General features: G+C 56.4%; 98 protein-coding genes (2 of these 98 only partly in view). 59 read left to right on the forward strand and 39 right to left on the reverse strand.

All coding sequences use genetic code 11. The annotated features are described in order from the left end of the window. From AAIR21_RS14995 to AAIR21_RS15010, 4 genes are all read right to left on the reverse strand, one after another. On the reverse strand, window positions 1–238 hold the 5' end (the start) of the coding sequence (locus AAIR21_RS14995; protein WP_014171175.1) for a MurR/RpiR family transcriptional regulator. The gene continues 533 nt to the left of window position 1, outside the view; the window shows 238 of its 771 coding nt (coding positions 1–238); the start codon lies at window positions 236–238; the stop codon falls past the left edge of the window. Then, window positions 238–1,086, reverse strand: coding sequence for a 3-mercaptopyruvate sulfurtransferase (gene sseA, locus AAIR21_RS15000; RefSeq protein ID WP_025203463.1), 849 nt, complete (start codon window positions 1,084–1,086; stop codon window positions 238–240). Before sseA ends, AAIR21_RS14995 begins: the two co-directional genes overlap by 1 nt. Before the next feature lie 90 nt (window positions 1,087–1,176). Beyond that, window positions 1,177–2,544, reverse strand: a complete 1,368-nt coding sequence (locus tag AAIR21_RS15005) for a 6-phospho-alpha-glucosidase (RefSeq protein ID WP_014171173.1) — start codon at window positions 2,542–2,544, stop codon at window positions 1,177–1,179. 12 nt (window positions 2,545–2,556) lie between these two features. Further along, on the reverse strand, window positions 2,557–4,101 hold the full coding sequence (locus tag AAIR21_RS15010) for a PTS transporter subunit EIIC (protein WP_063924705.1): 1,545 nt from the start codon (window positions 4,099–4,101) through the stop codon (window positions 2,557–2,559). A gap of 285 nt (window positions 4,102–4,386) precedes the next feature. Between AAIR21_RS15010 and AAIR21_RS15015 the strand changes: the two genes are divergently transcribed. From AAIR21_RS15015 to AAIR21_RS15075, 13 genes are all read left to right on the forward strand, one after another. Next, window positions 4,387–9,339, forward strand: a complete 4,953-nt coding sequence (locus AAIR21_RS15015) for an alpha-2-macroglobulin family protein (protein ID WP_183516106.1) — start codon at window positions 4,387–4,389, stop codon at window positions 9,337–9,339. A gap of 1 nt (window position 9,340) precedes the next feature. Next, window positions 9,341–11,665: a peptidoglycan glycosyltransferase PbpC gene (pbpC, locus tag AAIR21_RS15020; RefSeq protein WP_183516107.1), complete on the forward strand. Its 2,325-nt coding sequence runs from the start codon at window positions 9,341–9,343 to the stop codon at window positions 11,663–11,665. A 156-nt stretch (window positions 11,666–11,821) separates the two neighbouring features. Next, on the forward strand, window positions 11,822–12,253 hold the full coding sequence (gene ndk, locus AAIR21_RS15025; RefSeq protein ID WP_003860625.1) for a nucleoside-diphosphate kinase: 432 nt from the start codon (window positions 11,822–11,824) through the stop codon (window positions 12,251–12,253). Between the two features lie 169 nt (window positions 12,254–12,422). Continuing rightward, window positions 12,423–13,589 carry a bifunctional tRNA (adenosine(37)-C2)-methyltransferase TrmG/ribosomal RNA large subunit methyltransferase RlmN gene (locus AAIR21_RS15030; RefSeq protein ID WP_014171168.1) on the forward strand — a complete coding sequence of 389 codons (1,167 nt, stop codon included), beginning with the start codon at window positions 12,423–12,425 and terminating at the stop codon, window positions 13,587–13,589. A gap of 293 nt (window positions 13,590–13,882) precedes the next feature. Then, window positions 13,883–14,899: a cytoskeleton protein RodZ gene (gene rodZ, locus AAIR21_RS15035; protein ID WP_014171167.1), complete on the forward strand. Its 1,017-nt coding sequence runs from the start codon at window positions 13,883–13,885 to the stop codon at window positions 14,897–14,899. Between the two features lie 26 nt (window positions 14,900–14,925). After that, window positions 14,926–16,044 carry a flavodoxin-dependent (E)-4-hydroxy-3-methylbut-2-enyl-diphosphate synthase gene (gene ispG, locus AAIR21_RS15040; RefSeq protein ID WP_014171166.1) on the forward strand — a complete coding sequence of 373 codons (1,119 nt, stop codon included), beginning with the start codon at window positions 14,926–14,928 and terminating at the stop codon, window positions 16,042–16,044. 81 nt (window positions 16,045–16,125) lie between these two features. Further along, window positions 16,126–17,400, forward strand: coding sequence for a histidine--tRNA ligase (gene hisS, locus AAIR21_RS15045; protein WP_020883031.1), 1,275 nt, complete (start codon window positions 16,126–16,128; stop codon window positions 17,398–17,400). A 13-nt stretch (window positions 17,401–17,413) separates the two neighbouring features. Next, window positions 17,414–18,034: a YfgM family protein gene (locus AAIR21_RS15050; protein ID WP_020883032.1), complete on the forward strand. Its 621-nt coding sequence runs from the start codon at window positions 17,414–17,416 to the stop codon at window positions 18,032–18,034. Window positions 18,035–18,044: 10 nt separating this feature from the next. After that, a complete protein-coding gene (gene bamB, locus AAIR21_RS15055; protein WP_014171163.1) occupies window positions 18,045–19,223 on the forward strand; it encodes an outer membrane protein assembly factor BamB in 1,179 nt (392 codons plus the stop codon). Between the two features lie 112 nt (window positions 19,224–19,335). Next, on the forward strand, window positions 19,336–20,808 hold the full coding sequence (der, locus tag AAIR21_RS15060) for a ribosome biogenesis GTPase Der (RefSeq protein ID WP_020883033.1): 1,473 nt from the start codon (window positions 19,336–19,338) through the stop codon (window positions 20,806–20,808). 300 nt (window positions 20,809–21,108) lie between these two features. Beyond that, a complete protein-coding gene (locus AAIR21_RS15065) occupies window positions 21,109–22,650 on the forward strand; it encodes a peptide MFS transporter (protein ID WP_025203468.1) in 1,542 nt (513 codons plus the stop codon). A gap of 65 nt (window positions 22,651–22,715) precedes the next feature. Next, complete coding sequence (locus AAIR21_RS15070; RefSeq protein WP_183516108.1) at window positions 22,716–23,750, forward strand: oxidoreductase; 1,035 nt, start codon at window positions 22,716–22,718, stop codon at window positions 23,748–23,750. Window positions 23,751–23,802: 52 nt separating this feature from the next. Continuing rightward, on the forward strand, window positions 23,803–24,024 hold the full coding sequence (locus AAIR21_RS15075; protein WP_183516109.1) for a zinc ribbon domain-containing protein: 222 nt from the start codon (window positions 23,803–23,805) through the stop codon (window positions 24,022–24,024). Here AAIR21_RS15075 and AAIR21_RS15080 read toward each other — a convergent pair. The 3 genes from AAIR21_RS15080 to xseA all read right to left on the reverse strand — a co-directional run bounded on the left by AAIR21_RS15080 (window position 24,021) and on the right by xseA (window position 26,837). Continuing rightward, window positions 24,021–24,371 carry a protealysin inhibitor emfourin gene (locus AAIR21_RS15080; protein WP_020883037.1) on the reverse strand — a complete coding sequence of 117 codons (351 nt, stop codon included), beginning with the start codon at window positions 24,369–24,371 and terminating at the stop codon, window positions 24,021–24,023. The two genes, AAIR21_RS15075 and AAIR21_RS15080, sit on opposite strands and share 4 nt — an antisense overlap. Continuing rightward, the gene (locus AAIR21_RS15085) at window positions 24,372–25,391 is read right to left on the reverse strand and encodes a M4 family metallopeptidase (RefSeq protein WP_183516110.1); all 1,020 of its coding nucleotides are present in this window, start codon (window positions 25,389–25,391) and stop codon (window positions 24,372–24,374) included. Window positions 25,392–25,463: 72 nt separating this feature from the next. Beyond that, a complete protein-coding gene (xseA, locus tag AAIR21_RS15090) occupies window positions 25,464–26,837 on the reverse strand; it encodes an exodeoxyribonuclease VII large subunit (RefSeq protein WP_014171156.1) in 1,374 nt (457 codons plus the stop codon). Window positions 26,838–26,999: 162 nt separating this feature from the next. Between xseA and guaB the strand changes: the two genes are divergently transcribed. Then, on the forward strand, window positions 27,000–28,466 hold the full coding sequence (guaB, locus tag AAIR21_RS15095; RefSeq protein WP_020883040.1) for an IMP dehydrogenase: 1,467 nt from the start codon (window positions 27,000–27,002) through the stop codon (window positions 28,464–28,466). Between the two features lie 67 nt (window positions 28,467–28,533). Then, window positions 28,534–30,111 (forward strand): glutamine-hydrolyzing GMP synthase, encoded by a 1,578-nt coding sequence (gene guaA / locus AAIR21_RS15100; RefSeq protein WP_014171154.1) that lies wholly within the window; start codon window positions 28,534–28,536, stop codon window positions 30,109–30,111. 58 nt (window positions 30,112–30,169) lie between these two features. Here the strand turns inward: guaA and AAIR21_RS15105 are convergent, their stop codons facing one another. Further along, complete coding sequence (locus tag AAIR21_RS15105; protein WP_020883041.1) at window positions 30,170–31,000, reverse strand: MurR/RpiR family transcriptional regulator; 831 nt, start codon at window positions 30,998–31,000, stop codon at window positions 30,170–30,172. Between the two features lie 278 nt (window positions 31,001–31,278). Here AAIR21_RS15105 and AAIR21_RS15110 point away from each other — a divergent pair, with 278 nt between their 5' ends. From AAIR21_RS15110 to iolB, 10 genes are all read left to right on the forward strand, one after another. Then, window positions 31,279–32,784, forward strand: a complete 1,506-nt coding sequence (locus tag AAIR21_RS15110) for a CoA-acylating methylmalonate-semialdehyde dehydrogenase (protein ID WP_183516111.1) — start codon at window positions 31,279–31,281, stop codon at window positions 32,782–32,784. An 11-nt stretch (window positions 32,785–32,795) separates the two neighbouring features. Then, on the forward strand, window positions 32,796–34,721 hold the full coding sequence (gene iolD / locus AAIR21_RS15115; RefSeq protein ID WP_183516112.1) for a 3D-(3,5/4)-trihydroxycyclohexane-1,2-dione acylhydrolase (decyclizing): 1,926 nt from the start codon (window positions 32,796–32,798) through the stop codon (window positions 34,719–34,721). 301 nt (window positions 34,722–35,022) lie between these two features. Continuing rightward, window positions 35,023–36,009 carry an inositol 2-dehydrogenase gene (gene iolG, locus AAIR21_RS15120; protein WP_025203474.1) on the forward strand — a complete coding sequence of 329 codons (987 nt, stop codon included), beginning with the start codon at window positions 35,023–35,025 and terminating at the stop codon, window positions 36,007–36,009. Between the two features lie 31 nt (window positions 36,010–36,040). Beyond that, the gene (locus tag AAIR21_RS15125) at window positions 36,041–36,970 is read left to right on the forward strand and encodes a sugar ABC transporter substrate-binding protein (protein ID WP_020883045.1); all 930 of its coding nucleotides are present in this window, start codon (window positions 36,041–36,043) and stop codon (window positions 36,968–36,970) included. Between the two features lie 54 nt (window positions 36,971–37,024). After that, the gene (locus tag AAIR21_RS15130) at window positions 37,025–38,572 is read left to right on the forward strand and encodes a sugar ABC transporter ATP-binding protein (protein WP_138014072.1); all 1,548 of its coding nucleotides are present in this window, start codon (window positions 37,025–37,027) and stop codon (window positions 38,570–38,572) included. Between the two features lie 11 nt (window positions 38,573–38,583). After that, complete coding sequence (locus tag AAIR21_RS15135) at window positions 38,584–39,612, forward strand: ABC transporter permease (RefSeq protein WP_014171147.1); 1,029 nt, start codon at window positions 38,584–38,586, stop codon at window positions 39,610–39,612. 8 nt (window positions 39,613–39,620) lie between these two features. Continuing rightward, on the forward strand, window positions 39,621–40,754 hold the full coding sequence (locus tag AAIR21_RS15140; protein ID WP_434681425.1) for a Gfo/Idh/MocA family protein: 1,134 nt from the start codon (window positions 39,621–39,623) through the stop codon (window positions 40,752–40,754). 12 nt (window positions 40,755–40,766) lie between these two features. Then, window positions 40,767–42,671, forward strand: coding sequence for a bifunctional 5-dehydro-2-deoxygluconokinase/5-dehydro-2-deoxyphosphogluconate aldolase (locus AAIR21_RS15145; protein WP_113656124.1), 1,905 nt, complete (start codon window positions 40,767–40,769; stop codon window positions 42,669–42,671). Window positions 42,672–42,685: 14 nt separating this feature from the next. Then, complete coding sequence (gene iolE, locus AAIR21_RS15150; protein ID WP_113656123.1) at window positions 42,686–43,576, forward strand: myo-inosose-2 dehydratase; 891 nt, start codon at window positions 42,686–42,688, stop codon at window positions 43,574–43,576. A gap of 9 nt (window positions 43,577–43,585) precedes the next feature. Continuing rightward, window positions 43,586–44,398 (forward strand): 5-deoxy-glucuronate isomerase, encoded by an 813-nt coding sequence (gene iolB, locus AAIR21_RS15155; RefSeq protein ID WP_073396231.1) that lies wholly within the window; start codon window positions 43,586–43,588, stop codon window positions 44,396–44,398. Window positions 44,399–44,439: 41 nt separating this feature from the next. Here iolB and AAIR21_RS15160 read toward each other — a convergent pair whose 3' ends face one another. After that, window positions 44,440–45,657 carry an MFS transporter gene (locus AAIR21_RS15160; protein WP_113656121.1) on the reverse strand — a complete coding sequence of 406 codons (1,218 nt, stop codon included), beginning with the start codon at window positions 45,655–45,657 and terminating at the stop codon, window positions 44,440–44,442. Between the two features lie 113 nt (window positions 45,658–45,770). Between AAIR21_RS15160 and AAIR21_RS15165 the strand changes: the two genes are divergently transcribed. Continuing rightward, on the forward strand, window positions 45,771–46,217 hold the full coding sequence (locus AAIR21_RS15165; protein WP_047743060.1) for a winged helix-turn-helix transcriptional regulator: 447 nt from the start codon (window positions 45,771–45,773) through the stop codon (window positions 46,215–46,217). Between the two features lie 44 nt (window positions 46,218–46,261). On the opposite strand, the gene AAIR21_RS15170 is transcribed toward AAIR21_RS15165, so the two are convergent. From AAIR21_RS15170 to AAIR21_RS15180, 3 genes are all read right to left on the reverse strand, one after another. Beyond that, a complete protein-coding gene (locus AAIR21_RS15170; protein WP_025203478.1) occupies window positions 46,262–47,005 on the reverse strand; it encodes an alpha/beta fold hydrolase in 744 nt (247 codons plus the stop codon). A gap of 11 nt (window positions 47,006–47,016) precedes the next feature. Continuing rightward, window positions 47,017–47,484 (reverse strand): DUF6130 family protein, encoded by a 468-nt coding sequence (locus AAIR21_RS15175; RefSeq protein ID WP_020883054.1) that lies wholly within the window; start codon window positions 47,482–47,484, stop codon window positions 47,017–47,019. A 111-nt stretch (window positions 47,485–47,595) separates the two neighbouring features. Continuing rightward, entirely contained in the window at window positions 47,596–48,789 is a 1,194-nt protein-coding gene (locus tag AAIR21_RS15180; RefSeq protein ID WP_183516113.1) for an MFS transporter, read from the reverse strand. 97 nt (window positions 48,790–48,886) lie between these two features. Between AAIR21_RS15180 and AAIR21_RS15185 the strand changes: the two genes are divergently transcribed. Next, entirely contained in the window at window positions 48,887–49,777 is an 891-nt protein-coding gene (locus tag AAIR21_RS15185; protein WP_113656119.1) for a LysR family transcriptional regulator, read from the forward strand. On the opposite strand, the gene AAIR21_RS15190 is transcribed toward AAIR21_RS15185, so the two are convergent. Next, window positions 49,774–49,944, reverse strand: coding sequence for a YfgG family protein (locus AAIR21_RS15190; RefSeq protein WP_020883056.1), 171 nt, complete (start codon window positions 49,942–49,944; stop codon window positions 49,774–49,776). The genes AAIR21_RS15185 and AAIR21_RS15190 overlap by 4 nt on opposite strands. 370 nt (window positions 49,945–50,314) lie before the next feature. Here AAIR21_RS15190 and AAIR21_RS15195 point away from each other — a divergent pair, with 370 nt between their 5' ends. Further along, entirely contained in the window at window positions 50,315–52,555 is a 2,241-nt protein-coding gene (locus tag AAIR21_RS15195) for an EAL domain-containing protein (protein WP_044866185.1), read from the forward strand. Between the two features lie 4 nt (window positions 52,556–52,559). Here the strand turns inward: AAIR21_RS15195 and ppx are convergent, their stop codons facing one another. From ppx to purM, 4 genes are all read right to left on the reverse strand, one after another. Next, window positions 52,560–54,098 carry an exopolyphosphatase gene (ppx, locus tag AAIR21_RS15200; protein ID WP_020883058.1) on the reverse strand — a complete coding sequence of 513 codons (1,539 nt, stop codon included), beginning with the start codon at window positions 54,096–54,098 and terminating at the stop codon, window positions 52,560–52,562. 3 nt (window positions 54,099–54,101) lie between these two features. After that, on the reverse strand, window positions 54,102–56,162 hold the full coding sequence (gene ppk1 / locus AAIR21_RS15205; protein WP_014171133.1) for a polyphosphate kinase 1: 2,061 nt from the start codon (window positions 56,160–56,162) through the stop codon (window positions 54,102–54,104). Window positions 56,163–56,391: 229 nt separating this feature from the next. Continuing rightward, the gene (gene purN, locus AAIR21_RS15210; protein WP_014171132.1) at window positions 56,392–57,033 is read right to left on the reverse strand and encodes a phosphoribosylglycinamide formyltransferase; all 642 of its coding nucleotides are present in this window, start codon (window positions 57,031–57,033) and stop codon (window positions 56,392–56,394) included. After that, the gene (gene purM, locus AAIR21_RS15215) at window positions 57,030–58,067 is read right to left on the reverse strand and encodes a phosphoribosylformylglycinamidine cyclo-ligase (protein WP_183516114.1); all 1,038 of its coding nucleotides are present in this window, start codon (window positions 58,065–58,067) and stop codon (window positions 57,030–57,032) included. Before purM ends, purN begins: the two co-directional genes overlap by 4 nt. Before the next feature lie 266 nt (window positions 58,068–58,333). Here purM and AAIR21_RS15220 point away from each other — a divergent pair, with 266 nt between their 5' ends. The 4 genes from AAIR21_RS15220 (at window position 58,334) to AAIR21_RS15235 (ending at window position 62,729) form a co-directional block, all read left to right on the forward strand. After that, a complete protein-coding gene (locus AAIR21_RS15220; RefSeq protein WP_020883060.1) occupies window positions 58,334–59,764 on the forward strand; it encodes a 6-phospho-beta-glucosidase in 1,431 nt (476 codons plus the stop codon). A 165-nt stretch (window positions 59,765–59,929) separates the two neighbouring features. Next, entirely contained in the window at window positions 59,930–60,556 is a 627-nt protein-coding gene (upp, locus tag AAIR21_RS15225) for a uracil phosphoribosyltransferase (RefSeq protein ID WP_020883061.1), read from the forward strand. 86 nt (window positions 60,557–60,642) lie between these two features. Beyond that, complete coding sequence (gene uraA / locus AAIR21_RS15230) at window positions 60,643–61,932, forward strand: uracil permease (protein WP_014171128.1); 1,290 nt, start codon at window positions 60,643–60,645, stop codon at window positions 61,930–61,932. Between the two features lie 95 nt (window positions 61,933–62,027). Further along, window positions 62,028–62,729 (forward strand): DnaA inactivator Hda, encoded by a 702-nt coding sequence (locus AAIR21_RS15235; protein WP_212479862.1) that lies wholly within the window; start codon window positions 62,028–62,030, stop codon window positions 62,727–62,729. A gap of 56 nt (window positions 62,730–62,785) precedes the next feature. Here AAIR21_RS15235 and AAIR21_RS15240 read toward each other — a convergent pair whose 3' ends face one another. From AAIR21_RS15240 to celB, 3 genes are read right to left on the reverse strand one after another with little or no spacing between them, the layout of a single operon-like run. After that, the gene (locus AAIR21_RS15240; protein WP_063924712.1) at window positions 62,786–64,207 is read right to left on the reverse strand and encodes a leucyl aminopeptidase family protein; all 1,422 of its coding nucleotides are present in this window, start codon (window positions 64,205–64,207) and stop codon (window positions 62,786–62,788) included. Beyond that, a complete protein-coding gene (locus tag AAIR21_RS15245; protein ID WP_113656118.1) occupies window positions 64,204–65,163 on the reverse strand; it encodes a N(4)-(beta-N-acetylglucosaminyl)-L-asparaginase in 960 nt (319 codons plus the stop codon). The genes AAIR21_RS15240 and AAIR21_RS15245 overlap by 4 nt, the downstream gene beginning before the upstream one ends. 3 nt (window positions 65,164–65,166) lie before the next feature. Beyond that, the gene (gene celB / locus AAIR21_RS15250) at window positions 65,167–66,486 is read right to left on the reverse strand and encodes a PTS cellobiose transporter subunit IIC (RefSeq protein ID WP_113656117.1); all 1,320 of its coding nucleotides are present in this window, start codon (window positions 66,484–66,486) and stop codon (window positions 65,167–65,169) included. Between the two features lie 145 nt (window positions 66,487–66,631). On the opposite strand from celB, the gene AAIR21_RS15255 reads away from it, so the two are divergent. Then, on the forward strand, window positions 66,632–67,456 hold the full coding sequence (locus tag AAIR21_RS15255; RefSeq protein WP_138014070.1) for a helix-turn-helix domain-containing protein: 825 nt from the start codon (window positions 66,632–66,634) through the stop codon (window positions 67,454–67,456). Here AAIR21_RS15255 and arsC read toward each other — a convergent pair. Next, window positions 67,453–67,809 (reverse strand): arsenate reductase (glutaredoxin), encoded by a 357-nt coding sequence (gene arsC, locus AAIR21_RS15260; RefSeq protein ID WP_014171122.1) that lies wholly within the window; start codon window positions 67,807–67,809, stop codon window positions 67,453–67,455. The genes AAIR21_RS15255 and arsC overlap by 4 nt on opposite strands. 18 nt (window positions 67,810–67,827) lie before the next feature. Continuing rightward, window positions 67,828–69,291, reverse strand: a complete 1,464-nt coding sequence (gene bepA / locus AAIR21_RS15265) for a beta-barrel assembly-enhancing protease (RefSeq protein WP_020883065.1) — start codon at window positions 69,289–69,291, stop codon at window positions 67,828–67,830. A gap of 221 nt (window positions 69,292–69,512) precedes the next feature. On the opposite strand from bepA, the gene AAIR21_RS15270 reads away from it, so the two are divergent. Beyond that, entirely contained in the window at window positions 69,513–70,577 is a 1,065-nt protein-coding gene (locus tag AAIR21_RS15270; protein WP_014171120.1) for an AI-2E family transporter, read from the forward strand. A 121-nt stretch (window positions 70,578–70,698) separates the two neighbouring features. Here the strand turns inward: AAIR21_RS15270 and bcp are convergent, their stop codons facing one another. Continuing rightward, window positions 70,699–71,169 (reverse strand): thioredoxin-dependent thiol peroxidase, encoded by a 471-nt coding sequence (bcp, locus tag AAIR21_RS15275; protein ID WP_014171119.1) that lies wholly within the window; start codon window positions 71,167–71,169, stop codon window positions 70,699–70,701. After that, complete coding sequence (locus tag AAIR21_RS15280; protein ID WP_014171118.1) at window positions 71,169–71,738, reverse strand: glycine cleavage system transcriptional repressor; 570 nt, start codon at window positions 71,736–71,738, stop codon at window positions 71,169–71,171. Before AAIR21_RS15280 ends, bcp begins: the two co-directional genes overlap by 1 nt. A gap of 145 nt (window positions 71,739–71,883) precedes the next feature. Between AAIR21_RS15280 and dapA the strand changes: the two genes are divergently transcribed. From dapA to ypfH, 6 genes are all read left to right on the forward strand, one after another. Beyond that, the gene (gene dapA / locus AAIR21_RS15285; RefSeq protein WP_014171117.1) at window positions 71,884–72,762 is read left to right on the forward strand and encodes a 4-hydroxy-tetrahydrodipicolinate synthase; all 879 of its coding nucleotides are present in this window, start codon (window positions 71,884–71,886) and stop codon (window positions 72,760–72,762) included. Between the two features lie 16 nt (window positions 72,763–72,778). After that, on the forward strand, window positions 72,779–73,813 hold the full coding sequence (bamC, locus tag AAIR21_RS15290; RefSeq protein WP_020883067.1) for an outer membrane protein assembly factor BamC: 1,035 nt from the start codon (window positions 72,779–72,781) through the stop codon (window positions 73,811–73,813). 109 nt (window positions 73,814–73,922) lie between these two features. Continuing rightward, window positions 73,923–74,636: a phosphoribosylaminoimidazolesuccinocarboxamide synthase gene (purC, locus tag AAIR21_RS15295; RefSeq protein WP_008501631.1), complete on the forward strand. Its 714-nt coding sequence runs from the start codon at window positions 73,923–73,925 to the stop codon at window positions 74,634–74,636. Window positions 74,637–74,755: 119 nt separating this feature from the next. Next, entirely contained in the window at window positions 74,756–75,625 is an 870-nt protein-coding gene (gene ypfJ, locus AAIR21_RS15300; protein ID WP_020883068.1) for a KPN_02809 family neutral zinc metallopeptidase, read from the forward strand. Beyond that, window positions 75,625–77,598 carry a tRNA(Met) cytidine acetyltransferase TmcA gene (locus AAIR21_RS15305; protein ID WP_183516116.1) on the forward strand — a complete coding sequence of 658 codons (1,974 nt, stop codon included), beginning with the start codon at window positions 75,625–75,627 and terminating at the stop codon, window positions 77,596–77,598. The genes ypfJ and AAIR21_RS15305 overlap by 1 nt, the downstream gene beginning before the upstream one ends. Window positions 77,599–77,671: 73 nt before the next feature. Further along, complete coding sequence (gene ypfH, locus AAIR21_RS15310) at window positions 77,672–78,367, forward strand: esterase (protein ID WP_032680517.1); 696 nt, start codon at window positions 77,672–77,674, stop codon at window positions 78,365–78,367. Between the two features lie 36 nt (window positions 78,368–78,403). Here the strand turns inward: ypfH and AAIR21_RS15315 are convergent, their stop codons facing one another. From AAIR21_RS15315 to AAIR21_RS15325, 3 genes are read right to left on the reverse strand one after another with little or no spacing between them, the layout of a single operon-like run. Then, complete coding sequence (locus tag AAIR21_RS15315; RefSeq protein WP_014171111.1) at window positions 78,404–78,601, reverse strand: YpfN family protein; 198 nt, start codon at window positions 78,599–78,601, stop codon at window positions 78,404–78,406. A gap of 24 nt (window positions 78,602–78,625) precedes the next feature. After that, window positions 78,626–79,753, reverse strand: coding sequence for a succinyl-diaminopimelate desuccinylase (gene dapE / locus AAIR21_RS15320; RefSeq protein ID WP_014171110.1), 1,128 nt, complete (start codon window positions 79,751–79,753; stop codon window positions 78,626–78,628). 10 nt (window positions 79,754–79,763) lie between these two features. Beyond that, window positions 79,764–80,114: an ArsC family reductase gene (locus AAIR21_RS15325; RefSeq protein WP_014171109.1), complete on the reverse strand. Its 351-nt coding sequence runs from the start codon at window positions 80,112–80,114 to the stop codon at window positions 79,764–79,766. A gap of 387 nt (window positions 80,115–80,501) precedes the next feature. Here AAIR21_RS15325 and ypfM point away from each other — a divergent pair, with 387 nt between their 5' ends. Continuing rightward, window positions 80,502–80,561 carry a protein YpfM gene (gene ypfM / locus AAIR21_RS15330; protein ID WP_015572204.1) on the forward strand — a complete coding sequence of 20 codons (60 nt, stop codon included), beginning with the start codon at window positions 80,502–80,504 and terminating at the stop codon, window positions 80,559–80,561. 109 nt (window positions 80,562–80,670) lie between these two features. Here ypfM and acrD read toward each other — a convergent pair whose 3' ends face one another. Next, window positions 80,671–83,784: a multidrug efflux RND transporter permease AcrD gene (gene acrD / locus AAIR21_RS15335; RefSeq protein ID WP_020883072.1), complete on the reverse strand. Its 3,114-nt coding sequence runs from the start codon at window positions 83,782–83,784 to the stop codon at window positions 80,671–80,673. 142 nt (window positions 83,785–83,926) lie between these two features. Then, entirely contained in the window at window positions 83,927–85,621 is a 1,695-nt protein-coding gene (gene narQ, locus AAIR21_RS15340; RefSeq protein ID WP_020883073.1) for a nitrate/nitrite two-component system sensor histidine kinase NarQ, read from the reverse strand. Between the two features lie 152 nt (window positions 85,622–85,773). On the opposite strand from narQ, the gene aegA reads away from it, so the two are divergent. From aegA to AAIR21_RS15355, 3 genes are all read left to right on the forward strand, one after another. Further along, window positions 85,774–87,750 carry a formate-dependent uric acid utilization protein AegA gene (gene aegA / locus AAIR21_RS15345; RefSeq protein WP_020883074.1) on the forward strand — a complete coding sequence of 659 codons (1,977 nt, stop codon included), beginning with the start codon at window positions 85,774–85,776 and terminating at the stop codon, window positions 87,748–87,750. A 67-nt stretch (window positions 87,751–87,817) separates the two neighbouring features. Then, a complete protein-coding gene (nudK, locus tag AAIR21_RS15350) occupies window positions 87,818–88,408 on the forward strand; it encodes a GDP-mannose pyrophosphatase NudK (protein ID WP_020883075.1) in 591 nt (196 codons plus the stop codon). Between the two features lie 108 nt (window positions 88,409–88,516). Then, on the forward strand, window positions 88,517–89,560 hold the full coding sequence (locus AAIR21_RS15355; protein WP_020883076.1) for a DUF1176 domain-containing protein: 1,044 nt from the start codon (window positions 88,517–88,519) through the stop codon (window positions 89,558–89,560). On the opposite strand, the gene tkt is transcribed toward AAIR21_RS15355, so the two are convergent. Both tkt and tal read right to left on the reverse strand, forming a co-directional pair. Beyond that, the gene (tkt, locus tag AAIR21_RS15360) at window positions 89,557–91,542 is read right to left on the reverse strand and encodes a transketolase (protein WP_434681444.1); all 1,986 of its coding nucleotides are present in this window, start codon (window positions 91,540–91,542) and stop codon (window positions 89,557–89,559) included. The genes AAIR21_RS15355 and tkt overlap by 4 nt on opposite strands. Before the next feature lie 19 nt (window positions 91,543–91,561). Next, window positions 91,562–92,512 carry a transaldolase gene (gene tal, locus AAIR21_RS15365; protein ID WP_014171101.1) on the reverse strand — a complete coding sequence of 317 codons (951 nt, stop codon included), beginning with the start codon at window positions 92,510–92,512 and terminating at the stop codon, window positions 91,562–91,564. A 290-nt stretch (window positions 92,513–92,802) separates the two neighbouring features. Here tal and maeB point away from each other — a divergent pair, with 290 nt between their 5' ends. Then, entirely contained in the window at window positions 92,803–95,082 is a 2,280-nt protein-coding gene (gene maeB / locus AAIR21_RS15370; RefSeq protein ID WP_014171100.1) for an NADP-dependent oxaloacetate-decarboxylating malate dehydrogenase, read from the forward strand. A gap of 18 nt (window positions 95,083–95,100) precedes the next feature. Here maeB and hemF read toward each other — a convergent pair whose 3' ends face one another. Together hemF and amiA are read right to left on the reverse strand one after the other, a co-directional pair. Next, complete coding sequence (gene hemF, locus AAIR21_RS15375) at window positions 95,101–96,000, reverse strand: oxygen-dependent coproporphyrinogen oxidase (RefSeq protein WP_025203494.1); 900 nt, start codon at window positions 95,998–96,000, stop codon at window positions 95,101–95,103. Further along, entirely contained in the window at window positions 96,000–96,875 is an 876-nt protein-coding gene (gene amiA / locus AAIR21_RS15380) for an N-acetylmuramoyl-L-alanine amidase AmiA (protein WP_014171098.1), read from the reverse strand. Before amiA ends, hemF begins: the two co-directional genes overlap by 1 nt. Before the next feature lie 212 nt (window positions 96,876–97,087). Between amiA and AAIR21_RS15385 the strand changes: the two genes are divergently transcribed. The 10 genes from AAIR21_RS15385 to pdxK all read left to right on the forward strand — a co-directional run bounded on the left by AAIR21_RS15385 (window position 97,088) and on the right by pdxK (window position 105,427). Beyond that, window positions 97,088–97,513, forward strand: a complete 426-nt coding sequence (locus AAIR21_RS15385; protein WP_020883079.1) for a GNAT family acetyltransferase — start codon at window positions 97,088–97,090, stop codon at window positions 97,511–97,513. Continuing rightward, window positions 97,500–97,949 carry a DUF2919 domain-containing protein gene (locus AAIR21_RS15390; RefSeq protein WP_183516117.1) on the forward strand — a complete coding sequence of 150 codons (450 nt, stop codon included), beginning with the start codon at window positions 97,500–97,502 and terminating at the stop codon, window positions 97,947–97,949. The genes AAIR21_RS15385 and AAIR21_RS15390 overlap by 14 nt, the downstream gene beginning before the upstream one ends. A 63-nt stretch (window positions 97,950–98,012) precedes the next feature. Next, window positions 98,013–98,588, forward strand: coding sequence for an RpoE-regulated lipoprotein (locus AAIR21_RS15395; RefSeq protein WP_183516118.1), 576 nt, complete (start codon window positions 98,013–98,015; stop codon window positions 98,586–98,588). A 92-nt stretch (window positions 98,589–98,680) separates the two neighbouring features. Continuing rightward, window positions 98,681–99,580 carry a Dyp-type peroxidase gene (locus AAIR21_RS15400; protein WP_014171094.1) on the forward strand — a complete coding sequence of 300 codons (900 nt, stop codon included), beginning with the start codon at window positions 98,681–98,683 and terminating at the stop codon, window positions 99,578–99,580. A 175-nt stretch (window positions 99,581–99,755) separates the two neighbouring features. Beyond that, window positions 99,756–100,769 (forward strand): sulfate ABC transporter substrate-binding protein, encoded by a 1,014-nt coding sequence (locus tag AAIR21_RS15405; protein ID WP_183516119.1) that lies wholly within the window; start codon window positions 99,756–99,758, stop codon window positions 100,767–100,769. Then, window positions 100,769–101,602: a sulfate/thiosulfate ABC transporter permease CysT gene (gene cysT, locus AAIR21_RS15410; RefSeq protein ID WP_020883084.1), complete on the forward strand. Its 834-nt coding sequence runs from the start codon at window positions 100,769–100,771 to the stop codon at window positions 101,600–101,602. Before AAIR21_RS15405 ends, cysT begins: the two co-directional genes overlap by 1 nt. After that, window positions 101,602–102,477 (forward strand): sulfate/thiosulfate ABC transporter permease CysW, encoded by an 876-nt coding sequence (gene cysW / locus AAIR21_RS15415; RefSeq protein ID WP_020883085.1) that lies wholly within the window; start codon window positions 101,602–101,604, stop codon window positions 102,475–102,477. Before cysT ends, cysW begins: the two co-directional genes overlap by 1 nt. Continuing rightward, window positions 102,467–103,561: a sulfate/thiosulfate ABC transporter ATP-binding protein CysA gene (gene cysA / locus AAIR21_RS15420; protein WP_014171090.1), complete on the forward strand. Its 1,095-nt coding sequence runs from the start codon at window positions 102,467–102,469 to the stop codon at window positions 103,559–103,561. Before cysW ends, cysA begins: the two co-directional genes overlap by 11 nt. A 112-nt stretch (window positions 103,562–103,673) precedes the next feature. Beyond that, complete coding sequence (gene cysM / locus AAIR21_RS15425; RefSeq protein ID WP_049023278.1) at window positions 103,674–104,585, forward strand: cysteine synthase CysM; 912 nt, start codon at window positions 103,674–103,676, stop codon at window positions 104,583–104,585. A gap of 5 nt (window positions 104,586–104,590) precedes the next feature. Beyond that, window positions 104,591–105,427, forward strand: coding sequence for a pyridoxine/pyridoxal/pyridoxamine kinase (gene pdxK / locus AAIR21_RS15430; RefSeq protein ID WP_014171088.1), 837 nt, complete (start codon window positions 104,591–104,593; stop codon window positions 105,425–105,427). A 44-nt stretch (window positions 105,428–105,471) separates the two neighbouring features. Here pdxK and crr read toward each other — a convergent pair whose 3' ends face one another. The 5 genes from crr to cysZ form a co-directional block, all read right to left on the reverse strand. Further along, complete coding sequence (crr, locus tag AAIR21_RS15435; protein WP_003861316.1) at window positions 105,472–105,981, reverse strand: PTS glucose transporter subunit IIA; 510 nt, start codon at window positions 105,979–105,981, stop codon at window positions 105,472–105,474. Between the two features lie 40 nt (window positions 105,982–106,021). Then, window positions 106,022–107,749 (reverse strand): phosphoenolpyruvate-protein phosphotransferase PtsI, encoded by a 1,728-nt coding sequence (gene ptsI, locus AAIR21_RS15440; RefSeq protein WP_014171087.1) that lies wholly within the window; start codon window positions 107,747–107,749, stop codon window positions 106,022–106,024. A 44-nt stretch (window positions 107,750–107,793) separates the two neighbouring features. Continuing rightward, window positions 107,794–108,051: a phosphocarrier protein Hpr gene (gene ptsH, locus AAIR21_RS15445; protein ID WP_000487600.1), complete on the reverse strand. Its 258-nt coding sequence runs from the start codon at window positions 108,049–108,051 to the stop codon at window positions 107,794–107,796. A gap of 317 nt (window positions 108,052–108,368) precedes the next feature. Then, window positions 108,369–109,340, reverse strand: a complete 972-nt coding sequence (gene cysK, locus AAIR21_RS15450; protein ID WP_049023280.1) for a cysteine synthase A — start codon at window positions 109,338–109,340, stop codon at window positions 108,369–108,371. Between the two features lie 163 nt (window positions 109,341–109,503). Further along, window positions 109,504–110,265, reverse strand: a complete 762-nt coding sequence (gene cysZ / locus AAIR21_RS15455; RefSeq protein WP_182268914.1) for a sulfate transporter CysZ — start codon at window positions 110,263–110,265, stop codon at window positions 109,504–109,506. A 230-nt stretch (window positions 110,266–110,495) separates the two neighbouring features. On the opposite strand from cysZ, the gene zipA reads away from it, so the two are divergent. The 3 genes from zipA to AAIR21_RS15470 all read left to right on the forward strand — a co-directional run bounded on the left by zipA (window position 110,496) and on the right by AAIR21_RS15470 (window position 113,784). After that, complete coding sequence (gene zipA, locus AAIR21_RS15460) at window positions 110,496–111,482, forward strand: cell division protein ZipA (protein WP_020883089.1); 987 nt, start codon at window positions 110,496–110,498, stop codon at window positions 111,480–111,482. A 69-nt stretch (window positions 111,483–111,551) separates the two neighbouring features. After that, a complete protein-coding gene (gene ligA, locus AAIR21_RS15465; RefSeq protein WP_182268915.1) occupies window positions 111,552–113,567 on the forward strand; it encodes an NAD-dependent DNA ligase LigA in 2,016 nt (671 codons plus the stop codon). A gap of 1 nt (window position 113,568) precedes the next feature. Then, entirely contained in the window at window positions 113,569–113,784 is a 216-nt protein-coding gene (locus AAIR21_RS15470; protein ID WP_014171082.1) for a DUF3820 family protein, read from the forward strand. Here AAIR21_RS15470 and AAIR21_RS15475 read toward each other — a convergent pair. Beyond that, window positions 113,781–114,776, reverse strand: coding sequence for a bile acid:sodium symporter family protein (locus tag AAIR21_RS15475; protein WP_014171081.1), 996 nt, complete (start codon window positions 114,774–114,776; stop codon window positions 113,781–113,783). The genes AAIR21_RS15470 and AAIR21_RS15475 overlap by 4 nt on opposite strands. Window positions 114,777–114,865: 89 nt before the next feature. Here AAIR21_RS15475 and AAIR21_RS15480 point away from each other — a divergent pair, with 89 nt between their 5' ends. Next, window positions 114,866–115,343: the 5' portion of a LysR family transcriptional regulator gene (locus tag AAIR21_RS15480; RefSeq protein ID WP_044868007.1), read on the forward strand. 458 nt of this gene lie beyond the right edge of the window; 478 of the gene's 936 nt are visible here — the first part of the coding sequence; it begins with the start codon at window positions 114,866–114,868; its stop codon lies beyond the right edge, outside the window.

Below are 115,343 nucleotides of genomic sequence, written 5' to 3' on the forward strand. Positions count from 1 at the left end.
ACGGCGTCTCGGTTAACAGCTGTTTGCAGTGCCAGATAAATTCGCTAAAACCGCTGAAGCCTAATTTCTGACACAGACGCATAATGGTAGCGGTTGAGACGAACGTCGCCTGCGCCAGTTCGCGCACCGTAATATTGCCCACCAGCAGAGGATGCTCTGTGAGGTGGGCCAGCACGCGATATTCCGCGCGGGTCAGTGACGCCCCGCGCGTTAACAGCGTGGCCAGACGGTTATCCATTATTTGGCCGGTTCAACGGGCAAATCGTCTCGTGCACCCCATTCACTCCAGGCGCCATCATAGAGCGTCACATCGTTTACACCGAGTGTGGCGAGCGCCAGAATCACCACGCAGGCCGTGACGCCGGACCCGCAACTGGCAATAATGGGACGATGCAAATCCACGCCCTGACGATCAAAAATGGCGCGCAGCTCATCGGTCGTTTTTAATTCACCTTCAAACACCAGATCGCCCCACGGCACATTCAACGCGCCGGGAATATGGCCGCGCTTCAGCCCCGGACGCGGTTCATCCGCCTGGGCGTTAAAGCGCGCTGCAGGGCGGGCATCGACAATTTGCGCCGTTTTTTCATGGCTGACCACCAGCACGTCGGTCAGACGTTTTACCTGATGCGCATCAAACGTCGCGTCGAACTCGCCTTCCGGCAGCGTCACGTCGCCTTGCTGCAATGGCAGTTCATCACGCTTCCAGCCCGCGAGGCCGCCTGCCAGAATTGAGACTTTCTCCACGCCAAAGTTTTTCAGCATCCACCAGGCGCGCGGTGCGGAGAAGAGGTTACCTTCATCGTAAACCACGAGGTGTTTGTCACGATTAACGCCAAGTTCGCGCATCGCCACGGAGAACGCTTCCGGGCGCGGCAGCATGTGCGGGAGAGGGGAGTTATGGTCGGACAGGGCTTCAATATCAAAAAATACCGCGCCCGGCAAATGCCCTGCGCGGTATTCTGCGACCATATCGCGAAGGTGTTCCTGCCCGGCAGGTGCCATACGCGCGTCAATAATCTGTACTTCCGGATCGTCACCGTGCTCAATCAGCCAGTCGGCGGCGACAAAATATGAGGTGGACATGGGTTGCCTCCATTCTTTTCCGTAAAAAAGGATTGTCGGTGTTTTTTCTGACACCGACAAGCAAACCACGTTCAACTCGCGAGCACGACCCTATTTTTTCACCGCTTCACCGTTCTGCCAGGCTTTTTGCAGCGCAGGCCAGTAGTCACGGTTGGCGTCAATCATGTCATCGAGAATCGCTTTTGCGTGCTCCATGGTAGGCACGGTACGGTTCAGGGTGAACGCCTGCAGCGCTTTTTCGTAGCTGCCTTCAATGGTCGCTTCCACCAGCAGCTGTTCAGAGGCGAGCTGCTGCTGTAGCAGCGTCTGATGGAACAGCGGGACCCGACCCACGCGGATAGGCTCTGGCCCTTCAGAGGTGATGTAGGCCGGGACTTCCACCACCGCGTCGTACGGCAGATTGGTTATCGCCCCGCGGTTTTCCACCATTACCAGATGACGCTGACGCAGGTTAAATGCCAGCGAGCAGGCGACATCGACAATAAACTCGCCGTGGACGCCCACGTGGAAGGCATCCGGTAAAATCCCGGTACGCTTATACTCTTCTGCGGCGGCAAACAGCTTTTTCTCACGCCCGTTCATCACTTCGTTCGCGCGGGTATAGTCCGGGTTCTGATGCTCCACAATCTGGTTTGGCATCAGGTAGTACTGCAGATAGGGGTTTGGCAGATATTCCGGGAAGTTATCCATGATGGGCTTGATGTTGCGCCAGGTTTTCACCCACGACGGATCCGAGTGCTGCGGATCGGTTTTGGCCGCATCTTCCGTCAGCAGGCCGAACCTCGCGATATGCCGACGCAGTTCCGGCAGCTTGTCCTCGCCGTCCACCCGCACGCGGGTAAACCAGCCGAAGTGGTTCAGACCAAAGTAGTCCACCTCCAGCTTGTGGCGGTCCACACCCAAAATGGCCCCCATGTTACGCATCGCCGCCACTGGCATATCGCAGATATTAAGCACGCGGGCGTCCGGTCTCAGGCGGCGCACCCCTTCCGCAACAATCGCTGCCGGGTTGGAATAGTTCACGATCCAGGCTTTTTCATGCGCGTAGCGATCCACCAGATCGATCAGCTCGACCATCGGCAGGATCGTGCGCAGGCCGTAAGCCAGCCCGCCAGGACCGCAGGTTTCCTGGCCCACCACGCCGTGGCGTAGCGGGATCTTCTCATCCTGCTCACGCATCCTGTACTGGCCGACACGCATCTGGGCGAAGACAAAGTGCGCCCCGCTGAACGCGACTTCCGGGTCTGTGGTCACGGTGAAGGTAATGCTCTGGCTATGGTCGCGAATGACCTTCTCCACCACCGGTGCAATGGTGTTCTGGCGTGCTTCGTCGATATCGTAGAGGCGAATCTCGGCCAGCGGGAAGTCCTGCAGGCGTACCATCAGGCTTTTCACGATACCTGGCGTATAGGTGCTGCCGCCACCGGCAATCGACAGAATAAAAGGGGGTGTAAACATCTTTAGCTCCTCTCAGAGAAACGTCTCAACGGCTTCTCGCATTTTTTTGACATGCAGCCCGTAGACCACCTGAACGTTGTTACCTTGTTTGATAATCCCTTTCGCGCCGGTCGCTTTCAGGCGCGGCTCGTCGATGATGGAGACATCCTTCACCGTGACGCGTAAGCGGGTGTAGCAGTTATCCACTACCTCAATGTTTTCCCGGCCTCCCAGTCCCACCACGATGGATTCACCCAGCCCGTCATTGTTCCCCTTCGCCTGATACTCCTGTTTGCTGTACAGGCGCGTCTCCTGATCGTCATCCTCGCGTCCCGGCGTCTTCATGTTGAAGCGCAGGATCAGGAAGCGGAACACCACAAAATAGAGCGCGAACATGATGAGCCCGACCACGATGTACATCGGCCAGTTGGACTTCTCCGTGCCGAGCGGCAGGTTATAAAGAATAAAATCGATAATTCCGTTAGCGCCGATGGCATGAACACCGAACAGGGAGAAAAGCATCATGCCGATGCCGGTCAGCACCGCATGTACCACAAACAGCAGCGGAGCGACGAACAGGAATGAAAACTCAATCGGCTCGGTAACGCCCACCAGCAAAGAGGTTAACGCTGCCGGGATCAGGATGGCTTTGGCTGCCGCTTTGCGCTCCGGCCTGGCGGTCATGTACATCGCCAGCGCCGCCGCGGGCAGGCCAAACATTTTGCTGATGCCGCGCGCGTCCCACACTACCGTGCTGCTCAACTGCTTCACTTCCGGACAAGCCATTTCGGCGAAATAGATATTGCGTGCGCCCTGATAAACCGTGCCGCATACCTCTTGCGTCCCCCCAAGTTCGGTATACAGGAAGGGGGTATAGACCAGATGATGCAGGCCGGTCGGCACCAGAATGCGTTCCAGGAAGCCGTAAATGGCCACCCCAAAAGGCCCGGAACCTTTGATCGCCAGCGCCAGTGCGCTGATGCCATGCTGGGCAAATGGCCACAGTTCGCTCATCACGACGCCGAGCAGCATTGAGACAGGAAGCATGACGATGGCGACGAAACAGTGGCCGGAATAGATGGCCATCGCGCCGTTAAACTGTACGCCGGAGTACTTGTTGTACAAGTATCCGGACAGCGCCCCGGTCAGGATCCCGGCGAAAACGCCCATCTCCAGCACCTGCACGCCCAGCACCATACTTTGCCCGGCGGCTTTCATCTGGTCAGCGGGAGCCAGTTCGCCCTGGAGCTGCAGCGTAACGTTCATCGCGTTAATGAAAACAACGAAGGTCACCAGGCCGATCAGGGCCGCATAGCCTTTATCACGCGTGGCCAGGCCAATCGGTATCCCGACGGCAAACACCAGCGCCAGGTTAACCAGAACTGACACGGCCGATTTCGCGATAAGCTGACCAATATGCTGAATCAGCGGATGGCCGAGAAACGGCACATACTCTGCGAGGTTACCGTTCCCCAGGACGTTACCGAATGCGATAAACAGACCGACGATCGGTAAGATAAGTACCGGTCCGTACAACGATTTTCCGAAATTTTGTAGGGCGTTCACGGCTCGTTTCATGACTGTCTCTCTTAGTGAACCGCGCACTCGGGGTGCGTCTTGAGCTTAAAGCTAGCAGGCTAAAGGCGAGGTAATCCAGCTATCTTCTTGTTTTAAAAACAAATGACGTAAAAGGTAACATGTGACGTTTGCGACTGTGATCGGCATAGCAGTGCCTGAGTAAAGGCGTCGTCGCTCTGCGAGGTGCTTTCCAGATTCTAAAATTAGACTTTTTGTATTAATGAAACTTGCGGATAATACTTATCCGGAAGACGACCAACAGGCTCCATGGGCCAGGGACAAAGGATGACACCGTTTCGCTTAGCCGCGATTTCTCTCGCGCTGCTTACCACATTTTCGCTTGTCGGCTGTGATAACAGCGACGATAACTCTCAGGCTGCGGCTCCCGCAGCATCCACAGCAACGACACCGAAAGCACCGGAAAAGCCGGACGCTGAAAAGCTGGCAACGCTGGCCGCACAGAGTCAGGGCAAAGCGCTCACCCTGCTGGATACTTCAGAGGTGCAGCTTGATGGCGCGGCCACGCTGGTCCTGACCTTCTCTGTTCCGCTTAATCCCGATCAGGATTTCGCCAAAACAGTGCATGTGGTGGATAAAAAAAGCGGCAAGGTTGACGGGGCGTGGGAACTCGCACCTAACCTGAAAGAGCTACGCCTGCGCCATCTGGAACCCAACCGCAATCTGGTTGTCACCGTTGAACGTGATCTGCAGGCGCTGAACAAAGCGACATTTGGTATCGATTACGAAAAAGCCCTGACTACCCGGGATGTTGAACCGACGGTCGGTTTTGCCAGCCGTGGTTCACTGCTGCCGGGCAAGGTGGTGGAAGGTCTGCCGGTAATGGCGCTCAACGTCAACAATGTTGACGTGAATTTCTACCGCGTGAAGCCTGAATCCCTGGCCTCCTTTGTCAGCCAGTGGGAGTACCGTAACTCCCTGACCAACTGGGAGTCCGATAATCTGCTCAAAATGGCGGACCTGGTGTATACCGGCCGGTTTGACCTCAATCCGGCACGCAACACCCGTGAAAAACTGCTGTTGCCGCTGCGGGATATTAAGCCGCTCCAGCAGTCAGGCGTGTACATCGCGGTCATGAATCAGGCCGGGCACTATAACTACAGCAATGCCGCGACGCTCTTTACCTTAAGTGATATTGGGTTGTCCGCTCACCGTTATCATAACCGTCTGGATATTTTCACCCAGAGCCTGGAAGATGGCGCGGCGCAATCCGGCGTTACCGTCACCCTGTTGAATGATAAAGGGCAGACGCTTGCCGAAGCGAACAGCGATGCTGACGGCCACGCAAAACTTGAGACTGACAAAGAAGCCGCGCTGATTCTGGCCAGTAAAGACGGGCAGACCACGCTGCTTGACCTCAAGCTTCCGGCCCTCGATCTGGCGGAGTTTGATATCGCAGGTAGCCCTGGCTACAGCAAGCAATTCTTTATGTTTGGCCCGCGCGATCTCTATCGCCCTGGCGAAACGGTGATCCTCAATGGTTTGCTGCGCGACAGCGACGGTAAACCGCTTCCTGCCCAGCCGGTTAAACTCGACGTAATGCGCCCGGACGGACAGGTGGCGCGTACGGTTGTCATCCAGCCTGAGAACGGCCTCTATCGCTTCAATTATTCCCTGGACGGCGGGGCGCAGACAGGTATGTGGCATATCCGCGCCAATACCGGCGATAACCAACAGCGCCTGTGGGATTTCCACGTTGAAGATTTTATGCCGGAGCGTATGGCGCTTAATCTGACGGGACAAAAAGCGCCGGTTTCCACCGAGGATAACGTCGACTTTAACATTGCGGGTTATTACCTGTATGGCGCACCTGCCAACGGAAATTCCCTGCAAGGCCAGCTTTTCCTGCGACCGCTGCGCGAAGCCGTCGCTGCACTGCCGGGCTTCCAGTTCGGTGATATCGCCGAAGAGAACCTGAGCCGCAGCCTGGATGAAGTTCAGCTAACCCTTGATGAACAGGGGCGCGGACAGGTCTCGACCGAAAGCCAGTGGAAAGAGGCGCATTCACCGCTGCAACTGATCCTGCAGGCCAGCCTTCTGGAATCGGGCGGTCGCCCGGTGACGCGCCGTGCTGAGCAGGCCATCTGGCCGGCGGCCGAGCTGCCGGGTATCCGTCCTCAGTTTGCCAGTAAGGCCGTTTATGACTATCGCACTGACACTACCGTCAACCAGCCGATCGTGGATGAAAACGGCAATGCCAGCTTTGATATCGTCTATGCCGATGCCAGCGGGGCAAAAAAGGCGGTTTCCGGGTTACAGGTTCGCCTGATCCGTGAGCGCCGTGACTACTACTGGAACTGGTCAGAGAGCGATGGCTGGCAGTCACAGTTTGATCAGAAAGACCTGGTGGAGGGCGAGCAGGCGCTGACCCTTAAGGCCGATGAAACCGGTAAAGTGACCTTCCCGGTGGAGTGGGGCTCGTACCGTCTGGAGGTCAAAGCGCCGGACGACATGGTCAGCAGCGTGCGCTTCTGGGCCGGCTACAGCTGGCAGGATAATAGCGACGGCACCGGAGCCGCTCGCCCTGACCGTGTGACCATGAAACTGGACAAGCCTTCCTATCAGCCGGGAGATACCATCCAGCTGCATATCGCTGCTCCGGCGGCGGGTAAAGGCTATGCGATGATCGAGTCCAGCGAAGGGCCGCTGTGGTGGAAAGAGATCGACGTACCGGCCAACGGGCTCGATCTCTCAATCCCGGTGGATAAGGCCTGGAAACGTCACGATCTCTATCTCAGCACGCTGGTGGTACGCCCTGGCGATAAATCCAAATCAGCGACGCCGAAACGTGCCGTCGGGTTACTGCATCTGCCGATGGGCGATGAGAATCGCCGCCTGAATGTCGCGCTGGAAAATCCGCAGAAAATGCGGCCAAACCAGACGCTGTCCGTGAAGGTGAAGGCCAGCGTCAAAGAAGGCGTCGTTCCGCAGAAAGTGAATGTGCTGATCTCGGCAGTGGACAGCGGCGTGTTGAACATCACCGATTACGTTACCCCGGATCCGTGGGAAGCGTTCTTCGGTCAGAAGCGCTACGGCGCGGATATCTACGATATTTACGGTCAGGTCATTGAAGGGCAGGGCCGCATGGCTGCGCTGCGCTTTGGTGGTGACGGCGATGAGCTTAAGCGCGGCGGTAAACCACCGGTGAACCACGTGACTATCATTGCCCAGCAGGCGCAGCCGGTCGAGCTCGATGCTAACGGTGAAGGGACCGTGACGCTGCCCATTGGAGACTTCAACGGCGAGCTGCGTCTGATGGCGCAGGCCTGGACGGAAGATGATTTCGGCAGCAGCGAAGGTAAAGTGATTGTCGCCGCCCCAATCATTACCGAACTGAACACGCCGCGCTTCCTGGCAAGTGGCGATACCTCACGCCTGACGCTGGATGTGACCAACCTGACGGACCAGCCGCAAACGCTGAACGTTGCTTTTACCGCTACCGGCAAGCTGTCGCTTGAGGGCGCACAGCCGCAGCCCGTGAAGTTACCGCCGGGCGCGCGCAGCACCCTGTTTATCCCGGTACGTGCGCTGGATGGCTACGGTGATGGTGAAGTGACCGCTCAGGTGACCGGCCTGCAGCTGCCGGGCGAGACTTTCGCTGCACAACAGAAGAGCTGGAAAATCGGCGTTCGTCCGGCATTCCCGGCGCAGACCGTTAACACCGGTGCCATGCTGAATCCTGGTGAGTCGTGGAGTGCACCGGCGCAGCACCTTAATGGCTTCTCTCCTGCCACGCTACAGGGACAATTGCTGCTGAGCGGGAAACCGCCTCTGAATCTGGCGCGCTATATTCGTGAGCTGCAGGCATACCCGTATGGCTGTCTGGAGCAAACCACCAGTGGTCTGTTCCCGTCGCTCTACACCAACGCGGCGCAGTTGACCGCGCTTGGCATCAAAGGGGATACGGATGACAAGCGCCGTGCGGCCATTGATATCGGGATCTCCCGTCTGCTGCAGATGCAGCGTGATGACGGAGGTTTCGCGCTTTGGGATAAAAACGGTCCGGAGGAGTACTGGCTCACCGCCTATGTCACTGACTTCCTGGTTCGTGCAGGCGAGCAGGGCTACAGCGTGCCTGCTGAGGCGGTTAACAACGCCAACAGCCGCTTGCTGCGTTACCTGCAGGACCCGGGTATGATGTCCATCCGCTACAGCGATGATACCCAGGCCAGTAAATTTGCGGTGCAGGCCTATGCCGCGCTGGTGCTGGCTCGCCAGCAAAAGGCCCCGCTTGGTGCGTTGCGTGAAATCTGGGAACGTCACGGACAGGCCGCTTCCGGGCTGCCGCTGATGCAGCTGGGGATGGCGCTAAAATTGATGGGCGACGCACCGCGCAGCCAGCAGGCACTGGGTCTGGCCATCAAAACGCCGCGTAACGACAGCAAAAACTGGATGGCCGATTATGGCAGTGCGCTTCGTGATAATGCGCTGATGCTCTCTCTGCTTGAGGAGTACAAGCTTCTGCCGGATGCGCAAAATACGCTGTTGAACGCCTTGTCGGAACAAGCTTTCAGCCAGCGCTGGCTCTCGACCCAGGAGAGTAACGCCCTGTTCCTGGCCGGACGCTCGCTGCAAACTTTATCCGGCGCATGGCAGGCGCAAACGTCTCTGGCGGATACTGCATCAGGCGGTGATAAAGCCCTGGTACAGAACGTGAACGGCGACCAGCTTGGCGCGCTGCAGGTGACAAATACCGGTAGCACACCGCTGTGGGTACGCCTTGATAGCACCGGTTATCCGGCATCTGCACCTCAGCCATCGTCTAACGTGCTGCAGATTGAGCGCCATATTCTGGCAACCGACGGCAGCACAAAGTCGCTCACGTCACTGAAGAGCGGCGAGCTGGTGCTGGTATGGCTTGAAGTGAAGGCCAGCCAGAACGTGCCGGATGCGCTGGTTGTCGATCTCCTCCCGGCGGGACTGGAACTGGAAAACCAGAACCTGGCGAGCAGCAGCGCCAGCCTGCAGGACAGCGGCAGCGAAGTGCAGAACCTGCTCAGTCAGATGCAGCAGGCGGATATTCAGCATATGGAATTCCGCGACGATCGCTTTGTGGCGGCGGTGCCGGTTAACGAAGGGCAGCCGGTCACGCTGGTTTATCTGGCGCGCGCCGTGACGCCGGGAACCTATGAGGTGCCGGTCCCGATGGTGGAGTCCATGTATGTTCCGCAGTGGCGGGCAACAGGTGCGGCCAGTGGCCCGCTGATTGTTGTACCGTAATATGCGGCTTGTACGTCTGATACGCTCCCGCTGGCTGTGGCTGGCGGGAGCGCTTCTCGTTTTATGGGGGCTGATCCTGGCCGCTGATCGACTGTGGCCGTTGCCTCTGAAAGAGGTCAACCCCGCACGGGTGGTGGTGGACGAAAAAGGCACACCGCTCTGGCGTTTTGCCGACAGCGAAGGGATCTGGCGCTATCCGGTCACTCTCGAAGAGGTTTCTCCCCGCTATCTTGAAGCCTTGATCCAGTATGAAGATCGCTGGTTCTGGGACCATCCAGGCGTGAATCCGTTCTCTGTGCTGCGCGCCGCCTGGCAGGATCTTACCTCCGGGAGGGTTGTCTCAGGCGGCAGCACGCTCACTATGCAGGTGGCGCGCCTGCTGGATCCGCATCCGCGCACTTTTGGTGGCAAAATTCGTCAGCTCTGGCGAGCCATGCAGCTTGAGTGGCACCTCTCTAAGCGCGACATCCTCACGCTTTATCTTAACCGCGCCCCATTTGGCGGTACGCTGCAGGGGATTGGTGCGGCAAGCTGGACCTATCTCGGCAAACCACCTTCGCAGCTCAGCTATTCCGAAGCGGCGCTGCTCGCCGTATTGCCGCAGGCGCCAAGCCGGTTGCGTCCTGACCGCTGGCCGGAACGTGCAGAAGCGGCACGCAACAAAGTGCTCGACCGGATGGTGACGCAGGGCGTCTGGCCGGCAAGCCAGGTTAAGGAGTCTCGTGAAGAAGCGGTATGGCTGGCGCCCCGGCAAATGCCGCAGCTGGCACCGCTCTTTTCGCGCATGATGCTCAGTAAAAGTCGCGATACTAAAATTGTGACTACCTTAGATGCGTCCCTGCAGCGGCAGCTTGAAGAACTGGCGATGAACTGGAAATCCCGCCTGCCGGCACGCAGTTCGCTGGCAATGATCGTCGTCGATCACACGGATATGAAAGTGCGTGGCTGGGTGGGATCGGTCGACATTAACGATGACACCCGGTTTAGCCATGTGGATATGGTGAATGCGATCCGATCGCCGGGATCGGTGCTCAAGCCCTTTATCTACGGTATGGCGCTGGACGACGGTTTGATCCACCCGGCATCGCTGCTCCAGGATGTTCCAAGAAAAACGGGGGATTATCGCCCGGGTAATTTCGACAGTGGATTCCATGGGCCGGTGAGTATGAGTGAAGCGCTGGTACGTTCCCTTAATCTGCCCGCCGTGCAGGTGCTCGAGGCATACGGACCAAAACGTTTTGCTGCGATGTTGAGTAATGCAGGTTTGCCGCTGATTTTACCTGCTGGCGCACAGCCGAATTTATCGCTGATCCTGGGCGGGGCAGGGGCGCGGCTGGCCGATATCACCGCGGCCTATAGCGCGTTCGCCCGACACGGTAAAGCGGGCCGGCTGCGCTTACAGCCAGGCGATCCCCTGTCAGAGCGGCCGTTGTTATCCCAGGGGGCGGCGTGGATCATTCGCCGTATTCTGGCCAATGAGGCGCAGCCGCTGCCGGATAATGCGCTGCCGCAGGTGGTACCTCTGGCATGGAAAACGGGAACCAGCTATGGCTACCGTGACGCATGGGCGGTAGGGCTGAATGCCCGTTACGTTATTGGGATCTGGACCGGACGACCGGACGGCACGCCTGTGGCGGGTCAGTTTGGGTTTGCGAGCGCGGTACCTCTGCTTAACCAGGTGAATAATGTTCTGCAGTCTGGTTCAACGCTCGATCAGGCGCGTCTGCCACGCGACCCGCGTCCTGACGCTGTGGGACGCGGCGTCATCTGTTGGCCGGGCGGCCAGTCGCTGCCGGAAGGGAGCGAAAATTGCCGTCGTCGCCTGGCGACCTGGCTGCTGGACGGTAGCGAGCCGCCGACGTTGCTCTTACCGGAACAGGAAGGTATTCGCGGGATCCGTTTCCCGGTCTGGCTGGATAAAGAGGGCAAACGCGTGGCGGCAGACTGCCCGGATGCGACCGAGAAGGACCTGGATGTCTGGCCGCTGCCGCTGGAACCCTGGCTGCCTGCAGCCGAGCGGCGCTCAGCACGGATCCCTTCGCCATCGGCTACCTGTCCGCCCTTGTCGCAGGACTCACCTGCACCGCTGATGTTGACTGGCGTGCGTGAAGGCGCGGTTATCAAGCGTCTGCCGGGGGAATCCCGCGTCTCGTTACCGCTACAGGCCACCGGCAATAGCGGTGAACGCTGGTGGTTTTTGAATGGCGAACCGCTGGCAGTGAAGAGCCGGTTTTACACCTTGCAGCTTGATAAATCAGGCGATTATCAGGTGCTGGTGATGGATGAAGCGGGGCAGGTGGCGACGGTGAATTTCACGCTGCAGTAGCGTTAAACGTCTGTTCTGCTGTGAGCTGTTGCTAATCTTCGTCTCATTTTAAAAAAATGTTACCTGAATCCATAGGCAATGGCGCTATTGCTCATTATAATCCGCGCCACACCATACTCAGGTATGAAAAACAACAGAACATTTACAGAGGTTATCATGGCTATTGAACGTACTTTTTCCATCATCAAACCAAACGCGGTGGCAAAAAACGTTATTGGCAGCATCTTTGCTCGCTTTGAATCAGCAGGGTTCAAAATCGTTGGCACCAAAATGCTGCACCTGACCGTTGAGCAGGCTCGCGGTTTCTACGCTGAGCACGAAGGTCGTCCATTCTTCGACGGTCTGGTTGAGTTCATGACTTCTGGCCCGATCGTTGTATCCGTACTGGAAGGCGAAAACGCAGTACAGCGTCACCGTGACCTGCTGGGTGCGACCAACCCGGATAACGCACTGGCTGGTACCCTGCGCGCTGACTATGCAGACAGCTTCACCGAGAACGGCACCCACGGTTCCGATTCTGTTGAATCTGCCGCTCGTGAAATCGCGTTCTTCTTCGCTGAAGGCGAAGTGTGTCCACGTACCCGTTAATTTAACGGTTTCGTTTACACATTATTTTCGTAAATGCCGCGTGCAGACGTGGCATCCCTGCGCCAGACTTTGTACAATGCAACGCCCCGGACGAGCAGACTGCTTTCCGGGGCGTTTCTTTTCAACCCTCCATGGGCCATAACGTGTAACAACGAGGCCGGAAAAAATTATGTCTGAATTAGTGAATACCTCCGAAGTCGCCATTCCTGCGGTTCCAAATAAAAATGGAAAAATTAACCTGCTGGATCTGAACCGTCAGCAGATGCGCGAGTTCTTTAAAGAGATGGGCGAGAAGCCGTTTCGTGCCGATCAGGTCATGAAATGGATGTACCACTATTGCAGCGACAACTTTGATGACATGACTGACATCAACAAAGTGCTGCGCAATAAGCTCAAAGAAGTGGCTGAAATCCGTGCACCAGAAGTGGTGGAGGAGCAGCGCTCTGCCGATGGCACCATCAAATGGGCGATTGCCGTTGGCGATCAGCGCGTTGAAACCGTCTACATCCCGGAAGAAGACCGCGCCACGCTGTGCGTCTCCTCTCAGGTGGGCTGTGCGCTGGAGTGCAAGTTCTGCTCAACCGCTCAGCAGGGATTCAACCGTAACCTGCGCGTGTCTGAAATTATCGGCCAGGTGTGGCGTGCGGCGAAAATCGTCGGTGCGGCGAAAGTGACCGGGACCCGTCCAATCACCAACGTAGTGATGATGGGCATGGGCGAGCCACTGCTGAACCTGACCAACGTCGTTCCGGCGATGGAAATCATGCTGGATGACTTCGGCTTCGGTCTGTCCAAGCGTCGCGTAACGCTGTCGACGTCAGGCGTAGTGCCTGCACTGGACAAGCTGGGCGACATGATTGACGTTGCGCTGGCGATCTCCCTGCATGCACCGAACGACGAAATCCGTGACGAAATTGTACCCATCAACAAAAAGTACAATATCGAAACTTTCCTCGCCGCCGTGCGTCGCTACCTGGAGAAATCCAACGCGAACCAGGGCCGCGTGACGATCGAGTATGTCATGCTCGATCACGTAAACGACGGTACCGAGCATGCGCATCAGCTGGCTGAACTGTTGAAAGATACGCCGTGCAAAATCAACCTGATTCCATGGAACCCGTTCCCGGGCGCGCCTTATGGCCGTAGCTCGAACAGCCGTATCGACCGTTTCTCCAAGGTGCTGATGGAGTATGGTTTCACCACTATCGTGCGTAAAACCCGTGGTGATGATATCGATGCTGCATGCGGACAGCTGGCAGGTGATGTGATTGACCGTACCAAACGTACCCTGCGTAAACGCATGCAGGGCGAGACGATTGCGGTCAAAGCTGTTTGATTCTTATGCACTCACGGCGCATTATTTGCGCCGTGAAGCATAATCTTACTGAATAATCAGTCAGATTCGTGATGACTGATCAATAATTACGGTGCGTTTCATCCGACTTTCGGGCAGTATGTAACGACGTAACAACAGTTTATCCTGACGGGCAGGGCTGTGCTGTCATCTCCGGGCTGACAGTCTTATACTGTCTGTTCAAGGTTAACTGATCAGAACTTTCGCGGTGCGGGTGGCATTGTGACTTACCGGCACCTGAACCCTTTTTTTTCACGTACCAGTAGTTGTAGCGAATGAATACTGAAGCCACTCACGACCAACATGAAGCACTCTCCACTGGCGTTCGTCTTCGCAACGCCCGTGAACAACTCGGACTCAGCCAGCAAGCCGTTGCAGAACGCTTATGTCTGAAGGTTTCCACGGTTCGCGATATTGAAGAAGATAAGGCTCCGGCCGATCTGGCTTCAACATTTCTGCGTGGTTACATCCGCTCTTATGCAAAACTGGTGCATATCCCTGAAGAAGAATTACTGCCAATGATGGAGAAGCAGGCACCGGTCCGCGCAGCAAAAGTTGCGCCGATGCAGACCTTCTCCCTGGGAAAACGTCGTAAAAAACGTGATGGCTGGCTGATGAGCTTTACCTGGCTGGTGCTGTTTGTGGTGATCGGCCTGACGGGCGCATGGTGGTGGCAAAACCACAAGGCGCAGCAGGAAGAGATCACCACCATGGCCGATCAATCCTCCGCCGAGCTCAATCAGTCCGGAAATGACAACGCTCAGAGCGTGCCGCTGAATACCGAAGGTGCTGCCACCTCCAGCGAGCCGCAGACTGCCGCGACCGATGCGCCTGCAACCGATGCCGGGCAGGCACCCGCCGCAACGGCTAATACCCCTGCGCCTCAGGCTCAGGATCCAAACGCGGTGGTTGCCCCTTCTCAGGCAAACGTGGATACCGCGACCAACGCGCCAGCGGCCACTCAGCCTGCGGACAACGGTGCTGCGTCACTGCCAACCAACCCGGCCGGAACGGCTGCGCCGGCGGCGGACCCAAATGCGCTGGTGATGAACTTCTCTGCTGACTGCTGGCTGGAAGTGACCGATGCAACAGGTAAAAAACTGTTCAGCGGTCTGCAGCGTAAAGATGGCACGTTAAACCTAACCGGCCAGGCACCGTATAAACTTAAAATCGGCGCTCCGGCAGCAGTACAGATCCAGTATCAAGGAAAACCTGTCGACCTGAGCCGCTTTATCAGAACTAACCAGGTTGCGCGTCTTACCGTTAATGCCGAACAATCAGCAGCACAGTAACAGACGGGCAACGCGGGAGATTTTTCATGCATAACCAGGCTCCGATTCAACGTAGAAAATCGAAACGGATTTACGTTGGTAATGTGCCAATCGGCGATGGGGCTCCTATCGCCGTCCAGTCGATGACCAACACGCGCACCACAGACGTGGAAGCGACGGTCAATCAGATCAAAGCGTTAGAGCGTGTAGGCGCGGACATTGTTCGCGTCTCCGTGCCGACAATGGATGCCGCTGAGGCGTTCAAACTGATCAAACAGCAGGTCAGCGTTCCGCTGGTTGCTGATATCCACTTCGATTACCGCATTGCGCTGAAAGTTGCTGAATATGGCGTCGACTGCCTGCGTATTAACCCGGGCAACATCGGTAACGAAGAGCGTATCCGCATGGTGGTGGATTGCGCCCGCGATAAAAATATTCCTATCCGTATCGGCGTCAACGCCGGTTCCCTGGAAAAAGATCTGCAGGAAAAATACGGTGAGCCAACGCCGCAGGCGCTGCTTGAATCCGCGATGCGTCACGTTGATCATCTTGATCGTCTGAACTTCGATCAGTTCAAAGTCAGCGTAAAAGCCTCAGATGTGTTCCTGGCAGTAGAGTCTTATCGCCTGCTGGCAAAACAGATCGATCAGCCTTTGCACCTCGGGATTACGGAAGCCGGTGGCCTTCGTAGCGGTTCCGTTAAATCGGCGATCGGTCTGGGACTGCTGCTCTCAGAAGGGATCGGTGACACCCTGCGCGTTTCGCTGGCGGCCGATCCGGTAGAAGAGATCAAAGTCGGTTTCGATATCCTCAAATCACTGCGTATCCGCGCACGTGGGATCAACTTCATTGCCTGCCCAACCTGTTCACGTCAGGAGTTTGACGTGATTGGCACGGTGAATGCGCTTGAGCAACGTCTGGAAGATATCATCACCCCGATGGACGTCTCCATCATCGGGTGCGTGGTGAACGGTCCGGGTGAAGCCCTGGTGTCAACGCTCGGCGTCACCGGCGGTAACAAGAAAAGTGGTCTCTATGAAGATGGCGTGCGTAAAGATCGTCTGGATAATAGTGATATGATCGACCAGCTTGAAGCCCGCATCCGTGCCAAAGCAACAATGATGGATGAAGCGCAGCGCATCAGCATTCAGCAGGTTGAAAAATAACGTGATGGGAAGCGTGGCGCTTCCCATGTATGATTGAACCCATTCTTTGGGTTCTTTTTTGTATATAGAAAGAGAATAAACGTGGCAAAAAACATTCAAGCCATCCGCGGCATGAACGATTATCTGCCTGGCGAAACCGCCATCTGGCAGCGCATTGAAGGCACACTCAAACAGGTGCTCGGCAGCTACGGTTACAGCGAAATCCGTTTGCCGATTGTAGAGCAGACCCCGTTATTCAAACGCGCGATCGGCGAAGTGACCGACGTGGTTGAAAAAGAGATGTACACCTTTGAGGACCGCAACGGCGACAGCCTGACACTGCGTCCGGAAGGTACGGCGGGCTGCGTACGCGCCGGCATCGAACATGGTCTCCTGTACAATCAGGAGCAGCGCCTGTGGTATATCGGCCCGATGTTCCGCCACGAACGTCCACAGAAAGGTCGTTATCGCCAGTTCAACCAGCTGGGTGTGGAAGTCTTTGGCCTGCAGGGCCCGGACATTGACGCCGAACTGATTATGTTGACTGCCCGCTGGTGGCGTGCGCTCGGCATTGCTGAGCATGTCTCACTGGAACTGAACTCCATCGGTTCTCTGGAAGCACGCGCGAACTACCGTGACGCACTGGTTGCGTTCCTGGAGCAGCACAAAGAGAAGCTGGACGAAGACTGCAAACGTCGTATGTACAGCAACCCACTGCGCGTGCTTGATTCCAAAAACCCTGACGTACAGGCGCTGTTGAACGATGCACCTGCATTGGGCGACTACCTGGACGAAGCGTCACGTGAGCACTTTGCGGGTCTGTGCAAACTGCTGGAAGCCGCGGGCATTGCTTATACCGTGAACCAGCGTCTGGTGCGCGGTCTGGACTACTACAACCGCACCGTGTTCGAGTGGGTGACATCCAGCCTCGGTTCCCAGGGCACCGTGTGTGCCGGCGGTCGTTATGACGGTCTGGTTGAGCAGCTTGGTGGTCGTCCAGCCCCTGGCGTTGGCTTCGCCATGGGTCTTGAGCGACTTGTTTTGCTGGTTCAGGCAGTTAATCCGGAATTTAAAGCAGATTCCGTTGTCGATATATACCTGGTAGCCTCAGGCGCGGAAACGCAGCCTGCGGCAATGCAGCTTGCGGAACGTGTGCGTGATGCACTGCCGGACGTGAAGCTGATGACCAACCATGGCGGCGGCAACTTCAAAAAACAGTTTGCTCGTGCCGATAAATGGGGCGCAAGTATTGCACTGGTGCTGGGCGAGTCCGAAGTGGCTAACGGCGAAGTGGTTGTGAAAGACCTGCGCTCTGGTGAGCAGACAACGGTAACGCAGGACGGCGTTGCGGCGCACTTGCGCACTCTATTGGGCTAAGGAGAAGGACTGCGTGGAAATTTACGAGAACGAACACGATCAGGTCGACGCGATTAAACGCTTCTTTGTCGAAAACGGCAAGGCGCTGGTTGTTGGGGTTATTTTAGGTGTCGGTGCGCTGGTAGGCTGGCGTTACTGGAACAGTCATCAGGCGGACTCCGCGCGTGACGCGTCGCTGTCGTATGAAAATACCGTTAGCGCAATCCGTGCCGATCAGCCGCAAACGCTGACGGCGGCAGAGAAATTTGCCGCTGACAACAAAAACACCTACGGTGCGCTGGCCGCACTGGAAGTGGCGCAGCAGTACGTTGATAAGAACGAACTGGATAAAGCCGCTAGCCTGCTGTCACAAGGGCTAACCGCCGCCAGTGATGAAAATCTGAAAGCGGTAATCAATCTGCGCCTGGCTCGTATTCAGGTTCAGCAGAAAAAAGCTGACGATGCGCTGAAAACGCTCGATACCATCAAAGGCGAAGGTTTTGCTGCCATTGTTGCCGATCTGCGCGGTGAAGCACTGCTGAGCAAAGGTGACAAAGCGGGCGCGCGTAAAGCGTGGCAAGCTGGCGTAGAGAGCAAAGCTTCACCTGCGCTGAGCGAAATGATGCAGATGAAAATAAATAATTTGTCCGTCTGAGAGGGACCCGATGCAATTGCGTAAATTACTTCTGCCAGGACTGCTTTCTGTTACGTTATTGAGTGGCTGTTCACTGTTCAGTGGCGAAGAAGACGTTGTGAAAATGTCCCCACTGCCGACTGTTGAAAACCAGTTTACCCCGTCCACCGCGTGGAGCACCTCCGTGGGCGATGGTATTGGTGATTTTTATTCCAACCTGCACCCGGCTTTTGCCGACAGCGTTATCTATGCGGCTGACCGCAAAGGTACCGTGAAGGCGGTTAATGCCGATGACGGGAAAGAAGTGTGGTCGGTTAACCTGGCGGAAAAAGACGGCTGGTTCTCTCGTAAACCGGCACTGCTTTCTGGCGGTCTGACCGTTGCCGGTGGGCATGTGTACGTGGGTAGCGAAAAAGCCCAGGTCTATGCTCTCAACACCAGCGATGGTTCTGTTGCATGGCAAACCTCCGTGGCCGGTGAGTCTCTGTCTCGTCCGGTCGTGAGCGACGGCATGGTACTGATCCACACCAGCAACGGCCAGCTGCAGGCGCTGAACGAAGCCGATGGTCTGGTGAAATGGACCGTGAACCTGGATATGCCTTCCTTGTCCCTGCGCGGTGAATCTGCGCCGGCTACCGCCTTTGGTGCTGCCATTGTTGGCGGTGACAACGGTCGTGTAAGCGCGGTACTGATGCAGCAAGGCCAGATGATCTGGCAGCAGCGTATTTCCCAGGCGACAGGCTCAACGGAAATCGATCGTCTGAGCGATGTCGACACGACCCCGGTTATCGTAGACGGTGTGGTTTACGCACTGGCCTATAACGGTAACCTGACCGCGCTGGATCTGCGCAGCGGCCAGGTCATGTGGAAACGTGAACTGGGCTCGGTAAATGATTTCGTGGTTGATGGCAACCGTATCTATATGGTCGATCAGAACGACCGTCTGCTGGCGCTCAGCACCGAAGGTGGTGTTACGCTGTGGACGCAAAGCGATCTGCTGCACCGTCTGCTGACCGCACCAGCACTGTATAACGGTAGCCTGGTGGTGGGTGATAGCGAAGGGTATATGCACTGGATTGACCCGGACAACGGTCGTTTTGTTGCTCAGCAAAAAGTCGACAGCTCAGGTTTCCTGACGGAACCGGTCGTGGCTGACGGCAAACTGCTGATTCAGGCAAAAGACGGCACGCTGTACGCGATCACGCGTTAATTACCCAGCGGTTGTAGTATACTAAACGGCTCCTGTTCACTCAGGAGCCGTTTTGACATTTTTAAAAACGCCGCAAATGCGACGTTTATTTGAATTTTATGAGGCTTCAAACATGGTACCTGTGGTCGCGCTTGTCGGGCGCCCTAACGTTGGAAAATCCACTCTTTTTAACCGTTTAACACGCACCCGTGATGCGCTGGTTGCGGATTTCCCGGGGCTGACGCGTGACCGTAAGTACGGTCGTGCAGAAGTAGAAGGACGCGAGTTCATCTGTATTGATACCGGTGGTATTGACGGGACAGAAGATGGTGTTGAAACCCGTATGGCGGAACAGTCGCTGCTGGCGATTGAAGAAGCTGACGTGGTTCTGTTTATGGTGGACGCTCGCGCAGGCCTGATGCCGGCGGACTCCGCTATTGCGAAACATCTGCGCTCGCGTGAAAAACCCACTTTCCTGGTGGCGAACAAAACTGACGGTATTGATGCAGACCAGGCGGTTGCGGATTTCTGGTCCTTAGGTCTGGGCGAAATCTACCCGATCGCGGCATCTCATGGCCGTGGCGTGACCAGCCTGCTGGAAACCGTTCTGCTGCCTTGGGTTGATGAAGTTAACCCGCCGGAAGAGATCGATGAAGATGCCGAATATTGGGCGCAGTTCGAAGACGGCGAAGCGGGCGAGGAAGAGCCTGAAGACGACTTCAACCCGCAGGATCTGCCGATCAAACTGGCTATCGTGGGCCGTCCAAACGTAGGTAAGTCTACACTTACTAACCGTATCCTCGGCGAAGAGCGTGTGGTCGTTTACGACATGCCGGGCACCACCCGCGACAGTATTTATATCCCGATGCAGCGCGATGAGCGTGAGTATGTACTCATTGATACCGCAGGTGTACGTAAGCGCGGGAAAATCACCGATGTGGTGGAAAAATTCTCCGTTATCAAAACCCTGCAGGCGATTGAAGATGCCAACGTGGTCATGCTGGTCATCGATGCGCGCGAAGGTATCTCCGATCAGGACCTTTCTCTGCTCGGCTTCATTCTGAATAGTGGGCGCTCACTCGTTATCGTGGTCAACAAATGGGATGGCCTGAGTAATGAGGTGAGAGAGCAGGTGAAAGAGACGCTCGACTTCCGTCTGGGCTTTATCGACTTTGCTCGCGTGCACTTTATCTCTGCGTTACACGGCAGCGGTGTAGGTAATCTGTTTGAGTCCGTGCGTGAAGCGTACGACAGCTCCACCCGTCGTCAGAGCACCGCCATGCTGACCCGTATCATGAACATGGCAGCAGAAGACCATCAGCCGCCGCTGGTGCGTGGTCGTCGCGTGAAGCTGAAATATGCTCACGCCGGTGGTTATAACCCACCAATCGTGGTGATTCACGGCAACCAGGTTAAAGACCTGCCGGATTCCTACAAGCGCTATCTGATGAACTACTTCCGTAAATCACTGGACGTAATGGGCACGCCAATCCGCATCCAGTTCAAGGAAGGGGAGAACCCATTCGCCAACAAGCGCAATACCCTGACGCCAAACCAGATGCGTAAGCGTAAGCGTTTGATTAAGCACATTAAGAAAAGCAAATAAGCGTTGCCGTTCTTTCTGAAGCCCGCGTTGATCGCGGGCTTTTTTTCGCCCACTCATACCGTCAGTCCACTCTGTGTGATGTCAATCACTATTCACTTTTAACCAAGTTTAAATCTAAGAAAGTAGACAATCATCGAATTTTCATCTTAAAGTCCAGGGTCCGGTACTAGACAAAACTAGCGACTGGTTATCAAATGGTTAACTAACTTTTCGCCGCATGTAAAAAATCGGTCAGATACGTAACTGGCCGGCGTACATGCTGGTGTTTACAAGCACGACACATACCTTCCTGGGAGAATTATGCAATCCTCTGTTAATCAAAAAGAAAGCCGAACGTTCTTCGGCCACCCTTATCCGCTCGGTTCGCTGTTCTTTACCGAGATGTGGGAACGTTTCTCGTTTTACGGCATTCGCCCATTATTGATCCTGTTTATGGCCGCCACCGTGTATGACGGCGGGATGGGGCTGGCACGTGAAAACGCGTCGGCAATTGTGGGCATCTTTGCCGGCACCATGTACCTGGCCGCACTGCCGGGTGGCTGGCTGGCGGATAACTGGCTCGGCCAGCAGAAAGCCGTCTGGTACGGATCCATCCTGATTGCGCTCGGCCACCTGTCGATTGCGCTTTCGGCCATCATGGGCGATAACCTGTTCTTTATCGGCCTGATGTTCATCGTGCTCGGTTCTGGTCTGTTTAAGACCTGTATCTCGGTCATGGTGGGGACGCTGTACAAAAAAGGCGATGCGCGTCGTGACGGTGGTTTCTCGCTGTTCTACATGGGCATCAACATGGGCTCGTTTATCGCGCCGTTGATTTCCGGCTGGCTGATTAAATCTCACGGCTGGCACTGGGGCTTCGGCATTGGTGGCATCGGGATGCTGGTTGCCCTGATCATCTTCCGCGTGTTTGCCGTTCCGGCAATGAAACGCTATGACAGCGAAGTGGGGCTGGACTCGACCTGGAACAGCCCGGTGGTGAAAAGAAACGGCGTGGGCGCATGGTTGCTGGCGCTGGCTGTGGGTGTGGCGGTTATCGTTACGCTGATCGCGCAGGGTGTGATTGTGATTAACCCGGTTGCGGTAGCCAGCGTGCTGGTTTACGTGATTGCGGCGTCCGTTGCCCTCTACTTTATCTACCTGTTCCTTTTTGCGGGCCTGAATCGTAAAGAGCGTGCCAGACTTCTGGTCTGTTTTATTCTGCTGGTCTCCGCTGCGTTCTTCTGGTCCGCCTTCGAGCAGAAGCCAACGTCATTCAACCTCTTTGCCAACGACTACACTAACCGCATGATCGGTGACTTCGAAATCCCGGCGGTATGGTTCCAGTCGATTAACGCCCTGTTCATCATCCTGCTGGCACCGGTATTCAGCTGGGCCTGGCCGAAACTTGCCAGCATGAACATTCGTCCGAGCAGTATCACCAAGTTTGTTATTGGTATTTTGTGTGCCGCCGCAGGCTTTGGTCTGATGATGCTGGCTGCGCAGAACGTACTGAATAACGGTGGCGCGGGCGTGTCGCCATTCTGGCTGGTGGGCAGCATTTTGATGCTGACGCTGGGGGAACTGTGCCTGAGCCCGATTGGTCTGGCGACCATGACGCTGCTGGCACCGGAAAGAATGCGTGGGCAGATGATGGGCCTGTGGTTCTGCGCAAGTGCGCTGGGCAACCTGGCGGCAGGTCTGATTGGCGGTCACGTGAAGGCCGACCAGCTGGATATGCTGCCGGATCTCTTCGCACGTTGCTCCATCGCGCTGCTGATTTGTGCCGCGGTGCTGATCGTCCTCATTGTTCCGGTACGGCGCATGCTGGAAAATGCGCAGACTAAACCGGCCGCTAACGCCTGATAACGCCTCGCTCGTCAATACCGGGGCAGGCGTTTGCCCCGGTAATTTACTCGACGAGGTAGAAGATGCTGTTAGGGTTTGTTGGGCTTGGCGCGGTGGTGGAAACCGCTTATTTACCTGCATTACACAATCTGTATGGCGATTCACTGCACTGCCTGGGTTTCGATGTTCAGCCTGGCAGGCACCCTGAAGGCGTAACGCGCTGCGCCTCTCTCACCGAACTTCTCTCGCATCCTCTTGATACCCTGTTTATTACCACGGCTTCTCTGCAGCATCTTGAGGTGCTGGAGCACGCCCTGGTGTCTCCTGTGGCGCGGATCGTGGTTGAAAAACCCATCGTCGCCACGCTCTCGCAGCTCGAAAAACTGAACAGACTGCTGGCGTTGCCCGGTGCGGCGTCCCGTGTGCTCGCACTTGACCACTGGATGGCGCGCCTCGCAACGGTTCAGCTTGGGCTGATCGGGACTTTTGCTGATATCGCCAGAATTGACGGTTTTTTGCAGGAACCGAGCGGGTTTAACGCAAAAGGAGAACCTGTCGCGCTTAACTTCGCCACGGGTGAAGTGGACACCCGCACGCTTCGCCATCCTGACGGCGTTATCCTGGACATCGGCACGCATGTGCTGGCGATGCTGCGTGAAACGGTGCGTTATCTGGGGGGCGGGGATGATATGACGCTGCAGGTGGTGGCCGCTACTGACCGGCTTGGGCGTGAGATCAAACAGGGCGATCTCACCACGGCAGAGGGCAGCGCTCATCTTCGCGGGCAGCTTAGTGGCATTCCGGTGGAGATTTGGCTCAACAAATATGCGGGACCGTCAGGCGGGCAAAAAGGGTTACAGCTGTATCTGCATGACGGGCGCGTCATAAGCCACGATCGTCACGGAGCGGAAGATGTGCTCGTGCTGACGGACGGCGATCGGGTTCAGCGCTGGCATATTCCAGGCACGATTTATACGCACTGCCTGGCAGAGCGCATTCTGGGGCAGAAAAGTCTGTTCGAATGTGACCCGGAAGAAGTGAGCCGGACGACACGCCGTCGAATGGCGGAAGTAGAACTGTTGCTGACCTTACAGCAACAGCTGCGTGGCCCGCACTGAGTGCTGCGTGTTAATATCAACGTATTACAGAATGCCCAGCAAAGGAGTCATCATGTCGATTACCTGCCCGGATTGCCACGCAGAGCTTGAAGCGCAAAATGGCGTCGCCCACTGTGAGCACTGCGATAAGGATATCTCGCTCGAAGCCCGCTGCCCGGAGTGTCATCAGCCACTCCAGGTCTTAAAAGCCTGCGGTGCGGTGGATTATTTCTGCCAGAACGGCCACGGCCTGATTTCGAAAAAGCGCGTGGAGTTTGTCCCGGCTGAAGCTTAATCACACACGCAGCCTTCGCCTTTCTGCCACAGCTCGACCAGCGACTCAGGGGCTTCCTGCTCAGGCACCAGCACAATCATATCGGTGTACTGGGCCTGATTGTGCTGAGTCCAGATTATCTGGATGCGAAAATAACGCTGATCGCCACTCCCCGGCGAGGTGGGTTCACCCGGCGGCTGGCCGCGTGGAAATGCCTGCTCCAGGATGCTTACCACGCGCTGACGCTGGGCCTCATTGAGTGACGAAAGCGTAATGGTGCGTTGGCCGCTTAGCTTAGGGATAAAAGCGACGCCGCCTTCCCGGGCCAGCTCAACGACGGCGTCATCTGTGAGTTCCGGAACCTGCATTTACAGCACTCCCACCTGTTCCCAGGCTTGTTTTATCGCAGCCGCCACGTCGCCACCGGACCGTTTCTCGCCGTGGGCAACCGTCAGTTTTGCGAAGGCCTCAAAATCGGCATCTTGCGCCAGGTGACGGTCGCAAACTGTGTCGTACCAGGCATATCCCGCTTTTTCCCAGGCATGACCCCCAATCGCCTTCGCGGCCAGATAAAACGCCCGGTTGGGAATACCTGAATTCAGGTGTACGCCGCCGTTGTCTTCGCGCGTTTTGATAAAGTCTTTTATGTGCCCAGGCTGCGGGTCTTTACCGAGCAGAGGATCGTCATAGGCGGTGCCGGGCGCTGACATGGAGCGCAGCCCTTTGCCGTTAATACCGTCTGCCAGAAGCCCCTCACCAATCAGCCAGTCGGCTTCATCGGCGGTCTGTTTGAGATGGTACTGTTTGACCAGCGAGCCAAACACATCTGACAATGATTCATTCAGTGCGCCAGACTGCTCAAAATAGATAAGCCCGGCTTCGGTCTCGGTGACACCGTGGCTGAGCTCGTGGGCCACGACGTCAATGGCAATGGTAAAGCGGTTAAATATTTCGCCGTCGCCATCACCAAAGACCATTTGCTGACCATTCCAGAAGGCGTTCTGATATTCCCGGCCATAGTGCACGGTACCGGTCAGGATCAGGCCTTTATTATCAAGCGAATCGCGCTGATACATTTTCCAGAAGAAATCATGGGTGACCCCCAAATAATTGTAGGCTTCATCAACCGCCACATCGCCATTTGACGGCTGGCCCTCATAACGCACCTGAGTACCCGGCAGCTCCTGCGTCTGTCTGGCATCGTAAATATCACGCTCCAGTTGACCGGCTTTATTGACGTGCGGCGCGGCGGGTTTGCCCGGCATATGCGCCATGAGCGTTTGCACATGCGTTAATGTCTGACGGGCGCAGCGCTGCTGCGGCTCAGAGCCACTTTCGATAATGCGACGAAGAATATAGGGGGGAATAACGCTGTGAAGATAAGACATGCTGCTCTCCTTAGTTCGGGCAAGGCCAGATAAAAGGGAATAGCAGCAGTATAGTTTGTAACCGACGAAGAATTATCCGGTTTTTCGCTGGCGCGTTTTTTTCACCGGTTTAATCTCTTTTACTTCGCTCTCCACCCAGCCGTCTGACAGACGGGTGGTGAGAACATCTCCGGCTTTCACCTGTTTCGTTTGCTTCAGCACTTTACCGTCGGTGGCGGTCGTTACGCTATAGCCTCGAGCCAGCGTCGAGAGCGGGCTGACCGCCTCGAGGTGGGTCACGGCGTTGCCAAAGCGTTCACGTGTGGTGCTAAGACGTGCACGGATAGTGTCTGCCAGTCGATATTCAAGCTGTTGGATACGCGTTTGCGCGCGATAAATCTTCGGCTGTGGGTTCTGCTGGTTCAGACGCTGAGTAATACGCTGCTGGCGGGAGACCGCGCGCTTGAGCTGAATATCCAGCGCGACGTTCATTCGCTGACGCAGACGCTCCAGCACGGTTTGCTGACGGGCCAGCCGCAATTGCGGATGCTGCTGTTGCAGGCGATGATGCAGCTGGGTAAACCGGCGCGTCCGGTTGGCCAGGAAATAGTCCATCGCCATTTCCAGACGCTGCTGACCATTCTGCAGCTGGCGCAGCAGCTCCAGCTGATTGCGGCTCACCACTTCCGCGGCTGCGGAGGGCGTTGGCGCGCGTAAATCCGCCACAAAATCAGCTATTGTCACGTCCGTTTCGTGGCCGACGGCGCTGACGACCGGGATCTGGCTTGCGAAAATGGCCCGTGCCACGCGTTCGTCGTTAAAGCTCCACAGGTCTTCCAGCGAACCGCCGCCACGCCCGACAATCAGCACGTCGCACTCCTGACGTGCGTTTGCAAGTTCAATGGCGCGGACAATCTGACCCGGTGCGTCATCACCCTGAACAGCGGTCGGGTAGATGATAACGGGCAGGGAGGGGTCGCGGCGTTTGAGGACATGAAGTATGTCGTGCAGTGCCGCCCCGGTTTTTGACGTAATCACCCCAACGCAGTGGGCAGGTGAGGGGAGCGGTTTTTTGAACTGCTGATCGAACAGACCCTCTTGCGAGAGTTTGTCTTTTAGCTGCTCGTACTTCTGCTGCAACACACCTTCGCCCGCAGGCTGCATACTTTCGACGATGATTTGGTAATCGCCGCGCGGCTCATACAGGGTGATATTGGCGCGAACCAGAACTTGCTGACCATGCTGAGGGCGAAACGTCACGCGGCGGTTGCTGTTGCGGAACATTGCACAGCGCACCTGAGCGGTGTCGTCTTTTAACGTGAAGTACCAGTGACCAGATGAAGGCTGCGTGAAGTTAGAAATTTCACCGCTGATCCAGACCTGCCCCATTTCCTGCTCAAGCAGCAAACGAACCGTCTGATTAAGGCGGCTGACAGTAAAAATTGAGGGGGATTGAGTGGATAACATGTGAGCGGGATCAAATTCTAAATCAGCAAGTTATTCAGTCGATAGTAACCTGCTGAGAGGGGAGTGCAAGGTTTTTTTATAAAAAAGTGTGGATGCAATCGGTTACGCTCTGTATAATGCCACGGCAATATTTAACCACCCACCAGGTCAGAGATATTGCCCATGCTACGTATCGCTAAAGAAGCACTGACGTTTGACGACGTCCTCCTCGTTCCCGCTCATTCCACCGTTCTGCCGAATACTGCCGATCTCAGCACGCAGTTGACGAAAACGATTCGCCTGAACATTCCTATGCTCTCTGCGGCAATGGACACCGTGACTGAAGCGCGCCTGGCTATCGCCCTGGCACAGGAAGGTGGCATCGGCTTTATTCATAAAAACATGTCTATCGAGCGTCAGGCTGAAGAAGTTCGCCGCGTGAAGAAACATGAATCCGGCATCGTGTCTGACCCACAGACCGTTCTGCCAACCACCACCCTGCACGAAGTGAAAGCCCTGACCGAACGTAACGGTTTCGCCGGTTACCCGGTTGTCACCGAAGATAACGAACTGGTGGGCATCATCACCGGCCGTGACGTGCGTTTCGTGACTGACCTGAACCAGCCTGTCAGCGTATACATGACCCCGAAAGAGCGTCTGGTAACCGTCCGTGAAGGCGAAACCCGTGACGTCGTGCTGGCTAAAATGCACGAGAAGCGCGTTGAGAAAGCACTGGTTGTGGACGCGAACTTCCACCTGCTGGGCATGATCACCGTTAAAGATTTCCAGAAAGCAGAACGTAAGCCTAACGCCTGTAAAGACGAGCATGGCCGTCTGCGCGTAGGTGCTGCCGTTGGTGCGGGTGCAGGTAACGAAGAGCGTGTTGACGCGCTGGTGGCTGCGGGCGTTGACGTACTGCTGATTGACTCCTCTCACGGCCACTCCGAAGGCGTTCTGCAACGTATTCGTGAAACCCGTGCGAAATACCCAGACCTGCAGATCATCGGCGGTAACGTTGCAACGGGCGCAGGCGCTCGCGCACTGGCTGAAGCAGGCTGCAGCGCGGTGAAAGTCGGTATCGGTCCTGGCTCTATTTGTACCACCCGTATCGTGACTGGCGTAGGCGTTCCGCAGATCACCGCGGTATCCGACGCGGTTGAAGCGCTGGAAGGCACCGGTATTCCGGTTATCGCTGACGGCGGTATCCGCTTCTCTGGCGACATCGCGAAAGCGATCGCTGCAGGTGCTGCAGCCGTCATGGTTGGCTCCATGCTGGCCGGTACTGAAGAATCTCCGGGCGAAATCGAACTCTACCAGGGCCGTTCTTACAAATCATACCGTGGTATGGGCTCCCTGGGCGCGATGTCCAAAGGCTCTTCCGACCGTTACTTCCAGAGCGATAACGCCGCTGACAAACTGGTACCGGAAGGTATCGAAGGCCGCGTTGCCTATAAAGGCCGCCTGAAAGAGATCATTCACCAGCAGATGGGCGGCCTGCGCTCCTGTATGGGTCTGACCGGCTGTGGTACCATCGACCTGCTGCGTACTAAAGCGGAATTCGTACGCATCAGCGGTGCGGGTATCCAGGAGAGCCACGTTCACGACGTGACGATCACCAAAGAGTCCCCGAACTACCGTCTGGGCTCCTGATAAATTTCCGCGCCCGGCTCATGCCGGGCGCTCTGTATTTGTTTCACTTGCCTCGGAATTAGCGTCAATGACGGAAAACATTCATAAACATCGCATTCTCATCCTGGACTTTGGTTCTCAGTACACTCAACTGGTGGCGCGTCGCGTGCGTGAACTGGGCGTTTACTGTGAACTGTGGGCATGGGATGTCACGGAAGCACAGATTCGCGAATTCAATCCAAGCGGCATCATTCTGTCCGGCGGCCCGGAAAGCACCACCGAAGAGAACAGCCCACGCGCACCGCAGTACGTGTTTGAAGCGGGCGTGCCGGTATTCGGCGTTTGCTACGGTATGCAGACCATGGCCATGCAGCTGGGCGGCCACGTAGAAGGGTCTAACGAGCGTGAGTTTGGCTACGCGCAGGTTGAAGTCGTCACCGACAGCGCGCTGGTTCGCGGTATCGAAGACTCCCTGACCGCAGACGGCAAACCGCTGCTGGACGTGTGGATGAGCCACGGCGACAAAGTCACCGCCATCCCGTCTGACTTTGTGACCGTTGCCAGCACCGATAACTGCCCGTTTGCGATTATGGCGAACGAAGAAAAACGCTTCTACGGTGTGCAGTTCCACCCGGAAGTGACCCACACCCGTCAGGGTATGCGCATGCTGGAACGCTTCGTGCGTGATATCTGCCAGTGTGAAGCACTGTGGACGCCAGCAAAAATCATCGACGACGCCGTTGAGCGTATCCGCCAGCAGGTTGGCAATGACAAAGTGATCCTCGGCCTGTCCGGCGGTGTTGACTCCTCTGTCACCGCGATGCTGCTGCACCGCGCAATCGGCAAAAACCTGACCTGTGTATTCGTGGACAACGGTCTGCTGCGTCTGAACGAAGCGCAGCAGGTTATGGATATGTTCGGCGACCACTTCGGTCTGAACATCATTCACGTGGAAGGCGAGAAGCGCTTCCTCGACGCGCTGGCCGGCGAGAACGATCCGGAAGCGAAACGTAAAATCATCGGTCGCGTCTTCGTTGAAGTGTTCGATGAAGAAGCGCTGAAGCTGGAAGACGTTAAATGGCTGGCGCAGGGCACCATTTACCCTGACGTGATTGAATCTGCGGCTTCCGCAACCGGTAAAGCACACGTCATCAAATCTCACCACAACGTGGGCGGCCTGCCGAAAGAGATGAAGATGGGCCTGGTTGAACCGCTGCGTGAGCTGTTCAAAGATGAAGTACGTAAGATCGGCCTGGAACTGGGTCTGCCATACGACATGCTCTACCGTCACCCGTTCCCGGGTCCAGGTCTGGGCGTGCGTGTGCTGGGCGAAGTGAAGAAAGAGTACTGCGACCTGCTGCGTCGCGCGGACGCTATCTTCATTGAAGAGCTGCACAAAGCTGACCTGTACAACAAAGTGAGCCAGGCGTTCACCGTGTTCCTGCCGGTGCGCTCTGTCGGCGTGATGGGCGATGGCCGTAAGTACGACTGGGTTGTTTCCCTGCGTGCGGTAGAAACCATCGACTTCATGACCGCGCACTGGGCGCACCTGCCGTACGACTTCCTGGGCCGCGTCTCTAACCGCATTATCAACGAAGTGAACGGTATCTCCCGCGTGGTGTATGACATCAGCGGTAAGCCGCCGGCTACGATTGAGTGGGAATGATTTTCCCCTGATATCACCCCAAACCCTCTGCTTGCGCAGGGGGTTTTTTTATTCTCCGTTACTTCCCACTGCCCAGCCGATATGCCAGCGCTACCACCAGCGACTGCACGAGGCACAGCGTCGCCGACTGCGAGCGAAACGCATCTACCTGCGCCTCTTTCACCACAAAACAGAGATCGCTGAAGGTGGCCAGCGGGCTTATCTGGCTGTCGGTGATTACAATCTGCCGCGCGCCGACGCTGGCGGCGGTTTCGCTGACCATCACCGTCTCTTCCGCATACGGCGAGAAGCTGATCGATACCACGATGTCCTGCGCCTTGATGCGGTTGATCTGCTCACGCAGCATCCCCCCCATTCCGTCGAGCAGAATAGGGCGGCACTCCAGGTGGCTCAGGGCGTAGGTCAGATAGGCGGCGACGCTAAACGAGCGGCGTAACCCGGCGATATAGATTGTGTCGGCGTCGGCCAGCAGTTGTACGGCGCGTTCCAGCATCTCCGGCTCGGCGCGGGCGGCCAGCTGCTGGAGGGCCTGCGCATTTGAACGGGCGAACTCCTGCAGAATATCGAGCGGGGTTTCCGGCACGGCCTGACTTTCCATTTCGCGAAACAGCCGGGCGCGGTCACTGTAGCTGGCGGTCTCTTCCACCAGGTTCATGCGAAACAGCTGTTTCATCTCGTTGAAGCCGGTGAAGTCAAAAGCATTGGCAAAACGGATCAGCGTTGACGGCGGCACATCGGCACGCTCGGCAATGACGGCGACCGTATCAAAGGCCACGCTGTTGGTATTATCCAGCACATATCGGGAGACCTGCTGCAGCCTCTTGCTCAGGCTATCGTAGCGATCGCGGATTTGCTGCTGCAGCTCATTCAGGCTGGTTGCTGTGGTCATTTTACCCCCTATGCATAGTTTTATGATTCTAAACGCAAAACCGCGTCTTTTAAATGCCGGCCGTCCATCTGGCCTCAAAAATGAAACAGAAGCTTCACGCATTTCAACGCCTGAAATGCCTTAATAGCGCAGGCTTCACCGGTGATGGTGGCTGTTAACATAAAAATCCATCCTTGATCACAATAATCATCATTTATTTTATTTCAACTTAAAATGGAATATTTGTTTCATATATAGTGTTCAGGTAACAGTCACGTATCAACAGCGAGAGGTTAAGGATGGAGACGGTAGCGAATTTTATTCACGGCGAGTGTGTCACCGGTTCAGGCCAGCGCGTTCAGGCAATCTTCAACCCGGCCACCGGAGAGCAGATCCGCCAGGTGGTGATGAGTACGGCACAGGAAACCGAACAGGCGATTGCCGCAGCACAGCAGGCTTTTCCTGGCTGGGCGCGCCATTCTCCACTTAAACGCGCACGCGTGATGTTCCGCTTCAAAGCGCTGCTGGAAGAGAACATGGAGCGCCTGGCCCGCATCATCAGCGAAGAGCATGGCAAAGTCTTCTCCGACGCGGTGGGCGAGCTGACCCGCGGCCTGGAAGTGGTGGAGTTTGCCTGTGGCATCCCGCATCTGCAAAAAGGTGAGCACTCCGCTAACGTCGGCACCGGTGTCGACAGCCACTCGTTGATGCAGCCGCTCGGCGTATGTGCCGGGATTACGCCGTTTAATTTCCCTGCAATGGTGCCGATGTGGATGTTCCCGATTGCGCTGGCCACCGGCAACACGTTCGTGCTGAAACCGTCGGAAAAAGATCCCTCTCTGGCGCTCGCGCTGGCAAAACTGCTGAAAGACGCCGGCCTGCCTGACGGCGTGTTTAACGTGGTGCAGGGCGATAAAGAGTCGGTTGACGTGCTGCTGACTGACCCGCGCGTGCAGGCTGTGAGCTTTGTCGGTTCAACGCCGATCGCCCAATACATTTACGAGACCGCCTCCGCCCACGGTAAACGCTGTCAGGCGCTGGGCGGGGCAAAAAACCACTGTATCTTAATGCCGGATGCCGATATGGATATGGCGACGAACGCGATTATGGGCGCTGCCTTCGGCGCGGCGGGAGAACGTTGCATGGCGCTGTCGGTGGTGCTGGCGGTGGGGGATAACATCGCTGATGAACTCTGTTCCCGGCTGGAAAAACAGATTGCCGCGCTGCGCGTCGGGCCGGGTCTGGACCAGACACCAGAGAATGAAATGGGGCCGCTTATCTCCTCGGCACACCGTAACAAAGTGCTGGGCTATATCGACAGCGGGGAAACTCAGGGAGCCCGCCTGCGCGTGGATGGCCGTGGGTTCAGCGTGAAAGGCCACGAGCAGGGCTATTTTGTCGGACCAACGCTGTTCGATAACGTCACGCCGGAGATGACCATTTATAAAGAAGAGATTTTCGGGCCGGTACTTTCTGTGGTGCGTGTTGCAGATTACAGCAGCGCGGTGGACCTGATTAACCGGCATGAATATGGTAATGGCTCGGCAATATTTACCCGTGACGGTGGCTGCGCGCGCCGCTTCTGCGAAGAGGTGCAGGCGGGGATGGTTGGGGTGAACGTGCCGATCCCGGTGCCGATGGCGTTCCACAGTTTTGGTGGCTGGAAGCGTTCGATCTTTGGTGCGCTGAATGTCCACGGCAACGACGGCGTGCGTTTCTACACCCGAATGAAAACCATCACCGCACGCTGGCCGGAAATGCAGCAGGAGACTGGCGCTGCGTTCTCCATGCCGACGCTGGGCTGACAGGAGGTTTTATGCAAACCGAACGTATGACCATGGCTCAGGCCCTGGTCAGATTCCTTAATCAACAGTATGTCTCCATTGATGGACACGAAACGCCTTTCGTGGAGGGCGTGGCGACCATTTTTGGTCACGGTAACGTGCTGGGTATCGGCCAGGCGCTGGAGCAGGATCCTGGCCACCTGCAGGTGATGCAGGGGTGTAACGAACAGGGCATCGCCCATATGGCGACCGGATTCGCCAAACAGCATCGCCGTCGGCGCATTTTTGCCGTCACCTCATCCGTCGGGCCCGGCGCGGCTAATATGGTGACGGCCGCGGCGACTGCCACCGCGAACCGCATTCCGCTCCTGCTGTTACCGGGGGATATCTATGCCAGCCGCCAGCCCGATCCGGTTTTGCAGCAAATCGAGCAGTACCACGATCTCAGTATCAGCACCAACGACTGCTTCCGTCCCGTTTCACGCTACTGGGACCGCATTAACCGTCCCGAACAGTTAATGAGCGCGATGTTAAATGCGATGCGAACGCTTACTGACCCTGCAGCGACGGGGGCAGTGACCATTTGCCTGCCGCAGGACGTACAGGGCGAAGCCTGGGATTATCCCCTGAGCTTCTTTGCGCGTCGCGTGCATCACATTGAACGCCGTCCGCCTGACCCCCAGCGTCTGGCCCAGGCACAGGCGTTGATTGCCCGTAAACACCGTCCGCTGGTGGTGTGTGGCGGGGGCGTGCGTTATTCCGGCGCGCATGAGGCATTTCGGGAATTTGTCGAGACGCTGCAACTGCCGTTTGCCGAAACCCAGGCCGGAAAGGGGGCGCTGGTAAGCGATCACCCCCTTAATCTGGGGGGGATCGGTGTGACGGGCGGAATGGCCGCTAACCAGCTTGCACCCAGGGCGGATTTGGTGATTGGCATCGGCACGCGCCTGACGGACTTTACCACCGGCTCCAAAGCGCTCTTTTCCCATCCGGACGTCGAGTTCCTGCTTTTGAACGTCGCCGAGTTTGATGCTCTGAAACTGGATGCCACGGCGCTGATTGCCGATGCGCAAACCGGGCTGCACGCTTTAACGCAGGCGCTCCCGGCGTACCGAAGCCACTGGGGAGAGGAGATCGCTCAGGCGAAATCTGCCTGGCATGCGGAGTGCCAGCGCTTATGGGGCCGTCAGTGGCATCCCGACGATGCGCCTGAAGTGGCAGGGCACCTTGATGCGCAGCTGGTGGAATACGGTGAGGCGCTCAACACCCGTCTGACCCAGACGCGGGTGCTGGGGCTTATCAATCAACATATCGAAGATAATGCCATCGTTGTGGGCGCGGCCGGATCGCTGCCCGGGGATTTACAGCGCCTCTGGCAGGTGAAGACGCCGGACAGTTATCACCTGGAGTACGGCTACTCCTGCATGGGGTATGAGATTGCGGCGGCGATAGGCGCGAAGCTTGCCAGCCCGCATCAGCCGGTTTACGCCATGGTGGGGGATGGCGCCTACATGATGCTGCACTCCGAGCTACAAACCGCGGTGCAGGAGGGGATCAACGTCACCGTCCTGCTGTTTGATAACGCCAGCTTCGGCTGCATTAATAACCTGCAGATGGGGCATGGGATGGGGAGCTTCGGTACGGAAAACCGTCATCGAAATCCAGATTCAGGCCGGCTCGACGGACCGCTGGTGAAAGTCGATTTCGCCCAGAACGCGGAAAGCTACGGCTGTCGCGCGTGGCGGGTCCACGACGAGCAGAGTCTGCTGGTGGCGCTAGAGGCGTCGCGGGCGCATCCTGGCCCAACGCTGCTGGATATCAAAGTGCTGCCGAAAACCATGACCCATGATTACGCGTCATGGTGGCGAACCGGTGATGCGCAGGTCGCGGGATCGTCTGCGGTGCGCAAAGCCGCTGAGCAAACCCAGGCGCAGGTAAAAAAAGCACGCCAGTATTAAGTATTTCCCGCCATAACGAAATTTTCATTTCATTTTCCCCTCACCCTAACCCTCTCCCCAAAGGGGGGAGGGGATGGTGTGGTGCATTCTTTTCTCCCTCGCCCCTTTGGGGAGAGGGCAGGGGTGAGGGGTTAGTAGCACCTTCTTCCATGTTGTGAGATTGATAACAAAATTTATCTCAATCATCTCAAAAGTGTTAACCCACACTCAAAAATATAATTTTCACTATTTATAAAAATGAAATAAATGTTTTATTTAAGGGGTCGTTAGTTCACAGCATTCACCAACACCGGGAGCCGTTATGTTTAACATTGCTTTACTGGGCGCTGGCCGAATTGGCCAGGTACATGCAGCTAACATCGCCAGCCACAGTGAGACCACGCTCTGGTCTGTGGTCGACCCGAATCAGGAATTTGCCACCCGCCTCGCCACGCAATATCAGGCTCGTTTGCAGAGCCTGGAGGACGCGATGAGCGACCCAAACGTTCATGCCGTGCTGATCGCGTCTGCGACGGACACCCACGCGGATCTGATTGAGATGGCCGCCCGCCACGGCAAAGCGATCTTCTGTGAAAAGCCGGTACACCTGGATCTTGCCCGCGTGCGCGACTGCCTGAAAGTGGTTAACGAGTACAACGTACCGCTGTTTATCGGTTTTAACCGCCGCTTTGACCCGCAGTTTCGTCGGGTCAAAACCGAGGTGCAGGCCGGGCGGATCGGTAAGCCCGAATCGCTGCTGATTATCTCCCGCGACCCGTCCCCGCCACCGGCGCAATATGTGCGCGTTTCCGGCGGTATGTTCCGCGACATGACCATTCACGATTTTGATATGGCGCGCTTCATCATGGGCGAAGAGCCGGTGTCGGTATATGCCCAGGGCAGCAATCTGGTGGATCCGGCGATTGGCGAGGCGGGGGATATCGATACCGCGTTTATCGTACTGAAGTATGCCTCCGGCGCGATGGCGACCATCGTCAACAGCCGCCGCTCTTCTTACGGCTACGACCAGCGCCTGGAGCTGCACGGCTCAGAGGGCCTGCTGTGCGCGGGCAATATTCTTGAAAATCAGGTGCAGCACTACGGCAAACAGGGCTGCACCGGCGCGCTGCCGGAACACTTCTTCCTGCAGCGCTACAAATCCGCTTACGCCGCGGAATGGGAACACTTTGTTGCGGTGCTGCGCGGCGAAGCGACGCCTGACTGTAGCGGCGACGATGGTGAACGTGCGCTGTACCTGGCGGATAAAGCGCTGGAATCCCTGCGTAGCCAGCGTGAGATCGTCCTCTAAACACAACCACCCTACACAGAGAGACATAATAATGAAAAAACTGATCTTAGCCGCCCTCATCGCCATGACCGCCGGGGCAGCAATGGCCGAAAACGAGCAAATAGTTTTCAGTACACCAAACCTGGCGATGCCGTTTGAAGTTCACATGCAGCGTACTGCGGTAAAAGCCGCAAAAGAGATGGGCGTAAAGCTTCAGGTACTGGACGGGCAGGGCAGCTCGCCGAAACAGGTCGCTGACCTGGAAAACGCCATCACCCGTGGTGCGCAGGGGTTCATCGTCTCCCCGAATGACGTCAATGCCGTCTCCAGCGCGGTGGATGAAATTCAGGATGCGAATCTGCCCGTTGTGACGCTTGACCGCTCCGTCGACAGCCAGAAGAAGGTGCCGCATTTTGGTGCCAACAACTACAAAGGCGGCCAGGCGATTGGCGACTTCGTTAAAAGCAAATTCCCCAACGGGGCAGACATTATTCTGCTCACCGGCCAGCCAGGTTCCTCCTCCAACATTGAACGTACCAAAGGGATCCGCGACAGCCTGAAGGCGGGCGGGGACAAGTACAAGATCGTTGCCGATCAGACCGGCAACTGGATGCGTTCTGAAGGGATGCGCATTGTGGAAAGCGTTCTGCCGTCACTGCCGAAACGCCCACAGGTGATCCTCTCCGCCAATGACGACATGGCACTGGGCGCAATTGAAGCGCTGCAGGGCCAGGGCGTGAAGCCAGGCGAAATTCTGGTGACCGGATTTGACGCGGTCCCTGAGGCGCTGGCGCGCGTGCGCGACGGCTGGCTGGCGGTCACGGCGGATCAGCGCCCGGGCTTCGCGGTACAAACGGCGATGAGCCAGCTGGTGGCCAACGTGCGTGAGAAGAAAGCCATCACCGGCGCGGACTACCCGCCAACGCTTATCACCAAAGAAAATCTGCAGCAGGCTGAGCGCATCAGTGAGGCCGGTAACTGATTTATCCGGAGCCGCCGCGCAGGTGGCGGCTCACTATTAAGGAGGAGCAGACCGATGTCGCAACCCTTACTGAAAGTGACCGACCTGGCAAAAAGCTTTTCTGGCGTCTGGGCGCTGAGCAGCGCACAGCTCACCGTCGGTGCCGGGGAGATCCACGCGCTGCTGGGTGAGAACGGAGCGGGGAAATCCACGCTGCTGAAAGCCCTGGCGGGCGCACAGCCGCAAACGTGCGGGGATATCTGGTTCAACGGCGACACGCTGCCGGTGGACGATTCACCGGTTGAGCGGCAGAACAAGGGCATTATCACTATCTATCAGGAATTTAACCTGCTGCCCAATATGACCGTCGCGGAAAACATGTTTCTCGGGCGCGAGCCGCGTAAACGTAACCTGATTGTCGACGAAAAAGCGGTGAACCAGGAGGCGCAGGTGATACTCGATTATCTGCAGTTGAACGTTGCGCCAACCACGCCTGTCGCCCGTCTGAGCGTAGCCCAGCAGCAGATGGTCGAGATTGCCCGGGCGCTGACGCTGAACGCCAAGCTGATCATCATGGATGAACCCTCCGCGGCGCTGAGCGACAGCGAGGTGGAAAGCCTGCACCGCGTGGTGCGCGAGCTGAAAAACCGGGGGGTGAGCATTATTTACGTTACCCACCGACTGCACGAAGTTTTCCAGCTTTGCGATCGCTTTACCGTTTTCCAGGACGGCCGTTTCACCGGCAGTGGCGCCGTGGCGCAAACCAATGTCGAGCAGCTGATCCGTCTGATGGTGGGGCGTGACGTGGCCTTTAATCGTCGTCCCGCCAGCGAAACCCATCATGAAAACAAGCCGGTCCGTCTGGCAGTAAAAGGGCTAAGCCGCGAAAAACCGCCGCTGGATCCGCACGGCATTGCCCTGCATGACATCAGCTTCCATGTCCACGCCGGAGAAGTACTGGGCATTGCCGGCCTGGTGGGGGCAGGGCGCACCGAAGTGGCGCGCTGCCTGTTCGGGGCGGATGCCTTTACCTCGGGCAGCTTTGAACTGGACGGCGTCCCGTATCAACCGCGCGACCCAATGTACGCCCTTGAGCAGGGCATCGCGCTGGTCCCGGAAGATCGCAAGAAAGAGGGGGCGGTGCTGGGGTTATCGATTCGCGACAACCTGTCGCTCTCCAGTCTCTCTTCTCTGATGCAGTGGCGCTGGTTTGTGAATACCCGCAAAGAGGACGATCTGATTGAGTCCTACCGCAAGGCGCTGCAGATCAAAATGGTCAACAGCGCGCAGGAGGTGCGCAAGCTCTCCGGCGGTAACCAGCAGAAAGTTATCCTGGCGCGCTGCATGGCGCTGAACCCTCGGGTGCTGATTGTCGATGAGCCGACGCGCGGTATTGACGTGGGCACCAAGTCGGAAGTGCACCAGGTGCTGTTTGATATGGCCAAACAGGGCGTGGCGGTGATCGTGATCTCCTCCGATCTGCCTGAAGTGATGGCGGTATCCGATCGGATCATCACGCTCAGTGAAGGCCGGGTGACCGGTGAGATCCACGGCGACGACGCTAACGAAGAGCGGCTGATGACGATGATGGCCATCAACCACAACGCCCTCAACGCGGCATAACGGAGTTTTCCATGACGCAGATGATTTCTAAAACGCAGGTTCCGGTGAAACGTAGCGGACGCCTCGATCCCATCGCCTTCTTCGAGCGCTTCGGGGTACTGATTTTCATGATCCTGCTGCTGATTTTCTTTCAGTCGCAGAACAGCAATTTTTTCTCTGAACGCAATATTTTCAACATCCTGACCGAGGTGTCCATCTACGGGATCATGGCCGTGGGGATGACCTTCGTCATTCTGACTGCCGGTATCGATCTTTCTGTCGGCTCCATCCTGGCGGTCTGCGCCATGACCGCCGCATACGTGATTAAGGGCGACAACTTCACCACCGTTGATCCGAACGCCTGGGGCGGCATGAGCTGGCTGATTGGGCTGGGCATTTGTCTGGCGATGGGCACGGCGATTGGCTTCCTGCACGGCCTGGGCGTAACCCGCCTGCGCCTGCCGCCGTTTATCGTCACGCTCGGCGGGATGACCATCTGGCGTGGCCTGACGCTGGTGATCAACGACGGCGCGCCCATTGCAGGTTTCGACCCGGGTTACCGCTGGTGGGGACGCGGGGAGCTGCTTGGCATCTCCATTCCAATCTGGATTTTCGCCATCGTGGCGCTTGGCGGGTATCTGGCGCTGCATAAAACCCGCTGGGGACGCTTCGTCTATGCCATCGGCGGTAACCCGGAGGCAGCGCGCCTGGCGGGGGTCAACGTGAAGCGCGTGCTGGTGAGTGTCTATGTGCTGATTGGCTGTCTGGCGGGACTGGCGGGCTTCATTCTCAGCGCTCGTCTTGGCAGTGCGGAAGCGGTCGCTGGGATCTCCTTTGAACTGCGCGTTATCGCCTCGGTAGTCATCGGCGGCACTTCGCTGATGGGCGGCTATGGACGCATCGGCGGCACCATCATTGGTTCCATCATTATGGGGATCCTGATTAACGGTCTGGTGCTGATGAACGTCTCGGCCTATTACCAGCAAATAATCACCGGATTAATTATCGTTCTGGCGGTGGCATTCGACACCTATGCCAAGAGCCGTCGCGGCGCATTGTGAGGATCAGGATGAAAGAGGTTCGTATTGGATTGATTGGCACCGGGTATATCGGCAAGGCACATGCCATCGCCTATGCCCAGGCGCCGACGGTATTTACCCTGCGCGGCAAACTGGTGCGCGAGATGGTGGCGGAAGTGACGCCCGCGCTGGCGGCAGAGCGGGCGCAGGCCTTTGGCTTCAACCGCTCAACCGGCGACTGGCGGGCACTGGTGGCTGACCCGGCGATTGATGTCGTGGATATATGCTCGCCCAACCATCTGCATAAAGAGATGGCGCTGGAGGCCATTCGCCACGGTAAGCATGTCTACTCGGAAAAGCCGCTGGCGCTGAATGCCCATGACGCACGTGAAATGGTGGACGCCGCGAAGCGGGCAGGGGGGAAAACGCTGGTGGGTTTTAACTACATGAAAAACCCGACGGCACAGCTGGCGAAAGAGATCATCGCCCGCGGCGAGATTGGCGAGGTGATCCACTTCTACGGTACCCACAACGAAGATTATATGGCCGACCCGCTTTCTCCCATTCACTGGCACTGTTTTAAAGAGACCGCCGGGCTGGGTGCACTGGGGGACCTGGCGGCGCATATCGTCAACATGGCGCAGTATCTGGTCGGGGACATTCAGCAGGTCTGCGGTGATTTAAAAATTGTTGTGCCTGAACGCCCGGCGCAGGCCGGTTCGTCGCAAAACGTTGCGGTTGAAAACGAAGATCAGGCGCACGCGATGGTCCGTTTCGCCGGCGGAGCACAAGGGGTGATTGAAACGTCCCGCGTCGCCTGCGGGCGCAAGATGGGACTGTCGTATGTGATAACCGGCACCAAAGGGGCCATCAGTTTTACCCAGGAGCGGATGGCGGAACTGAAGCTCTATCTGCATGACGACCCGGTAAACCGCCAGGGATTCCGCACGCTGCTCGTGGGTCCGTCACATCCGGACTATGGTGCGTTTTGCATGGGGGCGGGCCATGGTATCGGCTTTAACGATCAAAAAACGGTGGAAGTACGCGACCTGGTCGACGGTATTGCCGCTGATGTGCCGATGTGGCCGGACTTTGAAGAGGGCTGGAAGGTTTCGCGGGTGCTGGACGCCATCGCACTCTCGCACCAGGAAGGCCGCTGGCTGAACGTGAACGACATTGTCTGATGAGGTATCAACGTGGAAAAGCAGTTTGATGTGATATGCATGGGCCGCGTGGCGGTAGACCTCTACAGTCAGCAAATTGGTGCCCGTCTTGAGGATGTGTCGAGCTTCGCGAAATATCTCGGCGGCTCGTCCGGCAACGTAGCCTACGGGACGGCGCGTCAGGGGCTGCGCTCATCGATGCTGGCACGCGTCGGTGATGAACATATGGGACGCTTCCTGCGAGAAGAGTTACACCAGGTGGGCTGCGATACCAGCCATCTGATCACCGACAAAGAACGCCTGACGGCGCTGGTGCTCCTCGGCATTAAAGACCGGGACACCTTTCCACTGATTTTTTATCGCGATAACTGCGCGGATATGGCCATCAAGGCCAGCGATGTGGATGAACGCTACATTGCCTCCGCACGGTGCCTTGCCATCACCGGGACCCACCTCTCGCACCCTCAGACCCGTGACGCGGTGCTGACGGCGCTTAACTATGCCCGCCGTCACGGTGTTCGCACGGTGCTGGATATCGACTACCGGCCGGTACTGTGGGGGCTGACCTCATTAGGGGACGGGGAGACACGCTTTATTGCCGCAGAAAACGTGACCCGTGAACTGCAGGAGGTGCTGCACCTTTTCGACGTCATTGTCGGCACCGAAGAAGAGTTTCACATTGCAGGTGGCAGTACCGATACCCTGCAGGCGCTGGGTCGCGTGCGCGCCGTGAGTAACGCTACGCTGGTTTGCAAGCGTGGCGCGCTTGGCTGTTCGGTGTATACCGACGCTATACCACCCCGGCTGGATGAGGGTCTGACGGTGACCGGCGTGCGCGTTGAGGTGCTGAACGTGCTCGGTGCGGGCGACGCGTTTATGTCCGGCCTGCTGCGCGGCTACCTTAACGACGAAGGCTGGGAGCAGGCCTGCCGCTATGCCAACGCGTGTGGCGCGCTGGTGGTTTCCCGCCACGGCTGTGCCCCGGCGATGCCGAGCAAGGCTGAGCTGGACGACTACCTGTCGCGTGCGGCGTCGGTGCCGCGTCCCGATCTTGACTCGCGCCTGAACCATCTGCACCGCGTCACTACCCGCCGCCGCGAGTGGCCGGAGCTGTGCGTGATGGCCTTCGATCATCGCAGCCAGCTGGAAGATATGGCGTTGCAGTGCGGGGCATCCCTGAAGCGCATCCCGGCGCTGAAGCAGCTTATTCTGCAGGCCAGCCGTGAGGCGGCCAGCAGCGCAGGGCTTGAGGGCAAAGCTGGCCTGCTGTGTGACGGTACTTTTGGTCAGGACGCCCTGAACGCGATTACCGGTGAAGGGTGGTGGATAGGCCGCCCTATTGAGCTGCCGGGCTCCCGGCCGCTGGAGATGGAGCACGGTAACATCGGCACGCAGCTCATCAGCTGGCCGCAGGAACATGTGGTGAAATGCCTGGTCTTTTTCCATCCGGAAGATGCGCACGGCCTGCGTCTGGAGCAGGAGCAGAAAATCGCAGAGGTCTACCACGCCTGCTGCCAGTCCGGTCATGAACTGCTGCTGGAGGTGATCCTGCCTGCGAGCATGCCGCGCAGCGATGAGCTTTACCTGCGCGCCATCTCGCGTTTTTACAACCTGGGGATTTATCCCGACTGGTGGAAACTGCCGCCGCTCTCTGCCGATGGCTGGACGGCGCTGAGCGAGATTATTGAACGTCGGGATCCGCACTGTCGTGGCGTGGTGATCCTCGGGCTGGACGCCCCGGCTGAGCAGCTTCGTGCTGATTTTAAAGCCGCCTCGGGACACGCGCTGGTGAAGGGCTTTGCCGTAGGACGCACGCTGTTTGGCGATGCGTCCCGTGCATGGCTGAAACACGATATTGACGATGCGCAGCTGGTGGCACGCATCCGGGACAATTACCTGCAGCTTATCGCCTGGTGGCGCGAGCGCGGACACGCATAATTCAGGAGACGACAATGAGTGTGCAATTAGGCATTAACCCGCTGACATGGACGAACGACGATCTGCCTTCACTCGGCGCGGAGACGCCGCTGGATACCTGTCTGAGCGAAGGGAAAGAGGCCGGTTTTGCCGGTTTCGAACTGGGCAATAAATTCCCGCGTGAGGCGCGCCTGCTTGGCCCCATTTTGCAGCGCCACGATCTGCAGCTGGTCTCCGGCTGGTATTCAGGGCGTCTGCTGGAGCGTAGCGTGGAGGAGGAGATTGCCGCCGTGCAGTCCCACCTGACGCTGCTGCGCGAACTGGGGGCAAAGGTGCTGGTATTCGCCGAAGTGAGCGGCTGTATTCACGGCGAGCAACAGACGCCGGTTCATCTTCGCCCGCGCTTCCCGCACGCGCGCTGGCAAGAGTACGGCGAGAAGCTGACCGCTTTTGCCCGCTACACGCAGCAGCAGGGGGTGCAGATTGCCTACCATCACCATATGGGAACGGTCATTGAGTCCGCTGAAGATGTCGATAACCTGATGACCCATACCGGTGAAGAGGTGGGCCTGCTGCTGGACACGGGCCATCTGACCTTTGCCGGGGCTGATCCGCTGGCGGTGGCCCAGCGCTGGGCATCGCGCATTAACCATGTTCACTGCAAAGACGTGCGCGCCGACGTGCTGGCGGACGTCAAAAACCGCAAAACCAGCTTCCTTGATGCGGTGCTGAGTGGGGTCTTCACCGTACCGGGTGACGGCTGCGTGGACTATCCGCCCATCATGCGACTGCTGAAGGCGCAGGATTATCACGGCTGGCTGGTGGTGGAGGCGGAGCAGGATCCTGCTATCGCTCACCCGCTGACCTACGCCCGTCTGGGGTATAACAACCTGAGCCGCATGGCGCGCGACGCCGGGCTTATCTGAGGAGGTGACATGTCACGTCTGTTATCACGCTGGCAACCGCCGAGTGCGGAGGGCCGTACCCAGTCCGTCACGCCGGAACGCGCGGGCTGGGGATACGTTGGCTTTGAAGCGTATGAACTGCAGGAAGGGCAGACGCTGACGCTGCCCGCCGTCAGCGAAGAGCGCTGTCTGGTGCTGGTGGCCGGACGGGCCTCTATCAGCACACCTACCGCGCAGTTTACTGACATCGGCGAGCGGATGAGCCCGTTTGAGCGCATAAAGCCCTGGGCGGTCTACGTCACGCCGCAGGAGACGGTGCAGATTAAGGCGCTGACCACGCTGGAGCTGGCGGTCTGTGCCGCACCCGGCAAAGGATCCTTCCCGACACGGCTTATCGCTCCGCAGGATATCGACGCGCAGGCGCGCGGCAAAGGCCATAACCAGCGCTACGTGCACAACATTCTGCCGGAAGATCAACCCGCCGACAGCCTGCTGGTGGTTGAGGTCTGGACCAACGAAGGCTGCACCAGTTCATACCCGAGCCATAAGCACGATACGGATAATCCACCGCAGGAAACCTACCTGGAGGAGACCTACTATCATCGCCTCAATCCCGGGCAGGGGTTCTGCATGCAGCGGGTCTATACCGACGACAGGTCGCTGGATGAGTGTATGGCCGTTTATAACCGCGACGTGGTGATGGTACCGAAGGGGTACCATCCGGTGGCGACGCTGGCTGGTTATGACAGCTACTATCTCAACGTGATGGCCGGTCCGGTGCGAAAATGGATGTTCACCTGGGAAGACGATCACGCGTGGATCAACCGCGACTATCCGCGTTGACGTTGCAGAAGCCCGCACCCGGCGGGCTTTTTTTATCACCCTTATCCTGTCTTGCGCGTTACCCACCAGAACACCAGCGCCATCAGGCTCACCGCTGCGCCAGTCAGGCAGACGCCCTGCCAGCCCGCGATGGCATACGTCATCGTGGTGCTCAGCGCGCCCAGACCGCTGCCGACAGCATAAAACAGCATATAAAGCCCGACCAGCCGGCTATGCGCCTCGGGGCGGGCACGAAAGATCAGGCTCTGGTTGGTGACATGCAGCGCCTGCCCGCCCAAATCGAGCAGCACGATGCCAATGAGCAAAATGCCGAGCGAACGGTCCATCAGTGAAATCGGCCACCACGCCAGGAGTAACATGACCAGTGCAGCCGCGCTGGTGCGCCGGGCATATCCTCGATCGGCCCACTCTCCGGCCCGGGTTGCCGCTAACGCGCCTGCCATTCCGGCCAGGCCAAAAGCACCAATGGCGGTATGCGATAAGTTATAGGGTGGGGCACTTAACGGCAGCACCAGGGCGCTCCAGAAAATATTGAACGCAGCGAACATCAGTAAAGCCAGTACGCCGCGCACCTGCAGGACTTTTTCTTCCCGCAGCAGGATCAGCATTGAGTGAATCAGGCGCGGGTAACTCATCGTTTCAGGCACCGCAGGCAAGCGGGGCAGCCTCCACCACAGCGGAAACGCAATAATGACCATCAGCCCGGCGGCAGAGAGATACACGCCACGCCAGCCCGCGATATCACTGATGCCTCCGGAGACGACGCGGGCCACTAACAGGCCCATAAATACCCCGCCTTGTGCCGCACCAATAACGCGGCCTTGCTCATGCGGCGACGCGGCGTTGGCGGCATAGGCGATTAGCCCTTGCGTCATGGCCGTTCCTGCCATGCCGGTGGCGAGCATACCCGCCAGCAGCATCGTTGACGTCTGCGCCATGCCGACCGTGACCAGTGCGGCGACCAGTACGACAAGCTGTAGCGCCATCAGGCGCCGGCGATCCACTTTATCCCCCAGAGGAACCACGAACAGCAGAGCCAGAGCACAGCCAATCTGTGTGGCGGTGACCACGCCGCCAATGGCACCATGGCTGATGCCAAAGTCTCTGGACAACGCGTCAAGCAACGGCTGTGCGTAATAGACATTGGCCACGCTTAGGCCGCTGGCGAGGGCGAACAGCCACACCAGGCTACGCGGCATGTCGCCTGAGCGGACGTGCCCGGTTTTTCGATCTGACGGTAGTGGTGACGCATGTGACATGTACAAATCCTCGCCCTGGGTAAAGTGGTTTTAAAAAGAAACCAGTTGAAGGCTAGGCTATGCAGTTTTAAAATGCAACCAGTTATTGTTGACTGACCTGCCGGGGTAATGCTGTGCCGTCTCGTAAACCGATTGAACAGGAATTTTGTCCCGTTGCCCGCAGCGTCGATCTGATTGGCGATCGCTGGTCGCTTCTGATTGTGCGCAATGCTTTTGACGGCATGCGCCGTTTCGGGGATTTTCAGCGGGATCTCGGGGTTGCGCGTAACATTCTGGCTGACCGGCTGCGCAAGCTGGTCGACGCGGGCATTCTCGCGATGCAGGGGGCGTCAGACGGTACGTCGTATCAGGAATACGTCCTGACGGACAAAGGCGAAAGCCTGTTTCCCATCGTCGTTGCGCTTCGCCAGTGGGGAGAGCAGCATCTGTTTGAACGCGGGGAGCGCCACTCGCTGTTGATCGACAGGCGTACCGGCAAGCCGGTTCCCCTGATGGCGCCAGCAGCGCAGGATGGAACGGCGCTGAAGGCGCAAGATACTGAAGTGCAGAAAGTGAAGTAACTCACCCTTCGCAAGCCCGCGCATCGCGGGCTGTTGTGTCATTCTTAATGGTTTGTGATTGCCTGCTCAATCGTGCGGGCAATATCATCCGGCTGACTCACCATCGACACGTGGCTTGCTGCCACTTCCGTGGTTTTCGCGTGGATCGTTTTCGCCATCGCACGTTCAAGCTCCGGGTTAATCATCCGGTCATTTTTGCTGACCACAAACCAGCTTGGCTTTTCATGCCAGGCCGCATGGCTCACTTTTTCCGCAAACGCGTCGGCCTTGATCGGCCCCTGAGTGGCTGCAATGGTCTGCTGTTCAACGGCGCCTGCATCCGGTGCGAAGTCTTTCATCACGGCTTCTGGCGGGAGATACAAATACCCGTCTGCCGTTTTTGCGATATCCGCGCTCCCCGCTGGCGGTGGGTAACTTCCCGCCAGGTCCGCCGTCGACTGGCCGGAATCAGGCGCAAAGGCCGCTACGTACACCAGGGATTTTACCCGTGCATCGTTGCCCGCTTCGCTGATCACCGTTCCGCCCCAGGAATGACCTACCAGCACCACATCGCCCTGCGCCCGTGCAATGGCGCGCCGGGTGGCGGCAACGTCATCTTTAAGCGACGTGAGCGGCAGCTGGACGGCAATCACCTCGGTATGCTGTTTTTGCAGCCGGGTAATGACCTTGTTCCAGCTGCTGCCATCGGCAAACGCGCCATGGACCAGCACCACGCTGGTTTTGCTCTCAGCAAAGGCGCTGGCTGAAAGCGCCAGCAGACCCGCCGTCAGTACAGAACGTGCTTTCATTGTCTGGCTCCTTAAAAATGATGGACCGTTGCGTGAGGCGGTACGGTGAATTCAATGGTTTTATGGTCGATGGGTTTATGCGTGGGGTCGGCCAGAATTATGGTCACTTTATGCTTCCCGGCGGGTAACCCAACCAGAATGATTGGCTCTCCGCTGGTATCGGCCCAGTGCCAGGGGGCGTCATCCACCACGACATGGATATGGCCGATACGTGGTGTGACCTTCAGCGCATCGGGCCCGAATACCGGCTCGATGCGCAGGTTTTCAGCCCGGTATTGAATAAAGACCGCCCCCTTGCTCAGCGGGCCGGCAAGCGGTGGATCGACAATCAGCTTAGCGGCCGGCTGTGGACGTTCCAGCGGGGCAACCGCGGCAGGGCCGTTGACGTCGGCAGCGCTGAGGTTATCCAGCGGTGCGGCCCAGGAGCAGGTTGCTGACGCCAGAACAAGTGCAGGGAGCAGTAAATAACGACGGATCATCTGAGTCTCTCCTCAATCGGTTTCAAATTCGGTTTCAAACAATGACAGACACAGAAAACCATTTTTATGTATCCGGGATGTTTGCGGGGAACGGCGTTTTGTACCGGCTTGTCAGCGTGGCGCTCCGGATACAGTGGGATACATTTCATTATTCCGCGCGGGGTCGGCACTGCGCACAATCGCTATCGCCAGCCCGGCAATCACCAGCGTCAGCGCGGTGGAAACCCACATTGCGCCGGCGTTCCCCAGCGTTTTGTTTAGCCACGCATAGGCAAACGGCGATGCCGCGGCCATAAGCTGTGCGGGAATGAGCAGCATGCCGGTGCGGCGGGCATAGCTTTCGGCGCTGAAAAGCGTCAGCGGCAGGGTGGCTTTTACTATCGTCATCAGCCCGTTGATGGCGCCATAGCCCAGCACAAAACCGGCGGCACACCCGACAAACAGCGAGCTGCTTAACCCGATAACAAAGCAGAGCGGCATGGCGAGGGCGGTCAGGAGCGTCAGGTTGAGCGGGGTTAAGCGTGCACCCGCCAGCACCTCCGTGGCGCGTGCGCCCGTCTGGCCAACTCCCCACAGCATGCCGATGGCGACCGGCAGGCCAAAACTGGCAATAAACTCTGGCAGATGGGTGGACGTGCCGTTAGAGACAAAGGTCATGAGGGCAATAAACGTGGCATACCGCCAGCCGTTACGCCGTTCCTGGCGCACGGGCGGCGCGGTAACGTGCGGGGGGGCCGCCAGCCGCTGGTGGGGAAGCGTGCGAATCAGCACCGCACTCAGAAGGCCAAAGAGGGCGTAGATCTGCAATGCGTGTTGCCAGCTCATCACTTTCAGCAGCCCATCACCCAGCGGCCAAAAAACCGCTGAGGCCAGCCCGCCTGCGAGCGTGATGCGCGAGATCGTTCTGCGTGCCTGCTGGCCGTACAGGTTCACCAGCGCGGCGAACAGCGCATCATACAGCGACAGCCGCATCCCGATACCGGCAACCAGCCAGGCACCGTACCAGCCGAACAGCGTCTGCGTATATGCCATGCCCGCGCAGCTTGCGGCAATCAGTAACGTTCCGCTCATCACCACGTTCTGCCCGCCAGCGTACGCCAGCAGTCGGGCGACAAAAGGGGAGACCATCGCCATTACCAGCATCGCCAGCGTCAGGCCGAGGTAGAGCTGCGGTGATGACCACCCCCGGTCGGCCACAATGGCCTGGGCAAAGGTCCCGGGCATATAAAACGAGATCCCCCAGTTGATAAGCTGATGACAACCTGCCCGGAGGGCGAGGTGACGGGGAAGGGCAGGTGTTTTCATTGTTTTTCATTCCGTTATGCAGTTGTCCTGAGCATAGCGAGCGCGCTATTGTGCTGGCAGGTCAGTCACCTTATGCGCTGTATAAGAGAAACTTTGAATGACAACGCTCAACCTGGGCTATCTCGCGACGTTCCGTCTGGCTATCCAGCGCGGCAGTTTTTCCGCGGCGGCGGACCTGCTGGGCATTTCCCAGCCGGCCGTCAGCCTGCAAATCCGCCAGCTGGAGCAGTTTCTGCAAACCCGGCTGGTAGAGCGTACCGGGCGGGGCATCAAACCCACGGCTGCCGGGCAGGCGTTGCTGGTGCACGGGGAGCGTATTCAGCAGGCGGTGGATGAAGCCATTCGGTCCGTGAGTGAGTTCAGCCATGACGTGAGTGGCACCATTACGCTTGGCACGGGCGCAACGGCCTGCATTCATCTTCTGCCGCCGCTGTTGCAGCAGCTCGGACGTGACTATCCGCTTCTCAGAGTGGGCGTGACGACCGGCAATACGCTCGACATCGTCCGGGCAATTGAAGAAAACCGTCTTGATATGGGGCTGGTGACGTTACCGGTGAGCGGAAGAGCGCTCGACGTTACGCCGGTGATGGACGAAGAGTTTGTTTTTATCGCGTCGCTGGACCAGCAGGACGGTTTTCAGTTGTTGACGCCGGCTGCGTTGCACGCGCAGCCATTCATTGCTTTTGAATCAGGCAGCGGCACCCGGGCGCTGATCGACGGCTGGTTTGCTGCCGAGGGGCGAATCCTCACGCCGGTGATGCAACTGGGCAGCATCGAGGCGATCAAGCGGATGGTACGTGCGGGGCTTGGCTACAGTATCGTGCCGCGTATGGCCGTAGACCTGGCGGCTGACCGCGAAGGGCTATGCGTGATGTCGCTCACGCCCGTGCTGCAGCGACAGCTGGCTGTGGTGATGCGCCAGGATAAAATCCTGAGCAAAGGAATAGCAGGGATAATTCGGATATTACAAAATCCTTCGACGCGTTAGCGATCGGCTGAATCAACGGTCAGGCTGGATTGCTGTGACTGGGCCTTGTCCTGATGGTGATACCAGGCGCCAATAGAGGAGTAAACGAAGCGGCCGAAGAAAAACAGGAAGCTGATAAGCAGTATGATGCGGGTCATCCGGGTGTTGAACTGATGTCGTTTTCGCATACGCGTGGCCTGACTCACTGTGTTTTTCCTGGGCATGCCCTTTTGGGCGACAGGGATATTAAGGCACAGCGGGAAGAGAGGGTCAATTCGCAAATGTGTAAATAACCGTCAATAGATACATTAATTAATGTTATTGAAATTAATAATTGCATTTACCATATTGATAATATGAAGAAAACCATTTCAAAAAAAATGTAAGAAAGGATCGTTTGAGTAAATTAGTTTGATTTAAGTCAACGGTTTCCCTGGCCTGGTATTTAAAATCCCACCTCCATACTGTTCGCCCCGCACGTTGTCGGGCGGCAGGTACGTCAGGTTGGATGCCTGTCTTCATTTCCCTCTGGAGCGAAAGGGGTTTAAACGGGCATCTATGAACATTATTTCTTTCCTGAAAAACAATAAAGACCGCTGGTGGGCTTTACCGCTTATTTTACCGGTGGGTTTACTGCCTGTATTAAGCGTTGCCAATACCTTTACCCGATTGGGCGATGGTCTGGTGGCACTCTATTATTTACCTCTCTCCTTTCTGCTTTCGGTGATGATGTTTTTTGGTCTGGAAGCGCTGCCCGGCATCGTATTGTCACTGTTCATCCGCTACTACCCGTCGGTTGGGTTGTTCGAAACCATCGCCGGCATTTTTCATTTTATTGTCCCTGTTGTGCTCAGTTGGGGAGGGTATCGGGTGTTTGCGCCCAGACGCAGCATGACGGCTTACGGGGATGTCAGACTGATGGCGCAGCGTATCTTCTGGCAGGCCTTTTGCCCCGCGACGCTGTTTCTGGTGCTGTTTCAGTTTGCCCTCTATCTGGGGGTGTATGAGAGCCGTCAGAGCCTGGAGGGGTTAACCCCGCTTAATATTCGCACGCTGATTAACTATCAGGCGCTGCTGGTCAGTGGGCTGACGGGCGTGCCGTTAAGCTATTTACTGATCCGTCTGATTCGTCATCCGCGGTATATCAGAAGTCTTGTCTCGCAGGTGCGAATGCAGATAGACAAAAAGGTGACGGTTATTGAATTTCTGCTGTGGGCCATTGCGCTTGGCGGGCTGCTTACCCTGCTGCTGCTCCCGATGAATGAAAACAGCTCGATTTTCACCACCAACTACACCCTGTCGTTGCTGATGCCGGTGATGCTCTGGGGAGCGATGCGGTTTGGCTATAAGCTGATGTCGCTTATCTGGACCCCGGTGCTGCTGGTGTCCATCCACTATTTTTACCGCTATATCCCTCAACAGTCCGGGTATGACATTCAGCTGGCAATTACCTCTTCCAGCTATCTGGTCTTTTCGTTTGTGGTGATTTACATGTCGATGCTGGCCACCTGCCAGCGCGCCGCGAATAAACGTTCCCGCAGGCTGGCGCTACTCGACCCGGTTGTCCATATGCCGAACCTGCGGGCCTTGTCGCGCGATCTTGCTAAAAACCCGTGGTCGGCGCTCTGTCTGCTGCGCATTCCGGAGCTGGAGGTGCTGGGCCGAAATTACGGGGTGTTGTTGCGGATCCTGTATAAACAGCAGCTGGCGCAGTGGGTCAATGGCACCTTGCAGCCCAGTGAGCGGGTCTATCACCTCACCGGCTGTGACCTGGCGGTTCGCCTTAACGCGGAATCGCACCAGCAACGCATTGAGGCGCTGGACGAGCATATTAAACAGTTCCGCTTTGTCTGGGATGGGATGCCGCTGCAGCCTCAGGTGGGCGTGAGCTACTGCTATGTGCGCTCACCGGTGACCCATCTCTATCTGGTCCTCGGTGAACTGGGGGTGATTGCCGATCTGTCGATTTCGACCAACCATCCGGAAAATCTGCAGCAGCGCGGTGCTGTCCATCTCCAGCGTAGCCTGAAGGACAAGGTTGCGATGATGAGCCGTCTGCAAAGTGCGCTCGACAGTAACGCGTTTACTCTGCTGGTCCAGCCGGTTTGCGGCGTGCGGGGCGATTGCTACCACGAGGTGTTGCTGCGGATGTCGGATGCAAACGGGGCGTTGCTCTCTCCCTTGCAATTCCTGCCCGTCGCCCAGGAATTTGGTCTGTCGTCGCGGGTTGATTTGTGGGTACTGGAGAACACGCTACGCTTCCTGGCAGAGCATCGGGTAAATCTGCCCGGCCAGCGTTTTGCCATTAATCTGGGCCCTTCCACCGTGTGCCGTGCGCAGTTCCCGGCTGAGGTGAGTCGTCTGCTGGCGAAATACGCCGTGGAACCCTGGCAGCTGATATTTGAAGTGACCGAGTGCAGCACCTTCGGCAGTGGTGAGCAGGCGTTACATACCCTCAGGCAGTTGCAAAAAATGGGGGTACGCATTGCGATTGATGATTTCGGTACCGGCTATGCGAGCTACGCGCGGCTGAAAAGCGTGGACGCCGATATCCTTAAGATAGACGGAAGCTTTATCCGTAATATCGTCAACAACAGTCTGGACTATCAGATAGTGGCCTCGATTTGCCATCTGGCGCGAATGAAGAAAATGCTGGTGGTCGCGGAGTATGTCGAAACAGAAGAGATACGTAGCGCGGTTCACGCGCTAGGTATCGATTATGTGCAGGGTTATCTGATTGGCAGACCGGTGGCGCTTGAGTCACTGCTGGAAGCAGAGGCGTCGCCGGTCGAGACCTGAGCCGTTACGCCGCGACGTCTGAGCTCTCTTCTTCGATTTTGAGTAGCCAGCCGGTGACCGCTTCCCAGTACTGCTGCTCTTTTTCCAGATCCAGCAGCACCAGCGCATTCTGGCTAAACCAGTCTGGCGGGAAGCTCAGGGTCCAGTGGTTGTCATCCGTTTTGAGCTTCAGCGTGGGCGGGGTGGTGGTGGCCTGACGCTGGTTATTGAGCAGCACGCCGAGACGCAGCAGCTGAATAAGCGGCAGGAATTGCTTCTTCTTAAACAGCGTGAAGCGCGGCAGATCGTCAAGCTTGATGGCTTTACGATGGTAGCGCACCAGGGTCGCCATCATGGTTTGCTGCTCCTGGTTGAAGCCAGGCAGATCGCTGTTTTGCAGGATATAGGCTGAGTGGCGGTGCATTCCGCTGTGGTTAATATTCAGTCCCACTTCGTGCAGCATTGCTGCCCATTTCAGCAGGGCGGCAAGCTGCGGATGCGCCAGCTTAGGGTTCTGCTCCTGCCACTGGTCGTATATCTGAACGGTTGTTTCCAGCACGCGCTTCGCCTGTTCACGGTCGATATTGTACTGGTTTGCCAGGCTTTGCGCGGTGCGGCTACGAATATCCTGGTGGCGGAAACGGCCTTCCATTTCATACAGCACACCTTCACGCAGCGCGCCGTCGGAAAGACGCAGCTCTTTAATTGCCAGCGCATCAAATACGCCGCACAGGATAGCCAGCCCCGGTACGAATACCGCTTTGCGCTCGTCGGAAAGACCCGGCAGGCTTAAGGCGTCAAAGCTTTTATGTTTCAGCACCTCTTCGGTCAGCAAGGTCAGGCGCTCAGGGGTGATAAACCCATCTTTTTCACCCATCGCCAACAGCACTTCATGTGCCGCTTTGATGGTGCCCGATGCGCCCAGCGCTACGTTCCAGCCCTGAATACGGTACTGCCAGGCCAGGTTCTCCAGTTTCTGGATAGCGGCCATGCGCGCGCGCTGGAAGTTTTCGCGGCTGATTGCGCCACCCGGGAAATACATCTGCGCAAAGCTGACGCAGCCCATACGACGGCTTTCGACCAGACGCGGCTCAAAATCTTCGCCGATCACCAGTTCCGTAGAGCCGCCGCCGATGTCGATGACCAGCTTGCGCCCTTTTTCCGGCTGAGTGTGTTCAACACCCATGAAAATCAGACGGGCTTCCTCGTTACCGGAGATGATCTCAATGGGGTAGGGGATCACTTTTTCGGCCCGCTTGAGGAATTCTGGCGCATTCAGCGCCTGGCGCAACGTGTGGGTGCCCACAATGCATACGCTGGAGGGCGAGAAGCCCTGCAGGCGTTCAGCAAACAGCGACAGGCAGTTTAAGCCTCGCTCCATTGCCTCTTCGCTGAGCATGCTGCGCTCATCAAGACCATCCGCCAGGTGTACACGCTGTTTCAGACGACCGATGATCTGCAACGCGCCATCCACCTCACGGGCGATGACCATGTGGAAACTGTTAGAACCAAGATCGACCGCGGCGAATTCCTGCGGGCGTGGGGTCTTATCATTTATCGGCATAGGTTAATCGGGTTGCTCGAGTGATTTGATATAGTCGTAAATCGCCAGTTGCGACCGCACTTTACGGCGATTGCCGCGCGGTACATAGCGGTTACTGAGTTCTTTGTCGATATAGCGTGCTTTCACCGTATCGCTGAACAGAATCTCGATGATATCGAGGATCTGCTGCTTCAGCCGCGGATCCAGGAGCGGTGTCGCGACTTCAATTCGGTAGTCAATATTGCGCGTCATCCAGTCTGCAGAAGAGAGATAGACCTGTTTATCACCCGCATTATCGAAAATATAGACCCGATCGTGTTCCAGGTAGCGGTCAACAATGCTGATCACGCGAATATTGTCGCTAATGCCTTCGAGTTCAGGGATCAGTGAGCACATACCGCGTATCAGCAGATTGACCGGAACGCCGGAGCTGGACGCCGCATACAGACGATCCACCAGTCCTTTGTCGACCAGGTTGTTGAGTTTCAGCGTAATGCCCGACGACAGCCCTTTCTGGGCATTGGCGATCTCTTTATCGATCATGTCGTACAGCAAGCGGCGTGAGTTCTGCGGCGAGACCAGCAGATAATCGAAGCTGACCGGGCGGTACGGGTTCTCAATAAAGTTGAACACCCGGCGAACCTCGTTAGTGATGCGTGCATCGGCAGTCAGCAGCGAGTAGTCGGTATAAATTCGCGCGGTTTTTTCGTTAAAGTTCCCGGTCCCGATGTGGGCATAACGCACCACGTCCTCCCCCTCTTTACGGGAGATAAGGAACAGCTTGGCGTGAATTTTCAGCCCAGGTGCTGAGAAGATAACGTGGACACCGGCTTCCGTCAGACGGCGCGCCCAGTGAATGTTTGCCTCTTCATCGAAGCGCGCCTGCAGCTCAACCACCACGGTCACTTTTTTGCCGTTGTGCGCCGCATGGATCATCGCGTCGATGATGCGGGAATCTTTTGCCACACGGTAGATGTTGATTTTGATCGCCAGTACGTTCGGGTCGAACGAAGCCTGACGCAGCAGTTCCAGCACGTGTTCAAACGTATGATACGGATAGTAGAGCAGGACATCGCGCTCGCGAATGGCGTCGAAACCGTTGCGGAATTTATCGAACCAGAGATGGCGCAGACGCGGCAGCGGTTTGTTCACCAGATTGGCCTTGCCGACGTTCGGGAAGCCAATAAAGTCTTTAAAGTTATGGTAACGACCGCCCGGCACGATGGAGTCATAGCGAGAAATGGTCAGCTTGTCGCGCAGCATTTCCACCATGGCATCTGGCATATCGCGCTGATAAACAAAGCGCACCGGCTCCGCCGTCAGGCGCTGTTTCAGGCTGGATGACATCAGCTCCATCAGGCTGGCTTCCATCTCGTGCACCAGATCGTATTCGGCGTCACGGGTCATCTTCATGGAGTAGGCGTTTAACGCGTCGTAATCGAAGAAGCCCTTGAAGATGTCGTCCAGGCAGTAACGCAGGATATTATCGAGCAGGATCATTGGCTTGCGTCTGCGCGGGGTTTCCGGCGGCAGGTTCACAAAGCGCGGCACCTTATCGGACGGGATCTCAAGCAATGCGTAACGAATCGTGTCGCCACGAATAATTTCCACCGCGAGGTAGGTGTAGTCATCTTTCAGGAACTGCACCAGATCGGTTTCGCGGTTGATCAGAATAGGGGTAATGTGCTGGCGCAGGTAATGTTTGAAATAGTGGCGCAGCCAGGTTTGTTGGTTAACAGAAAGCTGACGTTCGTTAATCAGGAAGATTTGATTGCGTGCCATTTCCAGCAGCAGTTCGTTATACAGGCCGTCAAACTCCTGATCGGCTTTCAATACGCGCGACTGAATTTTGCCCAGCAGATGGCGCGAGTGAGAGTTTAAGCCCTGTTCTTCGCTGATGATGATTCGCCGTTTCAGTTCGGCAAAGCGAACCTTGTAGAACTCATCCAGGTTGTTGGAGTAAATCCCCAGAAAACGCATACGCTCGATAAGCGGGTTACTTTTGTCTGCCGCTTCCTGGAGTACACGTTCGTTGAATGCTAACCAGCTTAGCTCTTTCTCGATATATAACTTTTCCTGACCCATTACAGCTCACACTCCAGTTCAATCACAGGACGTGGTAAATCCGTCTCGTCCTTATTATGGCGAGCATTTCCACGATATGTCCAACAGTGCCAGAAAAGTATGACAGTTATTTTTTTTCTGGGGGATTTTAGAGGGTTGGGGGAAGGGCATGTCGGGAAGCGCGGTGCTCACCCGACAGTGAAGACCACAGGCCCGTGCAGGCGTCGCGCCGCCGGGCACATCAAACAAACTACTCGTCAGCGGCATAACCCTGTGCAGGGAGCCTGACGCCGTCCAGCCAGGCGGCACCGTCGCGCATCTGAAGACGCCCGTCAACAAACCAGCTTACCACCAGAGGATAAATGGCGTGTTCCTGCGTCTGCACGCGTTCGGTAACGTCGTCTTCGCTGTCACCTTCAAAGACCGGCACCTTTGCCTGCAGGATCACCGGCCCGCCGTCCAGCTCGTCGGTAACGAAATGCACGGAGGTACCGTGCTCCTCATCGCCGTTTTCCAGAACCTGACGATGGGTGTGCAGGCCGGGATACTTCGGCAGGAGGGAAGGGTGGATATTCAGCAGACGACCAGCGTAGTGCCCGACAAAGGCCGGGCTCAGGATACGCATATACCCCGCCAGCACGACAACGTCAGGCGCGTAGGCATCAATCTCCTGAACCAGTTCCCGGTCAAACGCTTCACGTCCGGAGAACTGGCTGGCTTCCAGCGCGTGCGCGGGAATGTTTTCTTCCCGGGCACGTTCAAGGCCGAACGCGTCGGCCTTATTGCTGAATACTGCCCGAATGGTGCCGTTGATTTTCTTCTGTTTGCAGGCGTCAATTATCGCCTGCAAATTGCTTCCGTTACCGGAAATGAGCACCACAATGTTTTTCATTCAATGACCACACGCTGTTCGGAATCGGATGCTTTGATAATACCGATTTTCCACGCGTTTTCACCTTTGTCGGTCAGCAGCGTAATCGCCTTATCCGCTTCGCTTGCTGGCAGCGCGATAACCATGCCCACGCCACAGTTAAAGGTGCGGTACATCTCGTGTGATCTCACGTTGCCCGCAGTCTGCAGCCAGTTAAAGACGGACGGCCACTGCCAGGACGATTCGTCGATCACCGCCTGGGTGTTGTCCGGCAGGACGCGCGGAATGTTTTCCCAGAAGCCGCCACCGGTCAGGTGGGCAATGGCGTGCACGTCAACCTTCTCGATCAGCTCCAGCACGTTTTTCACGTAGATGCGGGTCGGCGCCAGCAGATGGTCAGCCAGTGGCTTGCCATCAAGCTCGGTGGTCAGTGGATCGCTGCCGCTCACGTCGAGGATTTTACGCACCAGAGAGTAGCCGTTCGAGTGCGGGCCGCTGGAGGCCAACGCGATCAGCACATCACCATCAGCCACTTTACTGCCGTCGATAATTTCTGATTTTTCTACTACGCCAACGCAGAAGCCTGCGACGTCATAATCTTCGCCGTGATACATACCGGGCATTTCGGCGGTTTCACCACCGACCAACGCACAGCCAGACTGCAGACACCCTTCGGCAATGCCGTTAATGACGCTTGCTGCGGTATCCACGTCCAGTTTTCCGGTCGCGTAGTAATCCAGGAAGAACAGCGGCTCTGCGCCCTGAACCACCAGGTCGTTAACACACATCGCGACCAGATCGATACCGATCGTGTCGTGACGTTTTAAATCCATCGCCAGGCGCAGTTTCGTCCCTACACCATCAGTACCCGAGACCAGAACAGGTTCACGATATTTTTGCGGCAGTGCGCACAGTGCGCCGAATCCACCCAGACCACCCATCACTTCCGGGCGGCGGGTTTTTTTCACCACACCTTTGATTCGGTCAACCAGCGCATTACCTGCGTCAATATCAACACCGGCATCTTTGTAGCTGAGAGAAGTTTTGTTGGTCACGGCTCAAGTCCCCACGCGATTGCATAGCTAGTAAGAAAAATCGGCGCAATTCTAACAGTCCAGGCAAACGTTTGCGAGCCTATTCTCGGCGAGAGGATTTTTTTTTCAGCAGGCCCTGCGAATGCGCCTAAAGTTGAGTCTGTTCACGAAAATGAAACCGGTTTCGGTTTTCTCCTTGCAACAGAAAGCCCCTTTGCACATCATCAGAATGAAACCGGTTTCTGTAATTGTTTTTGCAGAAAATAACGCAGAATGAGGGAAAGTGTATGTCTGGATTCAAAGCAGATTTTCTGTGGGGCGGTGCGGTCGCAGCGCATCAGCTGGAAGGGGGCTGGAACGAGGGCGGTAAGGGGATCAGCGTTGCCGATGTGATGACTGCCGGCGCGCACGGCGTGCCGCGTGAAATCACCAACGGCGTGCTGCCAGGGAAAAATTACCCTAACCATGAAGCCATCGATTTCTACCATCGCTATAAAGAGGACATCAAACTCTTTGCCGAGATGGGCTTCAAATGCTTCCGTACCTCCATCGCCTGGACGCGTATCTTCCCGAAAGGGGACGAGCTGGAGCCTAACGAAGCTGGCCTGAAATTCTATGACGACCTGTTTGACGAGTGCCTGAAGTATGGCATCGAGCCGGTTATTACCCTTTCCCATTTCGAGATGCCGTTCCACCTTGTCACCGAATACGGTGGCTGGCGTAACCGTAAGCTGATCGACTTCTTTGTTCGCTTTGCGGAGGTGGTGTTCAGACGTTACCAGCATAAAGTGAAGTACTGGATGACCTTTAACGAGATCAATAACCAGGCCAACTTCCACGAAGACTTTGCACCGTTTACCAACTCCGGCCTGAAGTACGAGCCGGGCGAAGACCGCGAGCCGGTAATGTTCCAGGCGGCACACTATGAGCTGGTGGCCAGTGCCCTGGCGGTGAAGGCCGGGCGCGACATTAACCCGTCGCTGCGGATCGGCTGCATGATTGCCATGTGTCCAATCTATCCGCTGACCTGTGCCCCGGACGATATGATGATGGCGATGAACGCCATGCACCGTCGCTACTGGTTCACCGATGTCCACGTGCGCGGCAAGTACCCACAGCATCTGCTTAACTACTTTGCTCGTCGCGGTTTCACGCTGGATATTACAGAAGAAGATAACGCGGCGCTGACGCAGGGGTGTGTCGATTACATTGGCTTTAGCTATTACATGTCTTTCGCCACCAAAGCGACGGCGGATAACCCGGAGCTGGATTACGACGAAAGTAAGAGCCTGGTCTCCAACCCGTACGTGCAGAAATCTGACTGGGGCTGGCAGATTGATCCGGTGGGCCTGCGTTACTCCCTGAACTGGTTCTGGGATCACTATCAGCTGCCCCTGTTCATCGTGGAGAACGGCTTTGGCGCCATCGACGTGCAGGAGAGCGACGGTTCGGTGAATGACCAGTACCGTATTGATTACCTTGCCGCGCACATCCGCGAAATGAAAAAAGCGGTGGTCGAAGATGGCGTTGATCTGATGGGGTATACCCCGTGGGGCTGTATCGACCTGGTGTCTGCCGGAACGGGTGAAATGAAAAAACGCTACGGCTTTATCTTTGTCGACAAAGACAATGAAGGTAACGGTACCCTGAACCGCAGTAAGAAGAAGTCGTTTGACTGGTATAAGCAGGTGATAGCCAGCAACGGCGACACTCTTTAATTCCAGCAGAGTAAAAACGCAAAAAGCCGGAGCTTGCCCTCCGGCTTTTTTGCCTCTAAAACACTTTGCTTGATGTACGTCAAGCAAGTTGGGTATGGTGCAATCCGAAAAAAGCGGTATAATCCCGCGATTTTTTTGCGGTTGCCCCCTCAGAGGAGAAAGAGAATGAAGATTGTGGAAGTGAAGCACCCACTCGTTAAACACAAGCTGGGCCTGATGCGTGAGCATGACATCAGCACGAAGCGTTTTCGCGAACTGGCTTCTGAAGTCGGCAGCCTGCTGACCTATGAAGCGACCTCTGACCTGGAAACGGAAAAAGTGACCATCGAGGGCTGGAACGGCCCGGTTCAGGTTGAGCAGATCAAAGGTAAGAAAATTACCGTTGTGCCCATCCTGCGTGCCGGCCTCGGCATGATGGAAGGCGTGCTGGAGCACGTGCCAAGCGCGCGCATCAGCGTGGTCGGGGTCTACCGCGACGAAGAGACCCTGGAGCCGGTACCGTACTTCCAGAAGCTGGTGTCTAACATCGACGAGCGTATGGCCCTGGTGGTTGACCCGATGCTGGCGACCGGCGGTTCAATGATTGCCACCATCGACCTGCTGAAAAAAGCCGGTTGCAGCAGCATCAAAGTGCTGGTGCTGGTTGCTGCACCAGAAGGTATCGCGGCGCTGGAAAAAGCGCACCCGGACATCGAACTCTATACCGCGTCTATCGACCAGGGGCTGAATGAGCACGGGTACATCATCCCGGGGCTTGGCGATGCCGGCGATAAGATTTTTGGTACTAAATAATCGAATAACGATAATGAAGCCGACTTTGATAGTCGGCTTTTTTTTGAATAAAACGCCAACAACAATACTACTCAGAGGAAAACACTATGACGCGCCGTGCTATCGGGGTGAGTGAAAGACCGCCGCTTTTACAGACAATCCCGCTTAGTCTGCAGCACCTGTTCGCCATGTTTGGCGCAACCGTGCTGGTGCCAATCCTGTTTCACATTAACCCGGCTACCGTGCTGTTGTTCAACGGTGTGGGTACGCTGCTTTACCTCTTTATCTGTAAAGGCAAAATCCCTGCCTATCTCGGCTCAAGCTTCGCCTTTATTTCACCGGTTCTGCTGTTGCTGCCGCTGGGGTATGAAGTGGCGCTGGGCGGCTTCATTATGTGTGGCGTCCTGTTCTGCCTGGTCTCTTTCATTGTGAAGAAGGCCGGTACCGGCTGGCTGGACGTTATGTTCCCGCCTGCCGCAATGGGGGCCATTGTCGCCGTCATCGGTCTGGAGCTGGCGGGCGTAGCGGCCAATATGGCCGGCCTGCTGCCTGCTGACGGGCAGTCACCGGATTCCAAAACTATCATCATCTCGATGGTGACACTGGGCGTAACGGTATTTGGTTCCGTGCTGTTCCGCGGTTTTATGGCGATTATCCCGATCCTGATCGGTGTGCTGGCGGGGTACGCGCTCTCCTTCGTGATGGGCGTTGTTGATACCACGCCTATTGCTGAAGCGCACTGGTTCGCACTGCCAACCTTCTATACCCCGCGCTTTGAATGGTTTGCCATTTTCACGATCCTGCCCGCGGCGCTGGTGGTTATTGCTGAGCACGTAGGTCACCTGGTGGTGACGGCAAACATCGTTAAACGTGACCTGATCCGCGACCCGGGTCTGCACCGCTCGATGTTTGCCAACGGCCTCTCTACCATTATCTCCGGTTTCTTTGGTTCTACGCCTAACACCACCTACGGTGAGAACATCGGCGTGATGGCGATTACCCGTGTCTACAGTACCTGGGTCATTGGCGGCGCGGCAATCATCGCCATCCTGCTCTCCTGCGTGGGCAAACTGGCGGCGGCTATCCAGATCATTCCGGTACCGGTAATGGGAGGCGTCTCTCTGCTGCTGTACGGTGTGATCGGCGCGTCCGGTATTCGCGTGCTGATTGAATCCAAAGTGGACTACAGCAAAGCGCAAAACCTGATCCTCACCTCCGTGATCCTGATCATCGGCGTGAGCGGCGCGAAGGTGCACATCGGTGCGGCTGAACTGAAAGGCATGGCGCTCGCGACCATCGTGGGTGTGGGCCTGAGCCTGATCTTCAAACTGATCTCCGTCCTGCGCCCGGAAGAAGTGGTGCTGGATGCCGAAGACAGCGAAAAAGCGTCACATTGATCGTAAAACCGGGCGGACGATCCGCCCGGTTCTCTCCTTGCACGTTCCGTGCTAAACTCACCGCCGATTTTATGTAAGATCTGGTTGAGGTACTTCTGAACGGACCGGCACAGCTCTCTCTGCCACTCTATCTCCCTGACGACGAAACTTTTGCGAGTTTCTGGCCGGGTGATAACCCCTCTTTACTGGCTGCACTGCAAAACGTGCTGCGTCAGGAACACAGCGGATACATCTATATCTGGTCACGCGAAGGCGCGGGGCGCAGCCACCTGTTGCATGCCGCCTGTGCGGAGCTTTCCGCGCGGGGTGATGCGGTAGGCTATGTGCCGCTGGATAAACGTACCTGGTTTGTGCCTGAAGTCATGGAGGGAATGGAACATCTCTCACTGGTCTGCATCGATAATATCGAATGTGTGGCGGGGGATGAGCCATGGGAAATGGCGATCTTTAACCTCTATAACCGCATTCTGGAGTCGGGGAAAACCCGGCTGCTGATCACCGGCGATCGTCCGCCGCGCCAGCTGAATCTGGGGCTGCCGGATCTGGCTTCCCGTCTGGACTGGGGGCAAATCTACAAGCTGCAGCCGCTGTCGGATGAAGACAAACTTCAGGCGTTACAGCTGCGCGCAAGATTGCGCGGCTTTGAACTCCCGGAAGACGTGGGGCGTTTCCTGCTCAAGCGCCTGGACCGGGAAATGCGCACGCTCTTTGATACGCTCGATCAGCTCGATCGCGCCTCGATTACCGCGCAGCGCAAGCTGACCATTCCTTTTGTGAAAGATATTCTGAAGCTGTGATGCGCTTTTCTCCCTCTGCCTGGCGCAGAGGGAGAACCAGTGCCACTGGCTAAAACTCACCTGTCTTCCAGCAAATGCTCAACCAGAAGTGGAATGGGTCTGCCCGAGGCCACGCTTTTTCCGTTTTCACGCCACAGCGCCGTGCCGCTAATATCCAGATGGGCCCAAGGAATGGTCGGCGGGCAAAAATGGTGTAACAGCCAGGCCGCCGATGCGCTGATCGCCGCATTATTGGGTGGGGTATTGCACAGGTCGGCGATGGCGCTGTCGGTCTGTTTTTTTAACCGTGCATCCAGCGGCAGGGACCACACCTCATCACCGCTCCGTTTCCCCGCGTGGGTGAGCGCCTGACGCAGCGCTTCGTCCTGCGTCATTAACCCACTCAGCTCGTACCCCAGCGCTTTCACGACGGCACCGGTTAAAGTCGCCATATCAATAATATAGCGAGCCTGCGGATGACGCTGGCTGGCCCAGGCGATCGCATCCGCCAGTACCAGCCGGCCTTCGGCATCGGTATTGTTGATTTCAACCGTGATACCGTTGCAGGCGTTGGCCACCGTGCCCGGCTGCATTGCATCCGGTCCTATGGCGTTTTCCGCCAGCGCCAGTACGCCCATAATACGAACCGGCAGGCCGAGTTCTGCCACGCTCAGCATCAACCCGAGCACGTTCGCTGCCCCGCACATGTCATATTTCATGGTGTACATGCCCGCGCCTTCCTTCAGCCACAGGCCACCGGTATCAAACGTTATGCCTTTGCCCACGTAACAGCGTACCGGGCCATCAGCGATGCCGTTATAGTGAATGGCCAGCAGCCGCGGTGGACAGGTCGCGCCTTTACCGACGGCATGCAGAAGCCCCAGTCCCTGTTCAATAATTTGCTTCTCATCAAGCACTTCACACCGCAGGGCGGGGAAGGCGGCGCACAGCTTTTGCGCTTCGTCGACGACATACTGCGGCGTACAGCGATCGGACGGCATATCCGCCAGACGTCGCGCGGCGACCATTCCTCGGGCAATGGCCTGCTGTTGCTGGAAGAGAGCGTCCAGCCTTTCACGCTGTTGCGGATGACACAGGGCGGTGACATGGCGAAGGCGAACGCTTTTGCCATCGGTTTTCTTAAGCTGCAGATCGCGAAGGTCATGCGCCTGGTTAAAGAGAAAACGCAGAACCTGCGTCAGTACCACCTCGTCAATATCCGTGACATCCAGTACCACATCGGCGCTGACCGGGGCTGCCAGCAGTGGACGGAGGGCGGTGAGTAACCCTTCTGTCAGACTGTCCTGCCAGAGCGCATCCGGCAGCAGCGTGATTCTGGCAAACGGAGCACAGCCAAAGCGGGTATCCGCGACGGTGCTTTGTTCACGCATTTCAGCGATGAGTGCGGTGTCCGGCAGTAACGCGCAGGCGGCCCGGGCAATAAGATGACTCTGGGGCTTTGCGTCTGCAAGGGCGGTGATAAGCTCAAAGGTAATCATTGTGACTCCTCAACTGGCGCGCGGATCCGCGCGGCATAGGCCTGCATCCATTCCTCATCCACGGGCTGATAGTGCGTTTTTTCCCGCAGGCGCTCGGCGCGAAATACGGTGAGAGGCTGGCGGGCCGTTGCCACCACAAATGAGAAGGTTTTGATGTTGGTTGCGGCGCCGAATTCGCCTTTATTATTCATGCACACCACCGAGAGATCGCCCGCGCGGCCAAAGTGCGACATCAGTTTGTCTTCCAGTTCGAAGACCACCGAGTCCGCCGCCTGCTGCGGTGACATGCCCTGTGCCATGCGGCGAACAATTTCGTAGCTGGTGCAGCCTTTCATCAGGTCTTCCCCCACGCCGGTGGCGGTGGCGGCACCGGTTTCACTGTCGCAGTAAAAGCCGGAGCCGATAATCGGCGAGTCGCCAATACGGCCGCGCTTTTTCATAAACAGACCGCTGGTGGAGGTCGCCACGCTCATTGACCCCCTTTTGTCGAGGCCAATAATCCCGACGGTGTCATGCCCATCGTACGGGCTTAAGCCTTTGTCCAGCGTCTCCCGGCAGCGCTTACGGTAATGCTGCATCGCGCGGTCGGTAAGCATGGTTTTGTTGGCAAAACCCTGACTCAGCGCCCATTCACGCGCGCCCTGGCCGACCAGCAGGCTGTTATAGCGCTGGCGGCTTAGCGCATGGGCGACACGCACCGGGTTCGCAATATCAACCAGATCTCCCACGGCCCCAAACGCAAGCGTATCGCCATCCATATACGCCGCGTCCAGTTCAACTTCGCCATTTTCGGTTGGCAGCCCGCCGTAGCCGACGGATTTATACAACGGGAAGTCCTCGACGGCAGCAACGGCATCGACCACCGCTTCTGCTACCGGTTTCCCCGCAGCCAGCGCAGACGCAGACTCCGTGACCCCTTCAAGCGCCATTCGCCAGGTTGCGATAATTCCCCACATGCTTTACTCCTGTTTTGCAAGGGTTGGGTCGGTTTGCGTCACGGTGGCAATCTCCGCGGCGCGGTATTGTTTATCCACGATACGCATGAAAGGCAGATACAGCATGGCGCCAATCAGCAGGTTGATAAGCTGCATCACGCTGCCGCTGAGATGCCCCGTGACGATAAACCCGCTGATCACCGGCGGTAACGTCCAGGGGATAAACACCCCGGTGGTCACAGCGACGGCACCCATTTTCATCGCGGCATATTGCACGGTAACCAGGACCAGCGGCACCAGATTGAACGGGATCAGCATGATGGGGTTCATGATAACCGGCAGGCCAAACAGAATCGGCTCGTTGATGTTAAACACCGAGGCCCCCGCGCCGAGACGCGCCACCTCGCGCATGTTTTTGCTGCGGGCAAAAATCAGCATCGCAATCACCAGCGAGAGCGTTGCCCCTGCGCCACCCATCCAGATCATGTCAAAAAACTGTTCGGTGATAATGTGCTGCGGCGTCGTACCTGCCTGAATGGCGGCGATGTTATCGGTCTGGTTCTCCATCCACAGCGGGCGAATGATGCCGTTGATCATTGAGCCTGAGTTAATACCCACAGACCACAGAATGGTGATGCTGAACACCGTCATCAGCGCGCCGAAATAGGAGGTCCCGTAATGGCGAACCGGCGTGGCGACCACCTCGTAAATAAACTGGTGAATGGTGTTGTAGTGGGTGTTTTCGAAAATGATGCGGATAATAAGCACCAGAATCATTACCAGCAGGGCCGGGATCAGCGCGGCGAACGACTCCTGCACCGCCGGCGGCACGCCATCAGGCATTCTGATGACCAGCTTTTTGCGCTTCAGCCAGCAGAACAGCTCCGTCCACAGCAGAGACCCAATCATTGCCACGAACAGTCCTTTGCTGCCAATCCACTCCACCGGCATAACTGTGATACCGCCGTTTTCGGCCACTTTGATAAAAGGTGTCAGGATTAAAAAGGCGACCAGAGCCAGAATACCGCAGGAAATGCGATCTTCGCCGTAGTGTTCAGCCAGGCGAAACGCCACCAGGAAGCTGATAAACAGCGACATGGTTGAGAACACCGCGTTGAACGGAATTTCAATGATGGCACTCCAGCTTTCACCAAATGCCTGAGACATAAACTGCTGATAGGTTTGGTTCGGAAAAGAGGAGATGACCAGCAGAATCGAGCCGACGATGATAAACGGCATGAAGGAAACATAGGCCCCGCGTATGGCGCCCAGATGCCGCTGTTGCGCAGTTTTGGCCGCCAGCGGCATCAGTTTTGCTTCAAGAAATCCCAGAACATTGTTCATTGTGAACTCCGTACAAGATTGAGGGGTGTTGTTATGTTATGTCTGTGGATTATCAGTGAAGCGCGGTGGCTGAAAGGTGAAACAGGTCACAAAGCACTCGCTAAGATATTATAAATCTCATGAGATTGGTTATGGAGTTACAGCGATGGAAATCAAATTGCACGCCAATGCCACCACCACGCCGCGGATCCGTCGCTATCTGCAACAATCCAATAAAAGCGACAGAGAACTGGCTACGGAGCTGGGTATTTCCGTGACGACCGTGCGGCGATGGCGCAATCGCGATCGGGTTTCTGACAACCATACGACCCCAAAAGTGATACACAAAGCGATGAGACAAGAGCAGATTGACCTCGTTAATGCGCTGCGTGATATCACGGGCGCACCGCTGGATGAACTCCTGCTGCTGGTTAACGTGGTGCTGGGGATTTCCGTTTCGCGGGCGACGCTGAACCGTTATCTCCGTCCCGCTCCTGCGAAACGCAAGGGCGTTGAACTTCACGGGAAAAAAGCGCTAAAGGCAGGCGTTTTACCCACAAAACTGCTGGTGCATCACCAGCCTTTATCGCTGCATATGGATGATGGCGGGGAGCAGCATCTGCTGTGGGGGCGCGAACCGGTGAGCGGCTGGTGTTATGCCCGGCTCTATGCGGGAATTTCATCACAGCTGCTGAACAGCTGGATGTGTGAGTTGCTGAACGCCTGTCCGGCTGATATCCAATCTGTTGAGACTTCCGGTTTTGAACCCGACTTACCCGCGGGTGAACCTGTCGTAAAAGTACAGCCGACCAGGCACAAGGCCGTGCAGGTTGCGGTACCGCTCGGCGACATCATTCCACGAGTGAATGCTGTTCCGTTAGGGCAGGTGTTGATCGAGATGTGCGAGTTTTACAATCGGGGCAAAGCGCAGAAAAAGCTGGGAGAGAGCACGCCGCAGGCCTTTCTGGAAGCGCTGCGGCGTAAGGATTAGAGAATTTCGAGCACCTCTTCCGGCGGGCGTCCAATACGCGCCTGACCGTTTGCGACCACAATGGGGCGCTCAATCAGTTTCGGATTTTCAACCATCGCCTGAATCAGCTCAGCCTCGGTTAGACGACTGTCATTCAGATTGAGCGACGTATACAGGTCCTCTTTCTGGCGCATTAGCTCTCTGGCACTGCCCATTCCCAGCATGTGCAGCAGCTGACGAAGCGTCTGTGCATCTGGCGGTGTCTCCAGATACAGCACCACTTCCGGGTCAATGCCGTTCGACTTCAGCAGGCTAAGGGTGTCGCGGCTCTTCGAGCAGCGTGGGTTGTGGTAGATTTTTACCGCGTCTGTCATGACCTGAATTCTCCTTTATTACATCTTCTCGTACGGCTTAAAGCGCTGCTGCAGACCGCGAAGCTGATCGATACGCGCATCGTAACGGGCCTGCTGCAGACTGCCGAGCTTAACCTGTGAACTGGCACTGCTCAGGAGGGAAATCGCCTGATCAAGACGTCCCACCAGGGCAAAGCCTTCGGCGCGTGCCGCAAGCTCTTGATCGCGGTTGCCCAGCTGCGCTTCTGCCTGGGCAAGCAGATCCCAGCCGTTCTGATCGTCTTTATTGTTAAAGGTGTAGCGGTTCAGAATGTTCGCCGCTTCAGCAGGCTGACCACCCTGTAAGTAAGCATTCGCCAGGTTAAGCTGCAGCACCGGGTTAGTCCGCACCTCTTTTGCCCCTTTCAGGCGATTAATCGCATCGGTGGCTTTTTTCTGCCCCAGATCGATATCCGTGGCGAGATCGAGATACCACGGGTTATTCGGATCAGCGGCGAGAAGTGGCTGCAGCGTTTTACGCGCTTCGTCATATTTGCTCGCTTCCATCGCCTGTAACGCCTGGCCATACTGAGCCGCGTTTTTCTCACGCACGTTGCCTTTCGCCAGCGCATCCAGTAGGTCGCTGGTCAGCTGGTTACGCCCGGAATTGTACATGCCAAGCGTTCGCACTTTTGCCATGTAGAAATCCTGCGACGACTGAACCACGACCGGGCGCATCTGGTTGGCACGGTTACGCGCATCCGACAGACGGCTTTCCGGTAAGGGGTGCGTCAGCAAAATTTCCGGCGGACGGGAGGAGTAGCGCGCCTGGTCGAGCAGCTTTTCGAGGAAGCTCGGCATGGCCTGCGGGTCAAAGCCCGAACGTTGCAGCACCTGAATGCCAATACGATCCGCTTCCTGTTCGTTTTGCTGGGTGAAACTGATCATCCCCTGACGTGTTCCCGCCAGCGTACCGGTTAACGCCGCCATCCCGGCCTGTGGGCTGGCCATTGCCAGCAGAATGGAACCCAATGCGCCAACCCAGGTCAGCGGAGCGTTACGCTTCTGGTCTTCCATTGCACGGGCAAGGTGGCGCTGGGTGACGTGAGAGATTTCGTGCGCCATGACCGAGGCCAGCTGACTTTCGTTATCAGAGTAGCGGAATAACGCCGAATGCAGCACCACGTTGCCGCCAAAGAAGGCGAAGGCGTTGATTTCGTCATTATTGATTAAATAGAAGTGGAAGGGGGTTTTTACCGAGTTGGCGTGCGCGACCAGGCGCATGCCCAGCCCGTTAATGTACTGAACCAGCAACGGGTCGTTAATCAGCGGCGCGCTGCCACGCAGCTGACGAACGTAATAATCCCCCATCTGCATTTCCTGCCCAATGGAGAGCGTGCTTCCTGCTGTAGTGCCCATGTCCGGCAATGAATCGGACGAGTCAGCGAAAGCTGGCAACACCTGACCGACCGTCAGTGCGGCAATCAGTGTCGCAACCAGTGTTTTTCTCAACTGCCTGAACATAACCACTGTCCTGTATTTGGGATGTGCTAATTTGACCGATGAACCGGCATATCGTTCATCTCCACTGCCCTGCGAGTGTAGCCGTGTTGAGGCATGAAGAAAATCCCATTCATCAGGGTTTTGCGGATCGTGGCAGGGAGACAAAAAGCGAAAGTCTTTTTTGTGACAGTTAGATACAATTCACGTTCTCACTCCCGCCATCCGATTCAGGGAAGGGTTGTATGCTCGAAATGTTAATGCAGTGGTACCGCCGTCGGTTTAGCGACCCGGAAGCCATTGCTTTGTTGGTTATTCTCGTCGCCGGGTTCGGCATTCTGTTCTTCTTCAGCGGTCTTCTCGCCCCCCTGCTGGTCGCGATTGTGCTGGCGTACCTGCTGGAGTGGCCAACGGCGCGTCTGGAAAATATAGGCTGTTCCCGACGCTGGGCGACCAGTATCGTCCTGGTGCTGTTTGTCGGCATTCTGCTGTTAATGTCGTTTGTCGTTATGCCTGTGGCCTGGCAACAGGGGATTTACCTTATCCGCGATATGCCTGGCATGCTGAATAAGCTTTCTGATTTTGCCGCCACGCTGCCGCGCCGATATCCCGCCCTGATGGATGCCGGGATCATTGATGCGATGGCCGAAAACATGCGCGCCCGCATCATGACAATGGGCGATTCCGTGGTGAAATATTCCCTGGCGTCGCTGGTAGGGTTGCTCACGCTGGCCGTCTACCTTGTCCTCGTTCCGTTAATGGTTTTCTTCCTCGTCAAAGATAAAGAGCAGATGCTGAACGCGGTGCGGCGCATTCTGCCGCGTAATCGCGGGCTGGCCGGGCAGGTGTGGGAAGAGATGAACCAGCAGATCACCAACTACATTCGCGGCAAAGTGCTGGAGATGATTGTGGTGGGTGTGGCTACCTGGATTGGTTTTTTAATTTTTGGGCTTAACTACTCGCTACTGCTGGCGGTGCTGGTGGGGCTGTCGGTACTCATTCCCTACATCGGTGCCTTTGTGGTGACCATTCCGGTTGTCGGCGTTGCGCTGTTCCAGTTTGGTCTGGGGACCGAGTTCTGGAGCTGCTTCGCGGTGTACCTGATCATTCAGGGACTGGATGGCAACCTGCTGGTGCCGGTGCTGTTCTCAGAAGCGGTGAACCTGCATCCGCTGGTGATTATCTTATCCGTGGTGATTTTCGGCGGGCTGTGGGGATTCTGGGGTGTGTTCTTTGCCATTCCGCTGGCAACGCTGATCAAAGCAGTGGTTCACGCGTGGCCGGATGTGCCTGCGGTTGAGGATAAGTAGATAGTTGTGCGGCCTGATACCCTCTCCCGTGGGGAGAGGGGCAAATATCAAAAACGGTAACCTGCGTTACCGTATTGCATTTACCGCGTAGGTCGGGTCAGGCGAAGCCGCGGCCCAACGATCAGGCGCTTTGTTTGAGCCAGTTCAGCACCACGTCGTGGTGGTTGCTGGTTTTGAAGTCATCAAACACATGTTCAACTTTACCGTCAGCGTCAATCAGGAAGCTGATACGGTGAATGCCGTCGTAGGTTTTGCCCATAAAGGTCTTCTCGCCCCAGACGCCAAACTGCTCGCATACCTGGTGGTCTTCGTCAGAAAGCAGCGTGAAGTTAAGCAGCTCCTTTTCAGCAAATCGTGACAGCTTTTCTGGCTTATCGGTGCTGATACCCAGCACTTCCACGCCGACTTTTTTCAACTCGTCCATGTTGTCGCGTAAGCCGCAGGCCTGTACGGTGCAGCCCGGGGTCATGGCTTTCGGGTAAAAATAGACCAGAACACGCTGTCCCTGGAAGTCGGTCAAATTTACTTGCTCACCATCCTGGTCAGGTAAGCTAAATTTCGGTGCGATGTCACCGGCTTTCAGTGGGTTCATTACTCAACTCCATCCTGTTCATGCTGCGAATAATTGACGACGCTTATACTGCCTTGCGCGTTTAATTCTGTACAGAGGGCTTTGAACGCTTGCTCGATATTTGACGCATCCTGCGAGGCAGGACTGTGCGCGGTAATCTGAATAAAAAGGGTGGGAATGGCGCTGCCGTCACCCGGCTGCGTTCGGGAAACGAGTTCGGCAATATTCATCTGATGGCTGTCAAATAACGCGGTGAAGCGCTCAATCAGATGGGGTGAATCGGGGACTTCAACCTGCACCCAGACAGTCGCGGGCAGGGCCGGACGTGGGCGAGCAGTGGTGCGTTTCATCACGATCAGCAAATCCAGCTCCGCACCTTTGAGCGGCAGGGTCGATTCGATAAGGGTAATGGCATTCCATGTCCCGGACAGCAGCATAATAAACGTGAACTCTTCGCCCAGCATAGCCAGACGACTGTCCTCGATATTACAGCCGCAGCTGCTCACATGGCGGGTGATGGTGTTCACGATACCCGGCCTGTCAGCACCCAGCGCAGTGATAACCAGGTAATGTTGTGATGAGGTTGTCAAACCTGTTCTTCCTTTGCATGGTTAAGTCTTCCTAAGGAAAGCATAAAAAAAACATGCATACAACCGCCTGAGGGCCTCAGGTCGCTTGCTTTTATTACAGTTCCAAACGTACCATTGAGGCTCTTGTTCGCACAGAGGATGGCTCATGTTCACGGGAAGTATTGTCGCGCTTGTTACACCGATGGATGAAAAAGGTAATGTCTGCCGGTCAAGCATGAAGAAGCTGATTGATTACCATGTCGCCAATGGAACCTCGGCGATCGTTTCGGTAGGGACTACCGGTGAATCTGCAACGCTAAGCCACGAAGAGCACGGCGATGTGGTGATGCTGACCCTGGAACTGGCTGACGGGCGTATCCCGGTCATCGCAGGGACAGGCGCTAACGCCACGGCAGAAGCTATCAGTTTGACCAAACGTTTTAACGACAGCGGCATCGTGGGCTGTCTGACGGTGACCCCTTATTACAACCGTCCTACTCAGGAAGGTCTGTTCCAGCATTTCAAAGCCATCGCAGAACATACTGACTTGCCACAAATTCTGTATAATGTGCCGTCCCGTACTGGCTGCGATATGCTGCCGGAAACCGTTGGTCGTCTCTCGAAAGTAAAAAATATTATCGGGATTAAAGAGGCGACAGGGAACTTAAGCCGCGTTCATCAGATCAAAGAGCTGGTTTCAGACGACTTTATCCTGTTGAGCGGCGATGATGCGACCGCACTGGACTTTATGCAGCTCGGTGGCCATGGCGTGATCTCCGTAACGGCGAACGTTGCGGCCCGCGATATGGCTGAAATGTGCAAACTGGCGGCTGCCGGTCACTTTGATGAAGCTCGCGTGATTAATCAGCGTCTGATGCCGTTGCATAATAAATTATTTGTCGAACCCAATCCGATCCCCGTGAAATGGGCGTGTAAGGAGTTGGGACTTGTAGCAACCGATACGCTGCGTCTGCCAATGACACCGATTACCGACCACGGTCGTGAAATTGTCACAGCAGCGCTGAAGCATGCCGGTTTGCTGTAGAGTTTAGGGAGATTTGATGGCTTATTCAGTACAGAAGTCGCGCCTGGCGAAGGTTGCGAGTGTTTCGCTTGTTATGCTGCTCGCTGCCTGTAGTTCAGACTCGCGCTACAAGCGCCAGGTGAGCGGTGATGAATCCTATCTGGATGCGACCCCGCTTGCTGAACTTCACGCACCGGCTGGTATGATCCTGCCGATTCAGAACGGCGATTACAATATTCCCGTGACCAACGGCAGCGGCCTGGTCGGTAAAGCGCTCGATATTCGTCCGCCAGCACAGCCTCTGGCGCTGGTGAGCGGGGCGCGTACCCAGTTCACCGGTGATACGGCGTCGCTGCTGGTTGAAAGCGCCCGCGGTACCACCCTGTGGCCGCAGGTTGTGAGCGTCATTCAGGCGAAGAACTACACCATCGATAAACGCGATGATGCCAGCCAGACCTTGACCACCGACTGGATCGAGTGGAACCGTCTGGACGAAGATCAGCAGTACCGTGGGCGTTATCAAGTCTCCGTTAAACCGCAGGGTTATCAGCAGGCGGTTACCGTTAAGCTGTTGAACCTGGAGCAGGCGGGTAAACCGGTTGCGGATGCCGCATCAATGCAGCGTTACAGCACTGAAATGCTGAACGTGATTGCCGCGGGTCTGGATAAGAACGCCAGCGACGCCGCTAACGCAGCGCAGAGCCGCAACGGCGCGACGTTTGACGTTCAGAGCGGTGCGGATGACACCGGTCTGCCAATGCTGGTTGTGCGTGCACCGTTTAACCAGACCTGGCAGCGCCTGCCAGCGACGCTGGAAAAAGTGGGCATGAAAGTGACCGACAGCACCCGTTCAACCGGTAGCATGACGGCAACCTATAAGCCGCTGTCTGACAGTGCATGGCAGGAACTGGGCGCCACCGATCCACAGCTGGCTTCCGGCGACTACAAGATTCAGGTCGGTGACCTCGATAACCGCAGCAGTCTGCAGTTTATCGATCCGAAAGGCCACACGCTGACCCAGTCGCAGAACGATGCGCTGGTGGCCGTCTTCCAGGCTGCATTCAGCAAATAAATGCGAGGGCTGGTTAATCCAGCCCTTTTTATTTTCGTGCTACGCAAACGTGTGCGTGGCATAATATCCCCAGTTTTGAACACCAATCATCACACCAGGAGTAATGAAGATGCAGAAGCAAGCTGAGTTGTATCGTGGCAAAGCGAAGACCGTATACAGCACGGAAAACCCGGATCTGTTGGTGCTCGAGTTCCGCAATGATACGTCAGCAGGGGATGGCGCACGCATTGAGCAGTTCGATCGTAAAGGCATGGTGAACAACAAGTTCAACCACTTCATTATGACCAAACTGGCCGAAGCGGGTATCCCGACCCAGATGGAAGCACTGTTGTCCGATACGGAATGTCTGGTGAAAAAACTGGATATGGTTCCGGTTGAGTGCGTCATTCGTAACCGCGCAGCAGGCTCCCTGGTGAAGCGTCTTGGTATTGAAGAAGGTATTGAGCTGAATCCACCGCTTTTTGACCTGTTCCTGAAAAACGATGCCATGCACGATCCGATGGTCAATGACTCTTACTGCGAAACCTTCGGCTGGGTGAATAAAGAGAACCTGGCGCGCATGAAAGAACTGACCTACAAAGCCAACGACGTGCTGAAAAAACTGTTTGATGACGCGGGTCTGATCCTCGTCGACTTCAAACTGGAGTTCGGCCTGTTCAAAGGCGAAGTGGTTCTGGGTGATGAGTTCTCTCCGGACGGCAGCCGTCTGTGGGATAAAGAAACGCTGGATAAAATGGACAAAGACCGTTTCCGTCAGAGCCTGGGTGGCCTGATTGAAGCGTACGAAGCGGTTGCTCACCGTTTAGGCGTTAAGCTCGACTAACTCCCTCATCGCCAAAGGATATGTATATCCTTTGGCGTCTTACCCTTGTTTCCTATGGTAATCTTGCCGTTAACCGCCTACGATCATAGCTATTATTAATGGAATAGTTCGAGGTGGTTATGCGCTGGCAAGGGCGTCGTGAAAGTGACAATGTAGAAGACAGGCGCAGCGATAGCGGCGGCGGTCCTTCAATGGGGGGGCCTGGCTTCCGGTTACCCAGCGGAAAGGGCGGGATTATTCTGCTGATTGTGGTGCTGGTCGCGGGGTACTACGGTGTCGATCTGACCGGTTTAATGACCGGCCAGCCTCTGCAGCAACAGCAGCATTCTGAGCGCTCAATCAGCCCGAACGAGGATGAAGCGGCCAAATTTACCTCCGTTATTCTCGCCACCACAGAAGAAACCTGGGGTCAGCTGTTCGAGAAAATGGGGCGTACCTATCAGCAACCCAAGCTGGTGATGTACCGTGGCGCAACCCGTACCGGATGCGGCACCGGACAGTCGGTGATGGGGCCGTTCTACTGTCCGGCAGACAGCACCGTCTATATCGATCTCTCTTTCTATGATGACATGAAACGCAAGCTTGGCGCTGACGGCGATTTTGCCCAGGGCTACGTCATTGCGCATGAAGTCGGGCACCATGTGCAAAAACTGCTGGGGATAGAACCCAAAGTACGCCAGCTTCAGCAAAACGCCTCTCAGGCTGAGGTAAACCGTCTTTCCGTACGCATGGAACTGCAGGCGGACTGCTTCGCGGGCGTCTGGGGGCACAACATGCAGCAGCAGGGCGTGCTGGAATCCGGTGACCTGGAAGAGGCGCTCAATGCCGCGCAGGCTATCGGTGACGATCGTCTTCAGCAGCAGAGCCAGGGCCGCGTCGTCCCCGACAGCTTTACTCACGGCACATCACAACAACGATACAGCTGGTTCAAACGCGGTTTCGACAGCGGTGACCCGGCGCAGTGTAATACCTTCGGCAAAGCCATGTAATGGTGGCGTTTGAACATCTGATTCGCGAGCTTGAGCACAAAGGTCATCGTCGGCTGGTGGTGCTCAGCGGCGATGAGCAGTGGACATTCACGCAGGCATCAGCCCTGCGTGATGCCTTGCCCGGAGACTGGCTGTGGCTGGCGGATAACGTGTCCAGAGCCATCAGCGGGCTGCTGGGACGCGAGTTCCGGCACGCAATTTTTGATGCCCGCGCCGGGTTTGACGTCTCAGCCTTTGCGGCCCTGAGCGGGACGCTGCGTGCCGGTAGCCTTCTGGTGCTGCTGGTACCGCCCCCTGACGTGTGGGCGGAACAACCTGACAGCGATTCCCTGCGCTGGAGTGACAGCGCCGAACCCATCGCCACGCCAAATTTTATTCACCACTTTTGCCGGACGATTGCCGAGGATCCTGAGGCGATAGTCTGGCTTCAGCACCAGCCTTTATCGCTCCCTGCACGATCCGACGCCCCTGACTGGCAGCCTGCCAGCGGTGCGCCGCAGCGCGAGCAGGCTGAGATCCTGGCAGCACTCCTGGCCATGAAACGCGGCGTTGTGGCCGTTACGGCCCCGCGCGGACGCGGAAAGTCTGCGCTGGCGGGCATGCTGCTGAGCCGCACGCAGGGCAGTGCCATTGTCACCGCGCCATCAAAGGGGGCGACGGAGGTTATCGCCCGTTTTGCCGGCGAACGTTTTCACTTTATGGCCCCGGACGCGCTGCTGGCCTCTGAGGAGCAGGCCGACTGGCTGATTGTCGACGAAGCCGCCGCCATCCCCGGACCGCTGCTTGAAAAGCTGGTCGACCGTTTCCCGCGCGTCCTGCTGACCACAACGGTGCAGGGTTACGAAGGAACTGGAAGAGGCTTTCTGCTTAAATTCTGTAGCCGGTTCAGCGGGTTGCAGCGGTATACCTTATCAACCCCGGTACGCTGGGCTGCAGGATGTCCTCTTGAGCGGGTCGTCGCCAGCGCACTGCTGTTTGACGATACGCTTATCGATCGCAGCCCAACAGGCGCCATACAGTTGACCTCTCTGGCTCCGGAAGCCTGGGCGAGCAACCCGGCGTTGGCGGCGAGTGTGTATGAGCTGCTTTGTGCGGCACATTACCGCACCTCACCGCTTGATTTACGCCGCATGATGGACGCGCCCGGCCAGCACTTCGCCGTCGCCCAAACGGACTCTGTCATTGCCGGGGCGCTCTGGCTGGTGGAAGAGGGGGGATTAACGGCGCAGCTCAGCCGTGCCGTCTGGGCGGGGTTCCGCCGTCCTCGCGGGAACCTGGTGGCGCAGTCCCTTGCCGCGCATGGCGGCTCCCCGCTGGCGGCAACGCTCAAAGGCCGACGGGTGACCCGAATAGCGGTACATCCTCGTCGTCAACGGGAAGGCATCGGACAGGCACTGATCCGCAACGCAAGCGGCGAGGATTACCTGTCGGTGAGCTTTGGCTATACCGATGAACTGTGGCGTTTCTGGCAGCGATGCGGCTTTGTGCTGGTGCGCATGGGCAGCCATCGCGAAGCCAGCAGCGGCTGTTATACCGCAATGGCCTTGCTGCCCCTCAGCGACGCGGGGCGACAGCTGTGTGAGCAGGCGCATCAGCGACTGCGCCGCGATGCGCGCGTGTTATCGGCCCTGAACGGTGAAAAGATCCCGGTGGACGATGGCTGGGAGGCTACCCTTAATAGTGACGACTGGCTGGAGCTGGCGGGCTTTGCCTTTGCCCACCGCGCGTTTTCTACCTCCGTCGCGGCGTTAACGCGGTTGCTGCTAAGCGTGGACATGCCGCTGCCCGCTCTGCGCGGGAAAGTGGAGGCGAGAAGTGATGACGCCCGGCTCAGCGCTGAACTGCTTCTTTCGGGGCGAAAAGCGTTACTGGCCAGGCTTCGCAGTGAAACGGCGCAAGCGCTTGAAAGCCTTGAACCTGCACGCTGTCAGCAGCTGAAAGACGACATTTTGCAATGGCAATTTTTTCAATGACTTCTTCAGTAAAGTGGCATGGTCATTCCTCCTGAGAGGCGTAGAATCCAGGCCATCAAATAAGGAGACCGCCATGAAACACGATCATTTTGTTGTTCAAAGCCCTGATAAACCGGCTAAACAGTTACTGCTTCTGTTTCATGGTGTTGGCGATAATGCCGTCAATATGGGCCAGATTGGCAGCTGGTTTGCCCCGGTATTTCCGCAGGCGCTGATTGTCAGTATTGGCGGGGTGGAGCCGTGTGGTCCGAACGGACGGCAGTGGTTCTCCGTTCAGGGCGTTACGGAAGAGAACCGTCAGGCACGTATTGACGCCGTCATGCCTGTCTTTATCGACACCGTGCGTTACTGGCAGCAGCAGAGCGGCGTTGGTGCCGATGCGACCGCGCTGATTGGCTTTTCGCAAGGGTCTATCATGTCCCTGGAGAGCGTAAAAGCGCAGCCAGGCCTGGTGTCGCGTGTGATTGCTTTTAACGGTCGCTTTGCGACGTTACCGCAACGCGCGACGACGCAGACCACGATCCATCTGATCCACGGTGGTGAAGACCGTGTGATTGAACTTTCGCATGCGGTTGCCGCGCAGGAAGCACTGATCCGCGAAGGCGGGGATGTGACGCTGGATATTGTAGACGATCTGGGGCACGCGATTGATGACCGCAGCATGCAGTTTGCGCTTGATCATCTGCGTTATACCGTACCGAAGCACTACTTTGATGAAGCGCTCAGCGGCGGCAAGCCAAATGACGATGATATCGTCGAGTTTATGTGATGTAGCCCCCTCTCCCACAGGAGAGGGGACAGAGAATCACTTCTTCTGGTCTTTCTTCGGCCAGTCGTCATCATCGTCCCACTTATCGTTAAAATCACGATGCGGTGGAAGATCCGGTTTGTTGGCGAGAAACTTTTTGTGATCAACACGCTTAAGATCTTTAATGACGTTAAGTAACACGCCGACCAGAAACACTAACACCAGAATCCACCAGTACTTTGAAAGCCAGTCCATTCGCTATTCCTCTCAGAGCGTTCGTCAGGCGACGAGTTGCTCCATAATTCGTTGATACATACGGGCCAGCAGCTGCAAATCAGCAGCATTCACACATTCATTGATTTTATGAATGGTTGCGTTCACCGGCCCCAGTTCGACAACCTGGGCCCCCATCCGGGCAATAAAGCGTCCGTCTGAGGTGCCACCTGTCGTCAGCAGTTGTGGCTTAATTTCATTATAGTGCTCGATGGCGTTCACTACCGCATCCACCAGTTTGCCGCGCTGGGTCAGGAACGGCTGGCCGGAAAGCCACCAGTCCACGGTGTAACGCAGATTATATTTTTCCAGCAGCGCGATAACGCGCGCTTTGATCATCTCATCGGTCAGTTCAGTGCTGAAGCGGAAGTTAAACTGGACAAAGAAATCACCCGGGATCACGTTGTTGCTGCCGGTACCGGCCTTCAGGTTTGCAATCTGCATGCTGGTCGGCGGGAAGAACTCATTGCCTTTGTCCCACTCAATGGTCACCAGTTCGTTCAGCATCGGTGCCGCGCGATGGACCGGGTTATCGGCCAGGTGTGGATAGGCAACGTGCCCCTGAACGCCATGAAGGGTCAAATTGCAGGTCAGCGAACCACGGCGACCATTTTTGACGACGTCTCCCACCACTTCCGTACTGGACGGCTCGCCGACCAGGCAGTAGTCGAGACGCTCATTACGGGCCATCAGCGCCTCAACGACCTTCACGGTGCCGTTATGGGCGCTGGCTTCTTCGTCAGAGGTGATCAGAAACGCGAGGCGGTTTCTGTGGTTCGGATGTTGGGCAACGAAGCGCTCTGCCGCCACGACCATCGCCGCCAGCGAGCCTTTCATGTCTGCCGCACCGCGCCCGAACAACATGCCATCGCGGATGGTCGGTTCAAACGGCGGGTTGATCCAGCGATCCGCATCACCTGCGGGAACGACGTCGGTATGTCCGGCAAAGGCCAGCGTTTCGCCCTGACCGCGCCACGCCCAGAAGTTCTGGGTGTCGCCAACGTCCATGCGTTCAACGGTGAAACCGATGGCACGCAGGCGCTCAATCATTAATGCCTGACAACCTGCGTCGTCCGGGCTAAGGGAGGGACGGCGAATAAGCTGCTGAGTCAGCTCAATGACCGGGCATGACATAAACTACACCTCAACGAAAAAAGTCGGAATAAAGGGTTTCACTGAAACCCAGCAGCATAGGCTGCCCGGGCGCGCAGAGCAATGGGCGTTTGATGATTGCCGGCATTTCGAGCATCAGTTTGGCGGCACTGTCGGCGTCGTTGATGCCAGCCCGGACGGCTTCATCCAGTTTACGCCAGGTGGTACCACGGGTATTCAGCAGCGCCTCCCAACCCAGTTCCTTGATAGCGGTATGCAGAAATTCTGCATCAAGCCCGTCAACGCGATAGTCATGGAAACGGTACTCCACGTTGTTCGCTTCCAGCCACCGGCGTGCTTTTTTGATGGTGTCGCAATTTTTAATGCCGTACATCACAACCATGGTGAATCCTTTTGTTCTTATGATGATTAAATGTTCAGTAATTTCGAAGATATATCCTTAAGTGGAATATAACACATTCAGGAATTGTCTTGATTTACACTTCTTCTTAATTCAACTCACAACTGTACGCTGAATATTCTTTCATCATTTAAGCATAGATGTCCATAAGACCGAAAATGCTAATGAACTCAGGCGGTAATTTAAATCTCACCTGCCTGTATGGTTATTTCAAAATATTGCTGAGCGTCACACAAAATTTAAGGCCCTGCGTTCATATTTATCACAAATCCCTGACAGTAGCGGGGTACAATCACAGCGATAGGTTAGACGGTCTTCACAATGATGATACGTTTTCGTAGAATGCGCATAATAATAAGAGAGGTAGTTATGATTGAACGTGAACTGGGGAACTGGAAAGATTTTATCGAAGGCATGCTTCGTAAATGACATTCAGTAAGAATTGCAAGAGCACTTAAATAAGTAAAATAACCATAGTGTGAATTAATCACACACCCTAAAAGGCGGCCCTGAGAGCCGCCTTTTTTATTACGTACTGTTATTCAGGACGTTCCTTTAGCGGGAAGCGGCGACGCACCAGCACAAAGAACAGCGGTACAAAATAAATGGCCAGGACGGTTGCCGAAATCATGCCTCCCATCACCCCTGTACCTACCGCATGCTGGCTGCTGGAGCCCGCACCGGTGCTGGTTGCCATAGGTAATACCCCAAAGACAAATGCCAGCGACGTCATCAGGATCGGACGCAAGCGCTGACGGCAGGCATGCAGTGTGGCCGCCATCAGCTCGTGACCTTTGGCATTCATCTCGTTGGCAAACTCAACAATCAGGATCGCGTTTTTCGCCGACAGGCCGATCACGGTGAGCAGCCCTACCTGGAAGTACACATCATTCTCCAGACCGCGCATCCAGGTCGCCAGCAGCGCACCGATGACGCCAAGCGGCACCACCAGCATGACCGAGAACGGAACGGACCAGCTTTCATACAGCGCGGCAAGACAGAGGAAGACCACCAGCAGGGAAAGCGCGTAAAGCGCAGGCGCCTGTGCCCCGGAGAGCCGCTCCTGATAAGACATCGCCGTCCACTCCAGCCCAAACCCGGCAGGCAGCTGTTGCACCAGTTTCTCCATGGTGTCCATGGCGGTACCGGTACTGACGCCCGGCGCGGCTTCACCGACGATTTCTACCGCCGAATAGCCGTTATAGCGTTCCAGACGCGGCGAACCACTCTCCCAGTGCGACGAGGCGAACGCCGAGAACGGCACCATCCCGCCTGCGTTATTACGAACAAACCAGCGGTTAATATCATTCGGCAACATACGGAACGGCGCGGCGGACTGGACATACACTTTTTTCACACGCCCACGATCCATAAAGTCATTCACATAGCTTGAGCCCCAGGCCGTCTGCAGGGTGTCGTTAATGTCGTCGATGGAAACACCCAGAGCCTGCGCCTTACGCTGATCAATATCCACCTGCAGCTGCGGGCTGTCATCCAGGCCATTATGACGAACGCGGGTCAGGTCAGCGTCTTTGCCCGCCAGCGCTAACAGCTTATCGCGCGCCGCCATCAGCGCCGTGTGGCCTGCACCGGCGTGATCCTGCAGTTCCATGTCAAACCCGGCAGAACTGCCCAGCCCGCTAATGGCCGGTGGGCTGCTGGCAAAGACGCGCGCTTCGTTGATCTTCGTAAACGCGTGGGTTGCGCGTTCAATGATGGCCGACGCGGTCCCCGTTTTTGTGTCGCGCTCGTCCCAGTCCTTCAGGCGTACAAACATACGGGCAACGTTCTGCCCGTTACCGCCCGGGCCAGAGCCCACGGTGGAGAAGACCGACACCACATTATCTTTCTCCTGGGTGAAGAAGTACTGTTCGACTTTTTCGACCACTTTTAGCGTCTGCTGCTGCGTCGCGCCGCTCGGAAGTTGCACGGAGGTGGTGAACATTCCCCGGTCCTCCATTGGCAGGAACGAGGTAGGCAGATGCAGGAATAGCCAGACCATTCCACCCAGCAGCACTACGTAAATCAGCATCCAGCGCAGGCTGCGGTGCAACACTTTACCGACAGCGGATTCATAACGCGCGGCATTGCGGTTAAACATGCGGTTAAACCAGCCGAAGAACCCTTTCTGACCATGCTGCTCGCCTTTGTGCAAAGGCTTAAGAAGGGTAGAGCAGAGCGCAGGGGTCAGGATCAGCGCCACCAGTACCGAAAGCACCATTGCCGAGACGATGGTTATCGAGAACTGGCGGTAAATGGCGCCGGTTGTGCCGCCAAAGAAGGCCATCGGGATAAAGACCGCCGAAAGCACCATGGCGATGCCGACTAACGCGCCCTGTATTTGCCCCATCGATTTACGCGTGGCCTGGCGCGGGGAAAGGCCTTCCTCGCTCATGATGCGCTCGACGTTTTCAACCACCACGATGGCGTCATCCACCAGAAGGCCAATTGCCAGCACCATTGCAAACATCGTCAGCGTGTTGATGCTGTAGCCAAACGCGTAAAGCACCGCGAAGGTGCCCAGCAGGACCACGGGGACGGCTATGGTCGGGATCAGCGTCGCCCGGAAGTTTTGCAGGAACAGGTACATGACCAGGAAGACCAGCGCGATGGCTTCCAGCAGGGTCTTCACCACATCCTCAATCGACGCTTTAACGAAGGAGGTGGTTTCGTAGGCGACTTTGTATTCAAGGCCGTGAGGGAAATAGTTCGACAGCTCGTCCAGGCGGTCTAACACCAGTTTCGCCGTCGCCATTTCATTTGCGCCGGAGGCCAGTTTAATCCCCAGGCCGGAGGCGGGATTACCGTTAAAGCGGCTCAGGTAGTCGTACTTTTCCGCGCCCATTTCCACCGTGGCGACATCGCCCAGCCGCACTTCTGAACCGTCCTGATTCACGCGCAGGGTGATGTTGCGGAACTGGTCCGGAGTCTGAAGCAACGATTGCGAGTTAATGGTGGCATTCAGGGCTTGTTTTTCGACGGAAGGCGTTCCTCCCAGCTGCCCTACGGCAATCTGGGCGTTCTGCGATTTGATGGCGTCCGTCACGTCAGTCGCCGTCATCTGGAAGCTGTTCAGCTTGTCAGGATCGAGCCAGATGCGCATTGAATATTGTGACCCGTAGGCGTCGATATCCCCTACACCGTTAATACGGCTGAGCGGGTCCTGAATGTTACTGGCAACGTAGTCCGCAATATCCTGCTTATCCATGGAACCATCGGTGGAGACAAACGCGATGGTCAAAATATTGGTATCCCCCGTTTTACGTACGGTAACGCCCTGATTTTGCACTGCCTGCGGCAGTTTTCGCATGGCTGACTGCAGCTGGTTTTGTACCTGCTGCACCGCTTCATCCGGGTCAGTCCCGGCCGTAAAGCTCAGGGTCACCGTCGCCTGGCCCGTGGCACTGCTTTGTGAGGACATGTACATCAGGTTATCCAGACCCGTCATGTTCTGCTCGATAACCTGCGTCACGGTATTTTCCAGCGTCTGTGCCGAGGCGCCGGGATAGTTTGCTGTGACACGCACGTTAGGGGGTGCCAGATCGGGGTATTGCTCAACGGGAAGTGAAGTAATGGCCAGGACACCTGTCAGACACAACAGAATGGCAAGTACCCAGGCAAAAATGGGGCGATCGATGAAAAAATTCGCCATGAAAAATTGACCTCGTTTTGCTGCACGTCATTATTGTTTATTGCCCGTACCACTTTAGCGGCAAGACGAAGACCAAACGTGGAGAAATAAAGGAGATAATGTAAATTATCATGCGCGTTTCTCTGCGCTGCCCCCTTTACGGTTATTTACCTGTTAACGCCAGCGACGAAGGGAATGTCACGCTCACCTGCGTTCCCCCATTTTGTGGCTGCGAAAAGTGCAGGGTACCGCCGAGCCGTTCCGCGCGTTCACGCATTATATTCAGCCCGTAATGTCCCGGCGGCTCGCTGGCTTCGCCAATCCCGATGCCATTGTCGCGAATGCTCACGCTGTGCGTGCCGTCCACGGCGGTGATACAGCTTACGGTGATCTCGCTGGCCTGCGCGTGCTTGATTGCGTTCAACACCGCTTCACGCACGATCTGCAGCAGATGCACCTGCTTTTGTGCGTCAAGGGCCAGCGAGGAGAGGCGACAGTCAAGATGCAGCTTTGCCTGCGTCTGGCTCTGCAGGCCGTCGAGTGACTCCTGAAGGGCTGCCGGCAGGTTAGCGTGGTTGAGCGTCAGGCGGAAGGTGGTGAGCAGCTCGCGAAGCTGATGCCAGGCATTGTTAAGCTCGCGGGAGAAGTCGGTGATGATGGTTTGCGCCGGGGCATTCTCTTGCGGTACGGCACGCTTAAGCAGCGCAAGCTGGATCCGCAGATACGACAACACCTGCGCGAGGGAATCATGCAGTTCGCGGGCAATCGTCGCGCGCTCCTCCATCAGCAGCAACTGCTGGTAATGCTTTTGCGCCTGGTTGAAGTAAAGCCCGCGCCCGAGCATTGTCGCCACGCTTCTCATCAGCGGAAGCGGGACGCTGTCCGTCTCGCTCTGCCAGCGCAGCTCGCCGTAGAGCGTGTCCTGCATCAGCACCGGCAGGTTTTGCAGCGGCATGTCGGCTGCCTCACTCCCTTCACACAGACGCCAGTCGTCGCTGGTCCGTAACTCCAGATAATTCATCCGGGTGTATTCATGGACGATTTGCAATATATGCCGGAAACAGTGACTGTCTATCTGTCCGGTGTTGAGCGCCTGCGAACATTTGAACAGCATTTCGAGCTGCTGATGCGCCTCGTTCAGGTGCCGGGTCTTTTCCGCAACCGAATCTTCAAGCGAGCGATAGAGGGTGTGTAACTCCGCCGACATATGGTTAAAGGCGCGGGACAGCTGACCGAGTTCATTCGGCAAAGCGGTATCCGGTGCCGGGGTATCAAATTGTCCCCGTTCAACGCGTTCGCTTGCGGCGACCAGATTGTTGAGCGGCAAGACCACCTGGCGACGGATGCGTCGCAGGGTAAACACCGTCAGCAGCAGGATCCCCAGCGCGCCAGCCAGAGAGAGCAGGGTCACCGTCTGAATTTTATGTTCGGTATAGTGCTGAAGGGCGAGCACAAAGGCATCAATACGGCCAACAAAATCTTCGATATGGGTTTGATACCACGCGAGATCGCCGCGGGCGATGTGCGTATCCATCTCCTGCCAGGCCAGATGCAGCTGCTGGTAGCGCTGTTTGACATCGTCCGGCACGTACCAGCGGTTCAGCTTTTGGAGTGCAGGTGCGCTCAGGGTGTGTTGCCAGTGTTGGCGATGCTGTGTCAGGGAAGGGCTATTGCGCTGCATCTCATAGCCCAGCCGGTAACTCTGCATACGCAGTGAACCCGCAATATTGATGGCTTCGGCGTCACGCTGGCTGCTGGCAAGCGTCAGCAGCGCGACGGTGCTGGTCAGAACGGATAACACAATCATCGAAAAGAAAGCCCAGGCCAGGCTTGCGGAAACAGGGCGTTTAACGGTCACAGAACGGCTTCCTGAATAAAATTGATCTGCCACAGGTTCACTGGAAATAGTTTGGCATTCCGGGTAATTGAACATTGCCTGACGACGCTGTGATGAGTAAATACCATATTCATACAAAGAATAAGGTTATTGAACCAAAAACAGGTGTCGTTATGAATCGTTTTATTATGGCTAACAGCCAGCAATGTATTGGGTGCCACGCCTGCGAAGTTGCCTGCGTAATGGCGCATAATGATGAGCAACATGTCCTGAGCAAGCGCCATTTCCATCCCCGTATTACGGTCCTTAACTCTGGCGCGCAGAACAGCCCCGTCACCTGTCACCACTGTGAAAATGCCCCGTGTGCACTCAGTTGCCCGAACGGCGCCATCAGCAAACGCGATGACAGCGTACAGGTGAATCAACAAAAATGCATCGGTTGTAAAGCCTGCGTGGTTGCCTGTCCCTTCGGCACGATGGAGATTATCGTTACGCCACTCGACAACGGCAGTGCAAAAGCCTCGGCGTATAAATGCGATCTCTGCCTGACCCGCCCGCAGGGCCCGGCCTGTATCGAAAATTGCCCGGCAGATGTGCTGACGCTGGCGACGCCAGAGGTGCTGGATAACCTGGCAAAATCGCGCCGTCAGCGCACCGCCAGGCTGGAGGCGCAACCCTGGCACAGTGAGGCAGTCAGCGAGGGGACGGCACCCACCAAACTGCAGCAAATGCACAACACACCACCACGCGGCGAGCCCGACAAACTGGCTGCCGAAGAGCGGGTTGGCCATTTCAATGAAATATACCTGCCGTTTCGGACCGAACAGGCCAGACGCGAGGCATCGCGCTGCCTGAAATGCGGGGAGCACAGCATATGTGAATGGACCTGCCCGCTGCACAACCACATTCCGCAGTGGATTGAACGGATTAACGCCGGTGACATCCTCGGCGCGGTCGAACTTTCTCATCAGACCAACTGTTTACCTGAAATTACCGGCCGGGTCTGCCCGCAGGACAGGTTATGTGAAGGTGCCTGCACCGCGCGCGATGCGTCAGGGTCGGTGACCATTGGCAACCTCGAGCGCTACATCTCTGACCAGGCGCTGGCGTTGGGCTGGCGACCGGATATGTCTGGCGTTTCTTCGGTGGGAAAACGCGTCGCGATTATCGGCGCGGGGCCTGCCGGGCTGGCATGCGCGGATGTGCTGGTGCGCAGCGGGGTGAGCGTGACGGTCTATGACAGGCATCCCGAAATCGGCGGCTTGCTGACATTCGGCATTCCGGCCTTTAAGCTGGATAAATCCCTGCTCGCACGACGCAGAGAGATTTTTACTGCGATGGGGGTTCACTTCGAGCTGAACTGCGACGTGGGCAGCGATGTGTCGTTGTCTCAGTTGCAAACAGATTACGACGCCCTGTTTATTGGCGTGGGAACCTATCGTTCGATGAAAGCGGGCATCCCCCATGAAGATGCGCCGGGTGTCTACGATGCGTTGCCGTTCCTGGTGGGGAACACGCGCCACGTCATGGGGCTGGACGCGACGGCCAACGAACCGTTTATCGACACCCGTGGGCTCAACGTGGTGGTGCTGGGCGGGGGGGATACCGCAATGGACTGCGTGCGCACCGCGTTACGTCACGGCGCGGCAAAAGTCACCTGCGCCTATCGCCGGGATGAAGCCAATATGCCGGGCTCGAAAAAAGAGGTGAAGAATGCGAAAGAAGAGGGAGCCGCATTTGAATTTAACGTCCAGCCCGTTGAATTGACCCTTGCTGCTGACGGCAAGGTTAACGGCATCCGGATGCTGCGCACCCGGATGGGAGAGCCGGATGCGCAGGGGCGTCGTCGACCCGTCCCGGTGGAGGGCAGCGAGTTTGTCATGCCGGCCGATGCGGTGATTATGGCTTTTGGCTTTAACCCACATGCCATGCCCTGGCTGGAGAGTCAGGGCGTCAACACCGATGACTGGGGGCGAATCATTGCCTCGGTGGAAAGCCGCTATCGTTACCAGACGTCTAACCCGCAAATTTTCGCCGGCGGTGATGCGGTGCGCGGCGCTGATCTGGTGGTGACGGCGATGGCGGAAGGGCGTCATGCGGCGCGGGGGATCCTCGACTGGCTTGAGGTCAGTGTGCCGAAAATGCACTAAACCAGGCGGGCGACAAAGCGGGTTTCACGGCGTACTATAGGAAGACTCATTGTGTCGTGGAGCCCGTATGACCCTGAAAATTGACGTTATCAAAGACAAAATCCTTTCTGAAAACTACTTTGTCCTGCGTAACATCACTTACGATTTAACCCGTAATAACGGTGAAGTGATCCGCCATAAACGCGAGGTCTATGACCGCGGCAATGGCGCCACCATTTTGCTCTATAACCGTGAAAAGCAGAGTGTGGTGCTGATCCGTCAGTTCAGGGTAGCAACATGGGTCAATGGCAACCCTGACGGCAGGTTGATTGAAACCTGTGCGGGCCTGCTTGATGACGACGAGCCGGAAGTGTGCATCCGCAAAGAGGCCGTCGAAGAGACTGGCTTTGAAGTGGGAGAGGTCAAAAAGGTCTTCGAGCTGTTTATGTCTCCTGGCGGCGTGACGGAAATCGTCCACTTCTTCATCGCGGAATACAGCGATGCGCAGCGTACTCACCGCGGCGGTGGCGTGGAAGATGAAGATATTGAAGTGCTGGAGTTGCCGTTTTCCCGGGCGCTGGAGATGATGCATGCCGGGGAAATCAGGGATGGTAAAGCTGTGATATTACTACAGTATCTTCAAACGACCGGGCTGATGAACGCCTCTTTCGAACGGTGATAGAATGTATTTCGGATAAATCTATCCGATAAATCCGATTGAGCAACCCGGGCGGGAACACGAAGATACAGCCCAGTTAAGCGTTTTCGTTCCGGGATTGTGCCATTCATGCGCTATTGCGTCTCTCTTCTCTGCCTGTTTTGCGTGCTCACCTCCTCGCAGGTGTGGGCTGCGCCTGCCCAGCAATTATTTTCTGACTGGCAGGTGACCTGCAATAACCAGAATTTTTGCCTCGCACGCAATACCGGTGAACACCGGGGGCTGGTCATGACGCTCAGCCGCAGTGCCGGCGCGAAAACCGACGCTACGCTGCGTATCGATCTCGGCGGCCTTGCTGACCCTGCCGTGAAAGAAGCGGATATTGCGCCGCGGTTGTTGCTGGATAAGGTTCCTCTCAAGCTGGATCGGCAGCACTGGCAGTTAACCCCGTGGCATCTGAAAAGTGATGATGCCGCCACCATCACGGCGTTTCTGAAAAATATCCAGGAAGGAAAAGCCCTGACCTTGCGCGGCGGTGACCAGGTTATCTCTCTGAACGGCCTGAAAGCCGCGCTGTTGTTTATTGACGCGCAGCAGAAACGTGTCGGGAGTGAAACGGCCTGGATTAAAAAAGGTGACGATCCGCCGTTAAGCGTGCCGCCTGCACCCGCCTTAAAAAAGGTGGCGGTAGTCAATCCGACGCCGACGCCGCTCTCCCACGCCGAATTGAACGACCTGCTGGATTATGGCACCTGGCGGATGAACAACAGCCAGTGCTCGCTCGATCCTAACCGCCGTGAAGTGCGCGTTACCGCGTTAACCGATGAAAAAGCATTGCTGATTATTAGCTGTGAGGCAGGGGCGTATAACACGGTCGATCTGGCCTGGCTGGTATCGCGCAAAAAGCCGTTTTCTTCCCGCAGTGTAAGGCTGCGTCTGCCTTTCACCCCTGCAGACGATAGCAGTGAAATCGAATTGATGAATGCCCGCTTTGATGAGAAAACGCGCGAGCTGACTACGCTCGCGCTGGGGCGCGGTATTGGCGATTGTGGGGTCCAGACGCGCTGGCGTTTTGACGGCCAGCGTTTCCGCCTGGTGCGTTATGCAGAAGAGCCCAGCTGCGATAACTGGAATGGGCCAGATGCCTGGCCCACGTTGTGGATCACGCGCTAAATTACGCTCAGCGCCTTCTCAACCACATTCTCAACGGTAAAGCCAAAATACGGGAACAGCTTGTCGGCAGGCGCCGACTCGCCGTACCCACGCATCCCGACGATAGCACCTTTCAGCCCGACATATTTGTACCAGTAGTCGGCGATACCCGCCTCGACGGCCACACGGGCTGCGACGTTAGAGGGCAGGACCGATTCACGGTAGGCCTCATCCTGAGCATCAAAAATGTCGGTGGACGGCAGGGATACCACGCGTACCGCATGACCTTCGGCGGTCAGTTTTTCCGCAGCCTTCACGGTAATTTCCACCTCAGAACCGGTAGCAATCAGGATGACATCCGGTTTGCCGCCGCTGTCTTTCAGGATGTACCCGCCGCGGGCGATATTTTTTACCTGCTCCGGCGTGCGTTCAATCTGGGCCAGGTTTTGCCGCGACAGAATTAATGCCGTTGGCCCCGTGTGGCGCTCAACCGCCAGCTTCCAGCCAACCGCCGCTTCGACCTGATCGCACGGACGCCAGGTGCTGAAGTTTGGCGTTAAACGCAGGCTCGCCAGCTGCTCAACGGCCTGATGCGTGGGACCGTCTTCACCCAGACCAATCGAATCGTGGGTGTAGACCATGATCTGCCGCGCTTTCATTAATGCCGCCATACGCGCCGCGTTACGGGCATACTCAACGAACATCAGGAAGGTGGCGGTGTAGGGCACAAACCCGCCGTGATGGGCGATGCCATTGGCAATGGCGGTCATCCCGAACTCACGCACCCCGTAGTGGATATAGTTTCCGGCAATATCCTCTTTCAGCGATTTTGAGCCAGACCAGATGGTCAGGTTACTTGGAGCCAGATCTGCGGAGCCGCCCAGCAGTTCGGGCAGGAGGGGGCCGATGGCGTTCAGCGTGTTTTGCGAGGCCTTACGGGTGGCAATTTTCGCCGGGTTAGACTGCAGATTTTCAATCAGCGCCTGGGTTTTCGCTTCCCAGTCCTCCGGCAGGCCACCGCTCATGCGACGCGAGAATTCAGCGGCCAGTTCCGGGTGGGCTTTTTGATAGGCGGCAAATTTTTCATTCCACGCGTGCTGGGCTTTTTCACCCTCTTCGCGGGCGTCCCACTCGCGGTAGATCTCTTTCGGGATCTCAAACGGTGGGTATTTCCAGCCCAGTTTCTGCCGGGTCAGCGCCACTTCTTCTTCACCCAGCGCCGCGCCGTGGGCTTCCTCTTTACCCGCTTTGTTCGGTGAGCCGAAACCGATGGTGGTGCGACAGATGATCAGGGACGGTTTGTCCTTCACGCTTTGCGCTTCCTGAATCGCTTTTTTCACCGCTTCTGGGTCGTGGCCGTCAATTTCATGCACTACGTGCCAGTGGTAGGCCTCAAATCGTTTTGCCGTGTCGTCGGTAAACCAGCCTTTGGTCTCCCCGTCGATGGAGATACCGTTGTGATCGTAAAATCCGATCAGCTTGCCCAGCCCCAGCGTGCCCGCCAGCGAACAGACTTCGTGAGAAATCCCCTCCATCAGACAGCCGTCACCCATAAACACATAAGTGTAGTGATCGACAATCTCGTGGTCTGGCTGGTTAAACTGCGCCGCCAGCGTGCGTTCGGCAATCGCCAGCCCGACCGCGTTGGCTAACCCCTGGCCGAGCGGCCCGGTGGTGGTCTCCACACCCGGCGTATAGCCTATCTCCGGGTGGCCCGGGGTTTTTTGCAGCTGGCGGAAGTTTTTTAACTCGGATAGCGGCAGGTCGTAGCCGGAAAGGTGCAGCAGGCTGTAGAGCAGCATGGAGGCGTGGCCGTTAGAGAGAATAAAACGGTCACGATCGTACCAGCTGGGGTCGTTCGGGTTGTGCTTCAGGAAATCATTCCACAGCACTTCGGCAATGTCAGCCATGCCCATGGGGGCGCCAGGGTGGCCGGAATTGGCCTTCTGCACGGCATCCATACTGAGGGCGCGAATGGCATTGGCTAGCTCTTTACGGGACATAATTCACTCCGTGGCAAGGTTAAAGTTTGGCGGCAAGAAGATCTTCAAGTTTGCGCTGGTCGACGGCGAACAGGCGGATGCCTTCCGCCAGTTTTTCGACGGCCATTGCGTCCTGATTGTGCTCCCAGCGGAATTCCGCTTCGGTCATGGCTTTAGGTTTGGGGAGAACGGTTGATGTGGGCACCAGTTTGCGGATAACCGTCTCCTCTTTGTCCTGCAGCTCTTTAAGCAGGTTAGGGGAGATGGTCAGGCGGTCACAGCCTGCCAGGGCGAGGATCTGCTCGGTACGGCGGAAGCTGGCGCCCATCACGATGGTTTCGTAGCGGTGCTGTTTGTAATAGTCGTAGATATTACGCACCGATTTCACGCCCGGGTCCTCATCCACCACGTACGGATCCATCGGCTGTTTAGCCTGATACCAGTCATAGATTCGCCCGACGAACGGAGACACCAGGAAGACGCCGGCTTCGGCACAGGCGCGCGCCTGCGCAAAGGAGAACAGCAACGTCAGGTTGCAATGGATCCCCTCTTTTTCCAGAACTTCCGCCGCGCGGATCCCTTCCCAGGTTGAGGCCAGCTTAATCAGAATGCGCGATTTATCGATGCCCTGCTCCTGGTAGAGCTCAACCAGGCGGCGGGCTTTCGTGATGCTCTTCTCCTGGTCGAAGGAGAGGCGGGCGTCCACTTCGGTAGAGACGCGTCCCGGGATGCTTTTCAGAATTTCCGCACCGAAATTAACGGCCAGCTTGTCGCTCGCTTCGGCGACCTGCTGCTCCTGTGTTTTACCGCGCTGTTTACCGTAGTCGATAGCGTCATCAATCAGATGACTAAAATGAGCAAGACCGGCCGCTTTGAGCAGCAGCGAAGGGTTAGTGGTCGCATCTTCGGGCTGATAGTGGCGAATCGACTCGATATCACCGCTGTCGGCGACCACGGTAGTGAATTGTTTGATGCCGTCTAGTTGGTTCATAAATAATTACTCCTTGGAAATAAAAGAGTTACTCGAGTGCGTTAGTTCACACTTCTGCGAAAATCATGATGGACTTAACAAAAAAGCATAGCAGACGGGGGAGGCATTGCTTTCTGAGACGGGTAACATGGTTGTTATAAATTGATAACAATTTTTATTCTGCAATGGTGAGAGTTTGGCAGCCTTCAAAGTTTATGTGGCTGCCTGCGGCGATACTAGGCGGCACACCAGGGTGTGCTTCAGGATCGCAAACGTCACCCTTTTGACCGATACGTGAAAGGAAAAATAAGATGGATGATCAGTTAAAACAGAGTGCTCTCGATTTCCACGAGTTCCCTGTCCCAGGTAAAATTCAGGTCTCCCCGACAAAACCGCTGGCGACTCAGCGCGATCTGGCACTGGCCTATTCGCCCGGCGTCGCGGCGCCGTGCCTCGAAATCGAAAAAGATCCGCTGGCAGCCTATAAATACACCGCGCGTGGCAACCTGGTCGCCGTGATCTCTAACGGGACGGCGGTGCTGGGATTAGGCAATATTGGTGCGCTGGCCGGTAAGCCCGTGATGGAAGGCAAGGGCGTTCTGTTCAAGAAATTTGCCGGTATTGACGTGTTCGATATCGAAGTGGATGAGCTCGATCCTGATAAATTCATCAATGTGGTTGCCGCGCTGGAACCGACCTTCGGTGGGATCAACCTCGAAGACATCAAAGCGCCGGAATGTTTCTATATCGAGCAGAAACTGCGCGAGCGTATGAACATTCCCGTGTTCCATGATGACCAGCACGGTACCGCGATTATCAGCACCGCGGCCATTCTGAACGGTCTGCGTGTGGTTGAGAAAAATCTCTCTGACGTCCGTATGGTGGTCTCCGGCGCAGGCGCGGCGGCAATCGCCTGTATGAACCTGCTGGTGGCGCTGGGCATGCAGAAGCACAACATTGTGGTCTGCGACTCCAAAGGCGTTATCTACAAGGACCGTGAGCCGAACATGGCGGAAACCAAAGCGGCCTACGCGGTAGAAGACGACGGTAAACGCACGCTGGAGGACGTGATTGACGGCGCGGATATCTTCCTTGGCTGTTCAGGCCCGAAAGTGCTGACCCAGGAGATGGTGAAGAAAATGGCGCGTGCGCCAATGATTCTGGCGCTGGCAAACCCGGAGCCGGAAATTCTGCCGCCGCTGGCAAAAGCCGTGCGTGAAGATGCCATTATCTGTACCGGTCGTTCCGATTACCCGAACCAGGTGAACAACGTTCTCTGCTTCCCGTTCATCTTCCGCGGGGCGCTGGACGTGGGCGCGACGGCGATCAACGAAGAGATGAAGCTCGCGGCCGTTCATGCCATTGCGGAACTGGCGCATGCCGAGCAGAGCGAAGTGGTCGCCTCGGCGTATGGTGACCAGGATCTGAGCTTTGGCCCGGACTACATCATTCCAAAACCATTCGACCCGCGTCTGATTGTCAAAATCGCCCCGGCGGTTGCTAAGGCGGCAATGGACTCCGGCGTGGCGACGCGCCCCATCAAAGATTTCGATGCTTACGTCGATAAGCTCACCGAGTTTGTCTACAAAACCAACCTGTTTATGAAGCCCATTTTCTCCCAGGCGCGTGCCGACGCGAAACGCGTGGTGCTGGCGGAAGGGGAAGAGGCGCGCGTTCTGCATGCCACGCAGGAGCTGATCACCTTAGGTCTGGCGAAGCCAATCCTGATCGGTCGTCCGAGCGTTATCGAGATGCGTATTCAGAAGCTGGGGCTGCAGATCAAAGCGGGTGTGGATTTTGAGATCGTTAATAACGAATCCGATCCGCGCTTTAAAGAGTACTGGAACGAATACTACGCGATCATGAAACGTCGCGGGATCACCCAGGAGCAGGCGCAAAAGGCCGTGATCAGCAACACCACGGTGATCGGGGCGATCATGGTCCATCGCGGTGAAGCGGATGCGTTGATCTGCGGCACGATCGGTGATTACCACGAGCACTTCAGCGTGGTGCAGGAGATCTTCGGCTATCGCGAAGGGGTCCACACCGCCGGGGCGATGAACGCGCTGCTGCTGCCAAGCGGCAACACCTTTATTGCCGACACCTACGTTAACGACGATCCGAGCCCGGAAGAGCTGGCGGAGATCACCGTGATGGCGGCAGAAACCGTGCGTCGCTTTGGTATTGAACCGAAGGTGGCGCTGCTGTCGCACTCCAACTTCGGTTCGTCGAAATCAGCGGCGGCGTGCAAAATGCGCCAGACGCTGGAGCTGGTTCGCCAGCGTGCGCCGGAACTGATGATTGACGGCGAGATGCACGGTGATGCTGCGCTGGTGGAGAGCATTCGTAACGAACGCATGCCGGACAGCCCGCTGAAAGGTTCTGCAAACGTGCTGATTATGCCGAACGTGGAAGCGGCCCGCATCAGTTACAACCTGCTGCGTGTCTCCAGCTCTGAAGGGGTCACCGTAGGACCGGTGCTGATGGGCGTGGCGAAGCCAGTGCACGTGTTGACGCCGATTGCTTCGGTGCGTCGTATCGTGAATATGGTGGCACTGGCGGTGGTTGAAGCGCAGACGCAGCCGCTGTAAGCGCTGCGCCTGCCGGCATTACACCCAGTCCCGAATCGTAATAAAATCTTTCAGGGCAGCCTCCGGGCTGCCTTCTTTTGGCTCGTAGCTGTACTCCCAGCGAACCAGCGGCGGCATCGACATCAAAATGGACTCCGTGCGCCCGCCGGTCTGCAGGCCAAACAGCGTACCGCGATCCCATACCAGGTTGAACTCTACGTAGCGCCCACGGCGGTAAAGCTGGAACTCGCGCTCACGCACGCCGTAGTCGGTATCTTTACGTCGCGCCACGATCGGCAGATAGGCCCCGGTATACCCTTCACCTACCGCCCGCATAAAGCTGAACGCGGTATCAAAATCTGGCGTGTTGAGATCGTCAAAGAACAGCCCGCCAATGCCGCGCTGCTCATCGCGGTGCTTCAGATAAAAATAGTCATCGCACCATTTTTTAAATTTCGGGTAGATGTCGTCCCCAAACGGCTGACAGAGATCGCGTGCGGTGGTGTGCCAGTGCACGGCATCTTCTTCAAACCCGTAGTAGGGCGTTAAGTCAAAACCGCCGCCAAACCACCAGACCGGATCGGCCCCGGGTTTTTCAGCAATGAAAAAGCGCACGTTGGCATGGCTGGTCGGCACATACGGATTGTGTGGATGAACCACCAGCGATACGCCCATTGCTTCGAAGCTGCGGCCTGCCAGTTCTGGTCGATGAGCCGTGGCGGAAGCGGGCATCGCGTCTCCGTGGACGTGGGAAAAATTGACGCCAGCCTGCTCAAAGATGCCGCCGTTACGCAGCACGCGGCTGCGTCCGCCGCCACCGGCTTCGCGCTGCCAGCTATCTTCCTGAAATTCACCGCCATCTGCGGCGGCCAGTTTCTGGCAAATCTCATCCTGCAGCTGCAGCAGGAATGTTTTTACCAGCTGTGCATTGGGTTTCATCAACGTTTCCTGGAGTGCGCTTTCTGGTTATCGAACCAGTTGAAGTAACTGATTATGCCTGAGGCGATGGCGTTGGCGATCTTCTGGCGAAACGCGGTGGTGCCGAGCAGGCGTTCTTCCTCCGGGTTGGTGATGAACGACGTCTCCACCAGCACGGACGGAATTGACGGCGACTTAAGCACCACGAACGCCGCCTGTTCGGTGCTCCTGCTGTGCAGGCGATGCACCGGTTTAATCTTCTTCAGAATATGCGAGCCGAGCGTCAGGCTGTTTTTAATGGTGTCCGTCTGAACGAGGTCAAACAGCACCTGCTGTAACAGATGATCTTTGTCGGTGGCTTTTTTCCCCGCAACCTCATCCGCCCGGTTTTCACGATCGGAGAGATATTTCGCCATGGCGCTACTCGCCCCACGGTTGGAGAGGGCGAACACCGAAGCCCCCGCCGCCGACGGGTTGGTAAAACCGTCCGCGTGAATCGACATAAACAGATCGGCACCGTGCTGGTGGGCGATCTCTACGCGGTCGTACAGCGGAATAAACGTGTCGCCAGAACGCGTCAGGCGGGCGTCAATGCCATTGCTGCGTAAAATTGCGCGCACATTTTTTGCAATCGCTAACACGACATGCTTTTCTTTCGCACCGTTTTTACCAATAGCGCCGGTATCAATTCCGCCGTGACCGGGGTCCAGCATGACCAGACGCTTCGCGCCCGGCTTTTTCGATTTCGGTTTACTGTGTCCGTTACTGGTTTTGAGCGTGCTCTCTTCTTTAGCCTGAGCCTGCTGTGCGATGCCCGTTAACGTTAAGGCCGCCAGCCCCGCTTTGAGAACCTGACGACGCGATGTGAGTGCTTTTAATGGTTTGAATGTGCTCATGCGGCCTGAATTGTAAAAATTGGGGTCCTGGTGTTATATCGTATCGTGATTAGCGTTACGACAGTCCTTATTGAGAATTGTTTTACTTTTCATTTCAATACGTGACAAAGTGACATTATGCCAAATTTTGGCGAGTTTTTCCCCGGTTATTGGCTAAACGCGATGTTCACGCCATAATCACTGTTTTTAAACCCGAAAAGGCGGTTAATACCATGGAGATACGCGTTTTTCGCCAGGAAGATTTCGAAGAGGTGATCACCCTTTGGGAGCGCTGCGATCTGCTGCGTCCGTGGAACGATCCGGAAATGGATATTGAACGTAAGCTGAATCACGACGTCAGTCTGTTTCTGGTGGCAGAAGTCAACGGCGAGGTGGTGGGAACAGTGATGGGCGGGTACGATGGCCATCGCGGCTCGGCCTATTATCTGGGCGTGCACCCGGAATTTCGTGCGCGCGGCATCGCCAATGCGCTGCTCAATCGACTGGAAAAGAAACTGATTGCCCGCGGCTGCCCGAAGATTCAGATCATGGTGCGGGAAGATAACGACGTGGTGCTGGGCATGTATGAACGCCTGGGTTATGAACACGCGGACGTACTGAGCTTAGGTAAGCGCCTGATAGAAGATGAAGAGTACTGAGATCCATCCGGCAGATTATGATGCGCAAGGGCGTGTCAGGCTGCCCTTTTTGTTCTGGTGCGTTTTGCTGCTGCAGGCCCGTACCTGGGTGCTGTTTGTGATGGCCGCCGCGTCGCGCGGGCAGGGCGATACCCTTCTGACGCTCTTTTATCCCGATCACGATGCCTTCTGGCTCGGCTTGCTGCCGGGCGTGCCGGCAGTGATGGCGTTTTTATGCAGCGGGCGACGGCATACGATCCCGCGCCGGTGGGGTGCGCTTCGCTGGCTGCTGATCCTCGCTCAGCTTGCGCTGCTCGTCTGGCAACCGGTGCTCTGGTGGAGCGGTGAACCGCTTACGGGGATCGGTATTGCGCTGCTCGTGGCGGATATCGTGGCGCTGCAGTGGCTGCTGACGAATCCCCGCCTTCGCGCCTGTTTTACGCATCAGGAAGATTAACCTGGCACTTTTTGCCGATACCGCACTCCAACAAGCGTTGATTTAACACGTAAGGACGTTTCAATGAAATCGGTGCGTTTACTTTTATGCGCTCTCCCGCTGGCGTTAACCGGCTGTTCAACGCTCTCATCAATTAACTGGTCTGCGGCCTATCCGTGGAACTGGTTTGGCTCTTCAACGGAAGTGACCGAGCAGGGCGTGGGTAAAATTACCGCCGCGACGGCGCTGGATCAGGACGCCCTTCAGGATGCACTGGGTGGCGGTTATCGCCTGCGCAGCGGCATGAAAACAGAAAACGGCAATATCGTGCGTTATTTCGAAGCGCTGAAGGGTGACACGCTGGCGCTGGTGATTAACGGTGATAAAGGCACGGTAAACCGCATTGCTGTGATGGACGACGACATCCCAACCGAAAGCGGTGTGAAAGTGGGAACCCCGTTTAGCGAACTCTATAAACAGGCCTTCGGCAACTGCACCAGTGCCCCGTCTGACGACGGCGTGGCGGTGGAATGTAAAGCGCAGGGCAGCCAGCACATCAGCTATTTCTTCACCGGTACCTGGAGTGGTCCGGAAGGTTTAATGCCGTCTGACGACACGCTGAAAAGCTGGAAAGTGAGCAAAATTATCTGGAAGCAGTAATTTGCGCCTGAACAAACCGTCTCGCTGAAATACGGGTATAATAGCCGCCATCAATGCCACGCTGACGTGGCATCTTTATTTCAGGAGGAGCGATGTCTCAGGTTCAGAGTGGCATTTTGCCAGAACATTGCCGCGCGGCGATTTGGATTGAAGCCAATGTTAAAGGGGATGTGGATGCCCTGCGTGCGGCCAGTAAAGCGTTCGTTGATAAGCTGGCCACCTTCCAGGCCAAATTCCCGGACGCCCATCTGGGCGCGGTCGTTGCCTTTGGTCATAACGTCTGGCGTCAACTGAGCGGTGGCGAAGGCGCCGAAGAGCTGAAGGATTTTATCCCTTACGGTAAAGGCCTGGCACCCGCAACGCAGTTCGACGTGCTGATCCACATTCTCTCGCTGCGTCATGATGTGAACTTCTCCGTTGCCCAGGCGGCGGTTGCGGCTTTTGGTGACAGCATTGACGTTCAGGAAGAGATCCACGGTTTCCGTTGGGTGGAAGAACGCGACCTGAGCGGCTTCGTTGACGGAACTGAAAACCCGGCGGGTGAAGAGACGCGTCGTGAAGTGGCGGTGATCAAAGACGGTGTCGACGCGGGCGGCAGCTATGTGTTCGTCCAGCGCTGGGAGCACAACCTCAAGCAGCTGAACCGCATGAGCGTGCATGACCAGGAGATGATGATTGGCCGTACGAAAGAGGCCAACGAAGAGATCGACGGCGATGCCCGTCCTGTCACCTCTCACCTGAGCCGCGTTGACCTCAAGGAAGACGGGAAAGGTCTGAAGATTGTTCGCCAGAGCCTGCCATACGGCACAGCAAGCGGTACCCACGGTCTTTACTTCTGTGCGTACTGCGCGCGCCTGCATAACATCGAACAGCAACTGCTGAGCATGTTTGGCGATACCGACGGCAAGCGTGACGCCATGCTGCGCTTCACCAAACCGGTGACCGGCGGCTACTACTTCGCCCCGTCCGTCGAGCGTCTGCTGGCGCTGTAAGTGCTGTCCACCCTCTCCCGCACGGAGAGGGCTGGGGTGCGGACCATGACGGGCTGCACCCTTATTCTCTTTTCTGCTTGTAAATCACCAAACGGTATATAAAACCGTTACTCCTTTCGTCCTCGTTATAAATATTATGACTATAAGATAGTCATCACATTTATAAGGGTGCGCAATGGCCGTTACTGTACTGAAAAAAGGATCGCTGGCACTGGCAGGTTTGCTGCTGGTGGCACAGGCGCAGGCTACTGAGCTGCTGAACAGTTCGTATGATGTTTCCCGCGAGCTGTTTGCCGCCCTTAACCCACCGTTTGAACAGCAGTGGGCGAAAGACAACAACGGCGACAAGCTGACCATAAAACAGTCACACGCAGGGTCGTCCAAGCAGGCGCTGGCCATTCTCCAGGGGCTGAAAGCGGATGTGGTGACCTATAACCAGGTCACTGACGTGCAGATCCTGCACGACAAAGGCAAGCTGATCGCCGCTGACTGGCAGAGTCGTTTGCCGAACAACAGCTCACCGTTCTACTCCACCATGGGTTTCCTGGTGCGTAAGGGCAACCCGAAAAATATCCACGACTGGAATGACCTGGTGCGTTCCGACGTGAAGCTGATTTTCCCGAATCCAAAAACCTCCGGTAACGCGCGCTATACCTATCTGGCAGCGTGGGGCGCGGCGGACAAAGCTGACGGTAACGATAAAGCGAAAACCGAGCAGTTCATGACCCAGTTCCTGAAAAACGTCGAGGTGTTTGATACCGGCGGTCGCGGCGCGACCACGACCTTTGCAGAGCGCGGCCTGGGCGATGTGCTGATCAGCTTTGAGTCGGAAGTGAATAATATCCGCAAACAGTACGAGGCGCAGGGTTTCGAGGTCGTTATCCCGAAAACCAATATCCTCGCCGAGTTCCCGGTAGCGTGGGTAGATAAAAACGTGCAGTCCAACGGCACAGAGAAAGCGGCAAAAGCTTACCTCAACTACCTGTACAGCCCACAGGCGCAGACGATCATTACCGATTACTACTACCGCGTGAATAACCCGGATGTGATGAACAAACTGAAGGATAAATTCCCGCAGACCGAGCTGTTCCGCTTGGAAGACCATTTCGGCTCCTGGCCTGATGTCATGAAAACGCATTTTGCCAGCGGCGGTGAGTTAGACAAATTGCTGGCGGCGGGGCGTAAGTAATGTTTGCAGTCTCTACCAGACGTGTGCTGCCGGGCTTTACCTTAAGCCTCGGGACCAGCTTGCTGTTCGTCTGCCTGATCTTATTGTTGCCGCTCAGCGCGCTGGTGATGCAGCTTGCGCAAATGAGCTGGGCGCAGTACTGGGAAGTGATAACCAACCCGCAGGTCGTCGCAGCCTATAAGGTGACGCTGCTGTCGGCGTTTGTGGCGTCCATTTTTAACGGGGCCTTTGGCCTGCTGATGGCGTGGATCTTAACCCGCTACCGTTTCCCGGGCCGTACGCTGCTCGACGCGTTAATGGACCTGCCGTTTGCGCTGCCGACGGCGGTGGCGGGGTTAACCCTTGCCTCGCTCTTTTCCGTGAACGGGTTTTACGGTGAGTGGCTGGCGAAGCTTGATATCAAAGTGACCTATACCTGGCTCGGTATCGCGGTCGCGATGGCGTTTACCAGCATTCCTTTTGTTGTACGCACCGTGCAGCCAGTACTCGAAGAGTTAGGCCCTGAATACGAAGAAGCAGCGGAAACGCTGGGTGCCACGCGCTGGCAGAGCTTCCGCAAGGTCGTCCTGCCTGAGCTTTCTCCGGCGCTGCTGGCCGGTATCGCGCTGTCGTTTACCCGTAGCCTCGGTGAGTTCGGCGCGGTTATTTTCATTGCCGGGAACATTGCGTGGAAAACCGAAGTCACCTCGCTGATGATTTTTATCCGCTTACAGGAGTTTGATTACCCGGCGGCGAGCGCAATTGCCTCGGTCATTCTTGCCGCATCGCTGCTGCTGCTCTACTCAATTAACACTCTGCAAAGTCGCTTTGGTCGACGCGTGGTAGGTCACTGATGGCGGAAGTTACTCAATTGAAGCGATACGATGCTCCCCGTATCAACTGGGGAAAATGGTTTCTGATTGGTACGGGCGTGCTGGTGTCCGCCTTCATTCTCGTCGTGCCGACGATTTATATTTTTGTTCAGGCGTTCAGCAAGGGGTTGATGCCCGCGCTGGAAAACCTGGCGAACCCGGATATGCTGCACGCCATCTGGCTAACCGTACTGATTGCGCTTATCACGGTACCGGTCAACCTGGTGTTCGGTACGCTGCTGGCCTGGCTGGTAACGCGTTTTAACTTCCCGGGACGTCAGCTGCTGCTGACCCTGCTGGATATCCCGTTTGCCGTGTCGCCGGTAGTGGCCGGTCTGGTATATCTGCTCTTCTACGGCTCTAACGGCCCGCTGGGCGGCTGGCTGGATGAGCATAACCTACAGGTCATGTTTGCCTGGCCGGGCATGGTGCTGGTCACGGTGTTTGTAACCTGTCCGTTTGTGGTGCGCGAACTGGTCCCGGTGATGTTAAGCCAGGGCAGCAACGAAGATGAAGCGGCAATTCTGCTGGGCGCATCCGGCTGGCAGATGTTCCGCCGCGTGACGCTGCCGAATATTCGCTGGGCGCTGCTCTACGGCGTCGTGCTGACCAATGCCCGCGCCATTGGCGAGTTCGGTGCAGTTTCGGTCGTCTCGGGCTCCATCCGCGGCGAAACGCTGTCGTTACCGTTACAGATTGAATTACTGGAACAGGACTACAACACCGTCGGTTCCTTTACTGCCGCAGCGTTACTGACGCTGATGGCGATTTTGACCCTGTTTTTGAAGAGTGTGGTGCAGTGGCGTTTAGAGAACCAGGAAAAACGTCAGCACCAGGAGGGAAATCATGAGCATTGAGATTGCCAATATTAAGAAGTCTTTTGGTCGCACCCAGGTGCTGAATGATATCTCGCTGGATATCCCTTCCGGACAAATGGTGGCACTGCTCGGGCCGTCTGGCTCGGGTAAAACCACGCTGCTGCGCATTATCGCCGGGCTTGAGCATCAGACCAGCGGACATATTCGTTTTCACGGTACCGACGTAAGCCGTTTGCACGCCCGCGACCGTAAAGTGGGCTTTGTGTTCCAGCATTACGCGCTGTTCCGCCATATGACCGTGTTCGATAACATCGCTTTCGGTCTGACCGTGCTGCCTCGCCGCGAGCGTCCGGATGCGGCCACCATCAAAGCGAAAGTGACCAAACTGCTGGAGATGGTACAGCTTGCGCATCTGGCTGACCGCTTCCCGGCGCAGCTTTCCGGCGGCCAGAAGCAGCGCGTCGCGCTGGCGCGGGCCCTGGCCGTTGAGCCGCAAATTCTGCTGCTGGATGAGCCGTTTGGCGCGCTGGATGCGCAGGTGCGTAAAGAGTTACGCCGCTGGCTGCGTCAGCTGCATGAAGAGCTGAAGTTTACCAGCGTCTTCGTCACCCACGATCAGGAAGAGGCGATGGAAGTCGCGGACCGCGTGGTGGTGATGAGCCAGGGGAACATCGAGCAGGTTGATGAGCCAGAGCAGCTCTGGCGTGAACCGGCGACCCGATTTGTCCTCGAGTTTATGGGCGAAGTTAACCGGCTGCAGGGCACCATCCGCGGTGGGCAATTCCACGTGGGCGCACACCGCTGGCCGCTGGGATACACCTCCGCACATCAGGGGCCGGTCGATCTGTTCCTGCGTCCCTGGGAAGTGGACGTGAGCCGCCGGACGAGTCTGGATTCACCGCTGCCGGTGCAGGTGCTGGAAGCTAGCCCTAAAGGGCACTACACCCAATTGGTGGTACAACCGCTGGGCTGGTATACCGAGCCGCTGACGGTGGTGATGCGTGATGACGAGCCGCCGTACCGGGGCGAACGCCTGTTTGTTGGGCTGCAGCATGCCCGTATTTATCATGGCAATGAGCGCATAGAGACGCGCGAGGATATTGCTCTGGCGGAGTCAGCCTGATAGGTTAATGACACGTAGTTTGACCGGAGGCGCTGCGCTTAGCCGGTCTGGAATATGATCTCCGTATGCCCGGAGCGCTGCGCGCCACCGGGCTTTTTATTGGACAGCGATCTTGAACACATTAGAACACACCATCGGCAACACCCCTCTGGTCAAACTTCAGCGCATGGGGCCGGACAACGGCAGCGAAATCTGGGTCAAACTCGAAGGCAATAACCCTGCCGGTTCGGTGAAGGACCGGGCTGCGTTGTCCATGATTGTGCAGGCCGAAAAACGCGGTGAAATTCAGCCCGGCGACGTGCTGATTGAAGCCACCAGCGGTAACACCGGTATTGCGCTGGCAATGATTGCCGCGCTGAAAGGCTATCGCATGACGTTGCTGATGCCCGATAACATGAGCCAGGAGCGCCGTGCGGCGATGCGCGCCTATGGTGCCGAACTGATTCTGGTCTCTAAAGAAGAGGGGATGGAAGGGGCGCGCGACCTGGCGCTAGCCATGGCCGAACGCGGTGAAGGCAAACTGCTCGATCAGTTTAATAACCCGGATAACCCGTACGCTCACTACACCACTACCGGTCCGGAAATCTGGCAGCAGACCAACGGGCGCATCACTCACTTCGTCTCCAGCATGGGCACGACAGGGACCATTACCGGCGTATCCCGTTTTCTGCGCGAGCAGGAAAAGGCGGTAACGATTGTGGGTCTGCAGCCGGAAGAGGGGAGCAGCATACCGGGTATTCGCCGCTGGCCGGCGGAATACATGCCGGGCATTTTTAACGCCCAGTTGGTGGATCAGGTGCTGGATATTCATCAACGCGAGGCGGAGAATACGATGCGTGAACTGGCCGTGCGTGAAGGTATCTTCTGCGGGGTCAGCTCGGGTGGCGCGGTAGCGGGAGCATTGCGTGTTGCGCAGGCACATCCCGGGGCTGTCGTGGTGGCGATTATCTGCGACCGCGGCGATCGCTATCTTTCTACCGGCGTCTTTGGTGAAGAGAGTTATACGCAGGGGGCGGGGATTTAAGCGTCATGGAGATGATTTTATTCCGGGATAACACCCGGGCGCAGCAAACCGATATTGTCGCGGTACAGTCGCAGGTGGTTTACGGCAGCGTGGGGAACAGCATTGCGGTGCCGAATATTCGTACCCACCGGCTGACCGTCACCGCCGTGCCGACCGTGCTGTTCAGCAACACGCCGCACTACGATACCTTTTACGGCGGCGTGATCCCCGATGAATGGTTCAGCGGGTATCTTAAGGCGCTGGAAGAGCGCGAGATCCTGCGCGAGCTTAAAGCCGTTACCACGGGCTACATGGGCAGCGCCAGCCAGATAAAATGCCTGGCGCAGTGGCTCACCGCGATCAAAGCGCAGCATCCTGACCTGCTGGTGTTGGTTGACCCCGTTATTGGCGATATTGACAGTGGGATGTATGTGAAACCTGATATCCCTGAAGCGTATCGGGAGTACCTGCTGCCACTGGCGCAGGGGATCACGCCTAACGTCTTTGAGCTGGAAGTGCTAAGCGGCAAACCGTGTCGTACGCCTGAAAGTGCTATAGCGGCAGCGCAGGGGTTACTTTCCGACACGCTGAAATGGGTGGCCATCACCAGTGCGCCGGTGGCGGACGATCCGGAGAATATTCACGTGGTGCTGGTTACCCGAGACGGTGTGACCGTCAGTGCGCATCCGCGTGTTGAAACGGACCTGAAAGGCACGGGCGACCTCTTCTGTTCAGAGCTGGTGAGCGGGATCGTTGAGGGCAAAACCGTTGCCGATGCGATTCGCATGGCAGGAGACCGCGTCACAGACGTGATGATTTATACGCAGTCGAAAGGCTACGACGAGCTTATCCTGCCCGCATAAACAAAAATGGCGCCCGAAGGCGCCATTTTTCTGTGCGGCAAGAATTACTTCTTGATGCGGATAACCGGGGTTTCACCCACGGTGACGCTGCCAGACAGTTTGATCAGTTCTTTGATTTCGTCCATGTTGGAGATAACAACCGGCGTCAGGGTAGACTTGGCTTTTTCTTCCAGCAGTGGCAGATCGAATTCAATGACCGGGTCGCCAACTTTAACACGCTGGCCTTCTTCCGCGATACGTTTGAAGCCTTCGCCTTTCAGTTCAACGGTGTCGATACCGAAGTGAACGAACAGTTCGATACCGCTATCAGATTCGATAGAGAACGCATGGTTGGTTTCAAAAATTTTACCGATGGTGCCGTCAACTGGAGCAACCATTTTGTTGCCAGTTGGTTTGATAGCAATGCCATCACCAACGATTTTCTCAGCAAACACTACATCCGGCACGTCTTCGATGTTGACGATCTCGCCGGAGAGCGGAGCAACAATCTCAATAGTTCCGGAGTCTTTCTTATCATCAGAAACCAGAGATTTCAGTTTATCGAACAAACCCATGATCTTCTCCTAAGCAGTAATTTGGGCCGCATCTCGTGGATTAGCAGATTGTTTTTTCTTCAATGAACTTGTTAACCAGCGTCATTAACTCGTCCGTTGTCGGTTGAGCAAGAGCCTGCTCTGCTAACACCTTCGCATCTTCGAAGTTCGTGTTACGGATAATCTTCTTAATGCGCGGGATGGAAATGGCGCTCATAGAGAATTCGTCCAGACCCATACCCAGCAACAGAAGTGTAGCACGTTCGTCGCCTGCAAGCTCACCACACATGCCAGTCCATTTACCTTCTGCATGAGAAGCATCAATAACTTGCTTGATCAAGTTCAGTACGGACGGTGACATTGGCTGGTAGAGATGTGAAATCATATCATTACCACGGTCAACTGCCAGGGTGTACTGCGTTAAATCATTGGTACCGATACTAAAGAAATCAACTTCTTTGGCTAAATGACGCGCAATGGTCGCCGCCGCAGGTGTTTCCACCATCACGCCGATCTCAATTGACTCGTCAAATGCTTTACCTTCGTCGCGCAGTTCCTGTTTGTAGATTTCGATCTCTTTCTTCAGTGCACGCACTTCTTCAACAGAGATGATCATCGGGAACATGATGCGCAGTTTACCGAAAGCAGACGCACGCAGGATAGCGCGAACCTGATCGCGCAGGATCTCTTTACGATCCATCGCGATACGAATCGCACGCCAGCCCAGGAACGGGTTCTCTTCTTTCGGGAAGTTCATGTACGGCAGCTCTTTGTCGCCACCGATATCCATGGTACGGACGATAACCGCCTGAGAGCCACACGCTTCAGCCACAGCTTTGTACGCAGCAAACTGTTCTTCTTCAGTTGGCAGCGCGTCACGGTCCATGAACAGGAATTCAGTACGATAGAGACCCACACCTTCCGCGCCGTTGCGCTCAGCGCCATCGACGTCACGTACGGTACCGATGTTTGCGCACACTTCAACCTGATGACCGTCCAGAGTGATGGCAGGCAGGTCTTTCAGCTTAGCGAGTTCCGCTTTTTCAGTCGCAACCTGCTCCTGAACCGCGCGCAGTTTTTCGATCTCTTCGTTAGTTGGGTTGACGTAAACCACGTTGTTTACGGCATCCAGAATCAGATAATCGTCGTTTTTGACCTGAGAGGTGACGCTACCGGTACCCACAATGGCAGGCAGTTCCAGAGAACGCGCCATGATAGAGGTGTGGGAGGTACGCCCGCCCGCGTCAGTGATGAAACCGAGGACCTTTTTCAGGTTCAACTGTGCGGTTTCAGACGGGGTCAGATCGGCGGCAACCAGGATGACTTCATCCTGAATAGCGCTCAGGTCGATAATGGCCAGACCCAGGATGTTGCGCAGCAGGCGCTTACCGATGTCACGTACGTCAGCCGCACGCTCTTTCAGGTATTCATCATCCAGTTCTTCCAGGGCAGTTGCCTGACCTTCGATAACTTCATGCGCAGCAGCGTCTGCCGTCATGCTTTTATCTTTAATCAGGGCTATGATTTCCTGCTCCAGCTCCTCATCTTCGAGCAGCATGATGTGCCCTTCGAAGATGGCTTCTTTTTCTTCACCGAAAGTTTCGCCAGCTTTAGTCTTGATTGCTTCCAGTTGCGCAGATGCCTTGGCACGACCGCTCAGAAAACGTTCAACTTCCTGATCAACCTTGTCGGCAGAAATTTTTTTCCGGTCGATGACGATCTCGTCTTCTTTCAGCAGCAGTGCTTTGCCGAAAGCGATACCCGGGGATGCTAAAATGCCTGAAATCATAACCCTACCTTACTTGTGACTGATATTTAAAAGAACCCGGAAACTTACTCGAGCTCAGCCATCAGTTTTACCAGATGCTCAACTGCTTTCTGCTCGTCTTCACCTTCAGCAGAGATGGTGACAACGGTACCCTGAGTCAGACCCAGAGTCTGCAGTTTGAACAGGCTTTTTGCGCTGGCGCTTTTGCCGTTGGAAGTCACAGTGATTTCAGAAGTGAAGCCTTTCGCTTCTTTAACAAACTGAGCAGCAGGGCGGGTGTGCAGACCGTTCGGAGCGGTAATGGTAACTTCTTGCTGGAACATTGTATTTCCCCAACTTATAGGTTTAGTGTTGTGGAACTAAAGTCTAGCCTGGCGACTTAACTTTAGCCTGTATTGTTAGCGCTGACGTTTCGATCGTCATTAAACATTATGCAGCGAAAGCAAGACTTGAACCAAATCATAAAATCGATTCAGCAAGGCTATTTCGTTCACTGATTAATTTCACGCATCAAAATAATTGCTGGTTTAAATACCAGACCCAACGGGGTGAATCAATGCCAGGAGGGGTAAAACTTTGAAGCAGGCCACAAAAAAGCACCCAAAAAGGTGCTTTTTTACGCGTTATTAACATGCTGGCATTACTGTTGCAGTTCTTTTTCAGTGAACAGATCGGCAAACAGTGCGGTGCTCAAGTAACGCTCACCCGATGAAGGCAGGATAACCACAATATTCTTGTTGGTAAAGGCCTCATCTTCCTGAAGTTTGAGCGCTGCCGCAACAGCAGCACCGGAAGAGATGCCCGCCAGAATACCTTCCTCGTCCATCAGGCGACGTGCGGTAGAGATAGCTTCTTCGTTGGTGATGGTCACCACTTTATCAATAAGCTTCAGATCCAGGTTGCCCGGAATGAAGCCGGCACCGATCCCCTGAATTTTATGTGGGCCGGGTTTGATCTCTTCGCCCGACAGCGCCTGGGTGATCACCGGCGAGTCGGTTGGTTCCACGGCAACGGTAATCAGGTCTTTTTTACCTTTTGTGCCTTTTATATAGCGCGACACGCCAGTCAGGGTTCCGCCGGTGCCTACACCGGAGATAAATACATCAACCTGACCGTCGGTATCTTCCCAAATCTCCGGGCCGGTGGTTTTTTCGTGAATTTCCGGGTTCGCTGGGTTGCTGAACTGCTGCAGCAGCAGATATTTCGCCGGATCGCTGGCAACAATCTCTTCTGCTTTCTGAATCGCACCCTTCATGCCTTTGGCACCTTCGGTCAGCACCAGGTTCGCGCCCAGCGCTTTCAGCAGTTTGCGACGTTCGATGCTCATGGTTTCAGGCATGGTCAGCGTCAGTTTATAACCGCGCGCCGCCGCAACATAGGCCAGTGCGATACCGGTGTTACCGCTGGTCGGTTCAACCAGCTCAACGCCTGGCTTCAGCACGCCACGTTTTTCAGCATCCCAAATCATATTTGCACCGATACGGCACTTCACGCTGAAGCTCGGGTTACGTGATTCGACCTTCGCCAGAATGCGTCCATTACCGATACGGTTCAGTCGAACCAGGGGCGTATGACCGATAGTCAGCGAGTTGTCTTCATAAATCTTACTCATGGCCTGTCCTTAACTGTATGAAATTGGGATACCGTCCCAGCATACCTGTTGAACAGGTAGGGGGAAGTAAGGAATTCGCATATCTATATACTGCAAGGAAATAATGGGGATCAGTATGGAATAAGGGGCGGCATAAGCCACCCCCTTTTTACACATTTTTGCATTACTTCCATAACGCGTGCTTAGCACGGTAGCAGTCAACCCACATCGCCGTTGCGCCGCAAACGGCGACCGGCATGATGAACAGGTTGAGCACCGGGATCATGGTGAACAGACTGGTCAGCGCCCCGAACTGCATATTCGCGACTTTTTGCGTACGCAGGGCGCTGCGCATCGTTTTGAACGGCACCTTGTGGTTATCGAACGGATAATCGCAGTACTGGATTGCCAGCATCCAGGCGCTGAACAGGAACCACAGCACCGGGGCCACCGTCTGACCGACGCCAGGGACAAAATAAAGGATAAGCAGCACAATGGCGCGGGGAAGATACCAGGCAAACTTCTGCCATTCGCGCTTCATGATGCGTGGGATATCTTTCATGATCCCCAGCATGCCCGTATCCGGCGGCGTTGCACCGGTAAGACGTGCTTCCAGCTGTTCTGCCAGGAGGCCGTTAAACGGCGCAGCTATCCAGTTTGCAATCGTCGAGAAGAAGTAGCCGAACACCAGCAGCACGGAGATGACCGCAACCGGCCAGAGCAGGTAGTTCAGCCACTGCAGCCAGTCCGGCACATGGCTCATCAGCGAAGGGATCCAGCTCTCCAGTCTGATGAACAGCCACCAGAACGCGCCGCCCATCAGGATAATGTTAATCAGCAACGGCAGAATGACGTAGCGACGAATCCCCGGCAGTGAGACCAGTTTCCAGCCCTGAGAAAAATACCAGACGCCGCTGCGCGGGGGAGAAGATGATGTTGAAACCATAACCAGGCTGTACTCCTTTTTTCACAACCAGTGGAATTGCCCGCCTATATTATCCACTTACGGACCAATGACCAGTTCGGAAATGTTCGAAAAAACAGCAAAAAGCACGATTTAGTTCATCTTTATGCTGTGAATGCTCTGCACACACTTGCACTTGACGTAAACGGCAAATACTCTTAGTGAGTAAATGTTTGCCGTGGTGGCAAGGTGTTAGAACAACAGAGAATATAATGATGCAGGATTTGCGTCTGATATTAATCATTGTTGGCGCGATCGCCATAATCGCTTTACTGGTACATGGTTTCTGGACCAGCCGTAAAGAGCGTTCCTCTATGTTTCGCGATCGCCCACTGAAGCGCATGAAGTCCAGTCGTGATGACGATGACAGTGAAAATGACATCGACGGAAGCGACGACGACGGCGTGGGTGAAGTTCGTGTTCATCGGGTCAATACTGCGCCCGGCGCGGCTCATGGGGAGCATGAAGCCCCTCGTCAGCCTCCGCAGCACCAGTATCAACCGCCGTATGCTTCTGCACAGCCGCGCCAGCAGGCGCCGCAGCCTGGAGAAGAGCCGGTGCGTCAGCCGCCGCAACAGCCTGTCCATCAGCAGCCTGCTGCGCCACAGCCGGTTCAGCAACAGCCTGTGCAGCAACCCGCGCCACAACAGCCTGCGCAGCCGGTACACCAACCGCAGCAGCCTGTTCACGTGCAGCCTGCACCTCAGCCTGCGCCGGCCCCGCTCGTTGAACCAGAGCCCGTGGTTGAGCCAGAACCGGTTGTTGAAAAACCGCAGCGTAAAGAAGCGGTCATCATCATGAACGTGGCTGCGCATCATGGCACCCACCTGAATGGCGATGTCCTGCTTAACAGCATTCAACAGGCAGGTTTCAAGTTTGGCGACATGAATATTTTCCATCGTCACCTGAGTCCTGACGGTAGCGGTCCGGCGCTGTTTAGCCTGGCCAATATGGTTAACCCTGGCACCTTTGACCCGGAAATGACCGGTGATTTCGTGACGCCGGGTGTCACTATCTTCATGCAGGTGCCGTCCTACGGTGATGAACTGCAAAACTTTAAGCTGATGCTGCAGTCCGCGCAGCACATTGCTGACGAAGTCGGTGGTGTGGTGCTCGACGATCAGCGTCGTATGATGACGCCGCAGAAACTGCGCGAGTATCAGGACCGCATCCGCGAAGTTAAGGAAGCCAACGCGTAATCATCGCGTTTACATCGACTCCTCCTCAACCCCCGCATGTCGGGGGTTTTTTCTCATTGATGGTGTGATATGGACTCAATCGAACAACAACTCACTGAACTGCGAACCACGCTTCGCCATCATGAATACCTCTATCATGTTATGGACGCGCCGGAAGTGCCGGATGCGGAGTATGACCGTCTGATGCGCGAGCTGCGCGAGCTAGAGGCGCAGCACCCGGAATTGATTACGCCCGACTCACCCACGCAGCGCGTGGGTGCGGAGCCGCTGGGTGCTTTCAGTCAGGTACGTCATGAAGTGCCAATGTTGTCTCTGGACAACGTCTTTGATGAAGAGAGCTTCCTCGCGTTTAACAAGCGCGTGCAGGATCGCCTCAAAAGCAGCGACTCCCTGACCTGGTGCTGCGAGTTGAAGCTGGATGGTCTGGCGGTCAGCCTTCTCTATGAAAACGGTGTGCTGGTGCGTGCCGCGACGCGGGGTGATGGTACGACGGGTGAAGACATTACCACCAACGTACGCACCATCCGTGCGATCCCGCTGAAGCTGCAAGGGGATAATATTCCAGCCCGTCTGGAAGTGCGCGGTGAAGTATTCCTCCCGCAGACGGGCTTTGAGAAAATCAACGAAGAGGCGCGCCGTACCGGCGGGAAAGTGTTTGCTAACCCGCGTAATGCGGCGGCAGGCTCCTTGCGCCAGCTTGATCCCCGTATCACCGCGAAGCGACCGCTTACTTTCTTCTGCTATGGCGTCGGGATTCTGGAAGGCGGTGAACTGCCGGATACCCATCTTGGACGTTTATTGCAGTTTAAAGCGTGGGGCCTGCCGGTGAGTAACCGTGTTCAGCTGTGCGACTCCCCGGAAGCCGTGCTGGCGTTCTACCACAAAGTGGAAGAAGACCGCCCGACGCTTGGTTTTGATATTGATGGCGTGGTTATCAAGGTTAACTCACTTGCGCTGCAGGAGCAGTTAGGCTTTGTGGCGCGCGCGCCACGCTGGGCAGTGGCGTTTAAATTCCCGGCGCAGGAGCAGATGACCTTTGTCCGTGACGTGGAGTTCCAGGTGGGCCGTACGGGCGCGATTACCCCGGTTGCCCGTCTGGAGCCGGTGCAGGTTGCCGGCGTGCTGGTGAGTAACGCCACGCTGCATAACGCCGATGAAATTGAACGTCTCGGCCTGCGCATTGGTGACAAAGTGGTGATTCGTCGCGCGGGCGATGTTATCCCGCAGGTGGTGAACGTGGTTGAGTCAGAGCGTCCTGACGATACGCGCGCCATCGTGTTCCCGACGCATTGCCCGGTATGCGGATCTGACGTTGAGCGCGTTGAAGGTGAAGCGGTGGCTCGCTGTACGGGTGGCTTAATCTGCGGGGCACAACGTAAAGAGTCACTGAAGCACTTCGTTTCCCGTCGGGCGATGGACGTCGACGGAATGGGCGACAAAATTATCGATCAGCTGGTAGAGAAAGAATATGTTCATACGCCTGCAGATCTCTTTAAACTGACCGCGGGTAAACTCACGGGTCTTGATCGCATGGGACCGAAGTCGGCCCAGAATGTGGTTAATGCCCTGGATGCTGCCAAAGAGACGACTTTTGCCCGATTCCTTTATGCGCTCGGTATTCGCGAAGTGGGCGAAGCCACGGCGGCGGGGCTGGCGGCGTATTTCGGTACGCTGGAAGCTCTGGAAAAAGCGAGTATTGACGAGCTGCAGAGAGTCCCGGACGTGGGAATTGTCGTCGCGACGCATGTCTTTAACTTCTTTGCCGAAGAGAGCAACCGCGAGGTGATCGGCAAGCTGCTGGAAGAGGGCATCAGATGGCCGGCTCCGGTCGTGGTCAACGCTGACGAGATCGACAGCCCGTTTGCCGGCAAAACGGTCGTGCTGACCGGCAGCCTGAGCCAGCTTTCCCGTGATGATGCTAAAGCGCGACTGGTTGCGCTGGGCGCAAAAGTGGCAGGCAGCGTGTCGAAGAAAACCGACCTGGTTATTGCCGGGGAAGCCGCCGGTTCGAAGCTTGCTAAAGCTCAGGAGCTGGGCATTGAGGTTATCGACGAAGCGGAAATGATGCGCCTGTTAGGAGAGTAACGTGGAGAAAGAGCAGCTCGTTGAGATCGCCAACACGGAGATGCCATTCGGTAAATATAAAGGCCGCAGGCTGATTGATTTACCGGAAGATTATTTGCTGTGGTTTGCCCGCAAAGATGGGTTCCCGGCTGGACGACTGGGTGAGCTGATGGCTATCACGTTACTGATTAAAACCGAGGGGCTGACGCAGTTGGTTCAGCCCCTGAAACGTCCTTAAGCTTTCGCGGCGCGGGTCTCTTCCTGCGCCTGTTTTTCCGTCTGGCGTTTGTAACGACGCGCCAGCACCGCGCAGACCATCAGCTGGATCTGATGGAAAATCATCAGTGGCAGTACCATCATCCCTATCATTGAGGTCGGGAAGAGAATGTTTGCCATAGGAATGCCGTTCGCCAGGCTCTTCTTCGAGCCACAGAAGACAATGGTAATTTCATCGGCTTTGTTGAAGCCGCACTTGCGGGCCACAAAGACGTTTACGCCAATCACAATCGCCAGCAGAACAAGGCTGACCACCACGATAAACAGCAGCGAGCCTGCGCCCACCTTATGCCAGATGCCATTCACAACCGCTTCGCTGAAGGCCGAATAGACCACCAGCAGAATCGACGACTGGTCGGTTTTTGAGATCCATTTTTTGTGCTTTGCAACAAACGCGCCCGTCCACGGACGAGAGAGATGACCCAGCACAAACGGCAACAGCAGCTGCAGACAGATTTTACCTACCTGTTCCAGGTTACCTTCCGCGCCGTGCATGTTCATCAGCAGACCCACCAGCAGCGGCGAAACGAAAATCCCTAACAGGCTGGATGCCGACGCTGAACAGACTGCGGCTGCGACGTTACCGCCCGCCAGAGAGGTAAACGCGATAGCGGACTGCACGGTGGCCGGCAAAATGCACAGATACAGGAAGCCGGTATAAAGGGCCGGGTCGACATTCACCGGCGCCCACCATGCGAACAGCACGCCGAGTACAGGGAAGAGGATGAACGTGCTGCACATCACCCACAGGTGCAGTCGCCAGTGGCTCCCCCCCGCAATAATGGCTTCGCGCGAGAGCTTTGCGCCGTGCATAAAGAACAACAGCGCGATGGCCGCGGTCGTCAGTCCTTCAAAAAAAGGAACGAACCCGCCCCGCGCAGGGAAGAAGGAGGCCAGTAATACCGTGACAACCAGAGTAAGCGTAAACGGATCAAGAATACGAAATAGTTTCATAATGACTCCTGAAAACAGATATCGCTATTGTGCTTTTTTCTGTTTGAGAAATAAAATTGATTTATTGCATCCATTCATGAATTAAACAGATGAATTATTCCTTACGCCAGCTTCGCATCTTCGTCACCGTAGCCCATGCCCGCAGCTTCAGTCGGGCAGGGGAGATCATCGGCCTGAGCCAGTCCGCGGTAAGCCACAGCGTGAAAGAGCTGGAGAGCCAGACGGGTGTCCGGCTGCTTGATCGCACCACGCGTGAAGTCGTGCTCACGGAAGCCGGACAGCAGCTGGCTCAGCGCCTTGAACGGCTGCTGGACGAACTCAACAGTACGCTCAGAGATGTAGGTCGACTGGGGCAGCAGCTGTCGGGTACCGTGCGGGTTGCGGCCAGCCAGACGATATCCGCGCACCTTATCCCGCAGTGTATTGCAGAGGGTAATCATCGCTATCCGGATATCGATTTTGTTTTGCATGACAGGCCGCAGCAGTGGGTGCTGGAGAGCATCCGTCAGGGTGATGTGGATTTTGGTATTGTTATCGATCCCGGTCAGGTGAGTGACCTGGAATGTG

The organism is Enterobacter sp. PTB (assembly GCF_051130085.1).
In the GTDB taxonomy this organism is placed as follows: domain Bacteria; phylum Pseudomonadota; class Gammaproteobacteria; order Enterobacterales; family Enterobacteriaceae; genus Enterobacter; species Enterobacter ludwigii.

What these genes read in the sequence shown, in the direction of transcription:
- sseA (WP_025203463.1), bottom strand. Translation starts at nt 1,086, where the DNA reads ATGTCCACCTCATATTTTGTCGCCGCCGACTGGCTGATTGAGCACGGT.
- AAIR21_RS15005 (WP_014171173.1), bottom strand. Translation starts at nt 2,544, where the DNA reads ATGTTTACACCCCCTTTTATTCTGTCGATTGCCGGTGGCGGCAGCACC.
- AAIR21_RS15010 (WP_063924705.1), bottom strand. Translation starts at nt 4,101, where the DNA reads ATGAAACGAGCCGTGAACGCCCTACAAAATTTCGGAAAATCGTTGTAC.
- AAIR21_RS15015 (WP_183516106.1), top strand. Translation starts at nt 4,387, where the DNA reads ATGACACCGTTTCGCTTAGCCGCGATTTCTCTCGCGCTGCTTACCACA.
- pbpC (WP_183516107.1), top strand. Translation starts at nt 9,341, where the DNA reads ATGCGGCTTGTACGTCTGATACGCTCCCGCTGGCTGTGGCTGGCGGGA.
- ndk (WP_003860625.1), top strand. Translation starts at nt 11,822, where the DNA reads ATGGCTATTGAACGTACTTTTTCCATCATCAAACCAAACGCGGTGGCA.
- AAIR21_RS15030 (WP_014171168.1), top strand. Translation starts at nt 12,423, where the DNA reads ATGTCTGAATTAGTGAATACCTCCGAAGTCGCCATTCCTGCGGTTCCA.
- rodZ (WP_014171167.1), top strand. Translation starts at nt 13,883, where the DNA reads ATGAATACTGAAGCCACTCACGACCAACATGAAGCACTCTCCACTGGC.
- ispG (WP_014171166.1), top strand. Translation starts at nt 14,926, where the DNA reads ATGCATAACCAGGCTCCGATTCAACGTAGAAAATCGAAACGGATTTAC.
- bamB (WP_014171163.1), top strand. Translation starts at nt 18,045, where the DNA reads ATGCAATTGCGTAAATTACTTCTGCCAGGACTGCTTTCTGTTACGTTA.
- der (WP_020883033.1), top strand. Translation starts at nt 19,336, where the DNA reads ATGGTACCTGTGGTCGCGCTTGTCGGGCGCCCTAACGTTGGAAAATCC.
- AAIR21_RS15065 (WP_025203468.1), top strand. Translation starts at nt 21,109, where the DNA reads ATGCAATCCTCTGTTAATCAAAAAGAAAGCCGAACGTTCTTCGGCCAC.
- AAIR21_RS15070 (WP_183516108.1), top strand. Translation starts at nt 22,716, where the DNA reads ATGCTGTTAGGGTTTGTTGGGCTTGGCGCGGTGGTGGAAACCGCTTAT.
- AAIR21_RS15075 (WP_183516109.1), top strand. Translation starts at nt 23,803, where the DNA reads ATGTCGATTACCTGCCCGGATTGCCACGCAGAGCTTGAAGCGCAAAAT.
- AAIR21_RS15080 (WP_020883037.1), bottom strand. Translation starts at nt 24,371, where the DNA reads ATGCAGGTTCCGGAACTCACAGATGACGCCGTCGTTGAGCTGGCCCGG.
- AAIR21_RS15085 (WP_183516110.1), bottom strand. Translation starts at nt 25,391, where the DNA reads ATGTCTTATCTTCACAGCGTTATTCCCCCCTATATTCTTCGTCGCATT.
- xseA (WP_014171156.1), bottom strand. Translation starts at nt 26,837, where the DNA reads ATGTTATCCACTCAATCCCCCTCAATTTTTACTGTCAGCCGCCTTAAT.
- guaB (WP_020883040.1), top strand. Translation starts at nt 27,000, where the DNA reads ATGCTACGTATCGCTAAAGAAGCACTGACGTTTGACGACGTCCTCCTC.
- guaA (WP_014171154.1), top strand. Translation starts at nt 28,534, where the DNA reads ATGACGGAAAACATTCATAAACATCGCATTCTCATCCTGGACTTTGGT.
- AAIR21_RS15105 (WP_020883041.1), bottom strand. Translation starts at nt 31,000, where the DNA reads ATGACCACAGCAACCAGCCTGAATGAGCTGCAGCAGCAAATCCGCGAT.
- AAIR21_RS15110 (WP_183516111.1), top strand. Translation starts at nt 31,279, where the DNA reads ATGGAGACGGTAGCGAATTTTATTCACGGCGAGTGTGTCACCGGTTCA.
- iolD (WP_183516112.1), top strand. Translation starts at nt 32,796, where the DNA reads ATGCAAACCGAACGTATGACCATGGCTCAGGCCCTGGTCAGATTCCTT.
- iolG (WP_025203474.1), top strand. Translation starts at nt 35,023, where the DNA reads ATGTTTAACATTGCTTTACTGGGCGCTGGCCGAATTGGCCAGGTACAT.
- AAIR21_RS15125 (WP_020883045.1), top strand. Translation starts at nt 36,041, where the DNA reads ATGAAAAAACTGATCTTAGCCGCCCTCATCGCCATGACCGCCGGGGCA.
- AAIR21_RS15130 (WP_138014072.1), top strand. Translation starts at nt 37,025, where the DNA reads ATGTCGCAACCCTTACTGAAAGTGACCGACCTGGCAAAAAGCTTTTCT.
- AAIR21_RS15135 (WP_014171147.1), top strand. Translation starts at nt 38,584, where the DNA reads ATGACGCAGATGATTTCTAAAACGCAGGTTCCGGTGAAACGTAGCGGA.
- AAIR21_RS15140 (WP_434681425.1), top strand. Translation starts at nt 39,621, where the DNA reads ATGAAAGAGGTTCGTATTGGATTGATTGGCACCGGGTATATCGGCAAG.
- iolE (WP_113656123.1), top strand. Translation starts at nt 42,686, where the DNA reads ATGAGTGTGCAATTAGGCATTAACCCGCTGACATGGACGAACGACGAT.
- iolB (WP_073396231.1), top strand. Translation starts at nt 43,586, where the DNA reads ATGTCACGTCTGTTATCACGCTGGCAACCGCCGAGTGCGGAGGGCCGT.
- AAIR21_RS15160 (WP_113656121.1), bottom strand. Translation starts at nt 45,657, where the DNA reads ATGTCACATGCGTCACCACTACCGTCAGATCGAAAAACCGGGCACGTC.
- AAIR21_RS15170 (WP_025203478.1), bottom strand. Translation starts at nt 47,005, where the DNA reads ATGAAAGCACGTTCTGTACTGACGGCGGGTCTGCTGGCGCTTTCAGCC.
- AAIR21_RS15175 (WP_020883054.1), bottom strand. Translation starts at nt 47,484, where the DNA reads ATGATCCGTCGTTATTTACTGCTCCCTGCACTTGTTCTGGCGTCAGCA.
- AAIR21_RS15180 (WP_183516113.1), bottom strand. Translation starts at nt 48,789, where the DNA reads ATGAAAACACCTGCCCTTCCCCGTCACCTCGCCCTCCGGGCAGGTTGT.
- AAIR21_RS15185 (WP_113656119.1), top strand. Translation starts at nt 48,887, where the DNA reads ATGACAACGCTCAACCTGGGCTATCTCGCGACGTTCCGTCTGGCTATC.
- AAIR21_RS15190 (WP_020883056.1), bottom strand. Translation starts at nt 49,944, where the DNA reads ATGCGAAAACGACATCAGTTCAACACCCGGATGACCCGCATCATACTG.
- AAIR21_RS15195 (WP_044866185.1), top strand. Translation starts at nt 50,315, where the DNA reads ATGAACATTATTTCTTTCCTGAAAAACAATAAAGACCGCTGGTGGGCT.
- ppx (WP_020883058.1), bottom strand. Translation starts at nt 54,098, where the DNA reads ATGCCGATAAATGATAAGACCCCACGCCCGCAGGAATTCGCCGCGGTC.
- ppk1 (WP_014171133.1), bottom strand. Translation starts at nt 56,162, where the DNA reads ATGGGTCAGGAAAAGTTATATATCGAGAAAGAGCTAAGCTGGTTAGCA.
- purN (WP_014171132.1), bottom strand. Translation starts at nt 57,033, where the DNA reads ATGAAAAACATTGTGGTGCTCATTTCCGGTAACGGAAGCAATTTGCAG.
- AAIR21_RS15220 (WP_020883060.1), top strand. Translation starts at nt 58,334, where the DNA reads ATGTCTGGATTCAAAGCAGATTTTCTGTGGGGCGGTGCGGTCGCAGCG.
- upp (WP_020883061.1), top strand. Translation starts at nt 59,930, where the DNA reads ATGAAGATTGTGGAAGTGAAGCACCCACTCGTTAAACACAAGCTGGGC.
- uraA (WP_014171128.1), top strand. Translation starts at nt 60,643, where the DNA reads ATGACGCGCCGTGCTATCGGGGTGAGTGAAAGACCGCCGCTTTTACAG.
- AAIR21_RS15240 (WP_063924712.1), bottom strand. Translation starts at nt 64,207, where the DNA reads ATGATTACCTTTGAGCTTATCACCGCCCTTGCAGACGCAAAGCCCCAG.
- AAIR21_RS15245 (WP_113656118.1), bottom strand. Translation starts at nt 65,163, where the DNA reads ATGTGGGGAATTATCGCAACCTGGCGAATGGCGCTTGAAGGGGTCACG.
- celB (WP_113656117.1), bottom strand. Translation starts at nt 66,486, where the DNA reads ATGAACAATGTTCTGGGATTTCTTGAAGCAAAACTGATGCCGCTGGCG.
- AAIR21_RS15255 (WP_138014070.1), top strand. Translation starts at nt 66,632, where the DNA reads ATGGAAATCAAATTGCACGCCAATGCCACCACCACGCCGCGGATCCGT.
- arsC (WP_014171122.1), bottom strand. Translation starts at nt 67,809, where the DNA reads ATGACAGACGCGGTAAAAATCTACCACAACCCACGCTGCTCGAAGAGC.
- bepA (WP_020883065.1), bottom strand. Translation starts at nt 69,291, where the DNA reads ATGTTCAGGCAGTTGAGAAAAACACTGGTTGCGACACTGATTGCCGCA.
- AAIR21_RS15270 (WP_014171120.1), top strand. Translation starts at nt 69,513, where the DNA reads ATGCTCGAAATGTTAATGCAGTGGTACCGCCGTCGGTTTAGCGACCCG.
- bcp (WP_014171119.1), bottom strand. Translation starts at nt 71,169, where the DNA reads ATGAACCCACTGAAAGCCGGTGACATCGCACCGAAATTTAGCTTACCT.
- dapA (WP_014171117.1), top strand. Translation starts at nt 71,884, where the DNA reads ATGTTCACGGGAAGTATTGTCGCGCTTGTTACACCGATGGATGAAAAA.
- bamC (WP_020883067.1), top strand. Translation starts at nt 72,779, where the DNA reads ATGGCTTATTCAGTACAGAAGTCGCGCCTGGCGAAGGTTGCGAGTGTT.
- purC (WP_008501631.1), top strand. Translation starts at nt 73,923, where the DNA reads ATGCAGAAGCAAGCTGAGTTGTATCGTGGCAAAGCGAAGACCGTATAC.
- ypfJ (WP_020883068.1), top strand. Translation starts at nt 74,756, where the DNA reads ATGCGCTGGCAAGGGCGTCGTGAAAGTGACAATGTAGAAGACAGGCGC.
- AAIR21_RS15305 (WP_183516116.1), top strand. Translation starts at nt 75,625, where the DNA reads ATGGTGGCGTTTGAACATCTGATTCGCGAGCTTGAGCACAAAGGTCAT.
- ypfH (WP_032680517.1), top strand. Translation starts at nt 77,672, where the DNA reads ATGAAACACGATCATTTTGTTGTTCAAAGCCCTGATAAACCGGCTAAA.
- AAIR21_RS15315 (WP_014171111.1), bottom strand. Translation starts at nt 78,601, where the DNA reads ATGGACTGGCTTTCAAAGTACTGGTGGATTCTGGTGTTAGTGTTTCTG.
- dapE (WP_014171110.1), bottom strand. Translation starts at nt 79,753, where the DNA reads ATGTCATGCCCGGTCATTGAGCTGACTCAGCAGCTTATTCGCCGTCCC.
- AAIR21_RS15325 (WP_014171109.1), bottom strand. Translation starts at nt 80,114, where the DNA reads ATGGTTGTGATGTACGGCATTAAAAATTGCGACACCATCAAAAAAGCA.
- acrD (WP_020883072.1), bottom strand. Translation starts at nt 83,784, where the DNA reads ATGGCGAATTTTTTCATCGATCGCCCCATTTTTGCCTGGGTACTTGCC.
- aegA (WP_020883074.1), top strand. Translation starts at nt 85,774, where the DNA reads ATGAATCGTTTTATTATGGCTAACAGCCAGCAATGTATTGGGTGCCAC.
- nudK (WP_020883075.1), top strand. Translation starts at nt 87,818, where the DNA reads ATGACCCTGAAAATTGACGTTATCAAAGACAAAATCCTTTCTGAAAAC.
- AAIR21_RS15355 (WP_020883076.1), top strand. Translation starts at nt 88,517, where the DNA reads ATGCGCTATTGCGTCTCTCTTCTCTGCCTGTTTTGCGTGCTCACCTCC.
- tkt (WP_434681444.1), bottom strand. Translation starts at nt 91,542, where the DNA reads ATGTCCCGTAAAGAGCTAGCCAATGCCATTCGCGCCCTCAGTATGGAT.
- tal (WP_014171101.1), bottom strand. Translation starts at nt 92,512, where the DNA reads ATGAACCAACTAGACGGCATCAAACAATTCACTACCGTGGTCGCCGAC.
- maeB (WP_014171100.1), top strand. Translation starts at nt 92,803, where the DNA reads ATGGATGATCAGTTAAAACAGAGTGCTCTCGATTTCCACGAGTTCCCT.
- hemF (WP_025203494.1), bottom strand. Translation starts at nt 96,000, where the DNA reads ATGAAACCCAATGCACAGCTGGTAAAAACATTCCTGCTGCAGCTGCAG.
- amiA (WP_014171098.1), bottom strand. Translation starts at nt 96,875, where the DNA reads ATGAGCACATTCAAACCATTAAAAGCACTCACATCGCGTCGTCAGGTT.
- AAIR21_RS15385 (WP_020883079.1), top strand. Translation starts at nt 97,088, where the DNA reads ATGGAGATACGCGTTTTTCGCCAGGAAGATTTCGAAGAGGTGATCACC.
- AAIR21_RS15390 (WP_183516117.1), top strand. Translation starts at nt 97,500, where the DNA reads ATGAAGAGTACTGAGATCCATCCGGCAGATTATGATGCGCAAGGGCGT.
- AAIR21_RS15395 (WP_183516118.1), top strand. Translation starts at nt 98,013, where the DNA reads ATGAAATCGGTGCGTTTACTTTTATGCGCTCTCCCGCTGGCGTTAACC.
- AAIR21_RS15400 (WP_014171094.1), top strand. Translation starts at nt 98,681, where the DNA reads ATGTCTCAGGTTCAGAGTGGCATTTTGCCAGAACATTGCCGCGCGGCG.
- AAIR21_RS15405 (WP_183516119.1), top strand. Translation starts at nt 99,756, where the DNA reads ATGGCCGTTACTGTACTGAAAAAAGGATCGCTGGCACTGGCAGGTTTG.
- cysT (WP_020883084.1), top strand. Translation starts at nt 100,769, where the DNA reads ATGTTTGCAGTCTCTACCAGACGTGTGCTGCCGGGCTTTACCTTAAGC.
- cysW (WP_020883085.1), top strand. Translation starts at nt 101,602, where the DNA reads ATGGCGGAAGTTACTCAATTGAAGCGATACGATGCTCCCCGTATCAAC.
- cysA (WP_014171090.1), top strand. Translation starts at nt 102,467, where the DNA reads ATGAGCATTGAGATTGCCAATATTAAGAAGTCTTTTGGTCGCACCCAG.
- pdxK (WP_014171088.1), top strand. Translation starts at nt 104,591, where the DNA reads ATGGAGATGATTTTATTCCGGGATAACACCCGGGCGCAGCAAACCGAT.
- crr (WP_003861316.1), bottom strand. Translation starts at nt 105,981, where the DNA reads ATGGGTTTGTTCGATAAACTGAAATCTCTGGTTTCTGATGATAAGAAA.
- ptsI (WP_014171087.1), bottom strand. Translation starts at nt 107,749, where the DNA reads ATGATTTCAGGCATTTTAGCATCCCCGGGTATCGCTTTCGGCAAAGCA.
- ptsH (WP_000487600.1), bottom strand. Translation starts at nt 108,051, where the DNA reads ATGTTCCAGCAAGAAGTTACCATTACCGCTCCGAACGGTCTGCACACC.
- cysK (WP_049023280.1), bottom strand. Translation starts at nt 109,340, where the DNA reads ATGAGTAAGATTTATGAAGACAACTCGCTGACTATCGGTCATACGCCC.
- cysZ (WP_182268914.1), bottom strand. Translation starts at nt 110,265, where the DNA reads ATGGTTTCAACATCATCTTCTCCCCCGCGCAGCGGCGTCTGGTATTTT.
- zipA (WP_020883089.1), top strand. Translation starts at nt 110,496, where the DNA reads ATGATGCAGGATTTGCGTCTGATATTAATCATTGTTGGCGCGATCGCC.
- ligA (WP_182268915.1), top strand. Translation starts at nt 111,552, where the DNA reads ATGGACTCAATCGAACAACAACTCACTGAACTGCGAACCACGCTTCGC.
- AAIR21_RS15475 (WP_014171081.1), bottom strand. Translation starts at nt 114,776, where the DNA reads ATGAAACTATTTCGTATTCTTGATCCGTTTACGCTTACTCTGGTTGTC.